Raw genomic sequence first — 115,343 nt, 5'->3', positions numbered from 1 at the left:
TGTCGTATATCTTCCGGAGAATATAAGCTCCGTAAGCCTTATTGCGACCTTCAAAGATCATGTCGTCCCAGGAGAGCTTTAAATAATCCTTTTTTTCCATGGTTTTGTCTTTAGTACTTAAAAGCTATAACACCTAAAACATCCAATTATTTCCTTACCTGACCAATTTTAACACAAACAACACTATCTACTGGATCGTCTGGTTTAAGTATGGCATAGGTCTTCACATCACTAATGGTCATTTCATCCAAAACGTCGACTATATTTTTGTATTTGGATGCAGGCAAAGGTTTGATCATCACAAACAGGTTTGTAGTATCCGTCCACTGTTCATGTACCTCTTTGATCCGCCTTTGAACGATTTTTCGCAGACCATTTGGACTATAATCAACGCTATCCATAACCAGTTCTGTATCTGTATTAATTTCATCGGGAGAAACATACCAAAAAACTTTGTCGTTGTCACCTAGTAAAAGAGTGACCGTCTTTGACATTTTAATAGCTGGAATCTCTTCATCCTTGATTTTGTCATCCTTAGCAGGTTTAATGATCTCCATCGTCTTGGGCTTATTGAAAGTTGTTGCCAACATGAAGAAAGTGATCAACAAAAAGCCAAGATCCACCATAGCAGTAAGGTCAACCCTGGTAGACATTTTTTTCGATCGCGACTTTTTCTTGCCTTTCTTCGCACCACTTTCGGATACATTCATTTCAGCCATGACATCTAAATTTTAATAAGTATTAAATAATTATTCCTGTGCACTTCTGGCTGAGGTGATCAGGTTGAAACGGTTTACTTTTCTGTTTTGCAAAGCTTCGATAACCTTGTCGAAAGCTTTATATTCAGTTGTTTTATCAGCCTTAATGGCAATTCGCAGGTTGTTGTTTTCCTGACGGGACCAAAGAATGAGATCCTCCAATTGGTGCTCACCACCTGTGGTGTCTATCAAAAGACCCGGATGAAGAAAATGTGCTCTTTCATTGACATCCATCGATAAATATTTCGGAAGTTCTCTGATATTCATCCCCCAGGTTTCTGTAAGCTTGAAAGCTTCTTGCTGGTCTTCTGTAAATTTAATTTGATAACCTTCTTCTAATCTTTTCAACAATTTCAGTCGGGTAATTTGATCATCCAAACCAAAAACACTTTTCCATCAGGAGATATCTGAAACATTAAAATGTCTTTGTCAGGTATTGGTATTTGGGCTGTTGAAGCTGGAATATCAATCTGAGCAACTTCCTGAGGTCTGAATTTGGTCGTGAGAATAAAAAAGGTCAGGAGTAGAAAAGCCACATCACACATGGCTGTCATGTCGATGGTAGTACTCTTCCGTGGAACCTTTACTTTTGGCATACAAACGTCTTTTAAAAATTAGTGCTTAGCAGCAAAAGTCTGAGCTATTGAAAAACCAGCCTCATCTATGCCATAGGTCATTCCATCAATTCTTGTCGTAAAATAATTATAAGAAATAATTGCAAGAGCTGAAGTTCCGATACCCAAAGCAGTATTAATAAGTGCTTCAGAGATACCTGTTGATAAGGCTACTGCATCAGGCGCACCTGCAGTTGCAATTGCAGAGAAAGCGCGGATCATTCCAAATACAGTACCAAGAAGACCTAATAGGGTTGCTACAGAAGAAATGGTGGCAAGTATGACCAGATTTTTTTCTAACACAGGCAATTCTAAAGAAGTCGATTCTTCAATCTCCTTTTGAATAGCCAATATTTTGTGTTCATTATCCAATTGGTTGTTAGTGGCCATTTCTTTATATTTACCCAATCCTTCCCGGATTACGTTTGCTACAGAACCTTTTTGCTGATCGCAACATGTAATCGCTTGATCAACCTGATTCTGATCTAACAGATTTTTAATTTTTCTTACAAAATTTTGGATGGAACCTTTACCGGAAGCAGCGCCAATGGTAATAAACCTTTCAATAATTACTGAAAGAACAATAATGAAATTGGCCATAAGTATTGGAACCATAGGTCCGCCTTTGTACATCATCCCCAGATAATCTCCAGGATGCGGATGTCCGTTCGGATCACCGTTCTCAAAGTGAGAAGGATTACCAAGTATGAATTTAAATACAAGGACAGCTATGACAAGGGCTGTCGGAATGGCTACCGTAGCGAATAATGAACTAAACTTACTGCCGGAGGCATTCTTGTCAGTCTTAGCGTTTTGATTGCTCATAATTAGAATTGAATTTGCAGTTTTAAAATATGTGAAATATTATTTTGCGAAATAATTAAAAGTTAATCTCAAACCAAATTTTATTGTTAATTGATTCCAAGTTGAACTTTTAGTAGGCCGTAATTATAAAACGATTTCGTCGAAAAAATGTATGAATTGAATCGCTGAAAATAAAGATTTTTATATTATACTTTTTTGTAAATTATAATGACTTAATAAATAGCGATATTATATATAAAAAATATACGTAATGTGTTAAATAAATTAAAATTTAACATTGAGCTCATGTAGCGCTCCAGCCATTATTCAATCTAAATCAGGCCAAAAAAGGAAATTGAAATTCCAAATTTTCTTTGGCGTTACGCTTCTAACCGATGATGTAGAATTTGTTGTTATCCAACCATTGACCAACGTGTGCCATAATATGAACAACTTAAGGTCAAAGAAAAAGCCACCTACAATATTATTGCGGTGGCTGTTATTTTTTTGGAAACTAAATTCAGATTAAGGCTGCGGATTAATCATTTCGAAAAACTGATCCAACTTAGGCAGGATGATGATTTCGGTTCTTCTGTTTTTCTGACGGCCCTGTGCTGAAGTATTTGCATCTTTAGGTACAAACTCAGAACGGCCTCCGGCAGTCATACGGGATGGCTCCACTTTGTATTTAGATTGTAAAGTTCTTACTACAGCGGTTGCCCTTTTTGCACTTAAATCCCAATTGTCCACAACGCAATCATTAGCCATTGGAACATTGTCTGTATGTCCTTCGACAAGGATGTTAAGGTCTTTGTGATCATTTAAAACTTTAGCAATTTTATCCAAAACCTTTCCTGCACTTTCATTGATCGTTGCACTTGCTGTTCTGAACATCATTTTATCTGAAAGTGAAATAAACACCACTCCATGTTTTACTTCCACATTTACATCTTCTGAATTGACACCTTGTAAGGATCGTTTCAAATTGATTACAAGATTCAACATGATGGAATCTTTCTGAGCCATGGCTTTATTAAGTGCTGTCAATTGTTTGTCTTTTTCATTTAAGGCATCCAAAGATTTGCGAATGCTCTCAGCACCAGATTTGCTTACGATAGAAAGGTCAGATAACCTGTCTAGCAGATTGTTATTTGTTTTTTTGAACATGTCCAATTGTTCCTCCAGGGACTTGATTTTTCCGGATTTGGCAGCCATTTCGGATTCAAGTTTGCCTGTTTTCATTTTACAATCATCTGCCAGTTGATTCTTTTGTTTTTCACAATCGCTCAGTGATTCCTGGCATTTTTGCAAATTCATTTTGGTGTCGTTCATTTGGGATTCCAGGTCTTTATATTTTTTACTGGAAACACAAGAAACCATTAGGGTTATCGCAAAAAACGCGTAGCTAAAATTTTTCATATGTGGATTTCTGTTTATAATTTTTAAAATCGGCCTCAAAATTAAGGCTTTATGCAATTTATGTACCAAATTATTTGTTAACTATGCACAATATGGAAAAAGATGCTTTGAATGTATTTGGGAAGACCCTGGAACCCTGCAGTAAGGACCCCTTAACTGGTTTTTACAGAGATGGGTGCTGTACGACTGGTAATGATGATGTGGGAATGCACACGGTTTGCATATATGCAGATGAAGAATTTTTGGAATATTCTAAAAGTGTGGGAAATGATTTGAGTACCCCCAGACCTGAATACCTATTTCCGGGCGTTCGTCCGGGTGACCAATGGTGCCTTTGCGCTTTGCGTTGGAAACAAGCGTATGAGGCTGGCAAGGCTCCCCAAGTTGTATTGGAATCCACTAATCAACAAGTCCTTCAATATATTTCCTTCGAAAGCCTTCTGGAGTATAAACTCGTTAAAATCTTGTAAAGTCAATAGATGGATAATTGATTATGGATAATGGATGTCCCAACATGAAGATGTTACTTTTTAACAACAACATGATGATGTCGGGAGATGAGGGATGATAGTGGATGGTGGATAGATGTCTCGACATGAAGATGACTTTTATGAGCCATCATTTGTTGATGTCGGGAGATGATAAATATTAGTTACTTGCTAACGCGTTTAAAATTTATGAAAAGGAATTTTGGTACTTCCTAAAAGTATCCTTAGCGTTCGCGATTGTTAGAACCTTTTCCAAAATATCGCGCAATCATGGCGGAAGCCCATTCTTTACCCCCTAATCCAAATGCAATTGCAAAAGCCAGGCCGATGGCACCAAAAAAAATACTGACCACATTTGTAATCAAAGCTTCCCCGATTCCAATTTGAGTGAGTGCAATTGCAAGGGTAAAGAAAGCGATACTATAAAATACGATCTTCCCCAATAACTCCGGATGTTCATAACCCGATTCTTCAAGGCTTCCTAAAGCCAAACCCGATACAAAATCGGCCAAATAAAATCCTACAATCAAAATGATACAAGCCACCAATAAACTTGGTATAAAAGCAACTACCTGATTCAGCAAATCTGACACCACATCCAGTCCCAACAAATTGAAGAATCTGACCAACACGATCAAAATGATCAACCAAAAAAACAAACTTGAGGTAAGCCCTGAAAACCCATTTTTAAATCCTCTTCGCTCCAGAAAGCGGTGAACTGCCGTTTGTTCGCTTATTTTATCGATGCCGGCCAAATGACAAGCTTTAAATACCAGCCATTTAGTAACTCTGGCCAGTAACCAGCCGGCCAGCAAAATTATGAGAGCGTTCACGAGGGCAGGAATTGAGCCGGCCAGTGCATCCAAATAGGAAGAGAAAGCATTTCTGATTTCAGACCACATACAATGCTAAATTAGAACTCAAATGTAATTGACTTGTGTGCCAAGTTGAAATTTTTAATTTATAAACCTTTCCAAAGTTAAGCTCTTTGCGCAAGCAATATATCATGGCTGTGCTGGATCCAGGTCTTCTGTTATCTTTCGGATCACTTTAAATTCACTTAAAAAGGTCTTGGCAATGACTCTGAATATAGTATAGGAAGGAATGGCCAGCACCATACCCACAACGCCACCAATCCGCGCACCCAACATGATGATGATAAATATTTCAAGGGGATGAGCCTGTACTCTTTTTGAAAAAATATAAGGTTGTATGATAAAGTCATCCAACACTTTGGTGATAAAAAATACGGTCAGCACATTCAATATTAATGGGATGATCTGCTGATAAAAATCGAGTTCAAGGTTAGAAGAAATGGTCAACAAACATGCAAAAACAGCACCAATCAATGGCCCCAAATAAGGTATAATATTCATTACGGCATAAAAAAAAGCAATCAGGAAAGAATTTTTAATTCCGAAAAAACTAAGCATACTTACCGATAAAATCATGAGAATCGTCATTTGAATGACGATCCCGCCAAAATAACGGGTTAATAATATAGTAATATCGTCTATGACGTTGGCTGCCTTTTTTTCATAACCCGTAGGCACGATAGCCAAAATAATTTCCGTAAAAAGCCCTCGTTCTTTTAAAAAGAAGAAGCTAATGAATACAATTGAAAATAAAGCAATGAGCAGATAACCAGCCTTTCCCAAAAGGCTTCCAAAAAAAGAACTGAACAAACCAGGATTAAAATAAGCTCCGATCAGACTTTGGATCTGATCTGCAGCACTTGGCCCCGGTTCAAGTCCCATAGACCGCAGCCAAACATTTATTTTTTCGATGGGTTCCTGTAGTACTACCGACATTGCATTAAAATCAACTTTAGATAATACAACAGCCTGTTGAATGACCAGTGGGATAAACATCCAAAGTAACAAACCAATAACACTCAACAAAATGAAGAGCGTCAACCCTGCGGCCAGGGATTTGCCCATCTTAAAATTCAGTAGTTTCATTCGAATCAACAGAAAATTCATAATAGGCTGACCTATCATGCTAATGATCCAACTGACTAATATAAAACTAACGACTTCGATAAAATAACTGAAAACAAGGGCCAATAAAATGAGCAGAAATGCTCCAATGATATATCTATAATACTTTTGCCACATGGCCTAAAGATACAATAATTGACCTTTGCCGGAATTGACTTAAGTTTGCAATCTTGAATACATTCAAAATTCAAGTAATTGTCGTTCAAAAAAGGATGGAAATACAAATCAGGAAAGTGAAACTCGAGGTCTTTTGGCTGATCTGCACCGCATTTGGAGCATTCGTTTTTTTATTGCCAATCAAAATTTATCAAATTCAATATCCATTCTGGATTTCAAATGTTTGTTATATTTTTGGTGCCATCACTTGCTCACGCTGGTTTTTCTTGTGGAAATATACACCCTATGCCTGGAACATTCCTTTAAAAATTGCATTTATAGGTATTTTGTTTATTGCATTTATATTAGGCTTCGACCGTTTTCATCATTTTAAATATTTGATCAATGATATTGGCATTCAGGAACTGGTGCAACATTTACCGGTTCAAGAACAGGATAAACTAGCTATGTTTATCCGCTCAGAAATGATCTTTTGGGCAACGGCCTTTTTTGGTTCGACGATTGTTTTAGTTCCAAAAATCTTCTGGAGTATCTGGAAACAAGTCAATCGAAATGAAGTTTGATACCATTAAAAATCGCATATGTCTTTAGTTCAGGAATTCAATGAATACCGTTCAAAAATGAACGAAGTAATTTTAGGGCAGGACAATCTTGCTTAAAAAGATTCTTTTCGCTCGATCACCAAATGTACCAGGAAGGTGCACTAGATGTTGCTACTAAAGAAATGCTCGGACTGGTGGCATCGATGGTCTTGCGTTGTGATGATTGTATTAAATATCATTTATTAAAATGTCACGAGAATAATATCTCCACCGAAAAAATTTATGAAGTCTTTGCTATTGCCAATATGGTGGGTGGTTCTATTTGCATCCCACATACGAGGAGAGCTGCTGAGTTTTGGGAGGAGATTTTGGAGAAATCTTGAGAGGAATGGATTGGCTGGGAGGAAGAAGTCTGTTAGTCTGTTAGTCTGTTAGTCTGTTTGACTGCTTGTCTGCTTGTCTGTTAGTCTGTTTGACTGTTAGTCTGCTAGTCTGTTTGATGTATTAAACTGAAAACTGGAAACTGAAAACTTCTTTTCGTAGGCTTGTAGGAAAAGTCTGCTTGACTATTTGACTGTTTGGAGGAATAGTCTGCTAGTCTGCTAGTCTGTTTGATGTATTAAACTGAAAACTTCTTTTCGTAGGCTTGTAAGAAAAACCACACCCGAACGTGTGTTAGTTCTATAAAATACAAATTTATTTTTAGACTTTACATGCTTTTCACTATACTCCATCATCTATCATCCATCTTCAACAATCTATCATCTATAATCCATCTTCCATAAAAAAAAAGCCCAAATTTGCAAGGCGCAAATTCAGGCTCTTTCGACTAAGGTCTCAAAATAAGAAAACTACGATCTTTAGCTGCTATGGCAGCGATATTTTAAAATATGACGATTAGGTCATATGGATGATTCATAAAATTGGACGAGAGGGTATTCGATACGTTTATGAAGACTAACTGTCGCCGGGATTTGGTGTAAAACTAAAACTCTAGTTTCATAAATCCAAGGAATTAACGAAAAATATTATAAAAAAGTTTATATGTAATTGCCATATTTATGAACTCATGAAATAGCCATAGCTTATGTAAAGTGTATTTATCTTATTTTTAATATTTTAAACATTAAATATTTATTTAATATAAGATGCTAATTTATTCAACGCATGCAGCATTGGTGGCCTGTCTTTCAACTTTAGAAACTTCTGAATCCTCTGAAAATGATCCGGATGTCATCCGAAAAATCAAAGAGCTGCTTATCTTTGCCGACCCGCCCGGGTGGTGAAATTGGTAGACACGTACGTTTGAGGGGCGTATGCCGTAAGGTGTGCAGATTCGACTTCTGTCCCGGGCACAAAAAGGAAATGGAAGCCCATTTCCTTTTTTTATGTATTCAATATTGACCTATTTTTGGTTAAAATTATTTTAAAGCGAAATGTTTGGCTTTGCTTTTGAAGTAATTGTGCGTCCAAATTCAAAACCAGCTTATGAAAAAACTAATATACGCATTTGGATTGTTGATCTTTTCAAGCGCTTGTGGCAATGTTCAGAAAATGATCGATCGCGGCGATTACGATCAGGCCATAGATTACTCGGTTCAGAAATTATCAGGAAAGAAAAAACGAGACAAAGAAATCGTTTTGGCTTTGGAATATTCCTTTAAAAAAGCACAGGAAAAAGATCTGGAAACGGAACGGACACTCCGCGCAAGTCAGGATGATGAAAAGTGGAGCCGGATTTATATTATCCATGAACGCATCGAAAACAGACAAAGAAAAATAGAACCTTTTATCCCTCTTGTTGCAGAGGATGGATATCGTGCCGGTTTCCATTTTGTGAATATTGAAGAACTCAAAAGAGAGTCCAAAAAGAATACTGCAGATTATCTCTATCAATCGGCATTGTTGCTCATTGATGAGGCTAAAAGGAATGAAGACAAACTTGCCGCCAAAGAAGCTTACAAGCAACTGCAGGACATTGATCCTCTTTTCAGCGCATATAAAGACAAGGATGCTCTTAAAAAATTAGCTAAAACATTAGGAATGACGCATTATTTCGTCAAACTTAAAAACAATACATTGACCATCATTCCAGAAAATGTGGAACGCGAAATGTTAAGTATCGGACTGGATGCACTTAACACCACTTGGAAATCATATGATGTAAAAAATAATCCTTCCGTTTCATATGATTACCATATTCAATTGGAATTGAACCACCTTGAATTTAGTCCGGAGCGCGAAAAATCAAGGGTTTATGAAGACGTGAATGAAATCATCACCGAAGAGCCGATGAAAGACAAAAAAGGTAAAATCATAAAAGACTCTTTAGGAAGAGTGATGAAAGAAAAAATTAAAACGAGATACGTTGCCACGGTAGAAGAAATTCACCAACAGAAATCGGTACAGCTCGGTGGTAGAATGATGTATATCCAGCTTAGAAGCGGCGATGTAGCCTTAAGTAAACCGCTGGAAGTTGAAGGCATCTTTGAAAATAAATATGTAAAAATCACAAAAGGAAATGTGGATTATCTATCAGATGAATGTAAGAAAAATCTAAAAGGCAAACCCTTGGCTTTTCCTTCGAATGAAGAGCTTTTGCTGAATGCCGCTGAAAAAATAAAAAGGCAATTAAAGTCACAAATAGATGCTTCGAACATTTAGTGAAAATTAATTTTATGGATGATCATTTCCACATTCACCAAGAATGATAAAGCTCTTTAAAATACTGTTGATCTTTCCCATAAAACTTTATCAATGGTTGTTGTCACCAATGTTGGGAAGAAATTGCAGGTTCGAGCCCACTTGTTCGAACTATATGATCCAGGCTATCGAAGAATGGGGACCCTTAAAGGGATTTATTTTAGGACTCAAAAGGATTACAAAATGCCATCCCTGGGGCGGCCACGGACCAGATCCGGTGCCGAAGAAAGGAGTGAGGAATAAGGAGTAAGGAATTAAGGAGTAAGGAGTAAAGTTTATGGAGGATGGATGAGTATGGAGTATAGCTGAGGAGGACATTAATGGAGGGTTTCGTGTTTGCTCATCTTAAAAATCTGCTTTAGAATAATGACTTGAGTATTCCGGCGAAAATCTGGGGATCCGGGTCCATCTATTGAGGAAAATGAATAGTTTATAGTCTTGTTGGAGCCTGGATTAATTCTAAAATGCTCGAAACTATGGGGCCCTGGTTTTATTAAAAAAAGCCCCGATAGTAACAATAACCAACCTTTGTCCTTTGACAAAATAAAAGACTATCGGGGAGATCTTTATTTGTTCAAATAATAAAACTAAACAAGATTTGTTGGACTTGGTTCGAAATGGCCAAAGATTTTAACACTGAAGTCTTTTTTTTCGCCTTATCTTTATCCACTACTTTAAACATTAACATCATTTATTTAGACTAAAATCCAATGTACATGAAATTAAACTTTTACACTATTTTCCTGAGTATCTTTTGCTTAGGTATTGCAATTGGGCAATCCCCCAGAAAAGTTTTGGTTGAACATTTCACCCAGGCTTCTTGCGGACCATGTGCCTACTATAATCCTTTGATTGCGCCAATCCTGGAAAGGAATCAATCAAAAGTTTGTAAAATCGCCTATCAAGTGAGCTGGCCAGGTGTTGATCCTATGAATAAAGACAACGCCAGTGAAGTGCAAACTCGCGTCAATTATTATGAGGTTCAGGGGGTACCTGATGCTTTTCTAAATGCATCAAGTCTGGGCGCTCCAACCAATACCATTACAGATGCAGCCATTCAATCTGCTGCTTTGATTCCATCTCCTTATAAGATTGAAATTCAAAATAAAATCCTGGCTGATTACAACTCTATGGAAATTTCAGTGACGGTCACAAGAACTGCGGCTGTAAGTGGCACTCCATTGATGCGCGTTGCCGTCTGCGAAAAAGTCATCGAATGGTTGGCTCCTCCGGGAACCAATGGTGAAAAAGTATTTCACCACGTCATGAAAAAATTCCTGCCTAATACCACGGGTACAAACATTTCTGAAATTGACGCTCCGGGAAAAAGCAAAACCTACACATTTGTTTACAAATTTGATAAAGTGTATAATTTTAGAAACCTGGAGACAGTAGTTTTCATTCAAAATGATGCTACCAAAGAAGTTTATCAGGCAGAAAACGAATATCTGACTTTGACTCCTAATCCAGGAAACGACGTTTCTATCAAACAAAGCAGTGCATCCGGAGTGTTTGGAGATACTTTAATCTGCGGTACTCAAACGAGTCCTATTGTTAAAGTGATCAACACCGGAAATGCAAACATTACTGCGTTAGAGATCGCTTACAGCATCAATGGTGGTCCAATACAAACGCATCAGTGGAGTGGAAACATCGCCTTTCTCGAAGATAAGGATATCACTTTGCCGGCAATTCAATTTACGCCATTCAAAGATGCAAACACGATGACGCTTGATATTCGCAAAGTCAACGGTCAAGACGACATAGAACCAGGCAACAACCAGAGTATAAACTCTTTCGTTCCAACTCCTTCGACGACCACAAACTCAACTTTCGAGTTGAAGCCTGCTGCACAACCAACACAAATCAGTTTCAAAATCTATGACGATCAAAATGTGATCATCGCAGAAGGTGGACCATTTACTGACAATCTTGCCAAGAGGGTAACTTTGAATCTGCAAAAAGATAAATGTTACAAAATTACTGTGATCAACGGAACCAGCAGTTTGAATGGCACCTACAAAATTTTTGACGATCAAAACAATCAGATCTTTCAACAAAGGGTGATCGGTACGGGCACATTCAGCAGATATTTTAGTACTTATACTTTGACTGTAGGTGTAGATCAAGAAATATCAAACAAGTTTTTTGAAGTTTATCCAAATCCGGTAAATGATGTTTTGTCTTTAGAAATTGAATCTGCAAAAAGTGCTGCTAGCCAAATTGAATGTAGAAACATCAACGGTGTTTCCGTTTGGGAACAATCATTGAAACTAAATTCCGGAAAAACGAACTTAAGTATTCCAACAACAAATTGGAATCGCGGAATTTATATCATCTCTGTAACAACTCCCGAAGGAAAACAAAGCCGGAAAATTGTTGTGAATTAGAAAATGACTTATAGAGTAAAGAGCAAGGAGTATGGATGGCATTTTAAAAATCATTTATAGCTTATAGCTTTTAGCTTTAAACTCTCTCACAAATTATAGAGCAAAGATGGAATGAGGTCTTTGCTCTATTTTTTTTCTATAAACTCATCAGATAAATTCCACATTTACGGACAGCTTGGTGCGATCGCATTTGTCAGCCATGTGGGGTACTTTTATTATATTTTGCAGAGTCAAGTTCTCGAGGTGATTCGATTTCATTTAAAATTGCGGTCGGCAAACTAAGTTTTCCAACAGGATGATGAATCGAAGTTATAATTGTTTTTGCTCCGAAACCATTGAGAAACTACTAACTGTCAACTGCCAACTTCCTTCCTTCTTTTCCAAAAATAAATCGGCAATCCGGACAATACCAGAATAAAGCCCAGGAGGCATTTGATGTTAGCTTGTTGTCCAAGTGCATATGCCTGTATATCGGCATAAATGGTGAGGATCAGATAGAAAAAACTAAACAGGATAAATCCCAATGGAAGCCAGGGATAGAGTGGTACTTTATAAGGTCTTTGTACATCGGGCATTTTGGAGCGAAGCAGGATCACGCCCAGAGCTGACATCCCATAAAAAAACCAGCTTACAAATATTAAAAGATCGGTGAGCATATCGAAAGAGCCGATCATCACCAATGCAGATGCCCAAAAGGTATTGGCCCAAAGGGAGCCGGAAGGACTTTGCGATCCGGTACGAACAGTTGTTAGTTTTTGGGAAACAGGAAAGTCTTTAAAGAAAGAAAAACTAATTCTTGAGCAGGATAAAATATTTCCATTGACCGCACTTAAAATGGAAAAAAGTACTATTGCACTGACCAGAATTCCACCCCATAAAGGGAATACCGAGTCTGCTGCTTGCGCCGCCACAAAATTGGAAGATTGGATCACATTTAAGGGCAATACGTAAAATATGGCTAAATTGAATAACAGATAGACGCCACAACAAACACTTAGACCAATGAATAAACTCCTCCAAATTACCTTTTCAGGATTTACAATTTCGCCTGCAACGAAACTCACATTATTCCAACCGTCGAAACACCAGAAAATGCCGGCTAATGCGGATACAAAACCCACGATGGTAAGATTGGAACTACTGATCAAGGGATCTGTGGGTGTTGTGTTGGAGCCGAAAATAAATAGCGAAGCAATGAATCCCAATACGACCACTAACTTACTTGCAGTGAGCCAGCGCTGCAGTGTTGCAGATTCTTTGACGCTATAAACATTGACAATGGTAAACAACAGCATGATCAATATGGTCATAGCCTTTCTTCCAAAAAATTCGAGCATATAAAATTTTCCAAGGCCCGGAATAAACAAGGAAACAGATTGTTCGGTCTGTTGATCAAAACGAAAAAGCGGCCACAAATAATCAAAATAATATGCAGCGACATAAGCGATGGAAGCAATGCCCGCTGTATTGATGACAATAAAACTAGCCCAGCCGTATAGAAATGCAAACAGCTGCCCATACATGTGTTTGAAGAGCACGTATTGTCCGCCGGTCTCCGGAAAAAGACTTGCTGCTTCTGCATTGGTGAGCGCTCCCATGAGGGTTACTGCGCCGGCTAGTAACCAGAGTAAAAGTATTCCTTCCATAGAAGGAAATTGTTGTGCAATAGTAGCGGGTTTTAAAAATATACCTGAACCGATGACATCACCGATCACGATTGCGACTACGGTTAGAAAAGTTAATCGGCGTGGGAGTTGTTGCATGGACTGTGATGGACTATGATGGACTGTGATAGATTATGATTTACTATGATGGACTATGATGGACTATGATGGGCTATGATGGATTATGATGGATTATGATGGACTATGATTTGCCGTGATTTTTGGGATGTGTAAATATATAAACTTTGGGATGCAAATAATCATCCGTTTGTTTCCTGCAGATTGCGCAGATTACACGCAGATTTAGAATAATAAATAAAATTATAACGAATCAGTTGTTTAAAAACAACTGATTCGTTTATACAATAAAAGAATATCATCCTCTAATGCCATGAATCCTGTTAATCCTGTTAAAATCCGTTAAATCCTGTACTAGAAGGAGAATGATAATCTTGCAAACAATCTTCTTCCGTTGCCGCCCATTTGCACTGCATCCCAGGGTCCGCCGGTTTCGTTGTTGTAAGCCCAACCAGCTGCACCAGGTGCAAATCCCAAATCGGGATGTACGTTCCATACATTGTCTACTCCAAAATAAATTTTTGCGGCGTCCATAATTTTAACGGATGCAAAAATATCGTGCACCCATCTGCGGCGGTAGTTGTATTCATCGCGTACGCGAATGTTTTCATCTGCATCTGTGGGTACTTGAGGTTCAAGCGAATTGAAATCGCCATAACCCAATAGATTTACCTGACCGAAATAATTGATTCTCGTACCGATTGAAAAGCGATCCCAACTGTAATCCAAACCCAATCCAAATTTAGTTTTAGGAGCTGAGGCTATTAAGAAATACTGTTCGCGTTCGCTGAAAAAATATTCGCGGTTGGATTCTGAAGTATTAAGTGCAGAAGGAACATTGATCTGGTCAATTTCCATTTTTTGTGCATTACCAGTAAATAAAAATTTCATGTTGCCATTGCCGCATTTGTGATTGTATTCCAAAACCACATCAATACCCATATTGGTTGTATTAACAGCATTGGCAAAAAATTGCGCATAACTTACTTTCAGATTATTTAAAATATCTCTCAGTTCCTGACTCAAAGAAGCATCATCTGCACTAAATTGTCCGGACAAAACCACTCTGTCTTCTACTTCAACGCGATATGCATCTACGGAAAAGATCAGGTTGTTGTTTGGACGGATCGTTACACCTAAACTCATGTTGACAGATTCCTCCTGTTTCAATTCGGGAATACCTGCTGCCCGGGTGATTGGACTGGAGTTGGGTGCAATTTTGACTTCTGAAATCAAACCGCCTTGTACGGTTGTAAATGTCGAACTAAAATTGATCTGTTGCAAAGAAGGTGCTCTGAATCCTGTACTCACAGAGGCACGTAATGCTGTGGTGGCATCGATCTTGTATCGTCCTGTAAATTTATAATTGGATGTCGAACCAAAATCAGAATAATTTTCATACCTGAATGCTGCACCTAATAGCAATGATTTGCATACATCTGCTTCCACATCTGCATACACACCAAAAGTATTTCTCGATGCATCTACTTCATCAGATGGTTGATATCCCGGAAATCCTTGAGCACCGCTGGGTTTGTCGGGATTATAATTGGCATAGGAGGCTTCTTCGCCAGCATACAATTCATAATTTTCCGTGCGATATTCAGCACCTAAAGCAAGGTGTAAGCCTTTCAAGATGGAAGGAATTTCTCTTGTAAAATTCAAATTACCTGTGGTCTGTGAAAATTTAAATCCGCCGTCGTCAAAATGTGTTTTGTCGGCACCTAAACCTGCATTAAAAGTTTGGTCTCCGAAGAAATGAAAATCATTGCTGCCGTGGGTTCCGGATACATCGTAATTCCACTTTTCTCCCAGAGTACCTTTGAGTCCCACGGTTCCGGCCAGGTCTTTGATCTCCGTTTGGATATGGGGATTGTAATAAAACGACCCCGCACCATCAGACTTGATGATTCCCGGTACCTGAATTAAATTGCCGGAAGCATCCGTAGGAAATCTTTCAGGATTATCTCCGAATCTTCTGGTAAAAGCAAAAGCATCTGTTTCGCGGGAGGTAAAATTTGCAGTTGCATAAAGATTGCAGTTGCCTGCATCGTTTAAAGGATATTCCGCATTAAGGCCTGCTCCAATTCCGTCATATGATCCATCGCCATGCGTTCTCCGATATATATTAAACGGCAAGGTTTGAGATGGGTCCTGACGATACGTTTTACCAGTGGTGACATAATCAGCAGAAATATTTAAAAATCCGCCGCGATCACCGAGTCCTAAGCCATAATTGGCACCGGCGGTAAATGTTTTCCCATCGAGTTTGCCGTCGTATTCATTGTAACCCTGATCTTTTGATAAAATAGTATTGTATTCATCATCATAATTAGCTGCATAACCGACATTGCCAGTAAGTTTTCCGGTTTCTTTTTTCAGAATAATATTCATCACACCGGCAATTGCATCAGAACCATACTGAGCAGAAGCTCCATCGCGAAGGATTTCTATGCGATCAATAGAAGATTGTGGGATCGCATTGAGATCAGTTCCGGAATTGCCTCTTCCTCTTGTTCCAAATACAGAAACAAAGGCTGATTGATGACGTCTTTTCCCATTGACCAGAACCAGCGTTTGATCCGGACCCAGGCCGCGAAGTGTGCCGAGATCTACATGATCTGCTCCATCTGAACCGGATTGCTTCGCATGATTAAAAGAAGGTGCAGCAAAATTCAGCATAGAGGTTACATCCATTTTAGCTGTAGGAAACTGGGTTTGACTGATCTGAACCACATCTACGGGAACCGCTGTTTCCGTTCGTACGCGATTGGAGCGGCGTGTACCCACAACGACGACCTGATCTAATTCAGTCATGGAATTTTCGAGCATGATCTCATTTTTATTGCCGGCCATTAATTCATGATCTGTAGTTTGGTAGCCAACCAAACTTACGCGGACTTTCTCTCCTTTGTTGATAGCAATGGTAAACTCCCCTTTTTCGTTAGTATGTGCGCCACGGGTGGTTCCAATGACCTGCACGGATGCACCATCCAGTTCATTGCCCTCTTTGTCTTTTACAATGCCCTGAACATTGGATTGGGTATATGCAATGAAGTGGAGAATGATCAAACATAGTGTGGAGAAAATTTGTTTTTTCATAAGGCTTTGATTTGTTTGAAGGTGAAGTTAGTGAATAATTTTTTGTTATGCGTAATATTTTGAACCCTTCCAATAATTTAAATTCGCAAATCACTGTCATACTTCATTAACAATTTTCTGGTCAGCCAACCTATAGAAATTTTATAATAGTATTGGTTCTATTGCTCTATATGAGAAAATCAGAATTGAACATATTAACTAACAAATAAAATTTAAGGACAAAAGGCTATCCACTGATAGCCTTTTTGTCCTTACCTATGTTTAAATAAAAATTTATAGTAGAGTTCTTAAAATCTTAAAAGTGAATCTATTGCTCAGGATTGCATTCGTAGTTAATCGGACAATCATTTCCATTTGATGCTGCACAATTTGTACTTTCACATTCAGTTGATTGTTCAAAACAACAATTTTCATCCAATTCATAATAAAATACTGCATTATCAAAAATGTAATTACTCCCTGAAATATGCGGCCTATATGTGCAAGAAGTCGGACCATTTAAATTGCAAACCCCAAAAGTCTGAATTCCACATGGTCCATCAACTTCAAAATCCATTGCATAATTAAAAACTGTTGTGCCACACCATCGAACAAGAAATTCAAATTTACTACAATAGCTGCAATGTTCATATTTTGCTTGACAAGGAAGTTCAGTCCATTGAACTGCATCATTAGAAATTTGGGAAATAAATGTTGCCGGTTCACATGCAGAACCTGAATAATTGTAATATGTGTTTTTAAAAATAATAAATATTGGGGATTGTAATGGACAACAATTCAAATTGGTCTGACTCGTCCGATAAAAGCTTTTAAGTCTAATTTTTAAATCCGTACAATTGTAGCTTGGGTTGTCACACGGAGCTGTAGATCTAGGCAATAAAAGAATTTCTCCTGTTTTCTTTGAAGAATTTTCTTTACTTATTTCATGATCGAGGCTACATGATGTGATAAATAACACAATAATGAAATAAAATAAATTTTTCATAAAAAATGGTTTTTTGAAAATTAAAAATAATGTTTACATAATTAAAAATTTAAATTTAAACAAATGGTAATCAATTTTATATAATTTGAAACGATCTCATTTTAGATCCATGATCAGTAACAATATTTATATGATATGTTCCAGAAGATAAATTAGTTAAATTTATTTTTTGAAAAAATTTATCAGCTGCATTTTTATCCTCAATGTCGAGTACTTTTTTTCCAAAATTATCGAAGATTTGGTATTTTATTTTTGATGTAGACTTTTCAAGGGCAACGTCAACAAGTATATAATCTTTTGCTGGATTTGGACTTAAATCAATCTCAGCATTAATTTCTTGTACATTTTTTAATTTAACAAGACAATCTCCGGACATAATCAATGAAACGGATAATGCTCCCGTTCTATTGGTGAATACAAATGCATTTTCAAGGTCAGGAACTCCAGTGTTAGGGTCATATTGCGAAACTCCAACATAAGGAATGTCTGTATCCGTAATTGTTCCCATTCTTGCTAAAAGTGCGTTGTTCCAGATATAGTCCATCCCTTCGTCAAATCCAAAAAAGGGTAATTCTGTACCAGAATACCTGACTCCAACAAAAAATCTCATATTATTGTCTGGAATTGTGAAACCTGGATCCCCTGAATTAAAGTCCTCCAACGCAATCCGCACAACAGCTGCTGAACGTGTTTCTCCTCCATCAAATGTATAAGTACCTAAAGCAAGAAAACTGATTTCAGCATTTGTTGCGTTTCCATCTCCATCAATATCATTCCAACCATATAAGATTGCTTCTGGAGTTAAGCCAGCTAATGTCGCAGGGGCATTAACTGTCATATAAAACAATATACTATCAATTCTACAACCAATTCCATAAGGGATTTTTACTCCTGTTAAATATTCAGCGTTCGTATTATCTCCACGTCTGATTGAAATTGTTGAAAATGGGTCTCTTAAATTCGCTGATAGTCTCGATTTTGAGATAATATTCTGGGACAAATAAAACTCAGATATCCCAACATTATCAAAATTAGATCCATCAGTAGCATCAGAACTAACTGTATATGTAAGTGTACCCTTACCAATTGAATTTCCAGGAATTTTACCTGCAAAATCGAAAGGTAAAAATTCAACTGATCTTGTAGAGTCCACTTCTATAACCAAAGAGCCATCAGAAGTTTGATTATCATACTCGCTTGAACTTCCACCTTGTGGAGTAAATCGGATAGAAACATTTGCTTTATTACCAGTCTCAATGTTTTTTCCTTTGTTCGTAATATTTGCAGCGGGAGTTACTGAAAAATCTCCTGTATTTCGAATCCAACCACCAGGATAGGTTCCATAAGGCATATGAGAAATTGCTTTTCTACTATCTGTTGCCACATCATGATCGAAACGAATATTTCCAATACTCATGTTTACCGGACCGTTTGCCATTTCTGCACGAATTTTTTCCCCATCTTCAAATGTGATCATGACGACTGGAAAATCAGCTCTTATGGTTGCGGCAAAAGTACCGGCTCCCATTACAGCTACACCTCCATTAGGAACATTGTTAACAATTATACATCCGATAGCTCCCCAATCCTGAGCCTGGAGTGCTTTAAAACTAAAATTACATGTTCCTCGATTTATCAAAACCAGTTTACCTACAAGTTCAGATTTATTTGTTACTGTATCACAGCCATCTAAGGGAGTTAAACACTTATCCATCATCGCAGCAACATCAGCCGTCCAGATATTACTGTTTAAGTCTGCGCCCCAATGAGCAGGAGGCACGCCAGTATTTCCATATTGAAGTGCACCAGCAATCGATGCAGGTGAATTGACGACTACCGATTGTGCAATCAAGGCAGTCGTAAAGAAATAAATAGAACAAAAGAGTATAAATTTCTTCATAAGCATGGTTTTAATTGAAGTAAAGTTAACAATGCTTTAACTAAAATTGAAATTTGGAATAATATAGTTTTAATTAATATATGTATTATATTGATTTATTGATATTTAACAATCAATGTTGTAAAAATTAGAACTTACAAAGGTGTGGGTTTGTAAGTAAGATGAAAATAGTCTTTTATGATGTTTAAACATGTGTGTAGGATCAATTTGTCAATATCAATGTAAATGCATCAGCTCCGAAAGATTGAGGCTTAGTGGTATTTTGCACCGCTAGTGCATATTGAATATTCCGGTCTAAACTGAGCCTCCCATTCCTGTTGAAAGTGAATGGTGGTTTAGGAGTTTTCGCTGGAAAACTGCTGATTGGTTTCTGTTGGCTGCCAGACAAAGGGTGTTTGGAACAACTTTAGGGCAGCTTTGTTGAACCATGGGTCTTCCCGGCCAAAAAGCCTGTTCAAAGACATTTTTAGTTGAGGGAGAAGGTGATTTGATAAGGAAGTTAACAATGGAATTTTTTGTGTTCCATTTTGTATTTCAAGGTCTTGCTGGTGGCCTTGGATGTCTGATCCTTCTGAAAATAATAAAAATTGCCGTCCCCATAATTTTCATCCACCACTTTCAAAATATGTTGTTTAAGATCATCAGTAGAAATATATGGCAGCTGTTGATGAAAAAGTTGGGGGTATTTGGAGATGGTGTGCATAAGTCGGCCAAAAGCTGATGGCTCAGCTTCGGTCTGATCCTTTACCAGAGCACAGTTTAAGATGCAGATCTTCATACCCTCTGCAGCCGCTCTGTGCATTTCGAGTTCGGCCTGAAACATGGTTTGAGTGTAGTGGTTGAGAAACACCGGGTTGCCTACGGCCGTTGTAGATATTAATTGAGGTTCAGCGCTTCGTATCAGAGTATATGCCGAACTCATAAAGATCATTTCCTTCACTCCGGCCAGTAATGCGTTGTTGACCAAATCACGGGTAGCTATGGTATTGACCGCTTTTAACTTTTGATGATCCTCAGTTTTAAAAGAAATCATTGTGGCATTATGAACAATCAGATGCACATTTGATAAAAATGGAAAATAAGATTCCGGATCCAGGATTTCTGCTTCTATCCATTCAACATTCGAATCATCAGGATGATTTCCCGAAAACATGGCGCTGACATGATAGCCTTTAGATAAAAAAGTTTGTACACATTGCATACCCGCATCCGCGTTTACATCTGTGATCAGTACCGTTTTAGTTTCCATCGGCATCGTTAAACTTCATGGTATAAGCAGCAAGTTCAACTCTCTCCAGGGAATCCAATATACCTGTAAAGCCAGTCATCGCATTTCGACCGTTTGAGATTACCAGAAATCTTTCTTCAAGACTCAGCAGTGAGTATTTTAACTTTACAGCCCCATTAATCGAAAGGCTACCATCTCCCCCATGGCAGCTGCTACAATATTTTTGATACCTGTCTGAAATCACAGTTAAGGGATCTTTTGGCCGTTTGTCATCGGTGCAATGTAAGATCGACAGGCTGCCCGACAACAACAGTCCATAAACATAAAATAGCTTCGATTGAAATCTCTTCACAAAATGAACTTTAGGCTTTGAAAACAGTTGGTAAAGGTACATTTGAATGAGGATTCCAATGGAATCGAAAAACGAAAAGGAAGTTGCCCAACTTTTGGGTATATTCTGCCTGGCTTTTTCATTGGCAATTCATTTAATTTCTCTTTTCAAATATTAACACGCGGTCAAACCGGATTGTAAAGCCGAAACATCATCTTTGTAAAAACCTGTTCATGAAAGCCTTTTTTTTATTCATATTGCTCTTCGCTATTTCTACCACATTTAGTCAGGATTCGTTCAGTTTATCAGAGGCTATAGCATATGCCCGTAAAAACAATCTGGAATTAAAAGTAAAAAATCTGGATGTCCAGGACGTAGATGGACAGATTAAAGAATATACCGCTATCGGATTACCCAAACTGCAAGCAAATGTCGGATACAATTATTTTATAAAATTGCCCACCAGCATTTTTCCAAATTTTATAGAACCGGCTATCTATGATGTGCTCTTTGATGAAAATTTATTGCCGCGCAGGGATCTGGATGAACCCGGCGGAGTACCCGTACAATTTGGAACTAAACACAATCTGAATGCCGGACTCGAACTGAATACGCTTTTATTTGATGGCAGCTTTTTTATCGGACTAAAGGCCCAAAAGATGTATCGGGAGCTCATCCTCAAACAGATTACACAATCAGAGGCAGATTTGCGGTATACGATCACCTTGTCCTATTTATCGGCATTAACCATCAACGAAAACATCCAGATCCTCGAAAAAAACCTGAGCAATCTTAAAAAAGTACAAAATGAAGTTCAGGAAATTTTCAATGCCGGATTCGCAGAACGTTTGGACGTAGATCGAATCGAACTTTCCGTGCAAAACCTTGAAGCCGAACTTGAAAAGCTCAAAAAACTAACAAATGTTAGTATCGCAGTCCTAAAATTCCAGATGAACTATCCGTTGGATAAAGAAATTCAGTTGAAAGATGACTTGGCCGGACTCCTGAATCGATCTTACCTCGAAGTTATGGATCCCCAGATCAAACTTAATATACAGGAACGACCTGAGCATCCGGTCATCATGCAGGGAATCCGACTTGCGGAGATGAATATTAAAAGATATCAATACAGTTATTATCCCAGCCTGTATGGCTTTGCTGCTTACCAACAAAGTTTGCAGCGCAACAAACTTTTTGATGGCAATGACAATGGATGGTTTCAGACTTCGAATGTGGGTGTAAACCTTTCCTGGCCCATTTTTACAGGATTTGACCGCAAGGCAAAAATACAAAGAGCCAAAGTAACATTAGACAAAACCAAATTGCAATTGAATCAATTTGAAAATGCCGTTCACCTCGAATACAATAACGCCAAAACGGAATATCTCAATGCTCTTGTGACGTTTGAAAGTCGCAAAAAATCGATCGCGCTGGCCGAAAAAATCTATGATACGGCCAAGATCAAATTTAAAGAAGGCATCGGTTCGAGTTTGGAAATCACCAGTGCCGAACGCGATTATTTTCAGAGTCAGTCTCATCTGATCGATGCACAATTTCAACTTATCCAGGCCAAGGTCAAATTTGACAAGAGTACAGGTAAACTTTAAATGCAAGGATATGAAAGATCTTCGAAGAGAATATACGCGAAATATCCTGGAACACGAACACTTGTTAGCCGATCCCATTGAACAATTCCAGGAATGGTTCAGAGCCTGCATCGAACACGGAATGCCTGAACCCAATTCGATGGTTTTGTCGACCATATCATCAGAAGGCAAACCCTCTTCACGTGTGGTATTGCTCAAAGAAGTAAATGAATCGGGATTTGTGTTTTTTACGAACTACAACAGCCGTAAATCACAAGACATCGATTCTCATCCTGCTGTAAGTTTATTGTTTTTCTGGGAAGCCATGGAGCGTCAGGTTCGCATTGAAGGAAATGCTTATAAAATTCCGGAAGCCGATTCGGATGAATATTTTTACAGTCGACCGCTACTCACTCAGATGGGATCTGTGGTTTCACCTCAAAGCAACATAATAGCAGACAGATCTGTATTGGAAGAGGCCCTCCAAAACTTAATAGCTGCCAATGCACCCGTCAAAAGGCCAGCCCATTGGGGTGGATACATCGTTTTGCCTGAATATTTTGAATTCTGGCAAGGCAGGGAAAGCAGGTTACACGACCGCTTTGCTTACAGCAAATCAGATCAGGAATGGCTCATAGCCAGGTTGGCACCCTGAAACTTGGCTTTTTACAATATATTGACAAATTGACAAAGCATTCGGGCCTTTTGTCACATAATCGACGAAAATCCCCTTATGGCACAGGTATTGACAACATAACATACACGCAATTTAATTGCTTTAAAACAGGTGATCATATGCAATTTAGCTCCTATATATTTGAACCACAATTACAGGATGACGGCGAAGTACTACCCTTTGTAGCAGTAGCAGATGACGAATTGCCGGTAAGAGAAGACAATATCGGCGAAGTACTGCCAGTAATGCCTTTGAAGAACACCGTGTTATTTCCCGGAGTCATCATTCCCATTACTGTTGGCCGTGAAAAGTCTATCAAAGCAGTCACAGTAGCTAATGAATCTGATAAATACATCCTGGTACTTACACAAATTGATCCACAGACAGAAGAACCCGGAAGCGCTGATGTATACCAAACCGGAACCGTTGCGCGCATCGTTAAACTACTGAAAATGCCCGATGGAAGTCAGACCGTCATCTTACAAGGCCGCAAAAGATGTCTCGTATCCGAATGGCTCTCTGAAGACCCTTTTTTAAAAGCAAAAATTGTCAAAAGAGAACATATCCCGACGACCCATCCGATGGAGTATGAGGTAATGATCAAATCCATACAGGAGAATTCGAGGCGCATCGTAGAGCTCACGCCTCAAATCCCGAATGAAGCACAAGTATTATTGAAAAATATACAGAATGATCGCTTTCTATTACATTTCATTTCTTCCAATCTGAATATTTCCATTCAGAAAAAACAGGAACTTTTAGAGACCGATGAACTTCATAAAAAGGCAGAAGATTTATTGATTTATCTCAACAATGAAATTCAACTGTTAGAAGTCAAAGATCAAATCGAATCGAGGGTCAGAACGGATCTCGAAAAACAACAGAGAGATTATTATTTAAATCAACAGTTAAAAACGATTCAGGAAGAATTGGGACAGGATCCTGTTGAACAGGATATCGAAGTATTGATCGAACGTGCAGGTAAGAAATTATGGAAGGAGGAAGTCAAATCTCATTTTGAAAGAGAACTCAATAAATTGAGAAGGATGAATCCGCAAGTCGCAGAATATTCTGTACAGATGAATTATCTTGATTTGATGGTGGACCTTCCGTGGGAAGAATATACCAAAGACTGTTATGATCTTGTAAAGTGTAAAGAAGTTTTAGATAAAGATCACAACGGGCTTGAAAAAGTTAAAGAACGGATCATAGAACATCTGGCGGTTCTTAAACTCAAAGGTGACATGAAATCTCCGATCTTATGTTTGGTAGGTCCGCCGGGTGTTGGAAAAACGTCTCTGGGAAAATCTATTGCACGTGCACTCGATCGGAAATTTATCAGAATGTCTTTAGGTGGGCTTCACGATGAATCGGAAATCAGAGGACACCGAAAAACCTATATCGGTGCAATGCCCGGACGCATTGTTCAATCTTTGCGAAAAGCAGGATCAGCAAATCCCGTTTTTATTTTAGATGAAATAGATAAAATCGGAAAAGATTTCAGAGGAGATCCTTCTTCTGCATTATTAGAAGTTTTGGATCCGGAGCAGAATTCTAGTTTTCATGACAATTACCTCGATCTCGAATTTGATTTATCTAAAGTATTATTTATTGCAACGGCCAATTCTTTGAACACCATTCAACCGGCGTTATTAGACCGGATGGAAATTATCGAATTGCAAGGATACAGTACTGAAGAAAAAATTGAAATTGCAAAAGATCATTTGATCCCACAAGTCCTGGAAGAACACGGACTTAAAGCCAAACAATTTAAAATCAGTGACAAGCTTCTCGAAAAAATCATCCAAGATTATACGCGTGAATCGGGAGTGCGAAGTTTAAGAAGACAAATGGCCGGAGTCGTGAGAAAAGCAGCAGCACAGATCGCCATGAAGCCCAAAACAATTTATCAGGTCAAAGAAGATGGTCTTGCAACTGCATTAGGAGTGGTCAAATATAATACAGAGCGTTATCAGGAAAAGTTGCCAAAAGGCGTAGCCATCGGACTCGCATGGACCCGCGTTGGCGGCGATATTCTCTACATTGAAACCAGTATTTCTGCAGGTAAAGGTAAGCTTGTACTTACCGGAAATCTGGGGGATGTCATGAAAGAATCTGCCAGCACTGCATTGAGTTATATCAAAGCTCATGCTGCAGAATTAAAAATTGATCCGGAGTATTTTGATAAAAACGATTTTCATATTCACGTTCCCGAAGGAGCCATACCAAAAGACGGTCCTTCTGCCGGTATTACCATGTTGAGTTCATTGTGTTCTGCCATTCGCAACAAAGCCATCAAGCCTTATCTTGCTATGACAGGAGAAATTACTTTGCGAGGAAAGGTATTGCCTGTTGGTGGGATCAAAGAAAAAATTCTGGCTGCTAAACGAGCAGGCATCAAAACCATCATGTTGTGTAAGGAAAATAAGGTCCATGTTGATGAAGTGAATCCTGAGCACATCAAGGGATTGGAGTTTCATTATGTGGATACGATGGAAGAGGTATTGAAATTTGGACTTTGAAAATCCGGAATGGGTTGAAACCCATTCCTATTTATAGTTCTATCTATACTCATCATGTTTTGGCTTGCGTTTCCATTGAAGATTTTTAAATACACGTTTTTGTTTCCGGCTGAAGCCGGCGGGTTTTATTCCTGTATTATAGATTCAATTTATTTTTACATTTCATTTGTATCCCTCTGCGGAATGGGTTGAAACCCATTCCTATTGATAGTTCTATCTATACTCATCATTTTTTGTGTTAGGTTCCTTTTAAAGATTTTTAAATGCACGTTTTTGTTTCCTTCAACGGAATGGGTTGAAACCCATTCCTATTGATAGTTATATTTATACTCATCATTTTTTGGCTTGCGTTTCCATTGAAGATTTTTAAATACACGTTTTTGTATCCCTCTACGGAATGGGTTGAAACCCATTCCTATTTATAGCTCTATCTATACTCATCATTTTTTGGCTTGCGTTTCCATTGAAGATTTTTAAATACACGTTTTTGTATCCGGCTGAAGCCGGCTGGGTTTTATACCTGTCTATTATTTCAAATTTATTTTTACACTTTAGATTTGATTCCTCATGCGGAATGGGTTGAAACCCATTCCTATTAATGGGTTCGCGTTTCGTTCTTGTTTGATGAGGAGTGATTCGGGTTCCAATTTAAGATTTTTGAATTTTCGTTTTTTGATCCGGCTGAAGCCGGCTGGGTGATTAAATGGTTTTATAAAAGTATCTTTATTCATTTCGTTATTATCCATTCGGATATTGAAATGTATGTTGTAAAAAATAAATTCAGATTTAATTTGTCAGTGCCTGATATAGGTTGACCATATTTTATCATTAAAAAACATAAAAATGGCAACAATTAGAAGGCAATTTAAAATGAGCATTGAGCAGCGTATGGCGAGGCATTTTTCAGAAAGTTTCAAACGATCGAAGGTTCTCGAGATAGAGCAAGGCAGGAGCAAAGTCAGTGAAATTTGTAAGGAATACGAGGTTAGCCCTACCAATGTATACAAATGGATGAGTAAATTTGGTGCAGCTAAAAGCCAAATTCGCATGATTGTTGAAACAAATTCCGACACTAAAAAAATAATAGAACTTAAGCAAAAAGTTGCAGAATTGGAACGAGTAATTGGTCAAAACAGATCCTAATTGACTTTCAAACTAAGATGATTGAATTAGCAGAAGAAGCATACAAGATTGATATTAAAAAAAATATTCTTCAGCACAATCTGCTACTTCAGACAGGAGCGAAAGCGATATCCATTCTCATTAAATAAGTTGTACAGAGTAATGAATATCAGCAAACAATCTGTTCATCAAAGAATAGAAAGGAATCACCAGGATCTAGAAATAGAAGCACAACTTCTGTGGCTCATACACCAAATTCGTGAAGATCACCCTACGATGGGAGTGCGTGATCTGTTTTATAAAATTCGGCCAGAATCCATGGGCAGGGACCGTTTTGAAGCCTTTTGTAAAGAAAATAGTTTGATGTCCCTTAAGAAAGTATTTAGGCCAAGAACAACAGACAACACAGGGGTTATACGATTTGACAATTTGCTTATAGATCTCCAAATCAATCGAGTTGATCAAGTCTGGCAAAGCGACATAACCTATTTTGAATTAAACAATAGGTTTTATTATTTAACTTTTATCCTTGATGCTTATTCTAGACGAATTGTTGGGCATAACGTGTCGGATAATTTAACGACCATTTGTACCACAATGCCAGCCTTAAAAATGGCTATAAAGTTGCGAGCCAAACAAAAGATGAGCGAATTAATATTCCATTCCGATGGTGGTGGACAATACTATGCAAAATCCTTTTTAGAGCTTACCGCAAAATATGAAATCAGAAACAGTATGTGTGAATATGCTTGGGAAAATGGTAAAGCTGAAAGGATTAATGGAATCATAAAGAATAACTATTTGATACACAGGGATATTAAAAATTATCATCAATTGACTATAGAGGTTGACCGAAGTGTACAACTTTATAACTTAGAAAAACCTCATAAAGAGTTACAAAGATTAAGTCCTGTTGAATTTGAAAATTTGGATATAACTTTACAATTGCAAAAAACACCGAGGATGAAAGAGTCATTTGATGCAAATAACAAAATATATGGGGTATCGAACCCCATATATTTTGAGCAAAAAACACCTCAGAATCTTGATGTATTCTCTGCAAATAATTCGAGTAAAAAGTTACACAAAACGGTCAACCCTATTTAGGCATTGACAATTTACAATCATTGCTCTTTTATCCTTACTCCATAATCTAAAAACTTCGGTTATAAAAAAAAGGGCCTTCCCGTTACGAGAAGGCCCTTTTTATTTTTATACTATTCCAGATTATCTGGAAACCGTAAACTTCTTGTTGATTAATCCTCCGGTTGTTTTGATCTGGAGGATGTAGTTTCCATTAACCAGGCTGGAGGTATTTAACAATTCGTGATAAGTACCTTTTGTTTTGAATGCACTGAATGGTGCAAACAGAACTGATTTTCCATTCTGATCAAATACTCTGGCTTCCAATTCAGAATCTTCAGGAATCCAGATGTCCAGTTGTAGTTCATCATTTACAGGGTTTGGATAGATTTCGACATTCAGTGATGCATCACCTTCGATGAGGATGGTAATGATCTTACTGTAAGTGAACAATCCATTTCTGTCAACTTGTTTAATTCGGTAATAATAACGTCCGGTTTTCACAACATCATAATCATCATGTGCATATTCATGAAGTGAAAGACTTCCATTAGAATGAGCTGGTATTTGTTCAATTGCATTGAAGTCTCTTTCTGATTCATGTCTGCGTTCCACAATGAAATAATCATTATTGATTTCGACACCGGTTGTCCAGGACAATTCTGTAAAGTCTCCGTTGAAAAATCCATCGAAGCTCAACCATTGAAGAGGTAATGCTGCATAAACAACACCTGCATCAATGTTAGGTCTGACTTCACCAGATAAGATACGATACAATTTAGTCGTACCGTAACCAAACGTATTATCCACATCGCTATCCATTTCATCAGCACCTGCATGCGCAACGGTAAATCCGAGGTTCTGAGCCGGAGTAAATTTGACGAAATAATCACCCTGAACCATTCCATCTAATATAAACTTACCTTCATTATCTGAAGTGGACTCACTCACCATCGTTCCATCGATTTTGTATGCGGCAACTTTCACGTCTTTCACAGGAGGTTCATTACCATCTTGCAAACCATTGAAGTTGTAATCATGCCAAACATGATCTCCTACAATTGATTTCGTTTGGAAACCCGCACCAATGTAAAGCAACATATCGCCACTCTTCACGGTAAATTTCCTGGTTGTATTTAAACCATTTTCATGTGAAATATCGCTATCCTTATTTGGATTTCCTTGGTATTTTTCAGAAGCACCTAAGTGACCTGGTCTTTCGAAACGGAGGTAGTACATACCTGGTCTCAGACATGGTACTTTGTAATATCCATCATCTGAAGCAGTTCCAGGTTTAACACTTGTTGTCAAGGTAGCTACAGTTGCACCACTCATGGCATCTACCACATAAACGCGGAGTCCGTTGATTCCTTTTTCTTCAGGATCATATATTCCATCCAGGTCTTTGTCAAACCAAACATCACCTGAAATCATGATACAGATAATAAATCCGGCATCCACAGTTGTATCATCTTCACCAGGTGACAAATGAGTTGTTGCAGTTGTACCCGGACCATTGCTACCATCCACATCGCTGTCTTTGAAATCAGCAGCATTGTTAGGTGTTGTTGGAATGTAATTTGAAGGTCCTTCAAATTTCAAATAATAATCACCCGGCATCAGATCATCAAAGATCCAGAATCCATTCGCGTCAGTAGTTGTAGTCTTTAACAGGAGTTTTGTTACTCCATCGTACAATGAAACTTTGATTCCCTGAATTCCAGGTTCTCCAGCCTCTTGAATGCCATCGCCATCTTTATCATCCCAAACAAAGTCTGAGAATGATCCCAATTTGACGAGACCGGCATCGTAAGTCGTATCGCGCTTACCAGGTTGTACTGTCAAGCACGGACCTACACCACCTGCACTCACATCACTATCTTTAGTATCATCTCCGCCTTGATCCTGGAAAGTAAATCCATAATCAGGTGGAAGAAGACTGAAATCAAATTTTACAAAATGTTTGCTGAAAGGTAACAGAAAATCAAACAAGTAATTACCGTTTGCGTCTGTTGTGTCTTTTTTCACAATCGTAGCAGTATTGCAATCGTAAAGTATCGCAATGACATTCTTCAGGCCTGGCTCACCAGGATCCTGAATACCATCACCATCCAAATCATCCCAAACTCTGTCACCGATAGCACCTGTTACTTTAACAGTTTCAAAATCGTGATCATCTTCATCTTCATTCACAGATTGACCGTTTCCATCAATCACATTATCCCATGGATGATTTTCTACAACTTGATTTTCCCACGCACTATTTGTGTTTGGCTTGCTATCAGCATCATCATTATCTCTATTGACACCTTGTTGATCATTAGCTGTTCTGATTTCAGCGGTATTATCCCAATCCTGAAGTGTCGGAACTGCAGCGATTTGAACAATCAGGTTTAATGTAAGTTGAACACTATCACCAGGATCCAAAGATGCAATACTGTTGTAAACCAATGTTGAACCTACAAATCCCCAATTTGGATTCAAACCGGCATTGAAGATGTAACCTTGTTTCACATAATCATTCACCTGAATGTTGGTTGCTGTGATATTACCTTGATTGAACACTGTGATGGTATATGGAACAATATCACCTGGAGCATAATATGGAAGTTTATTCTTCACATATTTTCTCAAAGCAAGGTCAAATACCGGACCTACAGATGGATCATGATCATCTTCATCATTTGGATCATTAATGGCATTATCAATAGAAGGACCATCATCATCCTTAGTTCCACCTGGAGAACTATCAAAATCTGTCAATGTATTTCCAAGAGTATCTTTAACAGATTCGATCTCCGCGATATTATCCCAAGATTCAGGATCATCCAATATTGGAGTTAAGACCAAATTGATGGTAACTTTCGCACTATCACTTGGCTTAATTTTACTGGTAATCGTTGTTGTTGCCTCACGAGTACCCGCATTATATGACCAACCAGGATTGTTAGCACCAATAAACTGGAATCCTACAGGTACATAATCTGTGATCACTGCATTCATTGCTGAAATACTTCCCTGATTGAATACCGTTATTTCAAATGGAACCAACTCTCCATAAGTTAATGGAAGTGTTCCTTTATTGACTTTTCTCAATGCGAGGTCAAATACATCAAATCCGGCAGGGTCGTGATCATCTTCATTACCACCAATATCAATGGTCGTAATATCATTATCACCAGGATCGCCCGGCTTCACAGCTAATTCCGCTGGCGTATTTGAATTTGGTTTACTATCTAATTCTTCAAAAGTCCGATCAACACCAGAAATATCTTTGAAAGATTTTACTTCTGAGTAATTAAACCAAGCCTTGTAACCACTGCTCATGGCAACTCTCAGGTTAACGGGAACAATTGTCGAAGAATATCTAGGAATATTCGCAATGGCATTGTACTCTAATAATCCCGGGTTGATTTGACTCCAACCTGGCAAGTTATCTGCAGGGCTGAATGTAAATCCGCTTGGTAAATAATCATTCAATACGATACTTGTAAGTGCAATATTTCCCTGATTATAAACTTCAAGATTGAACGTAACCAATTGACCATAGCTATATGGTGTTGGCGTCACTGTTGTCTTGCGGATCGCCATATCAATGATATCGATATCAGCACATACTGTATCAACGTCTTCAGGAGTACCATCGTTGTTGATATCCATTCTTGCCTGATTAAACACACCCTCACCTGATTTCGGAGTACCCGGAGTGGTTTGTCCACATTGCGTATACACATTATCACCACTTGTTCCTGTTTTAAAGTCAAGGGTTGCTTTCACTGTCAAGTCATAAGTATGTGTTGCACCAACTGCAATAGATTGGTCATTTGCCAATATCCATGGACCACTTCCAGCTAATGCGCCGCCTGCATTTCCAGGAGCTGTTGAAGCATAAGAAGCTGTATTGATTGTTAAGTCATTATCAAATCCAGGCGTATCAGTAAGATCATATTGACCTACTGCTCCACCAAGATTCTGAACAGTTAATCTATAATTGATGGTATGCATTCCACCACCAAGTGGTATGATACTTACAATTTCTTTGCGCGAAACTACATAAGGCAGATCGGCACAAGTCTCATCAAATTCTTCCGGTGTACCATCGTTGTTGGAATCCATTGTAGCAAGATTGTATAAACCTTCGCCACTTGTTGGATCTCCTGGTGTAGAAGATTCACAAGCTGTGTAGGTATTGTTACCGCCACTGCTGCTTCTCAAATCGATGGTAACTTTTACAGTAACCGTAAATGTATAGGTTGCACCCGCATTGATATTCTGATCATTTGCTAAAGTCCATGGTCCGACACCAGCCAGTGCACCACCTGCATTTCCAGGTGCTGTTGAAGTATAATTTGCATTATTGATGGTTATATCATCATCAAATCCAGGAATATCATTGAGATCATATTGACCTGTTGCTCCACCAATATTTCTTACCGTAATGGTGTATGCAACATTGTACATGTGACCTCCAAGATTGGTGATACTTGCTACAGATTTTGCAGAAGTGACATAAGGTAAATCGCTACAAACTTCATCCACGTCTTCAGGAGTTCCGTCATTGTTGATATCCAGTGTTGCCTGATTGTATAATCCTTCGCCACTTGCTGGATCTCCTGGTGTTCTATCTCCGCATTCTGCATATATATCATCACCGGCACCACCTTCCATTTGGATCGTCACTTTGAGAGTAACCGTATATGTATGTGTTGCGCCTGATGCAATATTCAAATCATCTGCAAGTGTCCATGGACCGTTGCCTGCTAAAGGACCCACAGGACCCGGACCAGTTGAGGTAAATGAAGCATTATTAATGATGATATCATTTTCAAAACCAGGAATATCAACCAGGTCATAAATACCTGATGCCCCTCCTAAGTTTCTCACTACAAGCTGGTACACTACAGTGTACATATTTCCACCTAATGGAGTAATCGATGCAATTGTTTTCGCATTGACCACATAAGGTATATCTCCACATGCTTCTTTGATTTCTTCCGGAGTACCATCGTTGTTGGAATCCATTCTGGATTGATTGTATAATCCTTCTCCGGATGTTGGATCTCCGGGAGTAGTATTTCCACATTTTGTGTAATTATTATCGCCGCCACTTCCTGCTTCAAGGTTTAATGTAACCTTGATCGTAAGTGTAAAAGTATGTGTAGTGAAAGCATTAATATTTTGATCGTTGGCTAAATTCCATGGGCCTATTCCTGCCAAAACTCCACCTGGGTTACCCGGAGCAGTTGTAGTGTAAGAAGCAGAACCAATGGTAATATCGTCGTCGAATCCAGGTGCATCTGTCAAATCATATTGACCCGCAGCACCACCCTTGTTAATGACATCAATAACATACGTTAGGTTGTACATGTGACCACCTAAATTTGAAATAGATGAAAGTGTTTTCGTTGTTGTGACAAACGGTAAATCTGCACATACTTCATCTAATTCTTCCGGTGTACCATCGTTGTTGGAATCCATGCTGGATTGATTGTACAATCCTTCTCCTGGTTCTGGATTTCCAGGTGTATCATCACCACAAACTGTATAAATGTTATTACCAGGACTTCCTACATTCAAATCTATGGTCACTTTTACTGTTAATGTATAAGTATGTGTTGAACCGGCATTGATATTCTGATCATTTGCCAAAGTCCATGGCCCAACACCAGCTAATGCACCACCTGCATTTCCAGGAGCCGTCGTTGTATAAGAAGCATTACCGATGGTAATGTCATCATCAAAGCCAGGTGTATCTCTCAAGTCATATTGACCTGTAGCACCACCCAAGTTTCTGATGACCAATTGGTAAACTACATTGTACATATTACCACCCAATGGATTGATTGCAGCAATAGTTTTTGCTGAAGTTACATAAGGCAGATCTCCACAAACTTCATCAACATCTTCAGGAGTACCATCATCATTGATGTCTAATCTAGCCTGATTGTATAAACCTTCACCACTTGTCGGATCTCCGGGTGTTGTATTTCCGCATTTTACATAAACATCATCACCGGCACCACCTTCCATTTGGATCGTCACTTTGAGAGTAACCGTATATGTATGCGTTGCGCCAGAATTAATATTTATGTTATTGCCAAGTGTCCAAGGACCTGTTCCAGCAAGTGGACCAGAAGCACCCGGACCTGTTGTTGTAAAGGATGCAGAATTAATAACAATATCATTTTCAAAACCAGGTACATCAACGAGATCATAAATACCTATCGCTCCACCTAAGTTTTTAACTGTTAGTTGATACACGATGGTATACATATTTCCACCTAATGGTGTAATTGAAGCCAATGTTTTTTGATTGACTACATAAGGAATATCTCCACATGCTTCTCTCAATTCTTCAGGTGTACCATCATTGTTTGAATCCATTCTGGATTGATTGTACAATCCTTCACCGGATGTTGGATCTCCGGGAGTTATATTTCCACATTTCGTATAAACGTCATCACCGCCACTTCCTGTTTCAAGGTTTAAGGTCACTTTTACAGTGATGGTATAAACATGCGCAGAGAAAGCACCTATGTTTTGATCGTTGGCAATCATCCATGGACCATTACCAATCAACGGAGCACCCGGATTACCAGGAGCTGTAGAAACATAAGATGCAGAACCTATTGCGATGTCGTTATCAAATCCAGGTACATCTGTCAAATCATATTGGCCCAATGCACCACCTTTATTTTCAACAACGATGTCATAAGTAACATTGTACATATGTCCACCCAGAGAACTAATACCTGTTAGTGTTTTCGTAGTAGTTACATAAGGTAAGTCACCACAGGTCTCATCTGTTTCTTCAGGAATTCCATCATTGTTATTATCTAATCTCGATTGATTGTATAATCCTTCTCCACTTTGAGGATCTCCAGGACTTGTATTTCCACATCTGGTGTAAACATTATTTCCACCACTTGCAGGACTTAAATCAAGCGTCATTTTAGCAGTAATGATGAAAATATGTGTTCCGCCGATTCCTATCGACTGATCATTTGCAAGCGTCCAAGGTCCAGTACCGATTAATGAGCCACCAGGATTTCCTGGAGCATCTGAGGTATAAGAAACCGAACTCATCGCAATATCATCATCCAATCCGGGTTGGTCTACCAAATCGTACATGCCCGGCGTACCACCAAGATTTTGAACTCTGATCTGATATTTCACCGTATACATATTTCCACCCAGAGGTGTAATAGATGCAATGGATTTATCAGATGTTACATAAGGCACATCTCCACAAGCTTCATCAACATCTTCAGGTACACCATCGTTGTTGATATCTAATCTTGCCTGATTGTATAATCCTTCTCCAGCTGTAGGATCTCCGGGAGTTGCATTGCCACATTTTGTGTAGCTGTTATTTCCAGGACTTGCAGCATCAAGATCCAAAGTAATTTTAACTGTTAGGTTATACGTATGAACTGCACCATTCACAATATTTTGATCATTTGCCAAAGTCCATGGACCAGTTCCTGCTAAAGGACCACCAGGATTACCGGCAGCATCAGAAGTATAACTTGCTGAATTTATTGTAATATCATCATCAAAAGAAGGAACATCAACAAGGTCATAAGGACCTGTTATTCCACCAAGATTTTGAACTACCATTTTGTAAGTCACATTGAACATATTGTTGCCCAGAGGTACAACTGATGTAACTGTTTTATTACTTACAACATAAGGAAGATCGCCACAAACTTTACTGATCTCTTCAGGAGTTCCGTCATTATTGGAGTCCATACGAGATTCATTGAAAAGACCTTCGCCACTTCTAGGATCACTTGGATTCACTTGTCCACATTTGGTGTAGATATTATCACCACCGCTGGCAGCATTTAAATCAAGCGTAACTTTTACAGTTACAAAATAAGTGTGTGTTGCACCAACCAGAATACTTTGATCATTTGCAAGGATCCAAGGTCCGGTTCCTGCTAATGCACTACCAGCATTTCCAGGAGCGTTGGATGAGTAAGAAGCAGAACCAATAGTGATGTCATTATCAAAACCGGGTACATCTGTCAAATCGTATTGACCATTTGCACCACCTAAATTCTTCACATCAATTTTATAAATGACATTATACATATGTCCCCCCAAAGAATTGATCGCACTAATCGTTTTCAAACTTGTGATGTATGGAATATCAGCACAAGTTTCAGAAGTGTCTTCAGGGATTCCATCATTGTTTATATCAACTTTTGACAAGTTGTATAATCCTTCACCATTATTTGGATCGCCCGGATTCACAGCACCACATTTTGTGTAAATATTGTCTCCACCACTTCCAGGTGTTAAATCTAAGGTTACTTTAACAGTAACTGAATAATTATGGGTTCCACCTGCAGGTATTGCCTGATCATTGGCCAATGTCCAAGGACCACTTCCCGCCAATGCATTTCCAGCATTTCCTGGAGCATTTGAAGTATAAGATGAGGAACCAATTGCAAAATCATTATCAAAACCCGGAGCGTCAGTTAAGTCATACTGACCATTCGCGCCACCGATATTTCTAACAACGATATCGTATTTAACTGTAAACATATTTCCACCTAATGGTGTGATACTATTTACTGTCTTTGTATTGATGATATAAGGAAGATCACCACAAGCTTCTTTAATTTCTTCAGGAGTTCCATCATTGTTGGAATCCATTCTGGATTGATTGTATAATCCTTCTCCACTTTGAGGATCTCCAGGACTTGCATTACCACAAGCAGTATAAATATTATCGCCCGGAGTTCCAGTTCTCAAATCAAGCGTAACTTTTACGGTTAGTGTATAAGTATGCGTTGCACCAACACCAATCACCTGATCATTTGCTAAAACCCAAGGTCCTGTTCCTGCCAATCCACCACCGGGGTTAGCCGGAGCTGTTGAAGCATATGAAGCGGAACCGATGGTAATATCATTGTCAAATCCCGGAGCATCGCTTAAATCATAAGTACCATTCACTCCACCGAGATTCTTCACGACGATTGAGTAAGTAACATTATACATATTCCCTCCGAGACTGTTGATGCTCGAAATCGTTTTTGTTGAAGTAACATATGGAAGATCACCACAAGTTTCGTCGACATCTTCCGGAGTTCCATCATTATTGGAATCGAGTCTTGATTGATTGTACAAGCCCTCTCCACTTTGAGGATCGCCTGGATTGACAGCAGCACATTTCGTGTAAGTGTCATCACCACCACTACCCGGATTCAGATCTAATGTAACTTTTACAATGAGTGTATACGTATGCGTAGCACCAACTGAAATAGCCTGGTCATTTGCAAGTACCCACGGACCGTTTCCGATCAATGGTCCACCTGCATTTCCTGGAGCCGTTGAAGCATAAGAAGCTGATCCGATAGTGATATCATTATCAAAACCCGGAACATCACTTAAATCATATTGTCCGCCTACACCGCCTAAATTTCTTACTACTATTGAGTAAGTAATGTTATACATATTTCCTCCCAAAGGAGTTGTATTGGTAATAGTTTTCGTAGATGATACATAAGGAATATCTCCACAAGCTTCCTTTGTTTCTTCAGCGACACCATCATTATTTGAATCTAATCTGGATTGATTGTACAATCCTTCACCACTTGCAGGATCACCCGGTGTTGTGTTTCCACATTTTGTGTAAATGTTATCACCACCCGATCCAACTTCCAGATTCAATGTAATATTTACTGTAATCGTAAACGTATGGCTAGCACCTGCATTGATCGCCTGGTCGTTTGCAAGAATCCAAGGAGAACCAGCTAAAGCACCACCCGGATTACCCGGTGCAGTGGTTGTATAATTTGCACTATTGATGCTAATATCGTTATCAAAACCTGGAAGATCTGTTAAATCATATTGACCATTTACAGCACCCAAGTTCTGAACAGTAAGATTGTAAGTAACGTTATATGTATTTCCACCAAGCGGCGTAATGCTACCAATTGCTTTTGTTGAAGTAATGTAAGGAAGGTCCCCACACACTTCATCAATGTCTTCTGGTACACCATCGTTATTGGTATCCATTCTGGATTGATTGTACAATCCTTCACCACTTTGAGGATCACCAGGATTGGTATTGCCACATTTTGTATAAATGTTATCGCCACCTGAACCCGGATTCAAATCAATCGTTACTTTGACTGTAATCGTATATGAATGATTGACACCAGCTGCAATCGATTGATCGTTTGCCAAAGTCCATGGTCCGCTACCTGCTAAAGATCCACCTGAATTTCCAGGTGCATCAGAAGCGTAAGACGCTGTATTAATGGTAATATCGTTATCAAATCCTGGTAAGTCAGTTAAATCATATTGTCCGACTGCGCCACCTGAATTATTAGCAACTATTAGATATTTTACTTCAAACATATTGCCACCTAAAGCTGTAATACTAGCAATTGTCTTTGTAGTTGTTACATACGGTAAATCACCACAAGCTTCGCGTACATCCTCAGGCACACCATCATTGTTGGTATCCATTCTGGATTGATTGTACAATCCTTCACCACTCTGAGGATCACCAGGAGTTGCCTGGCCACATTTTGTATAAGTATTGTTTCCACCACTTCCTACGGAAAGGTCGATGGTTACTTTAACTGTTAAGGTATAAGTATGCACAGCACCAACCGCAATATTCTGATCATTTGCTAAAGTCCATGGTCCGGTACCTGCTAAAGCAGCACCTCCATTACCCGGAGCATTAGAAGTGTAAGAAGCATTATTAATTGTTATATCATCATCAAATCCTGGTACATCTGTTAAATCATATTGTCCGGTTGCTCCACCAAGATTCTGCACCGTAATCGTGTAATTTACATTATACATATTACCACCTAAATCAGTTTTGGATGCAAATGACTTTGTGGTCACGATGTATGGTAAATCACCACATGCTTTTTTGGTTTCCTCCGGAGTACCATCGTTATTAGAATCCATTCTGGATTCATTGTAAAGTCCTTCACCAATTGTTGGATTTCCTGGAGTTGCATTTCCACATTTTGTATAAATATTATCTCCACCGGAACCCACCGTAAGATCAAGGGTCACTTTCACCACTAAAGTATAAGTATGAGTTGCCCCTGAAGTTATATTCTGGTCATTTGCAAGCGTCCACGGACCAGTACCGGCCAGTGCGCCACCCGGATTTCCAGGTGCATTTGTTGTAAATGAAGCAGAACCAATTGTGATATCATTATCAAAAGCCGGAACATCAAGAAGGTCATATTGACCGGCAGCTGCTCCTAGATTTTGTACTGTTAAAGTATAAGTTACATTGTACATATTGCCTCCTAAAGGTGCAATTGTAGTAAGCGTTTTCGTGCTTGTAATATAAGGTACATCCGCACAAACTTCACTCGTGTCTTCAGGAATTCCATCATTGTTAATATCCACTCTTGCACGATTATATAAACCTTCGCCTGAAGTTGGATCTCCTGGAGTTGCACTTTCACATTTTGTATAAACGTTATTTCCACCGCTGCCAACTGTTAAATCTAAAGTGACTTTAACAACAACTGTGAAAGTATGCGTTGCACCAGATAAAATGGCCTGATCGTTTGCAAGTGTCCATGGACCGATTCCTGCTAAAGCACTACCAGGATTTCCGGGCGCATTTGAAGTATATGAAGCATTATTGATCGCAAAATCATCATCAAATCCAGGTGCATCCACTAAGTCATATTGACCGTTGGCTCCACCAGAATTTTGTACAGTGATTGAATAACTTACGTTAAACATATTGCCTCCTAAAGGAGCAACACTGTTTACAGTTTTTACAGTTGTAATGTATGGAAGATCTCCGCATGCTTCTTTAGTTTCTTCAGGAGTTCCATCGTTGTTGGAATCCATTGTAGATTGATTATACAATCCTTCTCCTGCAGCAGGATCACCTGGAGTTGTAGTTCCACATTTTGTATAGGTATTATTGCCTCCACTACCCACTTTCAAATCTAAAGTTACTTTAACAACAAGGGTATAAGTATGAGTTGCACCAACCAAAATAGACTGATCATTTGCCAAAACCCATGGACCGTTTCCAACTAAACCACTGCCTGGATTGCCGGGAGCAGTTGAAGTATATGATGCCGTATTGATTGTTATATCATCATCAAATGATGGTAAATCATTCAGGTCATATTGGCCATTAGCACGACCAGTATTTTGAACTGTAATGCTATAAGTGACATTGTACATATTACCACCTAAATTAGAAATATTGGTAATAGACTTAGCTGTAGTTATATATGGTAAATCGCCACAAGCTTCTTTTGTTTCTTCAGCAACTCCATCGTCATTGGTATCAATACTAGCCTGATTGTATAATCCCTCTCCACTAGCTGGATCACCAGGAATAGTAGCACCACATTTTTTGTAAACATTATTTCCACCGCTACCTGCTGTTAAATCTAAAGTGACTTTTACAGTAAGCGTATAAGTATGTGTAGCTCCTGTCAGTATTGCCTGATTATTGGCAAGTGTCCATGGACCCGTTCCAACCAATGCAACACCAGGATTACCTGGAGCATTTGAAGTATAAGATGCATTATTGATAGTTATGTCATCGTCAAATCCGGGGGCATCGGTCAAATCATATTGACCATTTGCTCCACCGATATTTTTAGCTGTCAAAGTATATGTTACGTTATACATGTTACCACCTAACGGACTAACACTTGTTAGGTTCTTGGTTAAAGTAATGTAAGGTACATCCGTACACACTTCACTGGTATCTTCAGGAATACCGTCGTTATTAGAATCAACTTTTGATTGATTATACAATCCTTCTCCACTTTGAGGATCTCCAGGATTGGTATTTCCACATTTAGTATAAATATTATTTCCACCGCTACCTGTGGTAAGATCCAAAGTAACTTTTACTGTTAAAGAATAAGTATGTGTAGCTCCGGAACCAATGGCTTGGTCATTTGCCAAAGTCCATGGACCGGTTCCAACCAATGTCAAACCAGGATTACCCGGCGCATTGGAAGTATAAGCCGCATTATTAATTGAAAAATCATCATCAAAACCAGGGGCATCGATCAGATCATATAAACCTGCAACACCTCCAAGGTTTTGAACCTGGATTTGGTAAACAACATTGTACATATTACCTCCAAGTGCGTTGATGCTTGCAACTGATTTTGTATTTACGATATATGGCACATCTGTACAAGCTTCTTTAATTTCTTCTGGAGTTCCATCATTGTTGGAATCCATTCTGGACTGATTGTATAGTCCCTCTCCACTTTGAGGATCACCAGGAGTAGTAGTACCACATTTCACATATATGTTGTCACCTCCGCTGGTTACTCGTAAATTCAAGGTCACCTTAACAGTCAATGTATAGGTATGTGTAGCGCCTACACTAATGTTCTGATCATTGGCAAGAGTCCATGGGCCAGTTCCAGCTAAAGCACCACCTGGATTTCCAGGAGCGTTTGTAGTGAAGCTCGCACTTCCAATGGTAAAGTCATCATCAAATCCTGGCACATCGCTTAAATCGTATTGTCCAGCAGCGCCACCGATATTTTGTGTAGTGATGCTGTAAATGACATTATACATATTGTTGCCAAGAGCCACAATACTCGATACTGATTTAGTCATTGTTATGTAAGGAAGATCACCGCAGGCTTCATCTGTTTCATCTATATTGCCATCATCATTTGTATCTAAGAGAGATTGATTGTACAATCCTTCTCCACTTTGAGGATCTCCCGGTGTAGATGCTTCACACTTGGTATAAACATTGTTTCCGCCTCCTCCTATGAGATCTAGCGTTACTTTGACAGTCAAGGTATATGTATGTGTTGCGCTTGCTAGAATTAATTGATTTCCCGCAAGAATCCAAGGTCCTGTTCCTGCTAAAGCACCACCGGCATTTCCAGGAGCATTAGAAGTATAAGATGCGTTTCCAATAGTAATGTCGTTTTCAAATCCTGGTGCATCCGTCAAATCATAATGACCATCAACACCACCGAGATTTTTTACGGTAATGGTGTAATTTACATTATACATATTTCCACCTAATGGAGATATAGATGCCACCGCTTTGGTCATATCCAGGTAAGGAATATCACCACAAGCTTTTTTCGTTTCTTCGGGCGTACCATCATTGTTGGTATCCAGTCTTGATTCATTATAGAAACCTTCACCGGTAGTTGGATTTCCTGGTGTTGCAGTTCCACATTTTGTGTACACATTATTACCACCACTACCAGCTGCGAGATTAATACTAACATTTACAGTTAAAGTATAAGTGTGAGTCGCTCCGGTTAATATCGCTTGATCATTCGCAAGTGTCCAGGGACCCGAACCTGCCAATGCGCCACCTGGGTTACCGGGAGCATTGGTTGTAAAAGAAGCACTCGTAATAGCAATATCATCATCAAATCCCGGAACATCTTTCAGATCATACTGGCCATTTCCTCCGCTGTTGCTTACAGAAATGGAATAGACAACTGAAAAACTATGCGCTCCGGTTTGCGTTGCAGAAACAAAGCTTTTTGAATGTACAATGATCGGCTGACAATTTACTGGAGCCGTATAATTGGCGCTCTTAGAACATTGCGAACCACCACTGAATACTGCGTTTACAGTATGCATTGCACCGTCTGCAGTCAAGCCATTGATGACATAGTTGGTGGGTGAAGAAAATGGCGCGTTAAATACTTGTTGACTTGCGCCAATGCTAACGGTCAAAGTACCTGATGCAGGTGGATTGAGCAATGTCAATGAACCTGTTACACTATATGTATTTGTTGCGGGATCACAAGCACCAGGAACGGCTGTCATGGCACTAATTCCTTGTTCTTGTACAGTTCCGCTTGCTGTATTTGTACAGTTATTATTATCTTCAACGGTAACGCTATAAATTCCGTTGGCCAAACTTGATATCGTTGCAGAATTGCCACCATTGCTCCAATCATATGAGAATGGTCCAGAACCACCTGTAACGACTGCTGTAGCTGATCCATTACTGAATCCGATACAAGCCGGTGTTGTTGTAACAGAAACACCAGGTTTAGGATTTACCGTTACATCAACTGTGAAAGCTAATCCAACACAACCATTGGCTGAAGTTGGAATGACCGTATATCTTACAACACCTGAATTATTATTAGTTGTATTAGTCAATAATTGAGAAATGCTGGTTCCGCAACCGCCTGCGCAATTGCTGAAGCCAGTTATGGTTGCACCTGATTGCTGCGCGGCGCTCCAGGTAAACGTCGAACCCGCTGCTGTGGAATTCAAACTAACACTTGTTGTTGTTCCGCTACAAATAGTTTGCGGCGTTGCAGATCCAACAGGTTTAGGATTTACAGTAACATCTACTGTAAAAGGACTTCCATCGCAGCCACTTGGTGTTCTAGGAGTAATAGTATATCGAACTACACCTGCTGTAGCATTGCTGGTATTGGTTAATATTTGTGAAATCGTTGTTCCGCAAGCTGCAGCACAATTTGAAAATCCGGTAATGGTAGAACCAGAAAGTTGCGCAGCAGTCCATGTAAATGTTGAACTGGCAACTGTTGAACTCAAACTAACAGATGTTGAGAACCCACTACATATCGTTTGATTTGAACCTGAGCCAACAGGAGTTGGATTCACTGTTACATCAACCGTAAAAGTATTTCCAACACAACCATTGGGTGCCGTTGGAGTTACCGTATATCTTACAACACCTGAAGCATTATTTGTTGTATTTGTCAGAATTTGTGAAATCGTATTGCCGCAGGCTGCATTGCAATTGCTAAAACCTGTGATCGATGCACCAGAATGTTGTGCAGCAGTCCAGGTAAACGTTGTTCCCGGGATAGTAGAATTTAAACTAACACTTGTTGTAATTCCGCTACAAATAGATTGTGGCGAAGCAGAACCAATAGGTCCTTTGGATACAACAACTGCGGCAGTATCTGTACAACTGCCAACTGTCCATATATATAAATATGTGCCTTCTCCTGCAAAATTATTAATTATTGTTGTTGGAGAAGAAGCTGTAACTATTGTCGAACTTTGATTAGAAGGATGTGCGGTCCAGTTTCCAGTGCCAGAAGCACTCATACTGGTAGATCCACCTGGAAAAGAAACAACACAACTTACATTTTTATCACCACCGGCACTTGGCTTTGCAGTAACAGTTATAACAGCGGTGTCTTTACAATTGCTGTTATTTGTCCACACAAATGAATAAGTACCAGCTGTAGTAAAATCAGTAATTGTTGTTGAAGGAGAATTGGGAGAAGTTATTGTTGCCGTACCGGGATTTCCTGCAGCTGCTGACCAAGTTCCAACACCTGAAGCGCCCATAGTTGCAGAACCACCGGGGAAATTCGCGACACAGTTTACATTTTGATTTCCACCTGCATTTGGTTTTGCTGTTACGACTACCAATGCGGTATCAGTTGCACAAGCAGTGGCATTTGTCCAGACAAATGCATAAGTACCAGCAGCACTAAAATTTGTTATCGTTGTTGTTGCTGAACCACTATTGGTAATGGAAGCAGTACCGGGATTTCCTGCAGCAGCCGACCATGTTCCCGTTCCGCTTGCAGCCATTGTTGCTGAGCCTCCTGGAAAACTTGCCAAACAATCTACATTTTTATCAGCACCTGCTTTTGGTTTAACACAGATATAATAATCTTCAACTTCACCATTTTCAGCACTTTCTGTTGAACGCTCATCGAGACCAGAGGTAGTATTATCATCAGACAAAGCATCTGTTGTTAAACGCAATCTCAGGTATTGATTGGATGGATTACCGGCAACTGTGATTCCTGACCATGTTAAAGTTTTGGAACCATTAAATCCATTAGCCACTGTTGTTGTAGCAATTTCATTGTTGTCGAAATTGCCATCGTTATTTAAATCGATCCAACCATACAGATTAGCTGACAGACCTGTAGTATTCATCACATTATCAACGGTCACACTTATATTTTGCGTTCCACCAGATTGATAAACCGGAAATACAGAAATTCCATCTTCATCGTCAATTCCAGCAACATCATCACCGTTTGCATTCACCCCAGGAGTTGGTGCAGCATCTGCATCCAATGTTCCTATACTGATGTGAGCACAATCGAGAATATGAGAAGGAGTCCCATAAGTAGCTGGGGCATCCGAATAATCTGTTTCAAATAGGGATGTAAATTGAATAGAGAATAGCAAATGTGTGTCATCAGAAGAAGGGTTGGCATTATTTGTTTTGGTTTGATCAAAACCAGTATTACCTATTACTGCAGGAGAATGAGTTGCACTGTGCGTGGTCGTACCAACATAAATATTAGCTCCTTTTACCCACAGGTGATTTCCACCCCGAGGAGCCCCAGTATCTCCTAAATAGTCGTTTTGATTACCCCCAATATTAGTAGCATACTGAAGTGCTGTGACATTTTCGTTAAATCCTGCGAAATACATATCAAGACCACCATTATTTGTAGCATCATAAAACGGGTCACCATTGATATTCACAGTGGGAATCCCACTTTCACAAGTACCAAACACGAGCAAAAATGCTTCAACGGTACCATCGCATTGGGTTTGGGAAACTTTCTGAATTCCACTACCAATATCATCTCCTGGTCCGCCAAAAAAAGTTGCCTTCCAAGTAGCTGAACCTCCCGCGTCGCCAACTGAACCAACGACAACATCCTGGCCTCCGTTATGACTCACATCATATGCACCCGTAGATTTCCATCAAAATCAGAACCGGTAGATCGTGAAGCTGCACTGTTTACTTCTGTTAAACTGCCTGTACCGGTACCAGCAAATGCAATCCTACCATCCGCAAATATTTCGACGTCGTTGAAAATTTCATTTCCACTACCGCCAACATAGGTACCCCATGTCAATGTATTCAAACTTGAAAACTTGGCTATATACATATCCGAACCTCCGCCAAATACTGTTTGCGCTGCACCTCCAGAAATATAAGCACCAGGCAATGAAGCTTCAGCCGTCAAACCGCACACAAAAGTATTGTCATCAATTGCTCTTAATGAAGTGACACCCAAATCTTCACTTCCGGTTCCACCTAAATAGGTAGAATAATGGAGTGTGCCCAAATTTCTTGAAAATACAGCTACAAAACCATCATTGTTATCAAAACTATTATCGAATGGAGAACCTACCATTGGCAAACCATCTACTGTCGTTCGGCCTCCAATAAATACTCTGGTTGGAGATAAACTTAAACCATAAGCAACAACTGTAGCAGATCCTGAAACCGTACTGGGACCATACATAGTCAAATCAACTAAATCCGAACCCGTACTGTTAACGCGATATACAACGGCAACCCTAGGAGTAGCCCCTGTTCCAAAACCACTGATTGAATTTAAATAACCATCTGCATCATAAGGAGCAGAATTTGTAGGAATATTGCGGTTCGTCGCTCCGGCACAATATATCATACCATCGTTTGGATCCACCTGGATCGCAAATAAGTACTGATCAAAGTCTGGATCATTTCCATCTAAAAAAGTACCCCAGCTCAATACCGGGTCAATAATCAATGGATAATTCGGATTCAATGCTGCTTTAGAATGAAATCCAACTTTATTGTTGTCTACAATTTGAAATTTAAAATCTATAGGAATTTTTCCAAATTCTGTAACCTGGTAGGATTCCGGAATATTAAATTTGACATCCGTGAATTTAAGACCCACGCTTAAATTTCCACTTTTATCTACTTTCAAATTTTCCTGGCCTGTAAATCTTAGATTAATTTTATCTGGTGATACACCTGGTTCTAAAATCCAGTCAAACTCCAAGCTACCATCTGCAGCGCTATAAAGTCTTAAGTCAACACCTGGATAAATATCTTCCAGAGTCAAATCCTTTGCAGCTTTAACACCTGTCACCCATTTTTTGGAATCAGTTTCTGTAAAATAATTGTAAGTAGTACCAAATTGATGACCGAGGTTTAATTTAGGATTGAGATTCCCCTCATCAAAATACATACTGAAACTATGTTGCCCAACGAGAATACTTTCATCTTCTTTCAAAATCTCGTTTCCTACTTTTTCGCCAGCTTTATAAACTGCTTTTTCTTTCGCAATAAAACGCAGTCTGTTTTTCTCAATAATAACAGTCCCTTGTTTACCATTTAAATAATACAATGCATTTGGATTATCGAATTGACCCTTATTCTCCATAAACCGAAGGACCTCTGCATTTTTCTTCAAGGTCTCCTTCACTTTTGTTTCAATAGGATTTTCGGCCAATACCTGAGCCATTAATGGTGATACATTGCTTATTCCAAAAAGAATAAACCCAATTAATAAAATTGTAAACTTTTTCATGCTATTAAGAAAATTGATGTTTGAATTAATTTTTACCGTAGAAGCTGTTGGAAGATTTTCCCAAGGAGGAGCATTTACACGACCGAATAATCGGTTTGCAATATTAGCTTGAAGGTGTTTGCAAGTATGCATAACACCATATAAGAGAAATAACAAACTAAACAGCAATAGCATTCCTGCTAAAAAAGCTGCAAATAAGTTTGCATTAAATAATTTACTGTAATCTGAATGGGATAGATTTTGAAGGCTCGTGTTTAATGTTCCTGAGATCGCAAAAGAAATAAGAAACAATAAACAGCCCATACGCAAAAATTGCGTTGTTGTAGTTTTCATATAAAGAGACTTTTCAGTTCAGTCCATTGGGACCCGTTTTCAACATCCACTTCAAATCTTTCAACTCACGGATCCAGTCTGCGGAAATTTAAAATCAAATATTGTACCAAAAACTCACATTCCTTCATGCTACACAAATGACAATATCTGTTGATTCTCACAAACTCATGCAAACGTAATTACATATTATTAAATTTTATAATATAATACATATAATTTTTATATTATATTTATTTAATGTTATATATCAATTTATTATACATTGTAATAATATATATTTATATTTAATGAATGCATTTTAATTTTTTAAATAAATTATTAACTATACTTAATTCCCTGGTTTTCACCACCGTTGAATGGTTTTGGACTTTCAAATTGCTGTTTGCAATTGGTTTCAACAGATATGAAATTGAGTTCGAAAAAATATCCTCCAAGGTATTTTGTTCTAGAATTCTCTTATTCCCCGTTTCAATACAGCTCAAGCAAATGCTGTAGCCTAAAAAGTAAGTATTGTCTTTTGTAAGAATTGTAAAAAAATATTCACAATTACGCCGTGCTCTATTTAATAATCCTGACCAATACTTGTTCGTATCCTGCAATGGTCCCATAAGCGGCGATGTAGTTTTCATAAATTACTTGTTACAAAGTTCAAACCATTCTTCAGTCCAACTCTTAAACTCAATAGAATAAGTTATCAAATGAAATTTCTCTCATTGCATTAACTTAGCTATTATAGTTTAGAGATTTGGTTTGAGGATATTAGCGAACCACTAACGTCGGCAAACATATAAAGATTTATGATGAAAATTCATGGGATATCTCCTGCAAATATTTCACTAAAAAATATAGATCAAAATACGCTTTATAATTTGCCACAAATGTTGATGTAATGCAATTAAAATACTTCTATCTAAATAAATTAAATGTGATAAATTACCCTTTGAAGAAATAGATTTTGTATCTTTATTTTTGTTATTACTCTTCTATGAGTCACCAAGTCAATAAACCTTTCGATCATCCTCGCATTTTTTGGGACTTAGATTCCGAAAATCTAGATTTTGAAAAATATGCTTTCTTTATTATTGAAAGGGTATTTTCCAGAGGTGATGTCCAGGACATCAGAAATTGCAGAAGGTATTATGAGCCCGAAAAAATAACCGCAGCATTGCTTCAGGCAAAGTATTTACCTCTCATGACTTTATATCTGGCCAGTGCGGTCATTAATAAACCCATACAAGAATTCAGATGTTACACTTTAAGACAATCGAACCCGGAACTCTTTCCTTACTGAATTCCCTAATGGCAATTACAATCCTCATTTGATCGCAAAAGTTCTCAAAGACAAATTTTCAAGCTATTTTACTTTTCGCGAAGATTTAATCCGGATTGGAATTTTTGCTTTCATAAATGAGACAAAGGTAGATATTGTAAAATATGATCACCCTTTAGTAAGTCCTCTCGATTATATTGAATACATAAGAATTTTTAGTCTGAAAGCCCTTTCTGCAATGAAAATACAAGCTATTCTTGGTAGAGGCACTAAAAAGGATTTTTGGGATATTTGCGAATTGCTAAACCATTTTTCAATAGATCAACTTATACAATTTATAAATTGAAATTCCCGCAACATAGGTTATTGATCAGTATACCGAATGCATTAGTCTACTATGTTGATGCGGAATCTACACCAGATCCAATCAGTATGAACGGAGTAAGCTGGAGTGATGTTAAATCTAGGATTTCTGAATCTGTAAGATCCTACTTAATATAATTTATTTAAAAATGCAGGGCCCTTTTCCCACAGGCATCCAAAGCAGCTTCCTTTAATGCTTCCGAAAAACTTGGATGTGCATGGGATAACATCGCCATATCTTCAGCACTGGCTTTAAAGTTCATTAAGGCTACTGCTTCCATAATAAGATCCGCAGCGCGGGCACCGCAAATATGCACTCCTAAAATTTCATCTGTTTGAGCATCTGCAATGACTTTCACCAATCCATCAAGATCATTGCTTGCTCTGGCGCGTCCTAATGCTTTGAACGGAAACTTTCCAACTTGAAAGGCTCTACCCTTTTCGATAAGTTGCGCCTCCGTAAAGCCCACAGAAGCCATTTCGGGCCAGGTATAGATTACATTAGGAATGAGATGATAATGCATTTCCGGTTTCTGGCCTGCAAGCACTTCCGCAACAAACACAGCTTCTTCTTCTGCTTTGTGTGCAAGCATAACACCACCAATGACATCACCAATGGCATAAACATGTGGATTATCAGTTTGCAAATTATTATTTACTTTGATATATCCCTTATCATCGGTTTTAATGCCAGCCAGTTCAAGTAACAGGTCTTCTGTATAAGGTCTTCTTCCCGTTGAAATCAAAACATAATCTGCTACTTCTGTGGTATGCTCACTACCCTGCTTTGATTGATGTGATAATTGAACTTTCGAGTCACTGATTTGTGAGACTTCCTGAACAGATCTTCCAAATTTAAACAACATTCCCAATGCTTCAAGTGTCTTTAATAGTTCCTTAGTGCAATCCGGATCCATATTCTCCAACAGTTTGTCCATATATTCGATGAGCGTTACTTGTGTTCCCAATCGCGAATAAACGGATCCTAATTCAATTCCGATGACACCAGCTCCAATGATCATCATGGTCTTTGGAATTTCATTTAAACTTAAAGCCTCGGTCGATGTGATGATTCTTTTTTTATTATAATTGAAGCTCGACGGACAATTTGGCTTAGAACCCGTTGCGATGATGCACTTATCGAATTCCACTCTTTCTTCAGAACCATCAACTTTCAGTAATAACAATTCTTGGGCACCCTTAAAAGAGGCCTTTGCGTGAATAACATTAATATTGTTTTTTTTCATTAAATACTTGATCCCTCTGGTGTTCTGTTCTACCACTTCCTGCTTCCTATGCATCATCTTAGGCAGATCCACCAAAACCGTTTTGGTTTTGATACCGTGATCCTCAAATCCCGTAATTAACTGATGGTAATGTTCTGAACTATCTAACAAGGCTTTGGAAGGTATGCAACCTACGTTCAGGCAAGTGCCACCTAATTTATTGTATTTTTCTACAAGCGTGACTTCAAATCCTAGTTGTGCACAACGAATTGCCGCCACATATCCTCCCGGGCCCGAACCTATAATCACCACTTTCATGTGAATAAATTTAATCTAAAACACCATGTACCGGAAATAACAAATGATTGATCCCGTTGTTTATTTAAACTAACTAGTGTTAGTAATGTGGTGCATGAATCAGTTCCTTGGTCCCTGAGGAGGACCCTCAGGTCTTTTGCCTTCAGGTTTTTTCCTGAACTTTTTCTTTTTCTTTTTTCTCCGTATATCCGGCAACTCGATCTCTCCCGTCACATCCACATACCCGCTTTCCTGCGCTTTTAATTGCTCTGTACCATCATCACTTGGTATAATCTCATCCGGAAATTCCCCACGGTCATTCATGGATTTGATTTGTCTAACATAATCAGGAAGTAAAGGCATGACAATTGACCTTCCTCTCTCCGGTTCATATACGTAGTATAACACACCTCTGAAAATGTCGACTTTAATAAGGCTCGCTTTTCCCTTTTTGGATCGGAGTTCATCGACGTTTGAAGGATATTTATCCAATTCATCAACGTACAAATCGAGTTCATAATTCAGACAGCATTTTAGACGTCCGCACTGTCCTGTTAATTTTGATTGGTTGATGGCAAGATTTTGGTAACGCGCCGCATTTGTATTGACTGATTTAAAATCAGACAACCAGGTCGAACAACACAATTCACGTCCACAAGAACCAATACCACCAATTCTTGCTGATTCCTGCCTTGCACCAATTTGCCACATTTCGATTTTTGTTCTAAAATCTCTGGCATACAATTTAACCAATTCCCTGAAATCAACCCGACCATCTGCCGTGTAATAAAAAGTTGCCTTCCGCAAATCTGCCTGAAATTCAACATCGCCTATTTTCATGTCGAGTTTGAGAGTTCGCGAAATGACCCGCGCTTTTACCAATGCCGCTTTTTCAACAGCCCTTGCTTCTTCCATCCGCTCAATATCCCTCTGGTTGGCTCTTCGAAGAATTTCGAAAGTGATCCGATCTTCCGTAAAGTTTTTCTTCTTCATTTGAAGTTTTACCAAATCACCCATTAAACTGATGCGACCAACATCGTAACCGCCATAACCAGTATCCACTACTACCAAATCTCCGGTATCGGCTCGTAAATGTTCGTTAATCCTGTAAAATGTTTTACGAGCTCCATTCTTAAAACTTACCTCTGCTAATTTACACTCCATCGGATCTTCCAATTCCAATACAGAGATCCAATCGTAAGTATTCATTCGATTACATCCACCGGATTCGCAATGCCCTTTACTGCCACAGCCAGAAGGCATTCCATTCTTTTGATTTGAACAAGATGTACAAGCCATCAATTTTTATTTTAAAACTTTTAATTCAATTTTGCTCGGGTAATATGCGCCAATTGAATACAAAAGTCAGTCATCAATATTTTTACATTTGCATTGCGTTGAATTGACATCAGAATGTCATCCAACAAAATGTTTATTTTTTCAATTTGTTCCAAACTCAAAGCAACCGTAAGTTTTTTAATATATTGCATTAATTCAGTAGTCACTTGATTTGATGTGTCTGTATGTATATATTTTAACCTCAAAACAAATGATAAAATCCTTTGCATCCAGATTAAAAAATATTTTTGATCTTCACGACTCAATTTTGAAAAATGATCCACCCAATTTACCATCTCGTTTGCCTGATATTGGTAAGTCGATTGAAGGAGTTGCTGCAATTTTTCAATCTGGTGAGTAGCCTTGTTATTTATAAACGCAAGTGCCTCATGCATATTACCTTCAGATGATACTACCGCTGAATGTGCTTCTGCTAATGGAATAGAATACATACGATTAATATAATCGGAAGCCTCCTCATATGTGATGGCCAATAACTGAAATCTTTGAGCACGGGATTGAACTGTAGAAAGCAATAAATCCGGATTTTCGGTAACTAAAATAATAAAGGTCTTTTCAGGAGGTTCTTCAAATAATTTCAATAAACGGTTCGATTCTTTGCCAAGGTACTCGGGCAACCAAATGATCAAGACTTTGCGATCCGAGGCAAATGGTTTTAAATGCAAAAGTGAAATGATATTTTGAACTTCAGATACAGGGATATTCGCATTTTTACTTTCCTCTTCAAAATAGCTAAACCAATCTGAAATACTCATAAATGGATTTGCTTGGACTGCGGTCCTCCATTTTGAATAAAACTCCTGACAGGTTTCCTTTGCTTTTGACAATGGAAATGAGAAATGCACATCAGGATGTATAAGTTTGTAAACCTGTTTACAGGAATTACAAATACCACAAGGTTTTTGGATTTCATCACAAAGGATAGCCTGGCTTAATGCCAATGCTAAAGGTAGCTGAACATTACCTGGACGCCCTGATAATAAACTTAAATGGGGAAACTTACCGGAATTTATAGACAAAAGCATATTCTGCCAAAGGCTGGTTTGGCCGATTAAGTTTAGTGACCAAAGAGATGGTTGTTCTGTAGCTCCAATTGTCAATTCCTTTGTCGTCATATCTTTTACAAAAATAAGGACAAAATAATTGACATATATAATTATCTTTTAGGTATTTATATATTAAACAATAAATAAATATTATAAAACCTAAGGTCTTCACTATCCTAATAATTCTAATCGACGGAGGTGTTTGAAAAAATATTGAAAAAATCCAAAGCCAAATTTATGGATTAGAGTTTCCTATTTAAAATCCAATTCCGCGATGCATTCTACATACCGGGGTATAAGCAGATCTCTAATTTGGCTCAAATCACCAGGGTGCGACGATATTAACAAAGAAAACAGCATGGTTTCCAATAGTAAATTCTCTGCTGAAGTGTAACTCAAATCCCAACTGAACCAAACATGATTCAAATGCCAAACGAATTCCGAATGTAAATTCTCCAGCCATAGGAATGAAAACTTCGGAGCAAAACAACTAATGAACCTCATAAGGCTTTTCAAAAGCAATGTCTGGCTTAACGAATGGAACAAATTCCATTTCAAATTTTACATTTGCAGACAGATTGAAATAAATACCCATTGGCAAGCCGATCGGATAAAAATCCTTTTGGTAAAAATATTGAACATTCCCTTACGAGATGAACAATATGGCTTGAACAACTTCAATATGAAAACCCATAATCCCCAGCCCACTGAGTTCAGAAAATATTTAGTAGAAAAGGCAATAATTTGAAAAATAAATAATGAAGCCTTTCTTGAACTTGAATTTATGAATTAAATATATTAGCTTTATTTATCCTATTTTTAGAAATTCTAAAACACTCCGGCCATTTTCTATTGTTAAAATGAAATTACTTCAATAATTCTACAAAAAAAGAGGGTATGATACCTGCCGCTAAGGTGACCAATGAGAATACAAGGAGAATTCCTGAATGCAAAGGTGATATGGTAAATTTCTGATCTGCGCTTTTTGAATACATTGCATTTACAATTTTATAATAATAGTAAACTGACAACAAAGTGCATATTACTGCAATCACAACTAAAGCAGCATATCCATGCGTGATGGCCTGATTCAACATAAATATCTTCGCCACAAATCCGGAAGTAAAAGGTCCACCTGCTAAAGATATCAATGCAGCTGTCATGACAAAAGCTAAAATGGGATTACTTTTATACAAACCGGTAAAGGCATTTAAATCATCACTTCCATATTGCTCTTCCACAAAATAAACGACCACAAATGCGGCCAAAGAGGCCAACATATATGCAATAAAATAGTATAAAATAAGCGATTCATCGCCTGGTTTTAATTGGATGAACCCCAATAATATAAATCCAGCCTGAACAACTCCGGAATAAGCTAATAAACGCTTTACGCCCTGTTGTTTCATTGCAAAAATATTTCCAAAAATCAATGTAGCAATAATTAAAAGAATAAAATATGCATCGATCCATCCTGGCAAATTATCAGAATTGTACTGAACCACTCTCAGAAATGCTCCCATTGATGCGATTTTCACAAGACTTGCCATCGCGGCAGTAAATAAAGTTGGTGTGCCTTCATAAACGTCGGGTGCCCAAAAATGAAATGGAACGATTGCTATTTTCAATGCAAAGCCCGTAAAAATAAAAATGTATGCAATTTGTCCCAATAAATTAGAATCAACAGATAATGGATTATCAATTTGTAATGATCCGGAAATTGCATACAACAATCCTATTCCAAATAATAATATAGCACTTGTGAAGGATCCGGTTATAAAATATTTTAAGGAGGCTTCGTTGGATTTTACTTTTCTACGATCAGCTCCTGCAAGTATATACATCGAAATTGATAAAATTTCGATGCCAAGAAATAATGCCATGTAGTGCGTACAAGAAACCATAATAACAGCTCCCATCATAGCAAATAAAATCAAACCTAAAAAATCTGCAATTTCTTCTTGCCCTCTCTTTTCATAAACATTATAAAATGGAATTAAAGCCAAACCGTTCATGATCACCAAAGATGACAGGACATGAGCTGAGCCGTCTGTTTGCAACATATTTGCCAAATAGTGATTCCAAAAACTTTGCCCAGAAAGCAATGCATACAAAGCCAAAGAAACTCCTAAAAATGCGACAGGCATAATGATGTTTCTTTGTTTGACAAAACCCAAAAACATAATACACACTGCGAAAAAAGTTAATATGATAAGTGATAACATCATAACACGCTTAATTTGTAGGAGTGAAATTCATAATTCGAAAAGCATATTGCCCGATTCCAATCCAGTTAACCGGAAAAAAGCCTATCACAATGATCAGAATCCCAATAACTATAAAAACATAATCCTCTGATAAACTCAATTTGCCAAATCCAGAAGCTGTGCTTGAAACTTTGCCAAACATACTTTTCTGATAAAGTCGCAGCATATATACAGCCCCAAATATTAATGTCAAAGCACCGAAGGCACCATAATATGGTTTGAATTCAGTAATCGCCCACAACAAGTAGAACTCACCGATAAAACCACATGTGAGCGGAAGTCCAATACTAGAAAGCAATATGATGAAAAAGTAAGTTGCGAAACGTGGGTTCACTTTAGCAATACCGGATACAGCGTCGACCGAATTATCGTTAGTCTTGCGAATGATGACATCCGCTGCAAAAAACAATCCTGCTGCCGCCAATCCATGCGATAGAATTGCAAATAATCCACCTTGGACTCCTAGATTAGCCATCGTTAAGACTCCTGCTGCAATAAGTCCCATATGAGATAAAGAGGAGTAAGCCAACAATCGAATCATATCCTTCTGCCTCCATGCTATCAATGCTCCATATACAACTCCCACCAAACATAGCGCAATTAAAAAATACTGCCACTTATAGATGGCTTCGACAAAGAAAAAATCAAAACGAATTAATCCGAAGATTCCCATTTTCGACATGACCGCAGCAATGATCATCAAACTGGGCCGATCCGACTGTGAATACAAATCTGCCTGCCAGGTATGGAATGGAAAAATCGGAGATTTTATAGCAAAGGCAATAAAAAAAGCTGCGAATAACCAATACTGGTATTCAATGGCCATTTTATTTTTATAAAAATCCTGCCAGGATATTAAGCTCAAATAAGACTTCATATGAAACTGTATAAACAAAATAGCCGCAAGCATAAGAAGTCCGCCGAATACAGTATATAGAAAAAATTTAAACACTGCCTTTTTCCGATCTATCCCACCATACCGAAGTACAATAAAATAAATTGGAATCAAAGCTGCTTCAAAAAATATATAAAAACTGATTGGATTTTGTGCACTGAAAAATCCATTAAAACCTGCATGAGCCAAGCCTATCAATCCATAATAACTTGCATCTCGATCATTTCCCTTGACAAGAGTAGCCAATACGCTCAAACAAATGATCAATTGCGTTAAAAACAAAGGTAATACGGCGGCTGCATCCAATCCAAAATGCAAATAAGCTCTCAAAGGAATTATCCATTCTATATAACTATTGAACGAAAGTTGCTTACCGACAATGTCATATGCGCTCATGAGCACCAGGAAATAGAATAAACTTATAATGCTCGATAATAAAGCAATATAAGGCGCAATCTTTTTTCCGGAAAAAAAAGTAATGATTGCAAATATAAGCGGAATGAATATCAATATTGCTGCTAACATCATATGCTTTAAATTATCAGAAACGCAACGAGTATAACCAGTAAACCAATTATACTATATAACAAATACCAACTTAGTTTTCCATTTTGCAAATTCCTTAATGCAAAGCTTCCGGATTGCAATATGGCAACAGGTACACTCACTATCTTGTCGGCAATTCTATACTCAAATGTGTGCATAAACCATTTTCCCAACTTCTTAAGAGGTTGCACTAATAAGAAATCGAAACATTCATCTATATAATATTTATTCTCGAGTAGCCTGACGAAACGGTTATTATGAGGAGCATAAAAATCTCTGTTAGGATTTGTATATCGTTTATAAGTAACGATGAATAAAATAACGAGTGTTAGTACGGTAATGCCCCATAAAAGATATTCAAATAAATGGCTAACTTTAAATTTAACTTGCTCGATGGCACGTACGAGAAATTGAAATACTTCGTGCGATTGCCCTGATATTTCAGGTAATCCAGCAAATCCTCCGACGACTGACAAAAATGCAAGAACGATTAATACCAATCGCATATTCCATGGAGATTCATGCACATGGGCATAGGATTCTTCACTTCCCCGATAGTTGCCGTGAAAGGTCGCAAAGAACATTCTTAACATATACCAGGCCGTGAATACAGAAGAAATTGCAAGAACCAAAAACATCCAAAAATTTTTTGAATATACTGCAGCCAGTATTTCATCTTTTGAAAAGAATCCTGCAAATGGCGGACAACCAATGATGGCCAATGTACCTAAAAGCATGGTTGCATAAGTCCATTTCATTTTTGATTTCAGTCCTCCCATTTTTCGAATATCCTGCTCACCATGTAAACCATGAATTACACTTCCTGCTCCCAAAAACAATAATGCTTTAAAAAATGCATGCGTCATCAAATGAAATATTGCAGTAATGTAGGCGCCTACGCCCAATGCAACTGCCATATACCCTAATTGACTCACCGTAGAATAGGCTAATATTTTTTAATGTCGTTTTGTTTTAAAGCAATGGAAGCTGACACAAAAGCCGTCAAACATCCAACCACTGCGATGACATATTTTGCTATCGGTGTTACTTCAAACAAGAAATTCATTCGGGTCACCAGGTAAATACCTGCTGTCACCATTGTTGCTGCGTGGATCAATGCCGAAACGGGCGTCGGCCCAGCCATAGCATCCGGTAACCAGGTAAATAAAGGAATTTGGGCAGATTTTCCGCAAACTCCAATAAAGAATAAAAGGGCAATCGCAACCATAACGGGTTCATTCATATTAATCCCGCTGGTTACTGTCTCTCGGATATCCTCAAAATTCACAGCTCCCGTAGAATAGATGGTCATGAAAATTGCAATTAAAAATGCCAAGTCACCAATCCTATTCATAATAAATGCTTTGGCAGCTGCTTTATTATATTCTAAATTTTCATACCAGTAACCGATCAATAAAAATGAACAAAGTCCAACACCTTCCCATCCTGCAAAAGTACCACCAGATTCGACCCTAAGATTAACATCAACATGCTAAACATAAATAAATTCATGTAAGACATAAACCGCGGGTAACCCTTATCATCTGCCATGTAAGCTGAAGAATAAACATGTATCAATGTTCCAACTCCTGTTACAATAAACAGCATGAGAATACTGAGATTATCTATCAAAAAACCAAATTCAACTTTCGCAGATCCTTCACCTACAAACCAGGTATACAAATCGACTGTGGTTTTCAGACCTTTTAAATGGATGTAAGCCAATACAGTTCCAATGAAACTGATGAGAGGCATCAGGCATGCTACCATCGTAACCAGCCATTTTGGAAACTTTGAACCAAAAATTCCATTCAGGATAAATCCTGCTAATGGTGGCCAAAGTATCAGATGTAATATTATTTCTGGATTCATCTTCTATAACTATATAAATCAACCTTTCAATTGATCGAACAGATCGATATTCGTTGTCTTTAAATTTTTATACATCATAACAATGATGGCTAGCCCAACAGAAACTTCGGCTGCTGCAACTGCCATCGTAAATAATACCATTACTTGTCCTGCACTATCACCTCTGTAAGCTGAAGCTGCAACCATCATCAAGTTGACGGCATTGAGCATGATCTCAATACACATAAAAACGATGATGACATTTTTGCGAATAAGGACGCCAATTAAACCAATAAAAAACAATACCGCACTTAACAATAAGTAATGCTCAAATGGAATCATTCTGATAACTTCCGGAATGTGGTTCATGGATAAACGATTTTACTAGATGATTCTTTTTCTTTCCTGTTTAACAATACAACACCTATCATCGCAACTAAAAATAGAATTGAACAAACTTCCATTGGAAACAAATAATCGCGATACAATACTTCACCGATATATTCCACAAGCCCAATGTTGTAAACACCCGAAGATTCCAATTCAATCTGACTCGATTGATAGGCTGACAAAAAGATGAGCAACAAGCCCCCGGAAGCTATTAAAGCTGCAGAAGCAGGAATCCATGATTTGATCTGCTCCAATTCACGATTCAAATTTAAGAACATGATCACAAATAAAAACAACACCATGATCGCACCGGCATAAACAACGATATTCACGAGTGCCAGAAATTGTGCATTTAATAAAATGTACTGTGCCGAGATTAAAAAAAACGTCGCCACTAAAAACAAGACACTTCGTATAGGGTGTCTGGTCGCAACTACTAATATCGCACATAAAATCGTTAAAACTGAAATGATATAAAATATTTTATCCATCTATTTTTAATTTTGTTGAAACGTCTCCACCAAACGATCCTTTCCAAAAATAAAATCTTCCCGTTCATAACTTGCCGGAGCCATTTTATCGTTTTGCAAAAAGATCGCCGCTTTAGGGCAAGCTTCTTCACAAAGTCCGCAGAAAATGCAACGCAACATATTGATTTCATACACTGCAGCATATTTTTCTTCACGATACAAATGCTTTTCATTTGCTTTTCTTTCAGCCGCAGTCATGGTGATGGCCTCAGCCGGACAAGCAAGGGCACAAAGCCCGCAAGCGGTACATCTTTCTGCTCCTTTCTCATCGCGCTTCAAAATGTGCAGTCCTCTAAATACACTGCTCATCGGCCGCTGTTCCTCCGGATAACTAATGGTTGCCTTTTTCTTAAAAAGGTGGCTAATCGTTATCCCCATTCCTTTAAATATAGCTGGCAAATAAATTCGCTCCGAAAAAGTCATGGGCTTTCTGGACATTAATTTATATCGCTCCGTTAGTTTTACTGCAGGCATAGTTTTTAACTTAAAATAATATAAATAAAGCTGTCAATAAAATATTCAAGACTGCCAAAGGTATTAATACCTTCCAGCCTAGATTCATCAATTGGTCATATCGAAAACGGGGTAATGTCCAACGAATCCAAATAAACAGGAATATAAAAAAAGTAATTTTTCCAAACATCACTGCTGCACCCAAAACCGTCTTCAATATGCCCGCATCCATACTACTTATAAATGGAAATTGATATCCTCCAAAATATAAAGTCGCGATGACAGCACTGCTTATAAACACATTGATATATTCGGCGAAAAGATAAAATCCCAGTTTCATGGATGAAAATTCCGTATGAAATCCACCTACCAGTTCAGTTTCACATTCCGGCAAATCAAATGGAGCCCTATTGGTCTCCGCAAATGCACAAATAATAAATATTAAAAAACCAAGAGGTTGATAAATAACATTCCAATTCATTCCAGCCTGTTGCTCTACAATTTCCCTTAATGAAAGACTTGAACTCACCATGATCAGCGATACAATTGATAAACCCATCGCCAATTCATAACTGATGTTTTGCGAAGCCGCGCGAATGGCTCCAAGTAATGAAAATTTATTATTCGATGCCCACCCTCCTATTAATATTCCATAAACGCCCAAAGAGACTACACCAAAAATGTAAAGTATACCGACATTCAAATCAGCACCTTGCATTTCAAAAATGCGGTCTCCAATTTTTAAATCAGGTGCAAAGGGAATTACCGCACTGGTCATCAATGCTGTACACATGAACAGAGATGGACCTAAAATAAATAAAAACCGATCAGATACTTTTGGAATAAATTCTTCCTTAAAAAATAATTTAATTCCATCCGCCAGAGGCTGTAATAAACCAAATGGCCCGGCTCGATTTGGGCCTAATCGATCCTGTAAGAATGCAGCGATTTTGCGTTCTGCATATGTAGTGTACATGGCAATGAACAATGAGATGCCAAATACAGATGCAATGAAAATAATTTTAAATATCAAATCGCTCATTCTGAAACAAATTTTGCATCCACATTTACAGCCGGTGAAATTACCGGCAATTCATATTTATTTGAAGCAATTACAGATTCATGATCAACTTTGCGTGGACCACCAATTTCCCAATCGCTTTTTAATCTTTTTTCAAATCTACAAGTATTACATATAAACTCTTCAACTTCACCAAATTCATTCTTTCTGGCTGTTACTCTGATGATATCATCCCCTTTCAACCACAAGACTGTTTTTCCACAACAAGTCGGGCAATCCCGATGTGCATCATATGGTTTTGAAAACCAAACCCGCTGTTTAAAGCGATATGTTTTATCAGTAAGTGCTCCTACAGGACATACATCGATAATATTTCCAGAAAATTCATTATCAATTGAATTTTGTATGTAGGTGCTGATCTCTGAAACATCACCTCTGTTGAGAACGCCATGTACGCGCTGATTGGTCAACTGTTCGGCCGCATAAACACATCTATAACACAAGATGCATCGGGTCATGTGCAATTGTACATGCTCACCAATATCAATTTTATTAAACTCCCTCCTCCCTTCTTCGTAACGCGTAGCTTCTCGTCCATGATCAAAAGACAAATTTTGCAAATCGCATTCACCTGCCTGATCACAAATCGGACAATCCAACGGATGGTTGATCAATAAAAATTCAACGACGCCGTTTCTCGCATCAATAACTTCTGGATTGGTTTCATTTTCTACAACCATTCCATTTTCAACACGGGTAATACAACTGGCCACTAATTTGGGCATAGGCCTAGGATTTGATTCACTGGTCTGTGCCACTTTTACCAAACATACCCTGCACTTACCACCAGTATCTTTAAGAGAAGAATAATAACACATTGCCGGTGGATATTTTCCACCTAGCGATCGCGCTGCTTGTAGTATCGTTGTACCTGATGGTACTTCAATACTTCTTCCGTCTATGGTAACTTTTAATAACTCACTCATACGCTAAATAATTTAATGCGCCATTGCAAATTCATGATGTAAATGTTTTGCTAGACAGGCATTCGGATTTCTAACATGCTCTTCAAATTCGCTGCGAAAATGGCGAATTGCACTAGCAACCGGCCATGCTGCAGCTTCTCCCAATGGACAAATGGTTTTTCCTTCAATATTTTTTGCAACATCCACCAATAAGTCAATATCCGTCATTTTGCCATGACCATGTTCGACGCGATGTAATACTTTCTCCATCCAACCTGTGCCTTCCCTGCAGGGACTACATTGTCCACAACTTTCGTGATGGTAAAACCGGGTAAAATTCCAAAGATTTCTCACAATACATGCACGATCATCAAAGACAATAAATCCACCGGAACCTAACATTGAACCACTTACAAAACCCCCATCTGCCAATGATTCATAACTCATCAGTCGTGCTTCACCTGCTGCGGTTTTCAGGATTAGATTTTGGGGTAAAATGGGCACGGACGATCCTCCGGCAACTACTGCTTTTAATGCTCTCCCATTTGCTATTCCTCCACAATATTGATCGCTGTAAATAAATTCTTCAACAGGAAGTCCCAGTTCTATTTCATAAACGCCCGGATTTTTGATATTGCCACAAGCTGAGATCAATTTTGTGCCGGCACTTTTTCCAATACCTATGGAAGCGTAGGCTGCGCCACCATGATTTACAATCCATGGCACTGCAGCAATTGTTTCAACATTATTAACTACAGTAGGACATCCATACAAACCCCATACTGCAGGAAAAGGTGGTTTGTTTCGTGGATTTCCGCGTTTGCCTTCCAATGATTCAAGCAATGCGGTTTCTTCTCCACAGATATAGGCTCCTCCTCCAGGATGAACATACAAATCAAGATCATATCCTGAACCTAAAATATTTTTTCCTAAATATCCTTTTGCATAAGCTTCTGCAATCGCGCGTTCGAGAATTTTTATAACGTACATCATTTCTCCCCGAACATAGATATAAGAAGTCTTTGCATTCAAAGCAAAAGAAGAAACGATCATGCCTTCTATAAGTAGATGCGGAATTTTTTCCATCAAATACCGGTCTTTAAAAGTACCGGGTTCTGACTCATCAGCATTGCAAACGAGATATTTAGGCTTGTCAGATTTTTTGTCGAGAAATGACCATTTCATCCCCGTTGGAAATCCTGCGCCTCCACGGCCGCGAAGTCCGGATGTTTTTACCTCTTCAACAATCTGATCAGGGCTTGAAGACTTTAGCGCTTTAGCTACAGCTGCATAGCCTCCATACTTCACATAGGTATCCAAATTTTGAATACCATCCTTATCAATGTGTTCGAGTAATAATTTTTTTGACATATCAGGATTTGCTTCTTAAGCTTTCTATTAACTGATCTAATTTTTCTTCATTCAGGTTTTCGTGATAAACATATTCCGGACCTATTTGCAAAACGGGACCAGTACCACAAGATGCCAGACATTCAACAGTCTTTAAAGTAAATAATCCATCTGCAGTAGTTTCTCCTATTTCAATATCCAATTTGTGTTTGAGATATTGAACGATCGACTCAGCACCTACCAAACAACAAGGCCCTGTTCTGCATACTTCAAGCACATACTTTCCAACTGGTTTTAAATGGAACATCGTGTAGAATGATGCCACTTCATATACTTCAATAGCTTGAATGTTGAGATAATTCGCCAGTTCATCCATGGCCTCTGTGCGCAACCACCCATCTTTGGCTTGCACTAAATGCAACAATGGCAATAATGCAGATTTTTGTTTTCCTTCAGGATAACGTTTTACAATTTCATCCGCTTGGTGTTCAAGACCCGCAAGATGTGTAAAGCTTTGTTCTGTACTCGTAGACATTTTTATTTTTATTATCAAATCCAATAAATGATTTCGCGAATTCCATCATTGTTTGGCATCAAAAATATTTTTAAATGGAGTGCCTTATGCATCCAATTCTCCGGCGATAACATTCAGACTACTCATGACTACAATCGCATCCGACAACAGTTGATCTTTAACCATTTCCGGAAATGCCTGATAATATATAAAACAAGGCCTCCTGAAATGTAATCTATAGGGAGTTCTACCGCCATCGCTGACGAGATAAAATCCCAACTCGCCGTTTGCACCTTCGACTGCATTGTAAACTTCTCCTACTGGTGCTTCAATTTCACCCATAATAATTTTAAAGTGATAAATCAAAGCTTCCATGTTTTTATATACCTCCTGTTTTGGCGGAAGATAATAATGATCTGAATCAGCATGGAAAACCGGTTCCATGGCCTCAATCTTTAACATAGCCTGTTCAATAATTCTTAAGCTTTGCCAGATCTCTTCATTTCTAACTACAAAGCGATCATAGGTATCACCTGTCGTTCCTACCGGAATATCAAATTCAAAATCTTCATAAGAACAATAAGCTTCGGCAGCACGCAAATCGTAATCTAGTCCGCAAGCCCTCAAATTGGGGCCGGTAAACCCATAATTCAATGCTCTCTCCAGACTCAATCCACCAGTATCAATGGTGCGATCCATAAAGATTCTATTTCTTGAGAGTAAGTTTTCAAATTCTCTCCACACAGGCGGAAAATCTTTTAAAAATTTACGCGTTTTTTCAAATACTATTTTGTTGAAATCGCGTTCAAATCCACCAACACGTCCCATATTGGTCGTTAATCGGGCCCCGCAAATTTCTTCGTAGATTTCATAAATAAATTCTCTCCATTGATAAACATAAGTAAACCCAGTTAATGCTCCTGTGTCTACTCCTAAAATACTGTTGCAAATAATGTGATCTGCAACACGCGCAAGTTCCATGACCATAACGCGCATATAATCCACCCGCTTGGGAATTTGTACACCCAACAATTTCTCGACAGTCAAATGCCAACCCATATTATTAATAGGCGCTGAACAATAATTGAGTCTGTCTGTAAGCGGAGTTATTTGATAAAAAGGTCTTCGCTCTGCGATTTTTTCAAATGCGCGGTGTATGTAGCCTATAGTCTGTTCGCCACTTACAATGCGCTCGCCATCCAATTGTAGGACATTTTGGAAAATGCCATGCGTGGCCGGATGGGTTGGACCTAAATTTAAAGTAGTATAGGGAATTTCCGGCCGACCCGGTTGTTCAATAGTTGTTAAAAATTCCTGGTTTGTCTTCATCATGCCTATCTTCCAAACTGATAATCTGCTTTGTCCTCTCTTAATGGATCTTCCAAAGGAAACTCCTTGCGCATAGGAAAGTCAATCATTTCATCCATATTTAAGATGCGCCTTAAATTAGGATGACCTACAAATTGGATTCCATAAAAATCATAGGTTTCTCTTTCCATCCAATTTGCTGATGCATATATACCAGTTAAGCTGGGTACTTCCGGTTTTTCAAGTGGAACAAAAACCTTTATTCTCAACCTTTTACTTTTACGCATACTTTGCAGATGGTAAACCACCCCTAATTCTTTCCCTTTTTGATCCGGAAAATGCACACCACATATATCTGTCAAATAATTAAATCCTAATTCATTATCCCTAAACAAATGTAGAATAAGTCCAAATACTTGATTTACAGGTAATTCCAAATTAAATACTCCAAATGTATCTCCTTGGATATCATATATCTGCCCAAAGGCTTCTTGTAATTTTTGTTGTAGCTGTTCTGATTGAATCTCTTCCATTATTTGACAAAATAAGAATCCATCAATTTTTGATAAGCCTCTGAATTTCTTCTGCGAACAGATTCCTTCCCGATGAGGTCCTGAATGCGCATAACTCCTTCAATGATTTGTTCTGGACGTGGCGGACAGCCAGGTACGTAAACATCAACCGGGATAACCCGATCAATCCCCTGCAAAACGCTGTAAGTATCAAAAATCCCTCCACTTGAAGCGCATGCGCCTACAGCGATTACCCATTTGGGTTCTGCCATTTGTTCGTAAACCTGCCTTAAAATAGGAGCCATTTTCTTAGCGATCGTACCCATGACCATTAATAGATCTGCCTGCCTGGGTGTGAAACTCAAACGTTCTGATCCAAATCTGGCAAGGTCATAATGTGAAGACATCGTTGACATAAACTCAATTCCGCAACATGAAGTCGCAAATGGAAGCGGCCAAATGCTGTTTTTCCTGGCCAATCCAACGACAGCATCCAGGCTCGTAGCAAAGAAACCTTGTCCGGCTATTCCTTCCGGCGCATCGGCAACTTGAACTTTTGATTGCATGTTAAGCTTTTATAAAATCCAGAGTTAAATAAAACGTATCAATACTGATTCCAAAAAATCTGCTATATATCTTCACGGGTTTCCCATTTCAAAACCCCTTTCAATAAAACATAATAGAAACCCGCCATCAATAAAGTTAAAAATATAAACATCTCAGCAAAACCAAACCACCCTAGTTTCTTAAAATTGACCGCCCAGGGGTACATGAAAATTATTTCCACATCAAACAATACAAATAGGATTGCGGTCATAAAATAGCGCACCGAAAATGGATTTCGGGCATTTCCAACACTGTCCAATCCGCACTCAAAAGTAGCATCCTTGCGCTTACCGCTTCTTTTAGGACCCAATAAATGGGTCGCGATCAATACAAACACGACAAATCCAAGGGCTACCAATAATTGGAGAAAAATCGGAAAATAATCCTGAGGTATGTAATAGGCTCGCATAAAAATGCCTCTATTTGGCCCGGCAAATATAAGCCAGAACAGTCTAAAAGGATAAAATTTAGGTCAAAACAAGCTTAAAGCTCAAAAGCCTAGCTTTAAGGTCTATTTGAAGACCTGATTTTCATACTTTTGCACAAAAAAAAGAATGAAAATATCCGTGATCCGCAAAGGTCATTTCAATGCAGCTCATCGTCTTTATAAACCAGATTGGTCAGATGCAAAAAACAAAGAGGTATTTGGCATTTGCGCCAATCCCAATTTTCATGGGCACAATTATGAAATGGATGTTAAAATATCTGGAGAATTAGACCCATCAACGGGGATACTCATAGATCTTAAAATTTTAAAAGACCTGATTGAAAAACATGTTGAGTCTGATTTCGACCATAAAAATTTAAATATGGACTGTCCGGAATTCGAAAATATTATACCCACAGCGGAAAATATCTGCATCGAAATCTACAATAAATTGAGAAAAGTGATTCCTGCACATTTAGATATTCAGATCCGATTATCCGAAACCCCTAGAAATTTTGTAGAGTACCCCGCTTAAAAATTACTTGTTTGGGCAAGCCCTTAGATAGACCTTGAATGGTTTTAGAACAATAGATGAAAACTTTGTTTACTTAAAATTCAGGAAATCACTGAAAGTTTTAATAAACTCAATACCCTAAGTGCTTAGGCCTTTATCCCTCTCTTTTGCAGCCTTAAAGTGCGAAGATTTTGCTCATTCGGACCAATAAGACGGATGAAATACAAGCCATCCTCCAAATCGCTAATATCGTAAGAGCTGTTTGGAAAAGCTCTATACGAACGAATTTTGCGCCCAAGTATATTGACCATATCTATTCGAACTAATCCGGTGTTGTAATCAACCGTAAAAGAATTCGATGCCGGATTTGGATAAACTTTGACAGCGATGTTTTTGATATCTTTATTTGAAACCACTTTGTTAAAAGTATAATCAACTTTTACCTTTTTGGAAGTGTCTTCGGCTTCATACACCCACATAACCACATGCGCCTCACCCATACTTCCATCTTCATAGACGTGTACATCAAGATTCACTGAATCATATGGAGCTATAATGTTAGGGTAGATTTCAGGACACTTGCCTACTTTATCTGCATAACAATTATTTGCATCGCAGACATAAGTACTCCAGCCGGCGGGCATCATAAGAATTTCGCGATTCCAGAGCATACTTAAAACTTCACCTGTGTGATTCCTGATTTTTCCAGATTTGTAGTGATCTGTATTATCTGGAGTGAAATAAATGGTATTCGGGTTAGGATTCACAGAGAATCGCTGGCCTTGAGCCATGAAGTAGCTGCAGAATAAAATACTGAATATCAAGTAAATACATTTCATAGGCCGATAATTAGTTTAAACCAACTGTAAATATAAATTAATTCAATGGTTATGCCGCTAAAATTATAGTTAAAATTAATCATTAATTCCTTTATCCGAAAACACTTCTTTTTTAAAAGTATTAAAATTACAATTTTTAGCAACTTAAATGGATCAACATCAGCAACATCCACGGTGATAAATTAGGAAAATTCAAATTCACCAAACCGCAGAAAACAAGCTTCCATTCATTTTACTTTGTATGTTTGTTATGGATACAAAATAGGCAGCTTTAGTTTCAACATCATGTATAAAACCCTCATCATCGGTAACGGAATTGCAGGTGTCAGCTGCGCCCGCTGGTTGCGAAAAAACACCGACGATGAAATCCAAATGGTATCTCAGGAATCCGAATATTTTTTTTCGAGAACTGCTCTGATGTATGTGTATATGGGTCATATGCGCTGGCAGGACCTCGAACCTTATGAAAGATCGTTTTGGGCTAAAAACAAAATAGATCTCCTTCAGGGTAAGGTGCTTTCTATTGACTATGAATTGAAAATCGCTTATTTGGAAAATGAAAAAACGCTAGCGTTTGACCGGCTTGTCCTGGCCTTAGGATCCAAATCAAATAAATTCGGCTGGCCCGGTGAAGATCTTGAGGGCGTTTCAGGTTTTTACAGTAAACAAGATCTGGAATATATCGAACAAAAAAGTAATAACATAAAACGTGCGGTGATCGTCGGCGGAGGTTTGATTGGCATCGAACTGGCAGAAATGTTTCATTCAAGAAAGATCCCGGTCACCATTTTGGTACGAGAAAGTGAATACTGGAGTTCCGTTCTTCCACCCGAAGAGGCAGCCATGATCTCAAAACATATCCGCAAAAATGAAATTGACCTTCGCTTAAATTGCCAGTTACAATCCATTCTAGGTGACCAAGGTCAGGTCAATGCCATTGTTACAGATCAACAAGAACACATTCCCTGCGAATTTGTAGGTATCACTGCTGGTGTTCGTCCAAATATAGACCTCGTTAAAGGATCTCAACTTTCAACTGACAAAGGCATACTTGTCGACGAATACCTTCAAACCAATATACCAAATGTTTACGCCATTGGAGATTGCGCTCAACTAACAAATGTTAGTAAAGGAAGAAAAGCCATCGAAGCCATTTGGTACAGCGGTCGACAAATGGGTGAGACGCTGGCTGCTAATCTCAGTGGAAATACGAAATCTTACAATCCAGGTATATGGTTCAACTCTGCTAAGTTCTTTGATATTGAATATCAGGTATATGGATATGTTCCATCAAAAATTGTAGCGCCTTTCGATAGCATTTATTGGGAAGATCCGGCTGGTGAAAAAAGCATAAGATTAGTATATGATCTTTCCAACCATCAAATCTCAGGATTTAATCTCATGGGTGTCCGCTTTAGACACGAAGTCTGCGAAAAATGGATCTCTCAAAATTCATCTATTCAGGAAGTTTTGGCCAAAATCAGAATGGCATTTTTCGATCCTGAGTTTTATCCTGATTACTCTTCAGGGATATTGGATGCCTACTTTCAAAAAACCGGAAAAAAAATTATTCCTAAATCCTCAGGGAAACTCAATGCTGTTTTAAATTTTCTAAAATCATAATATCTGTCACCATGTTTCATCGAATCGTCAAACCTCCTTTTCTCAACAAATTGCAATGGATCCATTTGGGAATAGGAGTGCTAACTATCTCCTTATTAGTGCTAGCATCGGTGAACATCCTATTTACAGATGACGATTGGCGATTTATCATTTTTTTATTCGCAACTTCCATTACGGGTTTTGCTTATCACCAATACCGGGAGCAAAGTGAGGGTGTTAAAAATAATGGAGTTTGGTTTGGTAGCCTCACTTCAAGGGGATTGCTGGCCTGGGCAACAGCCTTAGGTCTCACTGCATTTTATTGCCTGCTCTACTGGTGGCCCGAGTATTTAGGGCTCAACGCAAGTGGCAATACTGGTTTAATCGCATTATTCGATCCCCTCAGTATGTTGCTCAAAAAACAAGCTGCTTCCCAGTGGTTTGTGTATGGCGTTTTTTATACGCTGTGCATACTTTGTTTCGGTTACAAATTCCTGCTCAAGTATAAACACAATAAATATCAAAAACTTCGAACCATTTCTGTAATGTTCTTCCAATTGTTTTTTGCATTTCTGATTCCAGAATGGATGTTGCGAATGAACCTTCCTTACAACGATCTTAAAAATATGTGGCCGCTCAACTATTATTTCTTTGATGCCTGGAATATCGAAAGTTTTAAATCCAGCGGTGGCATGGGATGGTTCTTTTTAGTCTTCGGATTGCTCATGATTTTTGTCATCTCCCCAAGCCTCACTTACTTTTTTGGAAAACGTTGGTATTGTTCCTGGGTTTGCGGTTGTGGCGGTCTGGCGGAAACAGCTGGTGATCCCTTTCGTCATTTGTCGGATAAATCATTAAAAGCTTGGAAACTCGAACGTTTCCTTATTTATTCTATCCTTCTCTTTTCAATAGTCATGACTGCTGGCGTGTTATACACCTACAAAACGGGGCAAGCTGAATTATTTGGCATCTCAACGGCAGAGATGCGCAAAAGTTATGGATTTTTCATAGGAGCTGCATTTTCGGGAGTCATAGGTGTCGGTTTCTATCCACTATTGGGAAGCAGGGTCTGGTGTCGTTTTGGTTGCCCGATGGCGGCAATTTTAGGGATTCAGCAAAGATTGTTTTCAAGATTTAGAATTACCACCAATGGCGGGCAATGTATATCCTGTGGTAATTGCTCGACTTATTGTGAAATGGGTATCGATGTGCGAGCCTATGCACAAAAAGGCCAAAATATCGTTCGTGCCAGTTGTGTAGGCTGCGGAATCTGCGCCGCCGTATGTCCGAGAGGTGTACTCAAATTGGAAAACGGATCCATCGATATTTTTGATAGAACACCGGAGAAGAGCTAAAAGCTTAGAGCTAAAAGACTAAAGCTAAAAGGTCAAAGGAATGTAGTTGATAGTTGATAGTTGATAGTTGATAGTTGATAAAACTAACGAACGTTTGTAAGTATTGTATTAAAAAGTTTGAACTTTTGCCTTTGATCCTATTCCTTAATTCTTTCATCTGTAAATTCTCTCTTTCAATAATTGCCAACTGGTTCCGACATCATCATATTGTGAAAACGAATGAATTTATGCTTGTCGGACTTGAAAAGTATTTCACTCCAGGCTTTGGTCTTTTTCCTTTAGTCCTGATCCATTGTCAGGATTATCAACATTAAAATTCTTTTCAGTATTCATTAACATTTGTCCTAAACAAATCGTTATACTATTAAAATCAATAACCATGCAAAAGAGACAAGTTTTTTGCTCATTGGCTTTCCTTTGCCTGAGCTTTATTACTTTTGGACAAACCTCGCTACGCGTAGGTGATGTAAGGGTAACAGGAGTCACAAAACAAGGTACTATAGAGGACATACTCTTATCTGTCAGGCCGAAAGGTCTTTTTTGGAATATGGTTTATATCTGACTTTTTCTGCCAGAGATTTAAACTATAAAGTCAACGACTCTCTGGAAGTGGTGCTTCAATTTAATCTACCCGAAAAAGCCATTGTCACAGATTCATGGTTATGGATTGGCAACGACATTTGCCAGGCTGCCATATTAGATGTCTGGACTGCTTCTAACATTTATGAAAATATTGTAAACCGCAGAAAAGACCCATCACTGCTAAGAAAACATACATCGACAAATTACAGTCTGCGTGTTTTTCCTATGGGCGGATCTGAAAAGCGGCAGGTTAAAATTACTTATCTGGTTCCATTTGAATGGGGAAATTCAGAATTGTCGGTCGCCATTCCTCACGACATTCCCAATGCCAGTAAAAACATTCCATTGGATTTTCCGATTCTCCTTTGGGAAAATGATGATTTCAAATTTATACGTTTGGATAATCCAAATACTTCGCCATTGGTAAGTGGAACAGATCCTGTCTTAGGAAACTATAAAACCACAACTCTTGCGCCAATTGGTAGTTTTAAATCCACTAATTTATTTTATTCACATCCCAAGCAAGAACCTGTTTATGTGGGCCATTATAAAAACGGTGAAGAAAATTATTATCAACTTGCCATTCAGCCAGGCTATTTCATCAATGAAGTAAAATCAAGCAAAATAATGTACCTGGTGGATTACCAGGAAGACCCAGTCCTACCAAAAGAAACTGTTTTAACAAATCTTAAAAATGAACTTAAAAAAACACTAAAAGCTACAGATTCATTCAACCTTATCGTTACTCATATCAATGTCCAGCCTACTTTTAGCACCTGGCATTCTGCAACCGCAGAAAACATTGATTTAGCTTTTGATCTGGCAAAATCGAGAATTTCTAATTTTAGCAACTTGCCTGCCATGATCGCATCGGGTATCAACTTTATGGATGAAAAAGGCAATACCGGAAACATCGTCTTGCTTAACAATTCAGATCAGTTCAACAATTTTGATGCCGCCAATGGATTGATCAAAGAAATAAGAATACTCAATCAATCTGCTTATAAGTTTTCCATACTCGATTATGGCAAAAGAATAAGATCCAGTTATTTCAACAACAAACTTTATTACGACAACGAGTACCTTTTGTTAAATTTGGCAACGCTTTTTGGTGGTTATTATATAAATACAAAATCAGGCAAAACTTTTATAAATGCTTTGTCGGAAGCCGCTGGTGACGCATTACCTGTTATTAAACATTTTGACATGTACTTTAAACCTTCACAAGGTATCAGTTATGGAAAATACAATTTACAAAATACAGGAGTAAATACTTCTGTGAATGCATACATCCGGCAAACAGGAATTTTTAAAGGCTCATTTCCGCTAACTATTGAACTCAATGGTGAAATTAGTAATGAATTATTTTTTCACACACTTACCATCGATGAAAATTCAGTCATTCAAATGGATTCAAGTGCAAAAACACAATGGCAGGCGCAAGGTATTCAAAGTCTGGAATCATCCTCCAGCGGAAATGCAAACTCCATTGACATTATCCGAAAAAGTATAGATGCTCGTGTTTTAAGTTTATATACTGCCTTCCTTTGCGTAGAAGATACCAGCTTATATTGTAGTAACTGTATAGATGAAAATAACGTACCGACCGCAAATGATGATTTCAATAGAGATAGTTTATGGGATCTTAAAGTTTACCCCAATCCTTTTGCGGACCATTTGAATATTGAAATCCATTTTAAAAATCAAGTTCCTGATAATAATAAAATTCAAGGAAAAATCATGGATCTGTCTGGACGCCTGCTTCGCAAATTTGAAACCCAACTTAACAAAAACAATTATTTAAGTTACCGCTGGGATGGATTGAATTCCAATGGAATGTTGATGCCAAATGGAGTGTATGTAGTTGTCCTTGAAATGGAAAGAGGAAGCCTACATAAAAAGGTGATGAAATTTTGAGGAAGCTTGGAAGGAGAGGGCTGATAGTCTGATAGTCTGATAGTCTGATAGTCTGATAGTCTGATAGTCTGATAGTCTGATAGTCTGATAGTCTGATAGTCTGATAGTCTGATAGTCTGATAGTCTGATAGTCTGATAGAAAACAACAAGTGCTAACAAATGTTAGTTCAATAAATTTCAATTATTTTTAAATTATTTTTCCGAACTTTTATTGTTAATAAATATTGATAAGACTCCTGGACCGGAATGGGTTGAAGCCCATTCCTATTGATAATTGAGGTTCATTTTATGTGCCTTATGGATTACGTTTTCATATTATTATTTTTTTGTCTTTTCGTCTTCGTATCCGGCTGAAGCCGGCATTGATTTGCATTAAATTGACTTATGATCCCCTGTCCCAAAGGAACAAAATATCGATAGAAAAATGTAAAATGAATCACCGCGTGCCGTAGGTAGGCAAGATGATTATGGATAATAGATTATGGATTATAGAGCAAAAATTAGACATATTAGCCCAACGAACGATTGTTAGTTGCGTCATCTATCGCCTACTCTCTGACCTTTTACGACTTTAGTTTGATGCTCTGTAACATTGGCTTTTTGTAGGTCAACCAACAAACAACTCACCGCAGATGATGTGGTGGTATACCAATTCACACCACTATAAGTAATGGTCCCTGAATTTCGGTCCCATTCTTTGCCCAACAACATAAATCGGTTGCTGTATTTTGGATTCGGTCCAAACATCAGGTACTTTGGAGGTTCTGCAGATTCAAAGCTGATGGCAAACCGATTCGTTTTTGGAGAAAAAAGGTAGACACAAGGTGTGCCTCTTCGAAAAATGACCTCTTCCACTTTTTCGCCTTTGATGGTTTTGATTTTTCCATCCTGTATCCTTGATTCGCCATCAGTAAACTTTCTGCGCAAAACAATATCTTCTGATAAATAAAATTGGATGCGCTTGAGATCCTCTTCGGTCCATCGGTAATCTTCATATAACTTTTGGGTAAAAGGTGTCAATGTTGGACTGCAGCTGTTAATGGCCAACATGAAAATGAATAATGCTGAAACGGTCAAGTATTTCATAGTCTTTTTTTTTCGAAGGTAGGTCAATTGATACTTAGACTCTGAAACTTTAATACAATTTAACCATAAGCCCAATTATTTTTTATTTTTCTTAACGAATATCGCGCACTGTCATTCAATCAGTACAAAAATTAGCTTTGAAGCTTTCCTAAAATTATTTTCTGAAGGCCTTCAGTTCCCTTTTCTGAACAAAAAAATCTGTCAACAACTTGGCCGCCTCTTCTCTTCTCAAGCCAAACTCAATTTTTGTATTCGGATGCAACAGCGTATTCCCATAGCGCAGGTAACCCATTTTTTCATCTTCGGCTGCATAAACCAATCGCCCCAGTTGAGCCCATCGAAGGGCTGCTGCACACATTGGACAAGGTTCGAGGGTGATGTACAAGGTGCATTGTTTCAAATATTTACTTTGTAAATGTTGAGATGCAGACGTTATGCATAGGATCTCCGCATGGGCAGTAACATCATGTAAAAGCTCTGTTTGATTATGCGATTTAGCAAGAATATAATGCCCGGATACCAGAACCGCCCCGATAGGTATTTCTCCTTCCTTACCAGCCTTTCTCGCCTGTTCCAATGCCATTTTCATAAAATAATCATCGTCAAACACCTGAATCATTTCTATCATTTTGTCAATTCACGGGTAAAGTTATATCTTTGCACATGGAACCACATTTCTTTTCCACACAATTTCCAGCTCAGGAAGCCCTTACTTTCGATGATGTTTTACTAGTCCCTGCTTATTCTGAGGTATTGCCCAGGGAGACTGATATCTCTAGCCAATTAACCAGTGATATTCGGATCAATGTCCCCATTGTTTCCGCTGCTATGGACACGGTAACCGAAAAAGACCTTGCCATTTCGATGGCCAGAGAAGGCGGGCTAGGATTCATTCATAAAAATATGAGTATTGAGCAACAGGCAGAACAGGTGCGCAGTGTTAAAAGATCTGAAAGTGGCATGATTATCGACCCTGTTACGCTGAGTGTCGATGCAAAGGTAAAGGACGCCATGGGGCTTATGGCCAAACATCGGATTGGTGGAATTCCGGTGGTAGATATTGATTACAAATTGGTGGGTATTTTGACGAACAGGGACTTACGTTTCGAGGCTCATCCGCAAAAACCTATTTCGGAAATCATGACCCGCGAAAATCTGATTACTGCTCCAGCGGGCACTACTTTAGAAAAAGCTAAAACTATACTCCAAAAATATAAAATCGAAAAACTACCCGTCGTCAAAAAGGACGGGACACTCATTGGCCTTATCACTTACAAGGATATCATGAAAATTCATAATTATCCGAATTCTTGTAAAGATGCCTTGGGCAGATTGGTTGTTGGTGCCGCTGTGGGTATTTCGGCCGATACCATGGACCGCATTGAAGCATTGGTACAGGTTGACGTAGATGTCATTTGTATAGATACAGCTCATGGCCATTCAAAAGGAGTGATAGATATGATCAAAAAAGTGCGCAAGAAATTTAAAAACCTGCAAATCATTGGTGGTAATATTGCTACTGGTGAGGCTGCTTTAGCTTTGGCTGCCGCAGGTGTCAATGCTGTAAAAGTAGGGGTAGGCCCCGGAAGTATTTGCACAACAAGGGTTGTTGCAGGTGTAGGTGTTCCACAACTTACGGCCATAGCATTGGCTGCAAAAGCGCTATCCAAAAAAGGTATTCCCATCATAGGCGATGGCGGAATAAGATATACTGGCGACATACCTAAAGCTCTCGCAGCAGGAGCCAGCACCATAATGGCCGGTTCACTTTTTGCCGGAACTGAAGAAGCTCCGGGCGAAACAATTATTTTCGAAGGAAGAAAATTTAAAGTTTATCGCGGTATGGGCTCACTGGGCTCCATGCAACTCGGAAGCAAAGACCGATATTTTCAGGATGTTGAAGATGATATTAAAAAACTAGTACCCGAAGGTATCGAAGGGCGCGTTCCTTATAAAGGACTTGTCTCCGAGGTAATGGTGCAGTACATTGGTGGATTGCGCGCTAGCATGGGTTATGTTGGTGCCCGTAACATTAAAGAAATGCACAAAGCAAAACTCGTCCGCATTTCCAACAGTGGCCTCAACGAATCACATCCTCATAATATTACGATCACCAAAGAATCTCCGAATTATACAAGGAGATAATGGGGGGTGGTTGTTGGTTGTTAGTTGTTGGTTGATGGATGTTGGATGTTGGATGACCTACATAAAAAATCTTATTATTGATAATTACTTGATCATGTCGCGAGTTGTTGCTTGTTCAAAGAGCGCATCGCATCTCTGCGTCCCGTCAGGGACAGCATATCGATAGCCAAATATATCCTCGAAACGCAGCGTGCCATAGCTACGCAAGATCATCATAATTTTCGGAACAGCTTTTATTTGCTTGCAATAGAAATTTTGTTATAAACACTAACAGTTGTGAGTTATAAAAAATAACATTCCTGCTACTCCTGATACAAAGCACAATACGCTCCGGCCGGATCCTGGATTATCGCATATTTAGCAGCACCCATACTCTTGGGGCCGGAAATAATTTTTCCGTTCCCGGCAACTAATTTTTCCAAACTTTCATCGAGATTGTGAACGTAAAAATAAATGAGCCAAACGGGCGGAAGCTCACTATTAGAACCTCGCGCAAAACAAATTCCCGTTTTCGTTTGTCCATCGTCCGGAGAGTTCATACAAAAATCGGAGTATCCACCCATGTCCACTTCGCTAAAATTGTAACCAATGACGTCGGAATAAAAATCGCGGATCTGATCTGCATTTTCCACGCAAAGATCAGCCCATCCAAAAGAGCCTGCTGGATTTTTCATGTATTGATTGTTTTAATTGCTGTTGAATTTTTTTTGGTTTTCTGATCTGACCACGATTCACGTTTCCTTTTCTTCTACAAAATACATATCGATCTGCCCTTTATGTTTGGCTTCAATTTTACCCCGATAAAAACATGAAAATTGGTCCTTTACCAATTCATAGGTTGCGCCGCTGATATTTACTTTTCCAATCTCACCTGATGATTCCATACGCGAAGCAATGTTAACAGTATCGCCCCATATATCGTATGCAAATTTCTTAATTCCGACAATTCCTGCTACTACAGGACCAGTATGGATACCTATGCGCAGCTCAAAATAACGGAGCCCAAGTGCTGACAATTCCCTTTTATTTTTTTCCATAAATTTTTGAAAATCCAATGCAGCCAGCACTATATCACAGGCATGTGATTCATTGGCTGCTGGTAACCCACCAACACACATATAACTATCTCCGATGGTTTTAATCTTTTCAATATTATATTTCGAAATGATGTTATCGAAAACTATATAATAACGGTTGATCTCTTGTACGAGCTCTTCAGGAGCCAATTGCTCACTGGTTTTTGTAAAATTCTGAAAATCTGTAAACATCACTGTAACTGAATCATATCGCTTGGCTTTGGCAATGCCGGTTTGCTTTAGTTCTTCAGCCGTTTCTTCAGGGAGGATATTGAGGAGTAACTCGTCAGTCTTCTTTTTTTCTAGCGCCAATTCCATCGTTCTTTCCCGGACTTTCGATTCCAGCATCACATTTTGAGACTGTATGATAATCTCTTTGTCTTTTAATTGTTGAAGTGACAATAACTGGGCATCTTCTTTTTCTTTATTAATTGTATTCAATTTGTTGGCTAAGGCTAATAAAAGCAACAAAGCTTCTGTCGCAGAACCAAATTTTAATGAATGTCCTGTAATTGTATTATATGGAATTAAATTAAAGTCTTTCAGGATAAATACTACCAAACTGGATAGTAATGCAGTCCACGCAAACAAGAAAAATTTAGCAGGTTTGTAACCGGATTGTAAAACCCTGATCGCTCCGATAAAAAAAATACAAATCAACAAGAGCGCAGAAATTTCAACATAAATGGTTCCCAACATGAAATTTCCGGATAATACTATTACTATATTAATACTGAATAACAATAATAGGCCGACAAAGCCATAATGTATAATTGGTGCATTCTGCTTGGTGTGGAGAAAATGTATGGCAAACAATATCCCAGAAATTCCTAATAAGGAGGAAATCACATCTTCATATTGCCCCAACCAAGCATAATCGCCCCACAGGTATTCATGTGCATATCCACTTAGTGAAGCATTCATAAATGCCATAAAGAAAACATAAATGACATAGTATATGTAGGACGCATCCTTTACCGAAAAATAAAGAATCAAATTATATAGGATCATCAAAAACATAAATCCAATGTAGATGCCCATCATAAAATCTTCCTTATGGAAGACTTCTGCAAAACCTTTTAATGTCCCCACTTTGACTGGGACAATAGTTCCTCTGCTATGTTGGACTTTTAGATAGAATTCTTTCACGGAATCCGTTTTATTACATAGCAGAAAAAGATAATTATTATTATGGAGTTCACGCTCTTGTATACTCAGTCCCACTCCTGATTCTGTAGTTTTCAATATTTGTTCGCCAAGGACCTCATACAGGAATATACTGTCAAGTCCATTATTAGATATTTCAAGGTAACAATCTTGTGTGTGTTGATTGAATAGTCTAAACCGCATCCATAACACGGCTTTTGTAATTCCGATATTTGGAACATCCTGTTTACTTGCTTCGAAGCGGAGATTCTGTTTATTGGATAAAACAGATTGCATGGTTAGTGTTGCTGAACTATCTATATAGATCTCGACGTACTTGCCAATATTTAATACGCTTCGATCAGTAGGTATTTCTATAACTGTCTGTGCCCGGAGCAAAGCCGTCCCCGTAAGCAAGAAATATACTATATTTATGAAGAAAGCTTTCATTGATTTGCACTAACCAAATTCACAACATGGTGGGTTATCATTGTCGAAATTAAATCAAGCAAAAAACACACCGCTTTTGTAAATGTATTCAGTTTTTGCAAATATCCCTTATCGGATTTCAGAATTAGTTTATGGATAGCTGCCTTTCAATTTGGTATTCTTAGGTGTGGAATACTGGAAATGGGCTGCATTAGAATTGAAAATTCAAATTATTTAACAATACAAATTTTCAAAATAGAATTCTTGCTGGGATGTCTGCAAGCTGATTTACTGACATTTTAACATTGATTATTAAAAATGCGATTTGTCTGAATAGCCAGCACTCGAACAAATTCACACACCCATACCCATGCTGAATGCCGACGCTAATGGTCGGCATTCTGACAAACTTCGTTTCGTCAGCATTCGTGCTGAAGGAGGGATGCTGACGAATCCCGTGCTTACTTCTTCAATCACCAAATCATCAGGCAACGGGATTGTCACCACGATGACAACTTTGTTGTCATCGCTCGTGCCGAAGGCGGGACTCGAACCCGCATGTCCTCGCGAACACACGCCTCTGAAACGTGCGTGTCTACCAATTTCACCACTTCGGCTGCTTCCGGTCTCAAAACCGGAGTGCAAAAATAAGGAGAAGAGGCATTCATGTATGGACTGCATTAATATATAAAAAAAGCTTATATATCGGGGCTCCGCTTATCTTTGCAGGAATTATCCGGGTACCATGATTCATTATAAAAGACATCTGGTTACTGCAGCTCTTCCTTATGCGAACGGTCCGCTGCATGTGGGTCACCTCTGCGGTGCATACCTGCCAGCTGATGTTTACGTTCGTTTTCAAAGACTCTTAGGAAAAGACATGGTCTTTATCTGTGGTTCGGATGAACACGGTGCAGCTATTACCATGAGGGCTCTCAAAGAAAAAAAGACTGCACAGGAAATCATAGACACCTATCATTCTCAGTTTGTTGAGACGTTTAAAAGGATCGGCATTTCATTCAACTATTATCACCGTACTTCTGCAAAATTGCACCACGAAACCTCCCAGGAATTTTTTTTGGAACTCTATAAAAAAGGGGCTTTTGAAGAACTGGAATCCGAACAATACTATGATCCTGTCGCCAAACAATTCCTGGCCGACCGCTACATCACGGGTACTTGTCCGAAATGTGGAAACACAAACGCCTATGGGGATCAGTGCGAACAATGCGGTAGCAGCTTAAATCCCATGGACCTCATTTCTCCTAAAAGTGTACTCACCGGAGAAACACCCGAGATCAAAAAAACCAAACACTGGTATCTTCCTTTACAACAGCACGAATCCTGGCTGAAAAGTTTTATTGAAGAAGGGACTTTGGATGGCGCTTACCACCACGATCCGGATGCCTGGAAAAATCACGTCATCGGACAATGTAAATCCTGGCTGGATGGCGGATTGCAATCCAGAGCAATGACTCGCGACTTGGATTGGGGCGTTGATGTTCCCCATGAAATTGCAGGGTCGGAAGGAAAAAAATTATACGTTTGGATGGATGCCCCGATTGGGTATATTTCATCCACCAAACAATGGGCAGCAGAAAATAATAAAGATTGGAAAGAGTATTGGCAGGATCCGGAAACTGAACTCATACACTTCATCGGTAAAGACAATATCGTTTTTCATTGCATCATATTTCCCGCGATCTTAAGATCACATGGTGGTTTTAATCTTCCGGCAAACGTTCCCGCCAACCAGTTTATGAACCTCGAAGGAGATAAAATATCCACATCGAGAAATTGGGCGGTTTGGGTTCACGAATTTTTGGATGAACTACCCGGATACGAAGATTCACTTCGGTATTATCTCGTGAAGAACATGCCGGAGCAAAAAGACAGCGAGTTTACCTGGAAAGGATTTCAGGATGCACACAATAATGAGCTCGTCAATAATTTATCGAACTTCATTCACAGAGTATTGAGTCTCACGCATAAATATTATGGCGGACAGGTACCGGACTTTGATCCCGATCAAAGTATCGAAGGCGTGGCAGGCGATGAGCTGGGTGGATTTCACGATGCCGAAATGATTTATCTTTTTGACAAGATCCAGGAACTCACGCAATTCATCCGCGAATACGACTTCCGATCTGCATTAAAAGAATTGATGGAGATTAGTACGGCCGGAAACCAATTATTACAGAATAACGAACCCTGGAAACTGCAAAAAACGGATCCGGATACAGTCCAGGTCGTTATGAATTTAAGTTTGCAATACGTCGTTGCCCTGAGCGTGATCTTACATCCCTTTATGCCCTTTGCTGCATCGCGTTTGCGCAAGATGATGAACCTACCCGAACTGCAAGAAGAAAATGAATTGAACATCCTGTTAGACAATCTTGCAGAAGGAGGATTCCTCATTGAAAGCGGTCACCAAATCAACGAAGCTCAATACTTGTTTAGCAAAATAGAAGACGAATCCATCCAAAAGCAAATCGATAAATTGCATCAATCGAAGATCACAAGCGAGCCACAAGCTACAGTTGAAATCAACACAAGCTATCAACCCTTGAAGCCTCATGTGAGTTATGATGATTTTACCAAAATGGATCTGCGCACCGCTAAAATTGTACATGCCGAAAAAGTAGCCAAAGCTGATAAACTCCTCAAACTCGAATTAGATCTCGGTTTTGAAAAACGAACAGTCGTAAGTGGCATCGCATTGCACTACAAACCGGAAGAGATCATTGGACGACAGGTACTTCTCCTGGCCAACCTGGCACCAAGACCGCTCAAAGGCATCGAATCCAACGGCATGATCCTCATGGCTGAAAACAGCGAAGGAAAACTAACATTTGTTAGTGCAGATGCATTTGCGGCTACGGGTTCGATTGTGAAGTGAGGGGAGGTCTGTTAGTCTGTTAGTCTGTTAGTCTGTTAGTCTGTTAGTCTGTTAGAAGCAACAAATGCTAACATATGTTAGTTTTATCAATTGCATTTATTTTTAATTAATTTTTTGGGTTTTGCCCGGTAAATGGGTATTAAAGGTTGCAACTGATGAAGATAAGTTCAACGTATAAATTTTATCATTACTAACAGATGTTAGTATATTTAATCAATCAAAATTCTAGCGGCAAGGCTGACTTTCAACTCACCGTAATTTTAACAGTTTACCAGGCTTTTATAGTCTAAACAAGCTCTCAGGGTAAACCCTGATTTTTCAAAATTTAACTAAAAAACTTGACAATGCTTTTTGCTTCGATTATCTTTGGTATTCAGTTATAGTGCTTATAAAAAAAATATTTTACAATACATTCGTGATAACAACTATATAAACTTGCGGGGGTTTTCGTATTCATCAAAATCAATGAATCCTAAAGTAATTGATTATTCATTTTTTAATTTTATTGTTATGTTCACATTATTTAACACTGCCCTCCCCCCCCAAGGTCAACAGAGCGTGTCTTTGGGCAGGAATCGCTTGAAATTCTTCATTGCTAAATTCCGGTCGAATGCACCTTCGAAAAAAGCGCATTGGTTGGATCTGGTAAATTTGCGAATGCTTCGTTCTGCTTTTACAATTATTTATTTTATGATATTATCGCTCGTTCAGCAATTGCATGCCGGATGTAATTGCAATGTCCAAAACCCGAATTACATTGGGGCCACAGGACAAACCACCAGTTTCTCGACTTATTATCCATCTGGCTATCTGGCCAACGGGTGTTATGTTTTTAGAGGGACGGTTCAAATGGATATCAATGTTTTTGTAACAGGCTGTAATTTGGAAATGGAAGCCGGATCTGAGATGCAAATCCTGAATACCAAAAGGCTTACGTTGATCGACAATAATATTTATGCTTGTGATACCTTGTGGAAAGGAATTACGGTAAATACAGGTGCTCGATTGTGGGCTTCCGGAAATGAAATTTATGATGCGCAATATGCAATCAAAGCTTCCGGTACCGCAAATATTACTTTGTACAACAATGAATTTTACCACAATTATGTGGCCTTTTACATACCTGGAACAGGATTCTCTACACAAGTGCATAATATCCGGCTCATTTTTCAGAACAATACGATTGATAATCCTTCCTTGGGTTCTGGAGCGGGAATGTTGCGAAGACCAAATTATTCAGGCATCAGTCCGAATCCGGGAGGCCGCGCCTACGCAGGCTTTCAAGTGAACAATGCCAATCTGGTTATTGGTAGTAATTCTTTGGCAAGTCCTTATTACAGGAATTATATCAGCAATGTAAAAGTGGGTGTGTATGGACGTTACTCCAATTTGGAATGTTACCGGCTTATTATAAACAATATGCTGAATCACGGAGCTTCCAACAGGGCTTATACAAACCCTGAAGGTGTCGGAATTCTTGTTAAAGATAGTCGGCTCAAAGCCAACAGAGATACCATCACAAATGCTTTGTGTGGAATTTCAGGAGATCGTGCCTGGCTGAGTAATATTGCCTTGAATGAAATCGGATATGTCAGGGCTGGCATTCACGATATAAATGCAATGAACTCCCCGGAAATTTTGAGCAATGTGATCCACCATGCAACAAACCGCGGTATTCACGTCGAATTCCCTGCTTCACTGATTGCTCCTTTGATCAGTTATAATGTGATCTCTACGGATGGCACAGAATCAACTGAAAATTTCATGATCGGCATTCTGCTTCAAAGCCTTGGTGCAAGAGGATTGGGATCGGTTGTCTCTTGGAACGAACTTAGTTTGCACTCCAAATGCAATGGTATCGATATACGAGATTGCATCAACGTCGGCGTAGGATACAATATCGTTACTTTCGACGATGAAAGCGAAACAGGATTTTCAGGTGTGGGTATCATTCACAATGATACGCGCGACGGCTTTGTCATTGAAAATACAGTAACGACCAACAGTGAATTCGAAAAAATTGTAGGCTTTCATTCTTTCAACGCCGGCAATACCCGTTATTGCTGCAACTATACCGTTGGCACTGATTATGGCTTCAATTTTATTGGAAATTGCAGGCGCACCAATGGGTATGGACACAATGAGATCCGCGGTTTGTCGGCTGGCCTGAGACTCTCTGGTTCGACCATGATGGGTAGTCAGGTGGATAAAGGAAATTTTTGGCTCGGAACTTTTCCAACTGCTACATATTATGAAGTAGGTGCTGTCAATAATGGCAATCAAAATGATATAAGAACTTCTTGGTTCTATGTCGAGACTTGTAATGCCACATTATGGCCACCAACAATTTATCCTTCACAAAGTTGCAATAATACCTCGACCAATTGGTTTCGTTTATCTGATGGTTCATCAGCTGAATGTTCTGAAGACAATCTTTGTGATGCGGAATTCCTGGGACCGGATCGCGAATTGGAATTTGCCGACATCGATGAGGGCGATGAGTTCATTGCTCGCGGACAAATGGCAGATGGCGATTATGGCTTTAGCCTGGATTACGAAGGACGCAGACAATTGTTGGAGAGGTTGCGGGTAGATGCAAGTGCTCATAGCCAGAACAGTTATGTGGATAGTTTCTATACATCAAGTACAGGAAGTTCATATGCAGATTTGATGGAGATCCGGTTTGATCTCGATACTCTCTTGTCGTATTCGGGCACAGAGCTCGAACAACTCGAAGATATCGGAATTGGAATTAAAGCTGCATCGGATTCCATCCGGGTTTTGGATAGTCTGATCACCATTGCAAGCAACAACACTGACAGCACCACCTCTATCAACCTCCGCGAAGCAAGACTCGCCGATATGGATACCTTGCTGATGGATCTCCTAAGCATCTATGACGATCATCTCAACGAAGTACTGAGTGGAAAAGATGATCTGATTTATGCTAATGGGGAAGTGGACATGGAAAATATCATTGACAGCAATGAAGTTTCTGTAAACGAAATGCATCTTACCATGCTTGCAGAAAATGAGTTTTCGTTCAACAGTACTCAGGCTGGAATCTTGCTGGATGTTGCGGAACAATGTCCCAGACTTGGCGGCACCATAGTTTATAAAGCCAGAGCCTTATATCATTTGTACGGCAGTCAGAGCTATGACGATTATGATTGTTTGGATACATCGATGATTATACGAAACAAGCTTACTTCTCAAATGAAACCCTTTTTTGAGTTAAAATCAAATCCGGTTTCGAGAGAAATAACTATTCTATTGAAAGCCACAGAGTATTCTGAATCACTGCATTTGGAATTATTGAATATGCAAGGCCATATGTTACATAAGCATCCAGTAGTTAATAAGACTAATGTGATTATATTAGAATCTACAGAGCTACCTGATGGAATGTATTATCTGGTATTGAAAGAGGGCAAAAATACCCTTGCAAATCAAAGAATGGTCTTACTTCGTTAAGATGGAGCGAATCCACTACAACAATTTTTAATCACCATACCGGAAGCAAGTACAATAATTTTTACATTGCTTCCGGTTTTTCCAACAAGTATGAAAACTATATTAACAATTGTATTTATCAACCTAATATTTATTTTAAACTTATCATCTCAAAAATATGATTTTAAATGGTTGATGGGTCAAAGTTTTGCTGATAATCCTTACGACACAGGTTGGGGTTGCGCTATCATGGATTTTGATACGCCAGATGGCAATCCAATATTCTATGAAGAAAAATATAAGCTAATTGATTTTTTAGCAAGCAGTGCAAATATTTGCGATATAAATGGAAATTACTTATTTGCATGCAATGGAGGTTATGTAGAAGGTCCAAATGACAGTTTAATGTTAAATGGAGATGATTTGGGCAATGATATTAAATATCCTGAGTTAGGGGTCGTTGGTTCGCAGAATACATTAATACTTCCAGACCTTGAAAATAGCAATTCGTATTTTCTTTTCAATAAGATATTTTATTATTTTGAAAATTATGGATTAAGCATTAAGAGTTTAGAACATTCCATTGTTGATATGAAAAGAAATAAAAATAATGGCGAGTTAATATCACGAAGAAACCTGACATTAAGTGACACTTTAGATAGTGCTTCATTAATTGCGACTAAACATGCAAACGGTAAAGATTGGTGGATAATAATTTCAGAAGACACAAAAGTTGGGTATTATATATTTTTTTTAAGTGGCCGAGTAGTTAAACTTCATAACTACTTCAACTTTAAGATTAAAAAATCTCGTGGAGAATCCGGCCAAACATTCTTCTCCCAATGCGGAAATTATATAGCTACTGCAGCAGGTGACGGGTTATTAAATAGATACAATTTATTTTTTATGAAATTCAATAGGTGCAGCGGTGAAATAGAGTATTTTCAGAAAAAATTTGTTCCTTTTCAAAAAATTATCTGGGATGCTGGCTGTGCCTTTTCACCAGATAGCAAATATTTATATTATGCCACTTTGGACACTTTATATCAATTTCCAATTGTTGGAGACAGTTTGGGAGATAGGGAAATAGCAGGCATTTACGATGGTTTCAGAGAAGACATTGGGGGAAACTTTATGAACTCTACAGAATTTGGGCCCATGCAATTTGCTCCCGATGGCAAGATATATTTTCAAGAAATAGGTCTACAGTCCAGATCCATGCACGTCATTCATAATCCCAATGAAGACCATGAGAATTGCAATTTCAAACAGCATGATATATACTCGCCAACGATTAAAATGTGCCTCCCCAATTTCCCAAATTACCGATTAGGGCCTATTGATGGCAGTATCTGCGACAGTTTGGGTATAGACAATGTGCCTCGGTGTCACTGGAGGTACAATCAGGACAGTACAGACTTCCTAAACTTTTACTTTACCGATCTGAGTGCCTATGAAGTGGAAGAATGGTATTGGGATTTTGGAGATCCTGCCAGTCCAGGCAACAAAAGCAGGGAAGTTAATCCCATTCATCGTTTTTCAGCACTTGGCGTTTACGAAGTATGTCTCATTGTAAAAAACAAGAATGACGCTGATACGCTTTGTCGAACGGTCCGCATTGGAGTTGTTAGCAATAAAGATGAGTTTATCACTGACATAGAAATTCAAAGCTGGCCCAACCCTTTTAGCCATACGATGGTGATCAATATTCTTGATTACAATCCACAAAATATGCTCATTGATATTACAGACATTCATGGCAATAGGGTACATAGCCAGAAAGCCAAACAGGGCAGTCATTTAATTGATACTAAAGATTGGCTACCCGGTGTGTATTTGGTCCGGGTTTATGAAAGGGATGAATTGTGGTTTGTTAAGAAGATGGTCAAGATTTAGGAGGAAGGCTAATGAAGGAGATCAGGATAAAGGCATGTAGGCCTGGAGCTTTGTAGGCTTGGAGGAATGGCTTTTGTTAGTCTGAGAGCCTTCCCGATAAAATTGGTCATGATTGTTTCGTATTTGAAGATCTTTTCAATTTTATCAGGATGGCTGTTTATCTTAAAACGAACAATTGTTAGTCGTAACAACCAACAACTAGCAACTAACAACCAATCACCGCCAACTGCCTACTGATCCCGATAAATTTACTTAGAATATTATTGTTAAATAATGTTACAAATTTATCGGGACTGCAAACTGCCAACTACTTCACCAGCGTCACCGATCCCTTGACATGCGAACTCACTCCGCATCCGGCTCGGTCATACTTTGCATAATAGGTATAGGTATCAACGTTAGCGGGATTGCCTTCAAAAACACCATCCCAGCCCTCATCGAGTTTAGTGGTCTCGAATACTTTTTGTCCCCAACGGTTAAAAATGCTGAGTTGATATTTGGTAATGGTGGAAGCGTCTTTAAAATAGGGTTTGAAAGATTGATTTTCCATGATCTGCGATTGGGGAACAAATACATTGGGGAATTGCAAGATTTTTTCCTCGATAACTCCTACATCAAAATTTTGTATACAATCTCCAACTTGTGCGGAATACCTGCCCGGTTTTGAGACTTGAATGGTATCTGTAGTTTGACCGGTATTCCAAATAACTTCTTCAGTTCCTTTGGGTTTCACAACTGCCAGTGGTAATGGAAAAGCATTACATGTATCGGATATAAAAAGTGCATTGTCACTTAGTAAACTAATGTTAAATGTATTGGTAAATGTAGATTGACAATATGATATGGTAACCTTGTATGTTCCCGGATTGGTAATCTGGCGAAAGCCGTTGGTAGTACCATTATCCCATACATATGTTGCTCCGGATCCTTGAAATGGATATAGGGTATCCGGATAAGCACACACATTAAAATCAAAAACATCATTTGGAAAAACCGGTAAACTTACATGAAAGGTAATTTTGAAATCTACTTCACATTTGGTTACTGTTACGTTATAGGTACCCGGACCATTTACATCAATGGCTGAAGTTGTATCTCCCGTTTGCCATTTGTAGCGAGAGTTTTCAAATTGGTCGGCAAACAATCTTCTAGGATAATTGCATTCAGCTATATTGAATACAACATCCTGAAATGTCCTGTAACTGACGATATATGTGATCACTGCAGATTTTCCACAATACTCTATTTTAACGCTATATCTTCCGGCTTCTTTTACCCAGGTGCCTGCCTGCATCGAACCATTACTCCATTCATATCGTGCATTGGGAATTTGGATACCTGCGAGGAAAATAGAATCACCTTTGCACAAAACTTCTGGAATTTCGCTGTCCTGTAAATCGAATTTTTCACACTGCCTGATAAATGATGCTGATTCTTCTATAGCTCTAAAATTGATGGCTTGTCTGGTGGTTGCAGAATCTCTGGCATTCAAGTTTGACATTTCCTGGATGTTAATGAATCCTCTCTGCAAAAAATTGAATTTCGCACTATCGCAAACATCCAGTTTGGTCGCCGATTTTACATTCAACATTCCTTTGCCTATGCTGTCATTGCCCAATACAGCACAGATCCCCACATTACCATCGTTGATAAGACCAGCTTTATAATCGCGAATGGTATCTTCTGCTTTGAAATAAAGTGATTCGTAAACACGACCTGTATTATTGATCTTATGTGCGAACACAGATGGATTTTGATTGCTGGATACCGTATCTACACCATGAAAAACTACTTGCCTGGTTCCGTCCAAAAACAATCTATTGTTGTATTCATTTAATATTCCGGGCTGACGCAAATTGCGGATGCGGTCTGATTCCCATTTGAAATCTCCATTTTCATGTATGGCTATTACTTGTTTAAATTTAGATCGCTTAATTTGCCCGGTGTCAGGAATGGGATCTATGTAATCCGTACCAAAAATGATCAGACTGTCACTATGCAAAACGGTGTTCTGCATGAGCGTGGCTCCACCGATACTTCTGGACCAGATATTATTTCCATTGGTATTGTATTTACGAACGTGGATTCCATCTCCTACTACAAACTCATCATCTCTGGTCATCAGGACCCATCTCAGATCGCTGCTATCTGATAAATGCTTAGACCATAAAGGATTCAGCAAACTATCCAGTAAAACAACTCGGCTGCTTAAAATCCTATTTGCATTGCGATACTGGTAGCCCAATAGGATTTGATCATTTTCGAATACAGAAAGCATTGGTGTTAAATGCTCAGTTGCGCTTGCAGAACCCAGAACTTGGGCGGAAGTGATCACTGCATTATTCGCATAAAACACCAGAATACGCGATGTCAAACCAGCATGAGCTACTGCGGTGATCAGGTATTTTCTTTGGCCCAAATGAACGACTTGGGCTTGACTGATTTTAACGCCCAAGGGCAATTCAATTCGATGGCTTTGTTCCACTTCACCACAATAATCAAACTGGATCATGGCCAATGTGGAATCCTCCTTGGTGATCACAGAAAACCAGGCCCCGAAATCATCGCCGGCCACATCTACGGCTTTCGCCCTGATGGAATCAGATTTATCGATAAACATCAAGGGTTGAGCACCTAAGGTCAATTGAAAGAAACTCACTATAAAACAAGCAAAGACTATTCGCATCAGAATTTATTTAAGCGGGACAAAAATAGTTAATTAACAGCGGTGTGAATGTTAAAATTTGACCTAGTAAATAGCGCATACCTAACTTTAGCTTCGGGTGTTAATATCTTAAATGTTTTAAGAAAAACAAGTTCTCATGCATCCTGGAGTCTTGGTTGAAAACCGTAAAAAAAACAAAAACCACATGAAATTTAATGTAAAAAAATTAATTGCTAAATATTTAATATGTGTATTATCCTTATTATCAGCTACTTCAAATAGTCAAAAGGGTTTTCATCTTGAAAAAGCTGGACAAGTAAAAATTCCCGAACACGCTTCAAGTATCTGGGGCTATACGGATGCAAGTGGCATCGAATATGCCCTATTAGGAACTTATGAAGGTTTGCGCATCTATTCTCTCGAAAATCCTTCCAAACCACTTGAGCTTAAATTCATCCAAGAATTTTCTTCTCCCTGGCGCGAGATCAAAACCAGTGGCAACTTTGCTTATGTCGTTAATGAATCCTCGGGCGGTTTGCTAGTAGTGGACCTTCATTCGCCAAAAGATTCCCTACCGCATAAGTTTGTTAAGCATTTTTTGGCCAGTACTGGTGATACCTTGGAATTTAATACAGCACATACCCTATTTGTTGATGAAAATGGGCTGATCTACTTGTCGGGTGCAAAAAAAATTGGAAATGCTTTTGCAATCCTTGATCCTTCTCAAGATCCATGGAATCCGGTAGTGATCTACCATAACCAGGAACATTATTGTCATGAAGTATTTGCCTATAGAGATACTATTTATTGCGCCGAATTATTGAACGGAGTTTTCAGCATCTTTGATAGTAAAGATAAAATGAAAGTAAGTCGGATTACCGACCAAGTTACAGCCGGTCATTTTACCCATTCCGTATGGCTCGAAAAAGATCGAAAAATACTCTATACCGCTGACGAAACGGAAGGCGCCAGTGTGGAGGCATGGGACCTGACAGATCTTGAATTGATTCGAAAATCAGACAGTTACAAAGTGATTAACAAAGAATATCCAACGGTCATCCCACACAATGTTTTTCATACTAACGATCGTTTGTATGTATCCTATTATACAGAAGGTGTTCGTATTTTGGATACGCGCGATCCATACAATTTGGTGGAAGTAGCCTGGTACGATACCCATGAAGAATACAAGGAGGGATTCCATGGTTGCTGGTCCGTTTACCCCTTTTTTAAAAACGGTTTGTGTATAGCTTCAGATATCGAAAACGGAATGTTTGTATTGAAATACGACAACAACCAGGCAGCTTATTTGGAGGCTAACATACGTTCGTTTCGGGACGGTTCTGCCATCCACAACGCTAAAATGGAATTGAACAGCAGAGGTATTAGTGCTGAGGCTTTTTCTGGCTTAAATGGTGTCATTAAAACAGGACTTGGCTTATCCGATACGGCCTATATCCTCGTTTCGAAAAAGGGATTTTATCCTTACAGAGATACGATTCTACTTAAACAGGATAGCACCATCTACCTGAATATAGATCTGTTGGAACTACCGGTCTATGATGTGTCCTTGCAGATAAGCGACAGACAAACAGGTCTGGCCATTCAAAATGCAGAAGTCGTTTTATATAATCATGATTTTGAATATCGCTATCAAAGTGATTCTTTAGGCCAGGTGTATGCTACAAATATTTACAGCCAGCCATGGAATATCTCCGCCGGAAAATGGTCATATCAAACAGAATTTAAAGCTGATGTTTCCGTCAATGGAAATCTGCAACTACAGCTGGATTTAAACAAAGCTTATCAGGATGAATTTTTGCACGATCTGAAATGGACAAGCCATGCATCGCAAGATTCCAAGGTATCGTGGAAAAGAGGAACATTTGAAGAACTTGCTTTTCGTTTCAGCAATTTTCCAACTGAGGACATAGACACTGATTTTGGGAATTATGCATATTATACCAGCAACTACGAAATTTCGGATACAGCCTATAATCTCAAAGGACAATTATCCCTGCAATCGCCACCCATGGATCTGAGTGCTTACGACGAGATCGAACTCAGTTACCATGCCTGGGCATATGGCGGCTACCAATCGACCAAACAAATCTGGCTACAACTCAATGATACCCTTTTATATTTGGAAAACGTTTCCGAGAATTTAAGCGGACAATTTAATCCTGTATCGAGCATTCAATTAAACGTGGAGGGATATAAACGCGATTCTGCGCATTTCATCTTTACGCTGTACAACCATCCGGATAGTTTTTACAAAGAGATCCGGCTGATTGCAGCTTTTGATGGCTTTCAATGTAAGGGTAAAGTAAATTCAGGATCAAAAAATACTTACGGAGCTATCGAAATGAATCCCAATCCTGCACAAGAATATATTAATTTGATTCTTCCGGATAACATTCCATTCCCTGCAACTTTGAATATTTCAGATCTTTACGGTAGAGTCCACATGAAACTAGCAAACATACTTCATGGAGAACATGTAATTAAAATATCAGAACTTCCACCGGGTATGTATTGGTTATATGTAAGCGGTAGAAATTTCAAAGGAACATTCGTGAAAATGTAAAATGCAATTTTCATTATTGATAAAGCTCAAAAGCGTTTATTTGGAATGATTGTTTAAATAAACCATTTTGACTTTTGTATAATTACAAATTAAAAAGTATAAAACAAAACTAACAAATGTTAGTAGTGGCAAAATAGAGTTTACTCAGCCATATAGTGAAAAGGCCTTGATTCTAAAATTTCTGTTCAAAATTCCTCCATATCGTTATACCTTTGCGCTGCCAAATTCCATATATGAACTATAGAAAAGAAAAAGATACCATGGGGATCGTTGAAGTCCACGCCGATGTATACTGGGGTGCTCAAACCCAGCGATCTATCGAAAACTTTAAAATTGCCCGCGATACCAACCGGATGCCCATTGAGATCATTTTTGCCTTTGCATATCTCAAGAAGGCTGCCGCTCTGGCCAATCTCGATGCAGGAGTGCTCGAAGCTGAAAAATGCTCGATGATCTCAAAGGTTTGCGATGAAATACTGAGCGGGCAATGGAATGAGCAGTTTCCTCTTGTAGTATGGCAAACGGGATCGGGAACCCAGTCGAATATGAATGTCAACGAAGTCATCGCCTACAGAGCTCATGTACTGCAAGGAGGTTCGTTGCTCGATGAAAAAAAATCGATACATCCCAATGACGATGTCAACAAATCTCAATCCAGCAATGATACGTTTCCAACGGCAATGCATTTAGCTGCTTATAAGATCCTAAACGATGTCACACTGCCGGGTTTGAAAAAGCTAAGAGATACACTCCGTCAAAGTCAGAAAGCTTTAAAACAGTCGTTAAAATCGGACGTACGCATTTGATGGATGCCACTCCCCTTACCCTGGGCCAAGAGTTTTCGGGATATGTATCGCAGCTCAATCATGGAATACGCGCCATTGAAAATACGCTGGACCATTTGTCTGAATTGGCTCTAGGAGCTACTGCGGTCGGAACTGGGATCAACACACCGCCCGGATATTCGGAAAATGTGGCCCGGCATATTGCTAATTTAACGGGATTACCCTTCAGAACAGCCGAAAACAAATTTGAAGCACTGGCTGCTCACGACGCCATCGTCGAATCACATGGCGCTTTAAAAACAGTAGCCTGCAGTTTAATGAAAATAGCCAATGACGTACGACTGTTAGCCTCCGGCCCAAGATGTGGCTTTGGTGAATTGTTCATTCCCGACAATGAACCCGGTTCTTCTATTATGCCCGGAAAGGTGAATCCTACACAGTGTGAAGCCATGACCATGGTTGCTGCGCAGGTTTTGGGCAACGACGTGGCGATCAACATAGGTGGATCTAACGGACATTTTGAATTGAATGTTTTCAAACCCATGATGATTTACAATTTTCTGCATTCAGCAAGGCTGATTGGTGAAGTTTGCGTTTCTTTCAACGACAAATGTGCTACAGGGATTGAAGCCATTCCCGAAAATATTAAAAAGCATCTCGACAATTCGCTGATGTTGGTGACGGCTCTCAATCCGAAAATAGGTTATTACAAAGCTGCAGAGATTGCCCAAACCGCACACAAAAATGGTTTTACTTTAAAAGATACAGCCATTCAACTGGGATACCTTACTGCAGAAGAATTTGATCAATGGGTCATTCCCGAAAATATGGTAGGTGAAACAAAATCATAATCCTTTTCCAACAAATAGCAATGCTCTCATTCCGGCTTTCGAGAAATATCATCTCGATAACGGACTGACGGTCATCCTGCAACCGGAGGAAAATACCGCATTGGTTGCCGTTTGTATGTTGTACAAGGTAGGCTCCAGAGATGAACAGCCGGACAAAACGGGATTGGCCCATTTATTTGAACATCTCATGTTTTCAAACTGCGGACCTGGTGTCGATTTTGACGAACTATTGCAAAATGCTGGGGGCGATTGTAATGCTTTCACAACGACGGATACTACACAATATTATTCCGTTGCACCAGCGGTTCAATTGGAATTGATTTTAGCATTGGAAGCCAATCGGATCAGTGGTTTTCATATCTCTAAAAAAGATTTTAAAACACAGCAGCGCGTTGTCCTGGAAGAATTCAGTGAAATGTATATGAACAATCCCTATGGAATGTTCTCACATGAACTCATGCAAATGTCTTACAAAGTTCATCCTTATCGCTGGCCGGTTATTGGTTCAGATCCAAAACAATTGGCAACACTGAACATACAGGATGCAGAGGCTTTTTATAATCAATATTACCATCCCGGAAATGCGGTATTGGTGATCAGTGGAAAAATAAATATCGAAGAAACTAAAAAATACATCAACAAACATTTTGCTGGTATTCAAAACGGCTTACCTGTACTTAGAAAAAAACTTGTCGAACCCAAACTAACTGAAAGCAGAACCCATACTAACAGAAAACAATTGCCCGAAGAAGCTTTTTATTATGCTTTCCCATATTGCGGAAGAATGGATTCGGATTTTTATGCAGTCGATTTTTTAACAGATGTCCTGGCTGAAGGCAAAAGTTCATTACTCTACAAAATTCTTAAAAAAGAAAAAATGATTTGCTCCGCCATCGATTGTTACATCACGTCAACAATAGATCCGGGTTTAATCATTGTTGAAGGAAAAATAAATCCTGCACACACCATAGAGCAAGCAGAATCCGAGTTTTGGGAAATAATCCGAACTCTTCAACAAGACAACTTGGACGATCACACCTGGGAAAAATTCATGAACAAAAACGAAAGTGCCTATTTGTTCAGTCAGGTAGGATTGATGAATCAAGCACTCAATCTTTCCTATGCCGAATGGCTTGGAAATCCGGAATTGATTTTTACAGAATTGGAAAATTACAAAAAACTTACAACCGAAAACATTCGCGAGGCTGCTTTAAAATATTTTCCATTTGATGAAAAAATTAGTTTGTATTACAGGAAGGAGGAAGATTAAAGCGAGAAGCTCAAAGCTATAAGCTGAAAGCTTTCAGATGGAAGCATAGAGCTGGAAGACCAAAACACAAAGCTTTTTGATTTTTTAAGGGATTCCGCTATCCGTAGAAAACATAATTATCTGTACATCTTACCCTCCTCTGTCCCGTAGGGACAAAATATCGGTAGCTCAATGCGATTACATAAAGCGCGTGCCGTAGGTACGCAACAGCATTTTTGGAAGCAGAATATTTTTTGTTTGATCATGTTTGTTCATTAACCAAACATATGTTAGTATAAATACCCATCCAAAATCTCAAAACATCCATATTTAAACCATTTCAATTTGTAAGTATTCTTCTGTAATTAAATAGAAAATTGATCAACTCTCTTTCGCGTTCATGAAGAATATCCAAGTCCATTTTGGACCCACTTATGATATAATGAAATATTTTATATGTTAAAGTTCTTGGATTTTTAATTGCTGCTTTCTGGGATCATGTGCCTTAGCGTTTTCATAAAATTTTAGGCTAGTAGCAAGAAGTCTGATAGTCTGATAGTCTGATAGTCTGATAGTCTGATAGTCTGATAGTCTGATAGTCTGATAGTCTGATAGTCTGATAGAAAAAAAAAATCTAACGAATGTTAGTTCAACTATAATACAATTATTTTCAATTTATTTATGGGGTCCGAATTTCAAATTTAATCTTCACTCTATAATCCTTGCTCTATAATCATTACTCTATAATCTTTGCTCTATGACTTTGGTACTTGGTCTTTAATTGGTTTCAAAACTTTGGCGTCGAAAATCAAAGTGCCAAAGGGGAGTAAAGAGGCCAATACAGCATATGCCAACGTTGACCATTTCCAATTCAGCTTATCATAAAAATGAATGCTATAGCCAATATAGGCCATAAATAACAAACCATGGGGCATACCCAATAGTTTGACACCGATATCATTTCCTCCTAAGTATTTATAGGGCACTGCAATCCCCAATAATAAAATATAAGAAATGCCTTCAAGAAAACCTACGAGGCGATATATTTTTAAATGATTCATAAGTATATAGGAACGTAATTAATTGGCTTTAGTTTAATAATCAAGGAAAAATTAATTTTACTCAAATAAATTTTTAATGCCCAGAATTCAATGTAGTCACCATTAAGGAAAAAATTAATATTCAGAAGCGAAAATCATCTGGCGCTCAAATTATGAAAAGGCAAATATTTATTTACTTAAAAACTGGCGAATAATAGAAAATGTTTTTCCAGGTTCTTCAACGAAGGTATTATGCCCGCTTTTCTCAAAAAGATGAAACTCCGCCTGCGGACAAAATTTCTTATACTGAACCTGCATCCAGGGAACCGCAACGCGATCATACCTGCCCGCTAAAATGAGTACCGGCATTTTTAGTGTTTTCAAATTCTTTCTAAAATCAAACCGTCCAATATCACTCCCAACTTTAAAATCTCCATCCTTACCGACCATCTGATAGTATAGTTTTGTATTAAAACGATTCGGATAAGGATTTTGACCTCTGCTCATAAAGTTTTCGGGGTTGTAAGCGTAGAGAAATCCATAAGGCACCCTACCATAAACATCCTGATGAATAGGGTCGCTCGATCTAAAACCTTGCTTGCGCAATATTTGGAGTGTATCCCAAACTTCGGGATAATTTACCCGGATCTCATGATTGCAATTATCATCATTCTCTTGCCACATCGCATGGCTGTGAAAAGGAGCCGATAAAATCAAATGCTTCACCTGTTCCGGAAATTTTATAGCGTAAGCCTGCGCTACCACTGTTCCGTAAGAGTGTCCGAAAATATTGATCCTTTGATAGTTCATCGCAATTCTCAAAGCTTCAAGATCTGCAACATCTCTGTCGAGCTTGTATTCCTTCACATCTAAAGCAGTGTCTGATAAGCCACGTCCGAAGCCATCAAAATAAACAAGTTTACAAAATGCGGATAAAGAATCCAATTTTCGCATACCTACATGTGCACTACCGGGACCCCCGGCAATAACAAACAAAGGATCTCCTTTCCCGTGGCTTACAGTCCAAATTTTGGCTCCATTGATCGTATAATATTGGCCATCCTTCCTGCTGTCGGGATAAGATTGACCGCACAAAATGCAGGAACAGAAGACCCAGGTGATCGCGATAAAAAATCTGAATATCATATTGTTATCAGTTTAATATTAACAGTTGTTAGTTTATTGATCAGAATAGCCGGTAAAAAATAACAGCACCAGGAAAAAATAAATCATTTTATACGAATCCATCAACTAACTTTAATAGCAAGTTTTGCCCTCACAATTTGAAATTTACATATCAAACTCTAAAGTATCACCGGCTTTATAAGTGGAATTTGATTTGGTAGCTTTCTTGACTACCGCTTTACTTTGATCTATTATTTTTACCAAAGGTATATCTTCAATTTTATTACCAATTGCTTTCCAGCCTTTCACATCCACGAATTCCCTTATGGTTAATATTTCATCTATACTTTCCTTTTTACGCTTGTAAGTGAATAAAACTTCAGGGTCCGGATGTGTTGTTGCGTAATACAATTTGGAAGCTTTGTTTTCGCCTATAAATCCGAATCGTTGATTTAAACTTGTCGTTTCAATTTTAAAGCGCTTGGCCATGGACCAGCCTTTCTCGGCTTCAAAATAAACGGCAGAAAGAATATCATCGTTGTCAAATTTGGCTATAAAAAGAACTTCCTCATAGCTGTACCTGTTATTCAGGTCGTATTCAGTAATTTCGTAACTTCCATTTTTGTAAATACAAATGATCCGGTCGCCCCGGTTCATACCTCCCAGGAACTGACCTCTTTCTTCGGTATTTAATCGACCCGTTGCAGGATCATACCAAACTTGTTGCGCCCCCAGTGTTGATTTTCCTTTTTCTTTGAGTTGAATTTTTCTAACAGGGTATTTGGTTACAATATTTCCCTGACTGCTTCGTCCTTTAATTTCTATTTCTGAAAAATCAAAATCGAAGGCTTTTATTTTAGCTTTACAGCCTGCAGTTAGAAATACACTTACAATTTCTGCTTCCCCTTCTGTATTACAAGAAAAATAGAGCAATTTCGATTTGGGATGCCCTTTGGTCAAATCGTATTCTTTGTCGCGTGTAATCCCTGTAACATTGAAACGTTTTGCCATAGCGCGGCCGGATTCCCCATCCAGATAAATGACATTGTAGGTGGTTCGTTCGTCGGCTTTTTTCCACACATCTACGAACTCAATATCTTTTCCGACGAATGTTTTTTCAGAAATTCTACTCACCAACATTTTCGCATCTTTTCTAAAAACGATGATGTCGTCTATATCACTGCATTCTTTAACAAATTCATCCTTCTTTAAACCATAACCAATAAAACCATCTTCTCTGTTGACGTAGAGTTTACTATTGTTGGCTACTACCTGGGTTGCCTGAATGGATTCAAATTGCAACAAACGCGTTTTGCGTTCCTTGCCTTTACCGAATTTTTCAAGTATATTCTCATAATATTCTATTGCGTATTCCGTAAGATTGTCGAGATGATGTTGAACTTGTTTTAATTCAGATTCTATAGATTTCAACTGTTCGTCAGTATTAAACTTGTTGTACTTGGATATTCTTTTGATCTTAATATCCGTAAGATGTAATAAATCTTCTTTACTGATTTCGCGGTTCAATCTGTATTTCGCATTACCGACTTTCGTTCCCATCGAGGGGGTATGCACGTATTTTTTCAAACCCAGTTCGATAACCTCAAGAACTTGTTCGAAACTTGTACATTCTTCGATGTCGCGATAAATCCGGTTTTCAATAAAAATTTTTTCAAGAGATGTAAGATGCCATTTTTCGAGTAGTTCTGCTCTTTTGATTTCCAGTTCCCGACCCAATAAAAAACGCGTGTGCTGGGCGGAATGCTTCAGTAGATCGTGAACGGATAAAAATTTAGGTTTATCACCATCGATAACACAAGAATTCGGAGAAATACTCACTTCGCAATGTGTAAAAGCATATAAAGCATCTATGGTGACTTCCGGAGAAATTCCCGGCAGTAATTCAATGCGGATCTCCACATCTTTGGCTGTATTGTCAGAAATCTGTTTGACTTTTATTTTTCCTTTGTCTGCTGCTTTAACGATACTCTCGATCAAACTTCCCGTAGTCACACTAAAAGGTAGTTCGCGAATGACCAGATATTTTTTATCTTCCAATTCAATCTTTGCGCGCACTTTTACTCTTCCACCTTTTAATCCTTCATTGTATTCACTTACATCTATTGAACCGCCTGTTTCAAAATCAGGATAGAGTTCAAACTTCCTTCCTTTTAATGCCTGAATGGATGCTTTGATGAGTTCAATAAAATTATGAGGTAGTATTTTTGTTGCAAGTCCAACTGCAATTCCTTCAACGCCCTGTGCAAGCAATAATGGAAACTTCATGGGCAATGCAACGGGTTCCTGATTTCTGCCGTCATAAGATAATTGCCAACCTGTAGTGTCTGGATTAAATGCAACTGCCAAAGCAAACTTGGTTAACCGGGCTTCAATGTATCGGGCGGCGGCTGCAGAATCACCTGTGCGGAAATCTCCCCAATTTCCCTGGGTGTCTATCAATAAATCTTTTTGACCCAAATTAACCAAAGCATCACCAATGGCTGCATCACCATGAGGGTGATATTGCATGGTATGTCCAATTAGGTTGGCCACTTTATGATAGCGTCCATCTTCCTTTTCATACATACTGTGTAAGATCCTGCGCTGCACGGGTTTGAGTCCATCATCAATGGCAGGAACTGCTCTTTCCAGAATGACATAAGAAGCATAATCCAAAAAATAATTCTGATACATTCCATCAAGTGTCAGAATGTGGTCAATCGCATCTTTAGGGGGCAAATTTGCCATATTTTGAGTTTGACGCAAAGATAATCAATGTGTTTACGTATTATGATATTAATATATATAAATTGACTTTCCAGCTTGTTTTCAGGCTTTTATCCGGCAAATGCTTTAAAATTAAGTTAAAGACAACTACAGGATTAAGCGATCATACAGTTAAAGTATCTCATCAGTAATCGTTCACCATTAAATTAAAAAAAATGAAAACTAAAATGATGACCCTATTCGCACTGATTTTATGGATTTCCGGACCCGTTTTTAGCCAGGATTGGGACGGAAAGAAAAAAGATCGCTGGGATGACGACATTTTTGAAGACCACATTGAAGAAGGATGGCGGCATGGAAAATTAACCCGAGATGAAATTAGATTACTGGAAATGCAGGAGGATCGCATCCGCAAAGTCAAAAGATGGATGTTGCGCGATGGTCATCTCGATCGCTGGGAGCAAAGAAAGCTGCAGAAAATGTATCGCGAATTCAACAAGGAGTTATGGAACCAAAAAAATGATCGCGATCGAAGGTATGGCAGACGTTAACAATTAGACCCAATTATCAGATACCGTCAAACCCGGCGAAGGCCGGGTTTTTTTCTATCCATCGGCTTTTTCAATTAATTTATCTTAATTATCCTATAATTAAACTTAAATATTAGCGGAAGGCTTGTGAAAGTTCTAATTTTGTGTTTAAATTTTGAAATACATGAAAAAAATCATTTTAAGTATTAGTACGCTCTTTTTAGTATCCGGATTTGCTTTTGCACAATCAGCCGATGAAATTATTGACAAATATGTCATTGCATTGGGCGGCAAAGACAAATTGACCAATCTCCGAACCATTGTCATGGAAGGAATTGTCAGTGCACAGGGTATGGAAATACCTGTAACCACAACCATTGTTCACAAAAAAGGGATGCGAATTGACTTTAGTGTGATGGGAATGGATGCCTGGACAATTATGAGGCCAGATTCCGGTTGGAGCTTTATGCCGTTTAGCGGACAAACCAAACCCGAACCGATTCCTAGCGAAATGCTCAAACAAAGTGCCAACCAATGGGACCTGAGTGGACAGTTATATGAATACACTTCCAAAGGCAATAAAGTGGAATATCTGGGATTGGATGATGTAGAAGGAACAGAATGCCACAAATTAAAATGTGTCGATCCAAATGGAAATGTGAGTTATTATTTGATCGATCCTAAAACTTATTTCCTGGTAAAAACGATAACTAAAATCAATGCCGGAGGTAAGGAAATGGAAGCAGAAACAAAATTCAGCAACTACAAAGAAATAGAAGGCGGATTTGTTTATCCACATACTGTTGAGTCGATGAATGGACCGATGGATCTCACTAAAATTTCTGTAAATGTAGATGTACCAGATGCGAAATTGTTGATCTCAAATCAATAAAAAAGAATTTTTCAGATAAACTAAACCACAGCAGGCGCTGTGGTTTTTTTATTTCATAAGATTTGAACAAATTTCTGGTTTGTTTCACAAAGCGTTGATAATGTTGCTTCAGCCTAAATATATTTTCAAATACGAACAGAACTCTTTTCCTTTGTTGTCGAAATGAATCAGACTGTAATCACATTTTCTGAAGCACAATTGCCTGATGTAGCTAAGCAGATCCTTACATACATTAAAAATGATGTTTTGATTTTACTAAAAGGCCAAATGGGTGCAGGTAAAACAAGTTTGGTCAGAGCCATTTGCAATCATTTGGGATGCGATGCTGAAGTCGGAAGTCCGACGTTTTCCATCGTCAATGAATACCATTGCAAACCAAATCCTTGGTCCTTATCTTCAATCATACATATGGATCTGTACCGCTTAAATAAAATTGAAGATGTGATTGACTTGGGACTGACTGAATATTTTGAATCTGAAATTCCGGTTCTAATTGAATGGCCTGAAATCGCCGAACCATTTTATAAAGGCTATTCCCTATTACAAATTCACATTGAAGTTTTGGATAATCAGGATAGAAAGATTATCTTAACCTTTTAAATTATGCAGGAGTCACCATATTACGCATCGCCCCAACGGGAATTTCTGACACAACCGGAAATGCTAGCTTTATACAAAGCTAAATCTTCTTTAAAAATCGGAATTCCGAAAGAGACCATGCTCATGGAAAACCGGGTTGCGTTGGTTCCTGCATCTGTAACCAACCTTGTAGCCAGAGGGCATCAGGTGATCCTGGAATCAGACGCAGGTAAGAAAGCACACTATAGTGATCGGGATTATTCGGAGGCCGGGGCCAGAATAAGCCACGATAAGAAAGAAGTTTTTGAATGTGATATTTTATTAAAAGTAGCACCACCTTCATTAGAAGAATTGCAATTGTTCCATCCGAGTCAGGTTTTGATATCTCCTTTGCATCTGCCCGTCATCACAAATGAATATATTCAGATCCTCAGACAAAAAAGGGTGACTGCAATTGCTATGGAATATCTTCAGGCTGATGATGGTACCTTCCCTTTAGTACGAATTATGTCTGAAATAGCAGGCATTTCAGTAGTTCAAACAGCTGCAGAATTGTTATCCAATCCAATTCATGGTAAAGGACTTTTATTGGGTGGTATTTCGGGTGTTCCTCCGGCTAAAGTTGTCATACTGGGTGCCGGCGTGGTCGCGGAATTTGCAACTCGGGCAGCATTGGCCTTGGGAGCGTCCGTTAGAATTTTCGATGACAACATTCACAAGTTGATTCGAATTCAAAATAGAATAGGAAGGCAGATGTACACTTCGTCGCTCAATCCGGTTACACTCACACAACAGCTCATGACTGCCGATGTGGTCATTGGGGCTATTCATAGTAAAACAGGAAGAGCTCCATTATTGGTTTCAGAAGAAATGGTGATGCAAATGAAACCTGGTTCTGTCATCATTGATGTGAGCATCGATCAGGGCGGTTGTTTTGAGACTAGCCAGATCACTACTCATGATAACCCAACCCGAATCATTCATGGAGTTATCCATTATTGTGTACCTAACATTCCGTCCAAAGTTGCCCGTACTGCTTCTATCGGAGTTAGTAATATCATCACCACCGTATTACAGGAAGCAGGTGATACCGGCAGTTTCGATCATTTGATTTACCAACATAAAGGTTTGCGCAATGGCATCTATACTTATAAAGGTTGTTTGACCAATGAGTACTTAAGTCAACGATTTGGAATCAAATACACGCATCTCGATTTGTTATTGACTTCGACAATTTAGGGAGAAAAGTTATAAGGCAAAAGGTCAAAGGCTGTTTGGTAGGAATGGGTTGAAACCCATTCCAAATTATTGTTCCGGGTTCATTTCATGAGTTTTTGGAGTTCCGTTTTTACATTAAAATTATCAAGGATTTATTCTACGTATCCGGCTGAAGCCGGCATTGGTTTGTGAAATTGCGTTTTATTTCACTCTTGAAATATGAACCACCGAGATATGGCAGGATTGGTTGATCGTTATATTTGGAGGGTTTGGCTCTTTGGCAGGAATGGGTTGAAACCCATTCCAAATTATTGTTCCGGGTTCATTTCATGAGTTTTTGGAGTTCCGTTTTTACATTAAAATTATCAAGGATTTATTCTACGTATCCGGCTGAAGCCGGCATTGGTTTGTGAAATCGCGTTTTATTTCACTCTTAAAATATGACCAACCGAGATACGGCAGGATTGGTTGATCGTTATATTTGGTGGGTTTGACTGTTTGGTAGGAATGGGTTGAAACCCATTCCTAATTATTGTTCCGGGTTCATTTCATGGTTTTTGGAGTTCCGTTTTTACTTTAAAATTATCAAGGATTTATTCTACGTATCCGGCTGAAGCCGGCATTGGTTTGTGAAATTGCGTTTTATTTCACTCTTGAAATATGAACCACCGAGATATGGCAGGATTGGTTGATCGTTATATTTGGAGGGCTTGACTGATTAAAAATCTAACGGTCGTTAGTTTTTTAAATTTCAAACATATAAGAATTATTATTAAGGAGCCGTTATTCCTTTGTCCCGTAGGGACAATATATTGGTAAAAACTTGTAAAAAAACTCCATCGCGTGCCGTAGGTACGCAACAGCATCTTAGGATTTCAAATGCATTTACTGAATACTGAAGGCTTGAGGCTCCCTACTTACTCCTCTCAGTCACAAAATAACAAAGCTTTTCTAAAGCTGTGCGAGCATCATTATCTGGTAGATTCTGTAAGGCCGTTAAGGCAACTTCCCGATATGCATTCATTTTCTTTTGGGCTTCCTGCACGCCATTGTATTTATGTATAAAGTCTACAACTTGCTTGATTGCTTTTGGATCTTCATTGTATTTGCGAATAAACCTGATGATTTGATTTTTTTCAGGCTCAGGGGCTGATGCCAGGGCCAGTATCAAAGGGAGGGTCATTTTCTTTTCTTTGATATCTGAAATTTTAGGCTTACCTGTATTTTCTTCAGACAAATCCATTAAATCATCTTTGATTTGAAAAGCAATACCCAGATGCGCTCCAAATTGCTCTATTTGCTTGAGATTTTCATCGCTCTCTGTGGTACTTTTGGCTCCGCATACACAAGCGGAGGTAATGAGTGAGGCAGTTTTCATTTTGATGATGTCAAAATAAATTTCTTCAGTAATATCCAACCTTCTTGCTTTTTCCAATTGCAGCAATTCACCTTCGCTCATTTCACTAACAGCTGTAGATAATATTTCCAATAAATCAAAATGCTTTCGTTTGAGTGCAGTAAGCAATCCTCTCGATAAAAGATAATCTCCAACCAATACTGCAATCTTGTTTTTCCACAATGCTTTAATTGAAAAAAATCCCCTGCGCTGAAAAGAATCATCGACAACATCATCATGAACCAATGTAGCGGTATGCAATAATTCGACTAATGTTGCTGCACTATAGGATTTTTCATTGATTTCACCAAAAAGCTTGGCACACAATAAAGAAATCAATGGCCGAAGTTGTTTCCCCCTTGTTTTAACGATATAATAAGTAATTTTATCCAATAAGGAAACACGGCTTTTCATGGCTTCCCTAAAATGATGATCAAATTTTTCAATTCATCAAGAACCGGGGCTTTGATCTCATCCAAGCGATATCGAACACTCATTTCGCGCCAAAGATAAGTATTGGAATGAGGAATCCTTGCGATTATTTCGTGTGGCACCGACAATCTACTATCAAAATATCATGTAAAAATATCTTGGAAGCCAGGAAATTAATTTAAAAAACTAGGCCCCGATTCACTGCGCTGCTTTAAACAAATAAGCCAAACAATAATAATATTTATCATCAGGCAAGCGACTTTATTCGCCGAAAAACATCCATAGTCGACCAATACCAGATGGCAGCTGCATTCGCTGTGTTTTGAAGTCATTTTCCTAATATTGCAGATAGTTCATAAAACTCAAGAATCCTTCCTTAAATTTGAGCTATAAACCGGGAACTTGTTAGAAATCTTTAAACGCAATACTTTCTTCAGCATGATGCTGTTAATCCCTTACGCTATTGTGTTACATCTAGGTCCCTGGTTTGTCGAAATTCCAGCATATACTTCAAGCAAAACATGGGTGTTCACAAATGCTGTATTGCCATACGTTACTTCTGGACCTGCCCAATGGATATTATCTACATTGCTCATCGTTTTTACCAGTTTCGTCATTGGGCAACTTGTGAGCAAATTTAAATTAATGCAGGATGCTCAACTATTCCCAAGCCTATTTTATATCTTATTCTGTGGTTTGCATTTCAGAACTTTAGAGTTTAGTGCAATTTTAATTGCCAACGTATTTTTTTCAATAAGTTTGTTACAATTATTTCAAATTTACCAAAAAAAGCACGTTCCAGTTACACTCTTTAATTTTGGTTTACTGATCGGACTTTCCAGTTTGTTTTATCTTCCATATTTTTACTATTTATTTATTGGAATCATTGGGCTCATTATTTTGAGAGGATTCAAACCCAGAGAATTGTTTCAGATTCTTGGCGGGTTTATCAATGTCTACATCCTGATATTTTTTATATTATTTTTACTCAACAATCATGGAGCATTTTATCAAAATCAGATTGTATCATTTTTCAGGCCCTTTATTTTTTCGATGAAATTTCAAAATGAAGCTTGGGTATTATTTGGTATAACCATTACTTGTATACTTTATACAATAGCAAATTATTCTTACTTTCAGATCAAAAAAAGCATCATTGTCCAGAAAATATTTGATATCCTCTTTTGGTGTTTATTGATAAGCCTGTTCAGTACATTTTTTCTTCGAATTGACAATCCGGCCCACTTGATAATGACTTTTACCCCTTTAGCTATACTTTGCGGCTTATTATTTTCAAGATTAAAAAATCCTTTAATAGCTGAAACCTTACATCTGTTTTTGATCATGATTTCGCTATTTTTGCAGTTTCAAAATTGGTAATATGAAATTTGGCGTGATCGTTTTCCCGGGATCCAATTGCGATGATGACATGGTGTATGTCCTTGCAAATGTTTTCAATAAACCGGTTCAAAAAATCTGGCATAAACAAACTCAGCTGGAAGGGTTCCAAGCAGGCGATTGTTTGTTTCTTCCAGGAGGATTTTCATATGGAGATTACTTAAGGTGCGGGGCGATAGCCCGATTCTCCCCAATTATGAAAGAGGTCATCCGTTTTGCCAATGAAGGTGGCCTGGTAATTGGAATTTGCAACGGATTTCAGATTTTGTGTGAGGCACAATTACTTCCTGGCCAATTGCTGTCGAATATGAGTGAAAAATTCATTTGCAAAAATGTTTACTTGAAAGCTAGTTCCTCAAATACACCGCTCACTTGCACTTTAGATACACATAAGGCCTACAAAATACCCATTGCGCATGCTGACGGGAGGTATTTTGCGGATACCAAAACGCTTGAACAGTTAAAAAGCAATGATCAGATTATGTTTCAATATTGCAATGCATTTGCTGAGGTCAATGCTGAAGATAATGTCAATGGTTCACTTCTAAACATAGCCGGAATTTGCAATGCAGAACGCAATGTTTGTGGGCTGATGCCTCATCCGGAGCGTGCTTCTGAACCTGCACTTGGAAACGAAGACGGCAAATATATTTTTGAATCCCTTTTCAGTTGGATACGTCAATATTCGATGAGCATTGCTTAAATCCACCACTTCGTTTCGTTAAACATAGGTTAAGCTGGAATTAAAGGACTCTTAAACAAAGCCCTGTATTGGAGGGTTTATTCTATTTTTGTTATCGAAAAATAGGATCATGTTCAAAAAAATATTCATAAGTATCAGTGTCTTAATCATTTACAACATTGCAACGGCACAATTATTACAACCTGTTCATTGGAGTCATTCTATCAAAAACATCGGCGGCAATGAATATGAACTCACCCTGACCGCAAAAATGGACAAAGGCTGGGCTCTTTACAGCCAAAGTTCAGATCCCGATGCGGCACAGCCCACTGAATTCAGCTTTGAAAAGAGTGCTACATACGAACTTATTGGAGACATGATGGAGAAAGGGCATAAAAAACAAGGCCCGGAACCTTTGTTCGATAATTTGATCGTCGCAAAATATTACGATGAAGTACAATTCGTACAAAAGCTCCGCATCAAAGATCCTTCCACAGCAATTAAGTTATCCGCTTATTTCATGAGTTGCGATAGTGAAAAATGTATACCTCCTGCCAACGAAGATTTTCAGATATATCCGGATGGAACCATTGATCAGGGCAAAACCGGTATTGGCGGTGTTCAATTTGGGGGACTTAATACTGGCACGGATGCTGGAATGCAAGATGGAGAAACGGGTTTACTCGATCCGGTTTCCATTCGTTCAGAACTAAAACAAAATGCTAGCGGAACATATACTTTGATTGTTCATGCAACAATTCAAAAGGGCTGGTTTATTTATAGTCATTACATTCCGGAAGATGGGCCGATACCGAGTAACTTGGAAATCACAAACGCGCCATCTATTGAATTAATGGGCAAGTTGACGGAAACTTCAGATCATGGTGTAAAACTTTTTGATGCAATTTTTGAAATGGAATTGACTAAATTCAAAGAGTCTGTAAGTTTTTCGCAGGAAATAAAAGTCATTGATCCGGCGATCCCGATCAAGGGTTTCTTTACCTACCAAACTTGCGATGATACAAAATGCCTTACACCTGTAACTGTCGCTTTTACATTTGATCCTGCAAAAAATAATTTCAAACTTGAAACTGAAGAAACCCAACCAACAGCCCCCGGCTCAGATGGTAATAAGATTGATCATCTCATACCCAGCCTGGTAGAAAGTCAGAAAAATCCAATTGGAAATTGCGGGGAAGAAATTCTTGGGGGCAAAAATCACTGGTGGACTTTTGTATTTGGTTTTCTTGGCGGGCTATTAGCTTTATTGACACCTTGTGTGTTTCCGATGATCCCACTTACGGTTTCTTTTTTTACAAAAGATACCAAACGCAAAGGATTCCAGAATGCATTAATCTACGGATTATCAATCATCGTCATTTATGTTGCAATAGGTATTTTTATAACAGCTGTATTTGGTGCAACAGCATTAAATGAGCTTTCTACAAATTGGATTGCAAACAGTTTATTTTTTATCATTTTTATCATTTTCGCTTTTTCGTTTTTCGGATATTATGAAATTACCTTGCCCAGCAGTTGGGCTAATAAAAGCGATGCATTATCTGAATCCGGAGGTTTACTTGGCATCTTTTTTATGGCCTTTACTTTAGCAATTGTAAGTTTTTCATGTACGGGTCCGATCATAGGATCAGCTATCGTTCAATCGGCAAGTTCTAAAATGGGTCCCTTTATAGTAATGCTTGGCTTTTCAACTGCATTGGCTATTCCGTTTGGCTTGTTTGCTGCATTTCCAGCCTTTCTCAATTCATTGCCAAAATCAGGATCCTGGATGAACAGCGTTAAAGTCGTATTGGGTTTTCTGGAACTTGCACTGGCTTTTAAATTTTTATCAGTGGCAGACATGACACAACACTGGGGAATTCTTGGTTATGAAATTTTTATGGGCGCCTGGGTCATCATTTTTGGCTTAATGGCATTGTATCTTTTTGGCTTGATCAAATTTCCACATGACAGTCCGGTTAAAAAATTATCGGCTACACGTTGGATCTTTGCTTTAGGATCATTAGCAGCAACATTTTATTTGATGACCGGTTTTTTTTACAACAACGATCTAAAATCCTATAATTCCTTAAAGCTCATGAGTGGACTTGCACCTCCCGCTCATTACAATTATTTTTTAGCAGAACCGGAAATCAACGCGGATCTTAAATCAAAATATCCTTCGTTTTCAAAATGTGCAAACAATCTGGATTGTTTTAAAGATTACTATGAAGGCCTGGCTTACGCTAAAGAAGTCAAAAAACCGCTCCTATTGGATTTTACGGGATATGGCTGCGTCAATTGCAGAAAAACGGAAGAGCATATCTGGGTGAATGATAATGTTCGAAACAAAATTTCAAAAGACTATGTTCTGGTATCTCTGTATGTGGATGATCGTGCGCCTCTCGATCAAGAATTATTTTCCATCAGCAGAAACACGAAACTGCGCAATGTAGGTAATAAATGGGCTGATTTTCAAATTGTCAACTTCAACCAAAATAGTCAACCATTGTACATCCTTCTGAGTCCAGACGAACAAGTGTTAGCTAAACCAAGAGGTTATCGTGAGGGTGTTGAAAGTTATGCTACTTTCCTGGATTGCGGCCTGGATGCATTTCGCAAAGCTGCTCAATTAAAATCTGAAGAAGTCGGTAATGTGACGGAGTAGGAATTAGTTTGAAGGCCAAAATTTGTTTTATATTTTTTTGAATTACTTACGATTGATAATTTTTGTACTATCAACGATCATTGTCTGAAGCAGAATTTACTGAATTATAGAATTTTCAGAATGTGAATTGTTGTAAATAGGGAAACATTTACTTACGAACGTTTGTTTGTTTTGCATTATCAAATTCATTGTCTGAATCAGAATTTACTGAATTATAGAATTTTCAAAATGTGAATTGTTGCAAATAAAAATATTTACTTCAAGCTTCGATAATTAACTTACAAACATTTGTTAGTTCTATACTATCAACCCCCGAAATGATCAAATGATTATTCATAAGCATTTTCTTCATGCCAAGCCAGCAAACTATCAACTATCAACTATCGTTCCTAGTGTTCAATAAACTTGCTTTTCAATTTTTGTAAAAAGGGGGATGCGAACATAAAAGATTCAAGCGTTTGATTATCGCTCGCAAGAACTTCGTCTTTGTTTCCAGACCATGCTAGTTCACCTTCGTGCAGTAAAAATATATTATCGCCGATCTCCATGACACTATTCATATCATGCGTATTGATGATGGTGATAATGTTGTTTTCACGGGTTATAGAATAAATCAATTCATCGATGACGATCGAAGTTTTGGGATCAAGTCCGGAGTTGGGTTCATCACAAAATAAATATTTGGGTTGAAGTACTATAGCACGCGCGATGCCAACTCTTTTTTGCATTCCTCCTGATAATTCGGAAGGATATTTTTTATTGTTACCGCCCAAATTGACGCGTTCGAGGCAATAATTTACGCGGTCGTTTTTTTCATTTCTGGACATATTTGAAAACATATCCAAGGGAAATCGGATGTTGTCTTCAACCGACATGGAGTCAAACAATGCAGATCCTTGAAACAGCATTCCAATTTGCATGCGGAGTTCGCGCAATTGTTGTTTGTCTAAAGAAAATAAATCGACGTTATCATACCATACTTTTCCGGAGCTGGGTTGTAACAATCCGATCAATATTTTAAGCAATACTGTTTTACCAGCACCGGATCGTCCAATGATCAGGTTTGCTTTTCCGGGTTCGAAATCACAATAAATATTTTTTAATACTTCCTGTCCTCCGAAATTTTTGCATATGCTCTCAGCTCTTATCATGAGGTCATTATCATTGCAATGATGTAATCGGAAAGAAGTATGAGGATGTTGGAATAAACAACAGCGCGTGTGCTCGCATCTCCCAGTTCGATACTCCCGCCCTTAACGTGATAACCCTGATAACATGAAACTGTGGTCAGAATAAAAGCAAATACGAAAGCTTTGACAAACATCATCCAAACATTATAGGGTAGAAAAAACGAACGAAGGCCTTGTACATATTCTCCATGTGAAAAAACACCAGTTGGCACTACCGCCATGTAACCACCGATGATACTTATGAAGGCCCCAATACAAACCAGCATAGGTATGACGACTAGCGCAGCAAGAAGTTTAGGTTGTACAAGATAAGAGGCTGTATTGACACCCATAATCTCCATCGCATCGATATGCTCCTTTTGACGCATACCGCCCAGTTCAGTTGCAAGGTTCGAACCGACTTTCCCTGCTAATAACATACAGGAAAACGTCGGTGCCAGTTCGATTATAGTCATATCTCTGACGACATAACCAACATAATACCTTGGTATAATAGAACCTTCCATTTGATAGGCAAACTGTATTGCCGTAACTGCACCGATAAAGATGGAAATAACCCCAATAATTACCAGCGAGCCAATGCCAATACTGTTCATCTGCCGCAAGGTTTCTTTCCAATACATATTCATGCGTTCAGGTTTATGAAAGGCCTGACCTAACCACAATACATATCTGCCTAAATGAAATAGTAGCTTTACCATATTAACGAGCCGCGAAATTAATACATACATTTTTGGCTTCTGTAAAAAAACGCATAACTTCCCATCCACCTTCCCGACCAACTCCGGATTGATTCATCCCACCAAACGGAGTGCGAAGGTCTCTGAGCAGCCAACAATTGATCCACACAATTCCGGTTTGCAAGGATTCCGACATCCGGTGAGCCCTCGACAGGTTTTCAGTCCAAAGCGTAGATGCCAATCCATAGGCACTTGCGTTGGCCAATTCCAGTGCTTCCTCTTCCGATTGGAAACTTTGCAAAGTGATCACGGGCCCAAAAATTTCTTCCATATTGCATCTGCTATTAGGCGCCAGTCCTTCAATAACTGTTGGTAAATAAAATGCACCCCTATTTTGTTGATTTTGCATTCGGGGTCGTTCTCCACCATACAAAACTTTACCACCTTCTGCCCTTGCCAATTTTACAAATGAATCGACTTTTTCCAAATGTTCATTTGAAATTAGAGAACCCATTTTTGTTTGAGGATCCAATGGATCTGCAGGAATATATGATTCCAGTTCTTTTATCAAATCCGCTTTAAATCGATCGTAAATATTTTGTTCAATTAAAATCCGGCTCCCGCACAAACAGATCTGACCGCTGTTTGAAAACGCCAATCGGACAACATTTTTAAGTGTTCGATCATAGTCACAGTCGCTGAAAATGATACATGGGTTTTTTCCTCCAAGTTCAAGACTTAATTTTTTAAACTGAGGTGCAGCGAGGGATGCTATTCGCGCCCCTGTTTTTGTGCCTCCTGTAAATGAGATCGCTTTGATGTCCGGATGTTGGATCATGGCTTCGCCGATCCCTGATCCATAACCCTGTAAAATATTTAAAACTCCGGGCGGAAGCCCCGCATCATTGCAGATTTGACCTAACATATAGGCTGTTGTTGGACTGAGCTCCGATGGTTTGGCAATGACACAATTTCCCGATGCCAAGGCGGGAGCTATTTTCCAGGTAAATAAATATAAGGGCAAGTTCCATGGTGAGATACAGGCAACAATACCGATAGGTTGCCGTAAAGTATAATTAATGGCTTTACCTGCCATATCATGCGATTCTGAAGCAAATTGGGACGCTGCAGCAGCAAAAAACCTAAAATTTGCAGCCGCCCTGGGAATATCAATGGATCTCGAAAATTGTATAGGTTTGCCGGTATCAGCTGTTTCTGCCTGAGCGAGGTCCTCAAGTTTTGCTTCAATCCCTTCCGCAATGTTGTATAAAATCTTTGCACGATCTTCAATGGATCTCTTTTTCCAATCCGAAAAAGCTGATTTTGCTGCTTGGAGAGCGGCTTCCAAGTCACTCTTACTACTTCTCGCAACATGGGAAATAGCTTCTCCGGTTGCCGGATTTATATTTTCAAAATACGCTGCAGAAGAAGATTCGACGTATTTTCCATTGATGAAATTATTGATACGTTTCATTGGATGCGAAGATACTCTGTTATTAATCTTGAAAAGAATTTCTAAAAAAGTATTGAGCATTCATTAACCATCTAAAATGAGATGATTATCTTTAGGAACACAATATGTATCATATGAAAAGTAAAATTCTTCTTGTGTACCTCATGCTTTTCCTAAGCCATCTGATTTATGGTCAAAACGGTAAGAAATTTAAAAGTTCTCCCTATGAAAAAATGAACTCAGGGTTGAGGTATGAACAAAGAGCTCAGAAAGTATTGGGATACCTTCGAAATAACTTTCCTGATTTTTCAGCTCAACCGGTCCACCCATCCATAAGCTTTAAAAAAAGATTGGATAGTCTGATCTCAGAAGAAAAAATCCTTCCTGACCTCAAACACAAGTCGAGCTACACATATCAATCAATACAACCAAACGCGAAATTGACAAGTCAAACAGATTATACATGGAGTGGTTTTACTCAAAGCTGGCTTCCACAAACCAGAATTGATATTATGTACGATTTGAATGGGAAAATTGTTCAACATCTGTTTCAATTTGCAGAACAAAATAATTGGGTAAATGAGTCTCAAATCGACTACCACTATTCCCAAGACGGATATATCAATCGAATCCTTTATTACGAATGGAATTCAGTTCAAAAAATGTGGGAGGCCTTATCAAAAGATACTTTTCTTTACGACAATAAATTCAATATTAAAACGGGTGAATATTTTTTATGGGATGCCATCAAAAAAAAATGGGCCAAAGAAATTTTAACTGAAAATGAGTATAATGCAAAATCGCAAATAATTACAACGACCTATTCCCGATGGAATCAACAGTTTAATAATTATTTTTTTGAAACCCGCGAAGAATGGACATATCATCCAAATGGAAAACAATTTGAATTCATATCTTCCAACTGGGATGATGTTTCAGCGGATTGGATTTATTCCAACAAATTCAGTGACCTATACGATGCCAGTGGCAAACTGATATTATTTCAACAACATGTTTATGATGGAACTTCATGGATTCCTAATTCCAAAACTGAAATTACATATGACCCCAACAACAATCCGGTCAGGAATGTCAACTCCCTATGGAATGAAACCTTGAATAGGTGGGAATTGTTTTTTAAATGGGAAAATGAATATGATAATTTGTTCAGCTTCCAAGATATTTTAATCCCCAATCCCGAAGATGAAGGCCGACAGCGGGAATTCAACCATATGTTACTGAGAACAAATTATTTTGGTTACAATGCCGGAAATCCGGTGAATGATGCATTCGAAACGTATTTTTATTC

At 38.6% G+C, this 115,343-nt stretch carries 77 protein-coding genes, 2 tRNA genes and 3 pseudogenes (2 of these 82 only partly in view); 35 read left to right on the top strand and 47 right to left on the bottom strand.

The window, feature by feature from the left end:
- From IPM92_01835 to IPM92_01810, 6 genes are all read right to left on the bottom strand, one after another.
- Positions 1-100, bottom strand: partial view of an energy transducer TonB gene (locus IPM92_01835; GenBank protein ID MBK9107138.1) — the start only. Its footprint begins 719 nt before the window's first position; the window shows 100 of its 819 coding nt (coding positions 1-100); it begins with the start codon at positions 98-100; its stop codon lies beyond the left edge, outside the window.
- 46 nt (positions 101-146) lie between these two features.
- Positions 147-719, bottom strand: coding sequence for a biopolymer transporter ExbD (locus tag IPM92_01830; protein MBK9107137.1), 573 nt, complete (start codon positions 717-719; stop codon positions 147-149).
- A 30-nt stretch (positions 720-749) separates the two neighbouring features.
- Entirely contained in the window at positions 750-1,106 is a 357-nt protein-coding gene (locus IPM92_01825; protein MBK9107136.1) for a biopolymer transporter ExbD, read from the bottom strand.
- Between the two features lie 5 nt (positions 1,107-1,111).
- A complete protein-coding gene (locus tag IPM92_01820) occupies positions 1,112-1,354 on the bottom strand; it encodes a biopolymer transporter ExbD (GenBank protein ID MBK9107135.1) in 243 nt (80 codons plus the stop codon).
- Between the two features lie 18 nt (positions 1,355-1,372).
- A complete protein-coding gene (locus IPM92_01815) occupies positions 1,373-2,197 on the bottom strand; it encodes a MotA/TolQ/ExbB proton channel family protein (GenBank protein MBK9107134.1) in 825 nt (274 codons plus the stop codon).
- Between the two features lie 504 nt (positions 2,198-2,701).
- Positions 2,702-3,595 (bottom strand): OmpA family protein, encoded by an 894-nt coding sequence (locus tag IPM92_01810; protein ID MBK9107133.1) that lies wholly within the window; start codon positions 3,593-3,595, stop codon positions 2,702-2,704.
- 92 nt (positions 3,596-3,687) lie between these two features.
- Here IPM92_01810 and IPM92_01805 point away from each other — a divergent pair, with 92 nt between their 5' ends.
- A complete protein-coding gene (locus IPM92_01805; GenBank protein ID MBK9107132.1) occupies positions 3,688-4,065 on the top strand; it encodes a DUF2237 domain-containing protein in 378 nt (125 codons plus the stop codon).
- A 242-nt stretch (positions 4,066-4,307) separates the two neighbouring features.
- Here the strand turns inward: IPM92_01805 and IPM92_01800 are convergent, their stop codons facing one another.
- Complete coding sequence (locus IPM92_01800) at positions 4,308-4,985, bottom strand: hypothetical protein (GenBank protein ID MBK9107131.1); 678 nt, start codon at positions 4,983-4,985, stop codon at positions 4,308-4,310.
- A 102-nt stretch (positions 4,986-5,087) separates the two neighbouring features.
- Entirely contained in the window at positions 5,088-6,200 is a 1,113-nt protein-coding gene (locus IPM92_01795) for an AI-2E family transporter (GenBank protein MBK9107130.1), read from the bottom strand.
- 53 nt (positions 6,201-6,253) lie between these two features.
- Here IPM92_01795 and IPM92_01790 point away from each other — a divergent pair, with 53 nt between their 5' ends.
- The 7 genes and pseudogenes from IPM92_01790 to IPM92_01760 all read left to right on the top strand — a co-directional run bounded on the left by IPM92_01790 (position 6,254) and on the right by IPM92_01760 (position 11,835).
- Positions 6,254-6,763 (top strand): hypothetical protein, encoded by a 510-nt coding sequence (locus IPM92_01790; protein MBK9107129.1) that lies wholly within the window; start codon positions 6,254-6,256, stop codon positions 6,761-6,763.
- An 18-nt stretch (positions 6,764-6,781) separates the two neighbouring features.
- Positions 6,782-7,125, top strand: a pseudogene (locus IPM92_01785) (carboxymuconolactone decarboxylase family protein).
- Between the two features lie 765 nt (positions 7,126-7,890).
- Positions 7,891-8,028, top strand: coding sequence for a hypothetical protein (locus tag IPM92_01780; GenBank protein ID MBK9107128.1), 138 nt, complete (start codon positions 7,891-7,893; stop codon positions 8,026-8,028).
- Positions 8,016-8,097, top strand: a tRNA-Leu gene (locus tag IPM92_01775). Before IPM92_01780 ends, IPM92_01775 begins: the two co-directional genes overlap by 13 nt.
- Positions 8,098-8,230: 133 nt before the next feature.
- Positions 8,231-9,406, top strand: coding sequence for a hypothetical protein (locus IPM92_01770; GenBank protein MBK9107127.1), 1,176 nt, complete (start codon positions 8,231-8,233; stop codon positions 9,404-9,406).
- A gap of 43 nt (positions 9,407-9,449) precedes the next feature.
- Positions 9,450-9,695, top strand: a complete 246-nt coding sequence (yidD, locus tag IPM92_01765) for a membrane protein insertion efficiency factor YidD (GenBank protein MBK9107126.1) — start codon at positions 9,450-9,452, stop codon at positions 9,693-9,695.
- Between the two features lie 466 nt (positions 9,696-10,161).
- Complete coding sequence (locus IPM92_01760) at positions 10,162-11,835, top strand: Omp28-related outer membrane protein (GenBank protein MBK9107125.1); 1,674 nt, start codon at positions 10,162-10,164, stop codon at positions 11,833-11,835.
- Positions 11,836-12,188: 353 nt separating this feature from the next.
- Here the strand turns inward: IPM92_01760 and IPM92_01755 are convergent, their stop codons facing one another.
- The 6 genes from IPM92_01755 to IPM92_01730 form a co-directional block, all read right to left on the bottom strand.
- Positions 12,189-13,598, bottom strand: coding sequence for an amino acid permease (locus tag IPM92_01755; GenBank protein MBK9107124.1), 1,410 nt, complete (start codon positions 13,596-13,598; stop codon positions 12,189-12,191).
- Between the two features lie 333 nt (positions 13,599-13,931).
- On the bottom strand, positions 13,932-16,679 hold the full coding sequence (locus tag IPM92_01750) for a TonB-dependent receptor (protein MBK9107123.1): 2,748 nt from the start codon (positions 16,677-16,679) through the stop codon (positions 13,932-13,934).
- Positions 16,680-16,986: 307 nt separating this feature from the next.
- Complete coding sequence (locus IPM92_01745) at positions 16,987-17,664, bottom strand: hypothetical protein (GenBank protein MBK9107122.1); 678 nt, start codon at positions 17,662-17,664, stop codon at positions 16,987-16,989.
- 76 nt (positions 17,665-17,740) lie between these two features.
- Positions 17,741-19,564, bottom strand: a complete 1,824-nt coding sequence (locus IPM92_01740) for a T9SS type A sorting domain-containing protein (protein MBK9107121.1) — start codon at positions 19,562-19,564, stop codon at positions 17,741-17,743.
- 499 nt (positions 19,565-20,063) lie between these two features.
- Complete coding sequence (locus IPM92_01735) at positions 20,064-20,813, bottom strand: SDR family oxidoreductase (protein ID MBK9107120.1); 750 nt, start codon at positions 20,811-20,813, stop codon at positions 20,064-20,066.
- On the bottom strand, positions 20,803-21,144 hold the full coding sequence (locus IPM92_01730; protein MBK9107119.1) for a cytochrome c: 342 nt from the start codon (positions 21,142-21,144) through the stop codon (positions 20,803-20,805). Before IPM92_01730 ends, IPM92_01735 begins: the two co-directional genes overlap by 11 nt.
- 212 nt (positions 21,145-21,356) lie before the next feature.
- Between IPM92_01730 and IPM92_01725 the strand changes: the two genes are divergently transcribed.
- From IPM92_01725 to IPM92_01705, 5 genes are all read left to right on the top strand, one after another.
- On the top strand, positions 21,357-22,730 hold the full coding sequence (locus tag IPM92_01725; GenBank protein MBK9107118.1) for a TolC family protein: 1,374 nt from the start codon (positions 21,357-21,359) through the stop codon (positions 22,728-22,730).
- Between the two features lie 10 nt (positions 22,731-22,740).
- The gene (gene pdxH, locus IPM92_01720; GenBank protein ID MBK9107117.1) at positions 22,741-23,364 is read left to right on the top strand and encodes a pyridoxamine 5'-phosphate oxidase; all 624 of its coding nucleotides are present in this window, start codon (positions 22,741-22,743) and stop codon (positions 23,362-23,364) included.
- A gap of 140 nt (positions 23,365-23,504) precedes the next feature.
- Positions 23,505-25,907: an endopeptidase La gene (gene lon, locus IPM92_01715; GenBank protein MBK9107116.1), complete on the top strand. Its 2,403-nt coding sequence runs from the start codon at positions 23,505-23,507 to the stop codon at positions 25,905-25,907.
- Between the two features lie 843 nt (positions 25,908-26,750).
- A complete protein-coding gene (locus tag IPM92_01710) occupies positions 26,751-27,050 on the top strand; it encodes a transposase (protein ID MBK9107115.1) in 300 nt (99 codons plus the stop codon).
- A 141-nt stretch (positions 27,051-27,191) separates the two neighbouring features.
- Entirely contained in the window at positions 27,192-28,136 is a 945-nt protein-coding gene (locus tag IPM92_01705) for an IS3 family transposase (protein MBK9107114.1), read from the top strand.
- 120 nt (positions 28,137-28,256) lie between these two features.
- On the opposite strand, the gene IPM92_01700 is transcribed toward IPM92_01705, so the two are convergent.
- Positions 28,257-45,788, bottom strand: coding sequence for a DUF11 domain-containing protein (locus IPM92_01700; protein MBK9107113.1), 17,532 nt, complete (start codon positions 45,786-45,788; stop codon positions 28,257-28,259).
- A complete protein-coding gene (locus IPM92_01695; GenBank protein MBK9107112.1) occupies positions 45,785-47,752 on the bottom strand; it encodes a hypothetical protein in 1,968 nt (655 codons plus the stop codon). The genes IPM92_01700 and IPM92_01695 overlap by 4 nt, the downstream gene beginning before the upstream one ends.
- 985 nt (positions 47,753-48,737) lie before the next feature.
- On the opposite strand from IPM92_01695, the gene IPM92_01690 reads away from it, so the two are divergent.
- Positions 48,738-49,043: a hypothetical protein gene (locus IPM92_01690; protein ID MBK9107111.1), complete on the top strand. Its 306-nt coding sequence runs from the start codon at positions 48,738-48,740 to the stop codon at positions 49,041-49,043.
- A 28-nt stretch (positions 49,044-49,071) separates the two neighbouring features.
- Positions 49,072-49,368, top strand: coding sequence for a hypothetical protein (locus tag IPM92_01685; protein MBK9107110.1), 297 nt, complete (start codon positions 49,072-49,074; stop codon positions 49,366-49,368).
- A gap of 160 nt (positions 49,369-49,528) precedes the next feature.
- Here the strand turns inward: IPM92_01685 and lpdA are convergent, their stop codons facing one another.
- From lpdA to IPM92_01600, 17 genes and pseudogenes are all read right to left on the bottom strand, one after another.
- Positions 49,529-50,929 (bottom strand): dihydrolipoyl dehydrogenase, encoded by a 1,401-nt coding sequence (gene lpdA / locus IPM92_01680; GenBank protein MBK9107109.1) that lies wholly within the window; start codon positions 50,927-50,929, stop codon positions 49,529-49,531.
- A gap of 99 nt (positions 50,930-51,028) precedes the next feature.
- Entirely contained in the window at positions 51,029-52,207 is a 1,179-nt protein-coding gene (locus tag IPM92_01675) for a hypothetical protein (GenBank protein MBK9107108.1), read from the bottom strand.
- A 20-nt stretch (positions 52,208-52,227) separates the two neighbouring features.
- The gene (locus IPM92_01670; protein ID MBK9107107.1) at positions 52,228-53,382 is read right to left on the bottom strand and encodes a hypothetical protein; all 1,155 of its coding nucleotides are present in this window, start codon (positions 53,380-53,382) and stop codon (positions 52,228-52,230) included.
- Positions 53,383-54,179: 797 nt separating this feature from the next.
- Positions 54,180-55,541 carry an NADH-quinone oxidoreductase subunit N gene (locus IPM92_01665; GenBank protein MBK9107106.1) on the bottom strand — a complete coding sequence of 454 codons (1,362 nt, stop codon included), beginning with the start codon at positions 55,539-55,541 and terminating at the stop codon, positions 54,180-54,182.
- Between the two features lie 7 nt (positions 55,542-55,548).
- Positions 55,549-57,003, bottom strand: coding sequence for an NADH-quinone oxidoreductase subunit M (locus IPM92_01660; GenBank protein ID MBK9107105.1), 1,455 nt, complete (start codon positions 57,001-57,003; stop codon positions 55,549-55,551).
- 5 nt (positions 57,004-57,008) lie between these two features.
- Positions 57,009-58,893, bottom strand: a pseudogene (gene nuoL / locus IPM92_01655) (NADH-quinone oxidoreductase subunit L).
- 18 nt (positions 58,894-58,911) lie between these two features.
- Complete coding sequence (gene nuoK, locus IPM92_01650) at positions 58,912-59,241, bottom strand: NADH-quinone oxidoreductase subunit NuoK (protein ID MBK9107104.1); 330 nt, start codon at positions 59,239-59,241, stop codon at positions 58,912-58,914.
- Positions 59,238-59,753 carry an NADH-quinone oxidoreductase subunit J gene (locus IPM92_01645; GenBank protein ID MBK9107103.1) on the bottom strand — a complete coding sequence of 172 codons (516 nt, stop codon included), beginning with the start codon at positions 59,751-59,753 and terminating at the stop codon, positions 59,238-59,240. The genes nuoK and IPM92_01645 overlap by 4 nt, the downstream gene beginning before the upstream one ends.
- Positions 59,754-59,759: 6 nt before the next feature.
- Positions 59,760-60,215, bottom strand: coding sequence for an NADH-quinone oxidoreductase subunit I (locus IPM92_01640; protein ID MBK9107102.1), 456 nt, complete (start codon positions 60,213-60,215; stop codon positions 59,760-59,762).
- A 61-nt stretch (positions 60,216-60,276) separates the two neighbouring features.
- On the bottom strand, positions 60,277-61,287 hold the full coding sequence (gene nuoH, locus IPM92_01635) for an NADH-quinone oxidoreductase subunit NuoH (GenBank protein ID MBK9107101.1): 1,011 nt from the start codon (positions 61,285-61,287) through the stop codon (positions 60,277-60,279).
- Positions 61,284-62,252, bottom strand: coding sequence for a (2Fe-2S)-binding protein (locus IPM92_01630; GenBank protein ID MBK9107100.1), 969 nt, complete (start codon positions 62,250-62,252; stop codon positions 61,284-61,286). The genes nuoH and IPM92_01630 overlap by 4 nt, the downstream gene beginning before the upstream one ends.
- Before the next feature lie 12 nt (positions 62,253-62,264).
- Positions 62,265-63,602, bottom strand: a complete 1,338-nt coding sequence (gene nuoF, locus IPM92_01625; protein MBK9107099.1) for an NADH-quinone oxidoreductase subunit NuoF — start codon at positions 63,600-63,602, stop codon at positions 62,265-62,267.
- 1 nt (position 63,603) lies between these two features.
- Positions 63,604-64,116, bottom strand: a complete 513-nt coding sequence (locus tag IPM92_01620; protein MBK9107098.1) for an NAD(P)H-dependent oxidoreductase subunit E — start codon at positions 64,114-64,116, stop codon at positions 63,604-63,606.
- 84 nt (positions 64,117-64,200) lie between these two features.
- A complete protein-coding gene (locus IPM92_01615; protein MBK9107097.1) occupies positions 64,201-65,427 on the bottom strand; it encodes an NADH-quinone oxidoreductase subunit D in 1,227 nt (408 codons plus the stop codon).
- 2 nt (positions 65,428-65,429) lie between these two features.
- Positions 65,430-65,936: an NADH-quinone oxidoreductase subunit C gene (locus IPM92_01610; protein MBK9107096.1), complete on the bottom strand. Its 507-nt coding sequence runs from the start codon at positions 65,934-65,936 to the stop codon at positions 65,430-65,432.
- The gene (locus IPM92_01605) at positions 65,936-66,481 is read right to left on the bottom strand and encodes an NADH-quinone oxidoreductase subunit B (GenBank protein ID MBK9107095.1); all 546 of its coding nucleotides are present in this window, start codon (positions 66,479-66,481) and stop codon (positions 65,936-65,938) included. Before IPM92_01605 ends, IPM92_01610 begins: the two co-directional genes overlap by 1 nt.
- Positions 66,482-66,543: 62 nt before the next feature.
- Positions 66,544-66,930 (bottom strand): NADH-quinone oxidoreductase subunit A, encoded by a 387-nt coding sequence (locus IPM92_01600; protein ID MBK9107094.1) that lies wholly within the window; start codon positions 66,928-66,930, stop codon positions 66,544-66,546.
- Positions 66,931-67,075: 145 nt separating this feature from the next.
- On the opposite strand from IPM92_01600, the gene IPM92_01595 reads away from it, so the two are divergent.
- Positions 67,076-67,483 carry a 6-carboxytetrahydropterin synthase gene (locus IPM92_01595; GenBank protein ID MBK9107093.1) on the top strand — a complete coding sequence of 136 codons (408 nt, stop codon included), beginning with the start codon at positions 67,076-67,078 and terminating at the stop codon, positions 67,481-67,483.
- 125 nt (positions 67,484-67,608) lie between these two features.
- Here the strand turns inward: IPM92_01595 and IPM92_01590 are convergent, their stop codons facing one another.
- The gene (locus tag IPM92_01590) at positions 67,609-68,301 is read right to left on the bottom strand and encodes a T9SS type A sorting domain-containing protein (GenBank protein ID MBK9107092.1); all 693 of its coding nucleotides are present in this window, start codon (positions 68,299-68,301) and stop codon (positions 67,609-67,611) included.
- 285 nt (positions 68,302-68,586) lie between these two features.
- Between IPM92_01590 and IPM92_01585 the strand changes: the two genes are divergently transcribed.
- From IPM92_01585 to IPM92_01570, 4 genes are all read left to right on the top strand, one after another.
- The gene (locus IPM92_01585; GenBank protein ID MBK9107091.1) at positions 68,587-69,924 is read left to right on the top strand and encodes an NAD(P)/FAD-dependent oxidoreductase; all 1,338 of its coding nucleotides are present in this window, start codon (positions 68,587-68,589) and stop codon (positions 69,922-69,924) included.
- An 11-nt stretch (positions 69,925-69,935) separates the two neighbouring features.
- On the top strand, positions 69,936-71,258 hold the full coding sequence (locus tag IPM92_01580) for a 4Fe-4S binding protein (GenBank protein MBK9107090.1): 1,323 nt from the start codon (positions 69,936-69,938) through the stop codon (positions 71,256-71,258).
- A 379-nt stretch (positions 71,259-71,637) separates the two neighbouring features.
- Positions 71,638-71,820, top strand: coding sequence for a hypothetical protein (locus IPM92_01575; GenBank protein ID MBK9107089.1), 183 nt, complete (start codon positions 71,638-71,640; stop codon positions 71,818-71,820).
- Complete coding sequence (locus IPM92_01570; protein ID MBK9107088.1) at positions 71,799-73,757, top strand: T9SS type A sorting domain-containing protein; 1,959 nt, start codon at positions 71,799-71,801, stop codon at positions 73,755-73,757. The genes IPM92_01575 and IPM92_01570 overlap by 22 nt, the downstream gene beginning before the upstream one ends.
- A gap of 537 nt (positions 73,758-74,294) precedes the next feature.
- On the opposite strand, the gene IPM92_01565 is transcribed toward IPM92_01570, so the two are convergent.
- Both IPM92_01565 and IPM92_01560 read right to left on the bottom strand, forming a co-directional pair.
- A complete protein-coding gene (locus tag IPM92_01565) occupies positions 74,295-74,843 on the bottom strand; it encodes a hypothetical protein (GenBank protein MBK9107087.1) in 549 nt (182 codons plus the stop codon).
- 154 nt (positions 74,844-74,997) lie between these two features.
- A complete protein-coding gene (locus IPM92_01560; GenBank protein MBK9107086.1) occupies positions 74,998-75,462 on the bottom strand; it encodes a nucleoside deaminase in 465 nt (154 codons plus the stop codon).
- 44 nt (positions 75,463-75,506) lie between these two features.
- Here IPM92_01560 and guaB point away from each other — a divergent pair, with 44 nt between their 5' ends.
- Complete coding sequence (gene guaB, locus IPM92_01555) at positions 75,507-76,988, top strand: IMP dehydrogenase (protein ID MBK9107085.1); 1,482 nt, start codon at positions 75,507-75,509, stop codon at positions 76,986-76,988.
- 302 nt (positions 76,989-77,290) lie between these two features.
- On the opposite strand, the gene IPM92_01550 is transcribed toward guaB, so the two are convergent.
- From IPM92_01550 to IPM92_01540, 3 genes are all read right to left on the bottom strand, one after another.
- A complete protein-coding gene (locus IPM92_01550; GenBank protein ID MBK9107084.1) occupies positions 77,291-77,662 on the bottom strand; it encodes a VOC family protein in 372 nt (123 codons plus the stop codon).
- Between the two features lie 57 nt (positions 77,663-77,719).
- Positions 77,720-79,660, bottom strand: a complete 1,941-nt coding sequence (locus tag IPM92_01545) for a hypothetical protein (GenBank protein ID MBK9107083.1) — start codon at positions 79,658-79,660, stop codon at positions 77,720-77,722.
- 512 nt (positions 79,661-80,172) lie between these two features.
- Positions 80,173-80,256 (bottom strand) — tRNA-Leu (locus IPM92_01540).
- Positions 80,257-80,384: 128 nt separating this feature from the next.
- Here IPM92_01540 and metG point away from each other — a divergent pair.
- The 3 genes from metG (at position 80,385) to IPM92_01525 (ending at position 87,887) form a co-directional block, all read left to right on the top strand.
- Entirely contained in the window at positions 80,385-82,538 is a 2,154-nt protein-coding gene (gene metG, locus IPM92_01535) for a methionine--tRNA ligase (protein MBK9107082.1), read from the top strand.
- Between the two features lie 579 nt (positions 82,539-83,117).
- Positions 83,118-86,012, top strand: coding sequence for a hypothetical protein (locus tag IPM92_01530; protein MBK9107081.1), 2,895 nt, complete (start codon positions 83,118-83,120; stop codon positions 86,010-86,012).
- 90 nt (positions 86,013-86,102) lie between these two features.
- Positions 86,103-87,887 (top strand): T9SS type A sorting domain-containing protein, encoded by a 1,785-nt coding sequence (locus IPM92_01525; GenBank protein ID MBK9107080.1) that lies wholly within the window; start codon positions 86,103-86,105, stop codon positions 87,885-87,887.
- A gap of 307 nt (positions 87,888-88,194) precedes the next feature.
- Here the strand turns inward: IPM92_01525 and IPM92_01520 are convergent, their stop codons facing one another.
- Complete coding sequence (locus IPM92_01520; protein MBK9107079.1) at positions 88,195-90,573, bottom strand: gliding motility-associated C-terminal domain-containing protein; 2,379 nt, start codon at positions 90,571-90,573, stop codon at positions 88,195-88,197.
- A gap of 136 nt (positions 90,574-90,709) precedes the next feature.
- On the opposite strand from IPM92_01520, the gene IPM92_01515 reads away from it, so the two are divergent.
- From IPM92_01515 to IPM92_01505, 3 genes and pseudogenes are all read left to right on the top strand, one after another.
- Complete coding sequence (locus IPM92_01515; GenBank protein MBK9107078.1) at positions 90,710-93,139, top strand: choice-of-anchor B family protein; 2,430 nt, start codon at positions 90,710-90,712, stop codon at positions 93,137-93,139.
- 233 nt (positions 93,140-93,372) lie between these two features.
- Positions 93,373-94,775: pseudogene (fumC, locus tag IPM92_01510) on the top strand (class II fumarate hydratase).
- Positions 94,759-96,045: an insulinase family protein gene (locus IPM92_01505; GenBank protein MBK9107077.1), complete on the top strand. Its 1,287-nt coding sequence runs from the start codon at positions 94,759-94,761 to the stop codon at positions 96,043-96,045. Before fumC ends, IPM92_01505 begins: the two are co-directional and overlap by 17 nt.
- Positions 96,046-96,779: 734 nt before the next feature.
- Here IPM92_01505 and IPM92_01500 read toward each other — a convergent pair.
- From IPM92_01500 to IPM92_01490, 3 genes are all read right to left on the bottom strand, one after another.
- A complete protein-coding gene (locus IPM92_01500; protein ID MBK9107076.1) occupies positions 96,780-97,085 on the bottom strand; it encodes a DUF3817 domain-containing protein in 306 nt (101 codons plus the stop codon).
- Positions 97,086-97,253: 168 nt separating this feature from the next.
- Positions 97,254-98,210, bottom strand: coding sequence for an alpha/beta fold hydrolase (locus tag IPM92_01495; GenBank protein MBK9107075.1), 957 nt, complete (start codon positions 98,208-98,210; stop codon positions 97,254-97,256).
- Positions 98,211-98,354: 144 nt separating this feature from the next.
- Entirely contained in the window at positions 98,355-100,937 is a 2,583-nt protein-coding gene (locus tag IPM92_01490; GenBank protein ID MBK9107074.1) for a DNA gyrase/topoisomerase IV subunit A, read from the bottom strand.
- A 194-nt stretch (positions 100,938-101,131) separates the two neighbouring features.
- On the opposite strand from IPM92_01490, the gene IPM92_01485 reads away from it, so the two are divergent.
- The 4 genes from IPM92_01485 (at position 101,132) to IPM92_01470 (ending at position 104,156) form a co-directional block, all read left to right on the top strand.
- The gene (locus tag IPM92_01485) at positions 101,132-101,467 is read left to right on the top strand and encodes a hypothetical protein (GenBank protein ID MBK9107073.1); all 336 of its coding nucleotides are present in this window, start codon (positions 101,132-101,134) and stop codon (positions 101,465-101,467) included.
- 163 nt (positions 101,468-101,630) lie between these two features.
- Positions 101,631-102,338, top strand: coding sequence for a hypothetical protein (locus IPM92_01480; protein ID MBK9107072.1), 708 nt, complete (start codon positions 101,631-101,633; stop codon positions 102,336-102,338).
- Between the two features lie 162 nt (positions 102,339-102,500).
- Entirely contained in the window at positions 102,501-102,938 is a 438-nt protein-coding gene (gene tsaE / locus IPM92_01475; GenBank protein MBK9107071.1) for a tRNA (adenosine(37)-N6)-threonylcarbamoyltransferase complex ATPase subunit type 1 TsaE, read from the top strand.
- Between the two features lie 3 nt (positions 102,939-102,941).
- Entirely contained in the window at positions 102,942-104,156 is a 1,215-nt protein-coding gene (locus IPM92_01470) for an alanine dehydrogenase (protein ID MBK9107070.1), read from the top strand.
- Between the two features lie 892 nt (positions 104,157-105,048).
- Here the strand turns inward: IPM92_01470 and IPM92_01465 are convergent.
- Positions 105,049-105,945 (bottom strand): polyprenyl synthetase family protein, encoded by an 897-nt coding sequence (locus IPM92_01465; protein ID MBK9107069.1) that lies wholly within the window; start codon positions 105,943-105,945, stop codon positions 105,049-105,051.
- A 420-nt stretch (positions 105,946-106,365) separates the two neighbouring features.
- On the opposite strand from IPM92_01465, the gene IPM92_01460 reads away from it, so the two are divergent.
- From IPM92_01460 to IPM92_01450, 3 genes are all read left to right on the top strand, one after another.
- Positions 106,366-107,343 (top strand): hypothetical protein, encoded by a 978-nt coding sequence (locus IPM92_01460; GenBank protein ID MBK9107068.1) that lies wholly within the window; start codon positions 106,366-106,368, stop codon positions 107,341-107,343.
- A 1-nt stretch (position 107,344) separates the two neighbouring features.
- The gene (gene purQ, locus IPM92_01455) at positions 107,345-108,064 is read left to right on the top strand and encodes a phosphoribosylformylglycinamidine synthase subunit PurQ (GenBank protein MBK9107067.1); all 720 of its coding nucleotides are present in this window, start codon (positions 107,345-107,347) and stop codon (positions 108,062-108,064) included.
- Positions 108,065-108,173: 109 nt separating this feature from the next.
- Positions 108,174-110,711 (top strand): thioredoxin family protein, encoded by a 2,538-nt coding sequence (locus IPM92_01450; GenBank protein ID MBK9107066.1) that lies wholly within the window; start codon positions 108,174-108,176, stop codon positions 110,709-110,711.
- A 389-nt stretch (positions 110,712-111,100) separates the two neighbouring features.
- Here IPM92_01450 and IPM92_01445 read toward each other — a convergent pair whose 3' ends face one another.
- Genes IPM92_01445 through IPM92_01435 form a run of 3 tightly spaced genes read right to left on the bottom strand, consistent with a single transcriptional unit; the run spans position 111,101 to position 114,055 of the window.
- A complete protein-coding gene (locus IPM92_01445; GenBank protein ID MBK9107065.1) occupies positions 111,101-111,862 on the bottom strand; it encodes an ATP-binding cassette domain-containing protein in 762 nt (253 codons plus the stop codon).
- A complete protein-coding gene (locus IPM92_01440; GenBank protein MBK9107064.1) occupies positions 111,859-112,602 on the bottom strand; it encodes an ABC transporter permease in 744 nt (247 codons plus the stop codon). The genes IPM92_01445 and IPM92_01440 overlap by 4 nt, the downstream gene beginning before the upstream one ends.
- A gap of 1 nt (position 112,603) precedes the next feature.
- The gene (locus tag IPM92_01435; protein ID MBK9107063.1) at positions 112,604-114,055 is read right to left on the bottom strand and encodes an aldehyde dehydrogenase; all 1,452 of its coding nucleotides are present in this window, start codon (positions 114,053-114,055) and stop codon (positions 112,604-112,606) included.
- Between the two features lie 113 nt (positions 114,056-114,168).
- Between IPM92_01435 and IPM92_01430 the strand changes: the two genes are divergently transcribed.
- On the top strand, positions 114,169-115,343 hold the 5' portion of the coding sequence (locus IPM92_01430) for a T9SS type A sorting domain-containing protein (protein MBK9107062.1). It continues 268 nt past the right edge of the window; only the first 1,175 of its 1,443 coding nucleotides appear in the window; the start codon lies at positions 114,169-114,171; the stop codon falls past the right edge of the window.

The organism is Saprospiraceae bacterium (assembly GCA_016719615.1).
GTDB lineage: Bacteria > Bacteroidota > Bacteroidia > Chitinophagales > Saprospiraceae > Vicinibacter.
This window is presented reverse-complemented; position numbering and strand designations above follow the sequence as displayed.

Coding starts and splice junctions, on each gene's coding strand:
- IPM92_01830 (MBK9107137.1), bottom strand. CDS start 719: ATGGCTGAAATGAATGTATCCGAAAGTGGTGCGAAGAAAGGCAAGAAA.
- IPM92_01820 (MBK9107135.1), bottom strand. CDS start 1,354: ATGCCAAAAGTAAAGGTTCCACGGAAGAGTACTACCATCGACATGACA.
- IPM92_01815 (MBK9107134.1), bottom strand. CDS start 2,197: ATGAGCAATCAAAACGCTAAGACTGACAAGAATGCCTCCGGCAGTAAG.
- IPM92_01810 (MBK9107133.1), bottom strand. CDS start 3,595: ATGAAAAATTTTAGCTACGCGTTTTTTGCGATAACCCTAATGGTTTCT.
- IPM92_01805 (MBK9107132.1), top strand. CDS start 3,688: ATGGAAAAAGATGCTTTGAATGTATTTGGGAAGACCCTGGAACCCTGC.
- IPM92_01800 (MBK9107131.1), bottom strand. CDS start 4,985: ATGTGGTCTGAAATCAGAAATGCTTTCTCTTCCTATTTGGATGCACTG.
- IPM92_01795 (MBK9107130.1), bottom strand. CDS start 6,200: ATGTGGCAAAAGTATTATAGATATATCATTGGAGCATTTCTGCTCATT.
- IPM92_01780 (MBK9107128.1), top strand. CDS start 7,891: ATGCTAATTTATTCAACGCATGCAGCATTGGTGGCCTGTCTTTCAACT.
- IPM92_01770 (MBK9107127.1), top strand. CDS start 8,231: ATGAAAAAACTAATATACGCATTTGGATTGTTGATCTTTTCAAGCGCT.
- yidD (MBK9107126.1), top strand. CDS start 9,450: ATGATAAAGCTCTTTAAAATACTGTTGATCTTTCCCATAAAACTTTAT.
- IPM92_01760 (MBK9107125.1), top strand. CDS start 10,162: ATGAAATTAAACTTTTACACTATTTTCCTGAGTATCTTTTGCTTAGGT.
- IPM92_01755 (MBK9107124.1), bottom strand. CDS start 13,598: ATGCAACAACTCCCACGCCGATTAACTTTTCTAACCGTAGTCGCAATC.
- IPM92_01750 (MBK9107123.1), bottom strand. CDS start 16,679: ATGAAAAAACAAATTTTCTCCACACTATGTTTGATCATTCTCCACTTC.
- IPM92_01745 (MBK9107122.1), bottom strand. CDS start 17,664: ATGAAAAATTTATTTTATTTCATTATTGTGTTATTTATCACATCATGT.
- IPM92_01740 (MBK9107121.1), bottom strand. CDS start 19,564: ATGAAGAAATTTATACTCTTTTGTTCTATTTATTTCTTTACGACTGCC.
- IPM92_01735 (MBK9107120.1), bottom strand. CDS start 20,813: ATGGAAACTAAAACGGTACTGATCACAGATGTAAACGCGGATGCGGGT.
- IPM92_01725 (MBK9107118.1), top strand. CDS start 21,357: ATGAAAGCCTTTTTTTTATTCATATTGCTCTTCGCTATTTCTACCACA.
- pdxH (MBK9107117.1), top strand. CDS start 22,741: ATGAAAGATCTTCGAAGAGAATATACGCGAAATATCCTGGAACACGAA.
- lon (MBK9107116.1), top strand. CDS start 23,505: ATGCAATTTAGCTCCTATATATTTGAACCACAATTACAGGATGACGGC.
- IPM92_01710 (MBK9107115.1), top strand. CDS start 26,751: ATGGCAACAATTAGAAGGCAATTTAAAATGAGCATTGAGCAGCGTATG.
- IPM92_01705 (MBK9107114.1), top strand. CDS start 27,192: ATGAATATCAGCAAACAATCTGTTCATCAAAGAATAGAAAGGAATCAC.
- IPM92_01695 (MBK9107112.1), bottom strand. CDS start 47,752: ATGAAAACTACAACAACGCAATTTTTGCGTATGGGCTGTTTATTGTTT.
- IPM92_01690 (MBK9107111.1), top strand. CDS start 48,738: ATGAGTCACCAAGTCAATAAACCTTTCGATCATCCTCGCATTTTTTGG.
- lpdA (MBK9107109.1), bottom strand. CDS start 50,929: ATGAAAGTGGTGATTATAGGTTCGGGCCCGGGAGGATATGTGGCGGCA.
- IPM92_01675 (MBK9107108.1), bottom strand. CDS start 52,207: ATGGCTTGTACATCTTGTTCAAATCAAAAGAATGGAATGCCTTCTGGC.
- IPM92_01670 (MBK9107107.1), bottom strand. CDS start 53,382: ATGACGACAAAGGAATTGACAATTGGAGCTACAGAACAACCATCTCTT.
- IPM92_01665 (MBK9107106.1), bottom strand. CDS start 55,541: ATGATGTTATCACTTATCATATTAACTTTTTTCGCAGTGTGTATTATG.
- IPM92_01660 (MBK9107105.1), bottom strand. CDS start 57,003: ATGATGTTAGCAGCAATATTGATATTCATTCCGCTTATATTTGCAATC.
- nuoK (MBK9107104.1), bottom strand. CDS start 59,241: ATGAACCACATTCCGGAAGTTATCAGAATGATTCCATTTGAGCATTAC.
- IPM92_01645 (MBK9107103.1), bottom strand. CDS start 59,753: ATGGATAAAATATTTTATATCATTTCAGTTTTAACGATTTTATGTGCG.
- IPM92_01640 (MBK9107102.1), bottom strand. CDS start 60,215: ATGACTTTTTCGGAGCGAATTTATTTGCCAGCTATATTTAAAGGAATG.
- nuoH (MBK9107101.1), bottom strand. CDS start 61,287: ATGAGCGATTTGATATTTAAAATTATTTTCATTGCATCTGTATTTGGC.
- IPM92_01630 (MBK9107100.1), bottom strand. CDS start 62,252: ATGAGTGAGTTATTAAAAGTTACCATAGACGGAAGAAGTATTGAAGTA.
- nuoF (MBK9107099.1), bottom strand. CDS start 63,602: ATGTCAAAAAAATTATTACTCGAACACATTGATAAGGATGGTATTCAA.
- IPM92_01620 (MBK9107098.1), bottom strand. CDS start 64,116: ATGTCTACGAGTACAGAACAAAGCTTTACACATCTTGCGGGTCTTGAA.
- IPM92_01615 (MBK9107097.1), bottom strand. CDS start 65,427: ATGATGAAGACAAACCAGGAATTTTTAACAACTATTGAACAACCGGGT.
- IPM92_01610 (MBK9107096.1), bottom strand. CDS start 65,936: ATGGAAGAGATTCAATCAGAACAGCTACAACAAAAATTACAAGAAGCC.
- IPM92_01605 (MBK9107095.1), bottom strand. CDS start 66,481: ATGCAATCAAAAGTTCAAGTTGCCGATGCGCCGGAAGGAATAGCCGGA.
- IPM92_01600 (MBK9107094.1), bottom strand. CDS start 66,930: ATGCGAGCCTATTACATACCTCAGGATTATTTTCCGATTTTTCTCCAA.
- IPM92_01595 (MBK9107093.1), top strand. CDS start 67,076: ATGAAAATATCCGTGATCCGCAAAGGTCATTTCAATGCAGCTCATCGT.
- IPM92_01590 (MBK9107092.1), bottom strand. CDS start 68,301: ATGAAATGTATTTACTTGATATTCAGTATTTTATTCTGCAGCTACTTC.
- IPM92_01585 (MBK9107091.1), top strand. CDS start 68,587: ATGTATAAAACCCTCATCATCGGTAACGGAATTGCAGGTGTCAGCTGC.
- IPM92_01580 (MBK9107090.1), top strand. CDS start 69,936: ATGTTTCATCGAATCGTCAAACCTCCTTTTCTCAACAAATTGCAATGG.
- IPM92_01575 (MBK9107089.1), top strand. CDS start 71,638: ATGCAAAAGAGACAAGTTTTTTGCTCATTGGCTTTCCTTTGCCTGAGC.
- IPM92_01565 (MBK9107087.1), bottom strand. CDS start 74,843: ATGAAATACTTGACCGTTTCAGCATTATTCATTTTCATGTTGGCCATT.
- IPM92_01560 (MBK9107086.1), bottom strand. CDS start 75,462: ATGATTCAGGTGTTTGACGATGATTATTTTATGAAAATGGCATTGGAA.
- guaB (MBK9107085.1), top strand. CDS start 75,507: ATGGAACCACATTTCTTTTCCACACAATTTCCAGCTCAGGAAGCCCTT.
- IPM92_01550 (MBK9107084.1), bottom strand. CDS start 77,662: ATGAAAAATCCAGCAGGCTCTTTTGGATGGGCTGATCTTTGCGTGGAA.
- IPM92_01545 (MBK9107083.1), bottom strand. CDS start 79,660: ATGAAAGCTTTCTTCATAAATATAGTATATTTCTTGCTTACGGGGACG.
- metG (MBK9107082.1), top strand. CDS start 80,385: ATGATTCATTATAAAAGACATCTGGTTACTGCAGCTCTTCCTTATGCG.
- IPM92_01525 (MBK9107080.1), top strand. CDS start 86,103: ATGAAAACTATATTAACAATTGTATTTATCAACCTAATATTTATTTTA.
- IPM92_01520 (MBK9107079.1), bottom strand. CDS start 90,573: ATGCGAATAGTCTTTGCTTGTTTTATAGTGAGTTTCTTTCAATTGACC.
- IPM92_01515 (MBK9107078.1), top strand. CDS start 90,710: ATGCATCCTGGAGTCTTGGTTGAAAACCGTAAAAAAAACAAAAACCAC.
- IPM92_01500 (MBK9107076.1), bottom strand. CDS start 97,085: ATGAATCATTTAAAAATATATCGCCTCGTAGGTTTTCTTGAAGGCATT.
- IPM92_01495 (MBK9107075.1), bottom strand. CDS start 98,210: ATGATATTCAGATTTTTTATCGCGATCACCTGGGTCTTCTGTTCCTGC.
- IPM92_01490 (MBK9107074.1), bottom strand. CDS start 100,937: ATGGCAAATTTGCCCCCTAAAGATGCGATTGACCACATTCTGACACTT.
- IPM92_01485 (MBK9107073.1), top strand. CDS start 101,132: ATGAAAACTAAAATGATGACCCTATTCGCACTGATTTTATGGATTTCC.
- IPM92_01480 (MBK9107072.1), top strand. CDS start 101,631: ATGAAAAAAATCATTTTAAGTATTAGTACGCTCTTTTTAGTATCCGGA.
- tsaE (MBK9107071.1), top strand. CDS start 102,501: ATGAATCAGACTGTAATCACATTTTCTGAAGCACAATTGCCTGATGTA.
- IPM92_01470 (MBK9107070.1), top strand. CDS start 102,942: ATGCAGGAGTCACCATATTACGCATCGCCCCAACGGGAATTTCTGACA.
- IPM92_01465 (MBK9107069.1), bottom strand. CDS start 105,945: ATGAAAAGCCGTGTTTCCTTATTGGATAAAATTACTTATTATATCGTT.
- purQ (MBK9107067.1), top strand. CDS start 107,345: ATGAAATTTGGCGTGATCGTTTTCCCGGGATCCAATTGCGATGATGAC.
- IPM92_01450 (MBK9107066.1), top strand. CDS start 108,174: ATGTTCAAAAAAATATTCATAAGTATCAGTGTCTTAATCATTTACAAC.
- IPM92_01445 (MBK9107065.1), bottom strand. CDS start 111,862: ATGATAAGAGCTGAGAGCATATGCAAAAATTTCGGAGGACAGGAAGTA.
- IPM92_01440 (MBK9107064.1), bottom strand. CDS start 112,602: ATGGTAAAGCTACTATTTCATTTAGGCAGATATGTATTGTGGTTAGGT.
- IPM92_01435 (MBK9107063.1), bottom strand. CDS start 114,055: ATGAAACGTATCAATAATTTCATCAATGGAAAATACGTCGAATCTTCT.